Source organism: Rufibacter ruber, from assembly GCF_014138425.1.
Taxonomy (GTDB): Bacteria; Bacteroidota; Bacteroidia; order Cytophagales; family Hymenobacteraceae; genus Nibribacter; species Nibribacter ruber_C.
Window position 1 is genome coordinate 1 of the sequence record NZ_JACJIQ010000007.1, and the last position, 115343, is coordinate 115343.

A 115343-nucleotide genomic window follows, 5' to 3' on the forward strand; every position below is an offset into this window, starting at 1 on the left:
CCAGGGCGCAGCACTGGCTTGCCCTGCATCTGCTAGCCTTTACAGCCTTGTTTATCCGAAAATTCAACCAAAATCAAAAACTCTAAACAGCTTCACTATATAGTGATTGTCTAAGTAAAAGCGCAACTGTGGAAGACATGGAGCGCTTTTTGCTTTTTGGGGTTAAGCATGGCTAAGAGCTTTTCTTCACTTTCTTTCACCAATAGCTTATGAAAAAAATAATTACGATCTGCTTATTTATCTCTTTGTCTGGCTGCGCGGCACTTTCCTACAATTCAAGGATTGGAATGGGGGAGGAAGAGTTTAAAAAGACACATTTCGGGGCTAGTTTATATTCTTTCAGCGAAGGAAAATCTGTGTATAAAATTAATTTGACAGACGAGGGCAAGCAATTTTATTATTTTCAGGATGGAAAACTCATAGGTATGGAAACCATTGAAAGAGTGCCAGACGTAGTGATTCAGCATAAAAAGGAAGACTCTCAGTAAGGTACTAAAAGTAATTTATGAAATGGTCACTTGAGTTTTTCTTTATACAACAAAAAAAGGCTTCCGTTTTGGGGCTCATTTCTGGAAATGAGCCCCAAAACGGAAGCCTTTTTTTAGAACAATCAGCAATCAACAATCCATCACGTTTTCTGCTTTTTCTTCTTGGCCGCCGGGAACAGAATATTGTTCAAAATCAACCGGTAGCCGGGTGAGTTAGGGTGCAGGGAAAGATCAGTGGGTTCTTCCTCCACAAAGTGCTGGTAATCCTCTGGGTCATGGCCACCATAGAACGTCCAGGTGCCTTTCCCGAAGGTGCCATGGATGTAACGCGCCTCGTCAATGGATTTGGTTTCGCCCATAATCACTACGTCAGATTTGATCAGTCTTTTCTTGAAACCGGTGGTCAGCCCCATGAACCCTTTAATGGTTTTCTCATGGTTTTGGGTCAACATGGTGGGAATGGGATCCCACTTTGCTGAATAGGTGAAGAGCTGAAAGTAATCACTGCCTTCGCGCAGCCCCCGCTCCAACTGTGAATTGTCAATGTTGGAAAACTCAGGGTGGAAGGGATCTCTGATCAGGGTAAAGTCTTTGAAGGCAAAGGTGTTCTCAAACTTCAGCTTCTGTTGCGCCTGCGGGTCAGCCGGATCACCATCAAACATCACTTCGGTGATGTCAACGCCGTGTGCCGCCAGGGCAATGTCATACGTGTCGGTGGCGGAGCACATGGCAAACATGAAGCCCCCGCCGGCGCAAAAGTCCCTGATGCGCTGTACCACCGCACCTTTCAGCTCAGGCACCTTGCTGAACCCAAACCGCTTGGCAATGGCCTCAGATTCCCGCTTCTGCTCTATGTACCAAGGGGCGTTTCTGAAGGCAGCGTAAAACTTTCCCTGCTGCCCGGTAAAATCTTCATGGTGCAGGTGCAGCCAGTCATATTTGGGCAGTTTGTCTTCCAGAATATCTGGGTCATACACCACGTCATAAGGGATCTCGGCGTAGGTGAGTACCAGGGTCACGGCGTCATCCCAGGGTTGTTTTGATTTAGGGGAGTAAACTGCAATTTTAGGCGCCTTCTCCAGTTTCATCACATCCATGTTAGACTCAGGGGCCCCAATCTCCTGCAGAATCTGGTTGTACTGCGCATCTGAGATGGTTTGGTAACCAATACCCCGCACCACCAGCTCATTCTCCAGTGGCTGAGCATGTTTGAAGGCGAACGAGCCGCCCCGGTAGTTCAGGAGCCAGTCAACCTCCACCTGCCGCTGCAGGGCCCAGTACGCCACACCATAGGCCTTGAGGTGGTTCTTCTGGTCTTTGTCCATGGGCAGCAGCAGGTAAGAGGCCCAGCTGTGCGTTCCCGCCAGCAGAAAAACCGCCACAACCCCCAGCAAACGGCGCATCATCTTCTTCATTTACAAACAGTTTTAAACAAATTTAAGAAAATCAGGCAGTAAACCGGAAAACCATTACTTTTATGGTAGTAAGATTTCTTTGCTTTCTACGACAGATACCCTATTTCTGTACTGCTCTTTTTCACCCACTATGAATTATACTGAAAACATCAAGGAAGGCTTTCGGTCCATTAAAAGCAACCTCCTGAGAACGGTGCTCACGGCTATGATCATTGCCATAGGCATCACCGCCCTGGTTGGTATGTTAACGGCAATTGAGGGTATCAAGTATTCGGTCTCCAGTACCTTTTCTACCTTGGGGGCCAATTCTTTTGACATAGAGAAGAAGTGGGAGGGGCGCGGCAGCCGCGGCGGAAAGCAGAACAAGGTGTACCCTAACATTACCGAATTCCAGGCCAAGCGCTACAAGGAGCTTATGGAAGGCAAGGCGCGGGTAAGCGTGGCCACCCAAATCTCTGGCGCCACCACGGTGAAAGCCGGGAGCATCAAGACTAACCCAAACATCAGTGTGCAGGGGGGAGATGAGAATTTCCTGGCCAATGAAACGTATGACCTGGAGGCAGGCCGCCCTTTCTCCAGCCTGGAGCACCAAAGCGGGGCGCCGGTAGCCATCATTGGGCCAGAGGTGGCCAAAAAACTCTTCCCTAAACAAAGTGCCGTGGGGCAGAACATTGTCATGCTGGGCCGCAGGTTCAAGGTAGTGGGCACCATCAAAGATGAAGGCGGCGGACTGGGCGGCGGCGGAAGCAACCGGATGATCATTATCCCTTTAGAGACGGCCACCCAAATTCCTACCAGTCAGCCACTGACGTTTTCCATTAAATCTGTCATTACCAACAATACCAGCCTGGCCTTTGTCATGGACGAAGCCACCGGTATCATGCGCAAGCTTCGGCAGGACCCGCTGGGGCAGGAAGACTCGTTTGAAATCACCCGCAGTGACTCTGTGGCGAAGACTCTGGATGATATTACCGGCTACGTGAAATCTTTTGGGGTTTTAGTAGGGTTTATCACCCTGCTGGGGGCCTCCATTGGTTTAATGAACATCATGATGGTCAGCGTCACTGAGCGTACCCGCGAGATTGGCATTAGAAAAGCCCTGGGTGCCACCATCAAGCAAATCAGGCAGCAGTTCCTGATTGAAGCCATTGTGATCTGTGTCCTGGGCGGCATTGCCGGAATCATATTTGGGGTATTAATGGGCAACGGCATCTCTATTCTCATAGGTCAGGGCGAATTCATTGTGCCGTGGCTCTGGATGTTTGTAGGGATGGCCACCTGTATTACCGTTGGTCTGATTTCGGGGTACTACCCTGCTTACAAAGCATCTAAGCTGGATCCTATTGAATCGCTTCGGTATGAGTAGGCATCGTCTGTTTTGGGGCTGCTTTTCTAAAAACAGCCCCAAAACAGAAATATTTCAAAAGATCCTTCGGCATGCAAAAGGAAGAATTTGCTTTTCCTGTTACTTTTAGGCAGTCTGTCTTAGCAACCTGTTGGCTTGCCTTCGCCTGAAAGGCTACTGCAGGTTTTTTTTAATCTAGGCACATGCCGTTTCTACAACATCTACTTGCCCAACTATCCCCTAAAAAAGCGTTTCACCGGCAGGGGCACGGGGTGCTGCTGAGCTACCTTTTGCGCTGGGTTTTCATTTCGCTTCTGGTGGGGGGCGTCTCCGGGTCTGCCTCTGCTCTTTTTCTGGTGTTGCTGGAGTTCGTTACCCAGTACCGCGAGACGCACGCGTGGGTACTTTACCTTCTTCCGGTAGCGGGTTTCCTTATTGGGGCTGCGTACCAGTATGGGGGCAAAGGCTCAGAAGGAGGGAACAACTTGCTTCTCCAGACAATCCAGAAGCCTAGCCTTGCCAGAATCCCCTTCGTGATGGCCCCGCTGGTCATGCTGGCCACTGTGCTTACCCACCTGGTGGGCGGCTCCGCCGGAAGGGAGGGGACTGCCGTTCAGATGGGCGGAAGCCTGGCAGATCAACTGACCCCGTGGCTGAAGCTCCGCCCGCGGGACCGGCAGGTGCTCCTGATCTGTGGCGTGAGCGGCGGGTTCGCCTCAGTGTTTGGTACGCCGCTGGCCGGTGCTGTTTTTGGGCTAGAGGTCTTTCTGATAGGCCAGCTCCGGTACCACGCGCTGTTGCCCAGCTTTTTAACGGCCTGTTTTGCGCACTGGGTCACGCTGAGTTGGGGGGTGGGCCATACGGTTTATCCGGAGGTGGTGCCGCCTGCTTTCACTGTGCTGTCACTGGGGGCCACCCTTTTGGCGGGGATCTGCTTTGGGGTGGTGGCGAGAGGGTTTGCCGGTGCTTCTCATGCGGTGGCCGCTATTTTTAAAACCACCATTGCGTACCGCCCTTTGCGGCCTGCCATTGGCGGTGTCTTGCTGCTGCTGGTTCTATGGGCCCTGGGCACCACCAACTATGTGGGATTGGGCATTCCCACCATTGTCGCCTCGTTTGAAACCCCTTTGCCTGGGTATGATTTCGCCCTGAAACTGTTCTTAACGGCGTTGACCCTGGGTTGTGGCTTTAAGGGCGGTGAGGTGACGCCGCTGTTTTTTATTGGTGCCACCCTGGGCAATGCCTTGTTCCCGTGGCTTCCGCTGCCGTTGGAGATGTTGGCCGCCCTTGGCTTTGTGGCAGTTTTTGCCGGTGCCGCCAACACTCCGCTGGCGTGTACCTTTATGGCGGTTGAACTCTTTGGGAGTGGCTGCGGTATGTATGCCGGTTTGGCCTGCGTGGTTGCGTATCTGTTCTCTGGCCATAAAGGGATCTACGGCGGGCAGGTGGTAGGGAGCAGCAAACATTTACTCTGGGGGAGGGACACCGGGAAGGCGTTAGAGGAACTGTAATACAAGTAGGGCACCATGTTTCTGCGCTGGGAAGGCAAAACAAGAACGGTCTCCAACCAAGGAAAGAAGCCCCCTTTCTGTTTTGGGGCTGTTTTCAAGAAAACAGCCCCAAAACAGAAATCTGGATGAAATCACCACCCCACCCCCACAAAAAAAAGCCGACGGTGGCGTCGGCTTTTTTAGATTTAGGAAGAAGTAAGATAAGCTTATTTCTTTTTAGTTTTAGCGTATTCTTCGTTCAGGCCTTTGATTACTTCAGTGGTGATGTCTAACGATTTGTCACCGTATAGAATAGCGCTGTTGCCCCGGGTATAGGTTAAAACCATTTTATAGCCGCGGTCAGCACTTAACTTTTTAAGATAACTCTCTACTTTCTCATAGATCTTCTTCATCTCCTCGTTCTCGTCATTGGCCAACTGGTTGCCGGCACTTTGCTGCTGGGCTGCCAATTGCTGCTGTTTCTGGCCCAGACGCTGCTCGGTAGAGGCGCGTTGTTCCTGGGTCATGCCGGCTGCCTGCTGCTGAAACTGGCCTACCTCGCGCTGAAACGCCTCGCCTTTGCTTCTGAAATCGCTGTCCAGGCGTTTGGCTTTGGCCTCAAGGCGTGATTTCACATCTTTGAAAAACTGGTATTTGGTCAGGAGCGAATCAGAATTGATGTACACTATCTCTGGGTTTGCCTGGGCGGGGGAAAGAGTCTGGCCGGCAGGGTCAGCCGTGGCGGTTGAATCATCTGCGGCCGTTGTTTCTTGGGCAGCTGCTGACGCAGGTTTCTCTGCGGGCGTTTCATTTTTGCAGGCAGCAAAGGTGCTGGCGGCTACTAGAGCCAACATCAAATTTCTTGAAATACTCACTGTCAAGGTCTATAAGGGTTACAAATTAAGCCTGGGCAGCTACGTTGAGTACTGCCCAGGCCGCAGGTTTAGTGGGTCAATTTAAGAAAATATATTGTAAGCCTAAGCAATGTCAGGGGCGAAGGTTAATTTCCGCCGGCCCGGTTTAACTCCTCCAGGCTGGCGTTGCGGCGCTTCACCTCAAATTTCTCGCCTTTAAGAAAGCGGTAGCGCAGGTTCAGGCGCACGCTTTGGCTTGAGTGGTACATGTCAATCTTGTTAGTGTTCCCGTTCACCACAGAGATCCCCTTCATTCTCTGGGTCCGGAAGATATCTGTCACGGCCAGGTTCACATCCAGCTTATCTTTAAAGAAAGAGCGTTTTACAGCCACGTCTACCCAACCCGCCGGATCTGTTTTATACACGTTGAACGCCCCTTTGCCCCGGTACGAACCGTTGACTTCGGCTTTGAAACCTTTAGGCAACAAGATGTTGTGGTTGGTTTGGGCCATGAACATGGTTTGCGCATTCTCAATGACCTTCTCCTTCACCAACGTCTGAAAATTCTGGTATGCCACCGTTACATTGTTGCTCATGTTCCATTTAGAGGTGACCGTAACCGGCACTGTCAGGGTGGCGTTGGTGGTGGCGCTCTCCACGTTGCTTTGCCGGAAGACCATCACGTTTTGCTCTGGGTAGAAATAAGGCACCTCTGAGATATCATCTTTGGTGTGGGCGTAGCCCAGGGTCAGGTTATAGTTCTTCCTGTAGGTCTGGGTTACCTGGAACGAGTTGGTGTACTCCGGTTTCAGGTACGGGTTGCCCTCTGCGTAGGTGTTGGCGTCAATGTAAAACCGGAACGGGTTCAGGTTGCTGTAGCGGGGCCGGAAGATGCGGCGGCTGTAGTTGTAGCTGACCATATAGTTTCCAGAGACTTTCTGCTGCACAAACACACTGGGGAACCAGTCCAGGTAGGAGCGGGGAGTCACTTTATTATTAGGGATGGAATTTCCCTCAGAATTGTTGTATTCGGCCCGCAGGCCGGCCTGTAAAGTGAATTTAGGGCTCAGGCTGGCGCTGAAGTTGGTGTACGCAGCCAGAATGTTTTCGTCATAAATGAAGTGGTCGCCTTTCCGGACACTGTGCGGCACCTGCTCGCCCTTGTCAAGGCTGTAAAAATCTATCTGGTTGTCAGACTCCACGTAGCTGGCCTTGGCGCCCAGTTCCAGTTTTCCTTTCATGGACGGCAGCGGACGGACAAAATCTACCTTGGCCGAATAAATCTGGTAAGCAGTTGGGTTAAGCGTTTCAAAATATTCTTGCTCCGAGCCTGGTTTATAGCTGAAGGTTTGGAGGTTCAGGAAATCACTGGGGGTGCTGTCTTTGATGCGCACCACGTCAAGATCTGCTGAAAGGGTAGTGCCCAAAGTGTCCAGTTTGCCGGTATAGTGAGCATTGAAAGAGGCGCTGTGGTACCGCTGCCTGTTGTGGGTGGTGGTCTGGTTGTACAGCCGTCCTGCTTGGGTTGGGTCGTCTAAAACTGAATTAGTGGCCACCCCAGAGGTGGAACGAATGCTGGAAAGGCTTACTGTGCCGCCCATGCTATGGTTTTTGTTCAGGTCATAGTCAGTCCCTACGCGCATGGAAGGGGAGAAGGAACTGCCTTCTTCTTTCCCTGCCTGGGTAAGCAAAGCAGTAGTGCCTTCATTAGCAAAAACACGGTCCATGGTAAAGGTTCTCTTGCGCGGGCGCTGGGCCAGGTCTACGGTGGCAAATGAACTCCATTTACCCTGCTTCAGGTTGAGGTTGAGGCCGCCGTTGCCGCCACTTTTGGTATTGTTCTGGTAACCGCCGTACACGCTGCCGTTCAGCCCGTCCAGGTTGTTTTTCTTCAGGTTGAGGTTGATGATGCCCCCGGTTCCCTCCGCATCATATTTAGCCGATGGGTTGGCGATGATCTCCAAATTTTTCAGATTGTCTGCGGGCATGCCCTGCAGCATGGTTTGGAGTTGCTTGCCGTCCAGGTAGGTGAGTTTGCCATCAATCATCACTTTTACGCCCTGCTTTCCGTTCAACTGGATGTTCCCGTCCTGGTCTACAAATACGCCCGGCGACTTGGCCAGCACGTCATAAGCGGTATTGCCGGCAGCCATGGCTGTTCCCTCTACGCTCACCACCATCTTATCGGGCTGTACATCTACGCTGGGCCGAAGGTTCTGCACGGTCACCTCCTTGAGCATTTTGGAATCCTGTTTCAGTACTACTTTCCCAAAATCACGGGTAAAACCTGCCGCGGGAGCATCAAAGGGAGCCAGGTCATGATGGGTAAACCCCATGGCGCTGATGCGCAGCAGGTAAGTTCCTTTGCCGGGAGTTTTCAGAGAGAATGTCCCGTCCAGTTGAATGGACGTGCCGGTGAGAACAGTCTTGTCATCGGCTTTGAGTAAGGCCACGGTGCCGTAGCTGAGGGGTTCGCCTTTTTCATCTACTACCCGGCCGGTGAGGGAACCCGTAGATTGGGCCATGGCAGCCTGGCCAGTGAAGGCCAGGGCGACCAGTAAGAAGAGGAATTGAGAAAGCTTTTTCATGTCAGAGATATTAGTGTTTCTATTTATCTATAGTACTATGTAATGCAAGGCACATTATCAAAAAAAAAGCCTTAGCTAAACCGGAGCGGCTGATTTGATCCTGTACGCACTTTTTTACCCACGTGTGAAGACAGCAGCACATACCCCACCATACCTAAGGTGAAGGTGGCCAAAAAGAGGAATATTTGGGCGAAGAGGTGAAGGATCTGGTAATTTTCCATAGTAGTAGGGGTTAGAGGAATTATTTCTGTTGATGGAGCAAATATATAATAAGGTACTATGTAACGCAAGGTACTGTACTGTTTTAATAAAAATATTTTCTCTGGAGGAAAGGGAGGGCCTGGTAGAGTAAGGGAGAATTTGCGTTTTGGGGCTGTTTTTATCAAATCAGCCCCAAAACGCAGTAAGATTAGTAGCTGCCCCCTCCATGAAGGAAGGCTTTCTTAATTTCTGTTTTCGGCCTACTTTTTAAAAAACAGGCCAAAAACAGAAAATACCATTTGTCAGGCAGTATTAGGTATTCTAATGGCAAGGCCATTGCCAGCAGGAAATGACCTCTAGTTGCCTCCGGCGCGGTTGAGTTCCTCCAGGTTGGTGGAACGGCGCTGCATCTCAAACTTCTGGCCTTTGCTGAAGCGGTAGCGCAGGTTCACCCGAAAGCTCTGCGCCGCGAAGTACTGGTCAAAGGCGTTGATGTTGCCGTCAAAGTTGGCAGAGCCCACCACCTTGCGGGTTCTGAAGATATCGGTCACGGTGAGGCTCACGTCCAGGTTGTCTTTCAGGAAAGAACGCTTTACACCGGAGTCCAGCCACCAGGTACGCTCAATGGTGTAGAGCCCATAGGCCTGCGGCCCCTGTAGGCCCAGGTTCAGCTCCATCTTTATCTTGTGCGGCAACTGAAGGGTATGGTTGGAGTTGAGCATGTAGTAGAACTGCTCGTTCAAAATAGGCTGGTTCTCCTGCACATACGTGGTAAAAGACTGAAACCCGAAGCCCAGGTTGTTGCTCGCCTCCCATTTCTTCATGATGCGTACCGGCACCACCAATGTACCGTTCAGGTTCTTGAAGGCATCTACGTTGCGCTGGGAAAAGATAGTGGTGTTGGTTTCATTGTTCTGCACCGGAATCTTCCGCGATGAAATCTTTGGTGTGCGCGTAACCTAGCGTGAGAATGTAGTCTTTCTTGAACGTCTGTGACACCTGGAACGAATGCGTGTACTGCGGCCGCAGGGCCGGGTTGCCTTGTGCCCAGGTGAGAGGGTCCAGGTAGAAAATGAACGGGTTCAGGTCATCGTACTGCGGCCGGTTGATGCGGCGGCTGTAGTTGTAGGTCAACTGGTAGTTGTCTGTCACTTTCTGCTGAACAAACAGGCTGGGGAAGAAATCAAGGTAACGGCGGGGCGTGGTATGCTTCAAGGTCACTGACCGGCCTTTAGACACCGTTTGCTCCGCCCGTAGCCCTGCCTGCACGCTCCAACGCTCGCCCAGGTTGGCACTGTAATTGGCGTAGCCCGCGTAAATGTTCTCTCTATATATAAAATGGTTGCTGCGCTTGGAATCTGGCCGCCGGGAATTCCCCTCTACAAAATAGAACTGCAGCTCGTTGTCAGATTCCACGTAACTGGTTTTGAGACCCGCCTCCAACTTGCTCTTGTTCTGGAATTTGCGGGTGAAATCGGCCTTGGCCGAGTAGATATGGAAAGTGGTAGGATTGTAGCTGCCCAACTGCTCCAGCCGGAGCTGCGGTGCCTGGTTCACGTACTGGCCGCTGTTGAAGAACCCGGCGTCATTGTTGTCGGTGATTTTCACGTAATCCACGTCGGCGGACAGGGAACTGCCCAGGGTATCCAGTTTATAGGCGTAGTGCCCGTTTAGGGTGATGTTGAAGTAATCGGCGTCAATCAGGTTCCGGGCGCTGATGAGGGAGTCTTCCAAAGGATTGCTGTTGCGCAGATACGTCTCCGTCACGAAGGAATTGTCATAGTCTACGGTCATCACATACGCCATCGCCCCAAAGCTGTGTTGGTCGTTCAGCTGGTAATCGGTGCCCAGCCTCACCGACGGCACATTTCTAAAGGTTTCCTCGCGCCCCCGCTGGTCAAAACTGGTGGGCTGGCCTTCCTGCCAGAAAAGCCTGGTCATGGTATTGGTGCGCAAATTCGTCCGACGACCGAAATCGGCGTTCAGGAAAGAATTCCACTGGCCGCTCTTATAGTTGATGTTGGTGCCCGCCGAGTAACCGTGCAGTTTGTTGTACTGGTAGCCGGTGTACACGCTGCCGTTGAGACCCGTCAGTTGGTTTTTCTTCAGGTTGATGTTGATGATGCCGGAGTTTCCCTCGGCATCGAATTTAGACGAAGGGTTGGTGATGATCTCCAGGTCCTTGATATTGTCGGCGGGCATGGACTGGAGCATGGTCTGCAGCTGTTTGCCGCTCATGTAGGTCAGCTTGCCGTCAATCATGACCCGTACGCCGGCCTTTCCGTTGAGCTGGATGTTGCCGTCCTGGTCTACCCACACGCCCGGCGATTTTGACAAAACTTCCATGGCGGTGCTGCCGGCGGCCATTACGGTGCCTTCCACGCTCACCACCATTTTGTCTGGGTGGTTGATGATGGTGGGGCGCATAGATTCTACGGTCACTTCCTGCAGCATCTTTGCATCCTGGGCCAGCGCCAGTTTCCCGAACTCTTTCTGAAAGCCCGCCTGGTTCACCACAAACGCCGGAGTCTCCAGCGTGCCATAGCCCATGGCGGTCACTTTCAGGAAATAGGTGCCGGGGGCGGGGCTCTTCAGCTTAAAATGGCCATTCACCTCCACGCCGGCACCGTCTACCACGGCCGCATCGGCTTTCCGGATCAGGGCCACCGTTCCGTAGCTTAGCGGCTCGCCTTTGGAGTCTACCAACGTTCCGGTAATGCCCGTTGAACTTTGGGCCAGGGCCTGAAAGAAACAACAGAGACTGAGACAAGCAAGGAGGAAGAGTTGATTGCTTTTTTTCATAAAGGGGAATGCTAAGGAGTTAGATCAGTTGTAGGAGTAAGGGGTCAAGCGCTTTGAAAGGAAAGATGTAGTTAGTTGGTGTTTGGTTGCTTCACTGAATCATTTTCTTTCTATAGGCTGCTTCCCCTGCTTCTATCGCACAACAGCTGTATCCCGTTTGGCAAGATTCTGACCAAATGCTTTTAAACATGGCAATTATTTGATATACAATTGTTTGGGAAATTTATCAAAGGCTGCAAGTGTCCGGAATCGGACAGTAAGTGTGTGATAACCGGACAGGGTAAAAGCGGGAAAGAAAGTTTCTTTGCGACAGCATAGACTGCTCTAAAAGGTTCGTGCCCTTTGCGTTTTTGACCTGTTTTTGGAAAAACAGGACAAAAACAGCGTCTGCTTTTCCGGCCCTTCCTGATAAGGAATTCTCTCTTGTAAAAGAGTAACCTTTGCCCCTACGGGAGGGTATGGGTAGGCGAGGTCAGATTTATTTGACCTTCGTACCTTTGCCTCGCAAAACCATTCTTCGCCGTTCCCAACCAGCCGCACATGAAAGAAGCCACCTCCGCCAGCGCCACAAAGAAAAAAATTAGCCTGCCGGGGCTTTTGCAGCGCGTGGGGCTAGACACCTTTCTGCTGTTTCTGCTGGCCATGATTGTGCTTGCCTATCTGTGGCCGGAGTTGGGGGAAGAAAACGGACCTTTGCCGCTGGAAGAAATTACCACCTACGGCGTAGCGCTCATCTTTTTCTTTTACGGGCTTCGGTTAAGCCCCGCCAAACTGAAAGCCGGCCTCAGCGACTGGCGACTGCATTTGGTGGTACAGTTGAGCACGTTTCTGCTGTTTCCCCTTTTGGTGTGGGGGAGCCACGCGGTAGCGCTCAACAGTGCCACGCCCGCACTTTGGCTGGGCGCGTTTTACGTGGCGGCCTTGCCGTCAACGGTGTCGTCGTCGGTGGTGATGGTGTCTATTGCGGGCGGCAACATTCCGGCGGCCATCTTCAACGCCAGCATTTCCAGCCTCATTGGCGTGTTCATGACGCCCGTCTGGATGAGTTTTTTCACCAGCACCAGCTCCGCCGCCGACATGGACCTGACCAGCGTGATCCTGAAACTCATGCTCCAGGTGGTGCTGCCCGTGACCTTGGGTATTCTGCTGAACCGGAAGTTCGGGGCCTTTGCCGAGGCGCAGAAAAGCCGCCTGAGACTCTTCGATCAGACCATTATCCTGCTCATCGTGTACTCGTCCTTCTGCGATTCCTTCGCCCGAAACATGTTTGCGGGGTTCAGCGCGCTGGACATCTTTCTGCTGGGCGGGGCCATGGTGGCGCTGTTCCTGTTGGTGACGGGGCTTACGTCTTTGATCAGTAACCTGCTGGGGTTCAGCCGGGAGAACCGCATCACGGCTATGTTCTGCGGCTCCAAGAAATCACTGGTGCACGGCACGGTCATGTCAAAGGTGCTGTTCCCAGATGCCAACACGGTGGGCATTATCCTGCTGCCGCTCATGCTGTACCACGCCCTGCAACTCATCATTGCCAGTATGCTGGCGCAGCGCATGGCCCGGAAAGAAGCTTCGGCGCAGCCTCCCACTACTATTGGTTAGAACTGGTTTTGGCCTGATTTCAGAAAAAGAGGCTATAAACGCAATGGCCCGACCTTCAGAAGAAAGCCGGGCCATTGCGTTAGGTAATTTTAGTAGGCGGAAATTAATGCGCCAGAAGTTCATGATACGTTTCTTCGGCTTCCATGAGGCCGGCCGGGGTGATGTTGGTGAGGCGCACGTGCTTTTCCTCGTTCACCAGCACCGGGTCATATTTGGCCACTACGCGCACGTAATTCTCGGTGAAGCCTTCCATGTAACCGTCGGTAATATCAGCCTCGAAGAGGACTTTGCCTTCGTAACCGATCTGGCTCTCATAGTAAGCGCGCTTCTTCTTCTCTGACAGAATGCGGAGCATGTCGGCGCGGCGGTTGCGCTCTTTCTGGGGCACGGCACCGGGTAAATCAATGGCCAGCGTGTTGGCGCGCTCAGAGTACGGGAACACGTGCAGGTAGCTGATATTAAGTTCGTTCAGGAAGTTGTAGGTTTTCAGGAAATCTTCCTCGGTCTCGCCGGGGAAGCCCACAATCACGTCCACCCCAATGCAGGCGTGCGGCATGGCGGTTTTGATCCAGTCCACACGCTGGGCGTACAGTTCCCGCAGGTAACGGCGGCGCATGAGCTTCAGAATCTTGTTGCTCCCTGACTGCAAGGGCACGTGGAAGTGCGGCATAAATCGCTGAGAACCTGCCACGAACTGAATGATCTCTTCACTTAACAGATTAGGTTCAATGGACGAAATCCGGAAGCGTTTCACGGTCTCTACCTGATCCAGCGCCTGCACCAATTGGAAGAAATTCTCCACGCGCACGCCTTCCTGCAACCCGAAATCGCCGGTGTTCACGCCGGTGAGCACAATCTCCTTCACGCCGGAAAGGCCAATTTCCTGCGCCTCTTTCACCACGTTGGCAATGGTGTTGCTCCGGGACTTGCCGCGGGCCTGCGGAATGGTGCAGAACGTGCAGGAATAGTCGCAGCCGTCCTGCACTTTCAGGAAGGTGCGGGTACGGTCGCCAAAAGAATAGGCGTTCACGAAGGTATTGGCCTCAGAAACGGCGCTGGCGTGCACCTGCGGCGCGTCTTTCTTCTCAAAGGTCTCCAGAATGTCTACCAGCTGGAATTTCTCGGCAGCGCCCAGCACAGCGTCTACGCCAGGGATTTCGGAAATTTCCTTCGGCTTTAGCTGAGCGTAGCAGCCCACAATGGTAATGAACGCGTTGGGTGAATGCTTCAAGGCTTCCTTCACCACTTTCCGGCACTTCTTGTCGGCGTTGTCAGTGACGGAGCACGTGTTGATGACGTATATATCGGGCGTGTCAGTGAACTCCACCTTCTCAAACCCGCGCTCCTGGAAGATGCGCGACAGGGTAGAGGTCTCAGAGAAATTCAGCTTACAGCCTAGTGTATAGAAAGCTACCTTTTTCATAATCAGGGGGCAAAGGTACGGAGAATGTACATGAAATGCTTGCCTCAGCCATTGAGTTCCTGTTTTTGGCCTGTTTTCAGAAAAACAGGCCAAAAACGCAGCCCAGCGCTAGAGCTTGTCAATGCCAAAGTAATAGGAGGCGGGGATTGGGAGAGGCAGAAACGCTCACACTTCACAACCCATGTTTCACTCAGCCTTTCAGGGAAAACGCCATCTATTTTTTAGCGGCGGCTCCGGCTAGTCCGGAGACCCGCAGCATCCGTTGTCACCGGACAAAGGTCTAGCGCCAGCGCTACTTCCCTTTCAATGTAAGCTAACCTGCTCCTTTAGAAGCCAGTGGGCCCCTCATAAAGCCCACAGAGGCGAGTTTTAACTTGTGACAACAGGTGGTCAGTGTCTCCAGACGGTAAGATTTATATTATACCATGCCTCTGAAGAGCAGGTATCAAAATTATTTGCGTTTTGGAGCTGTTTTTCTGAAAACAGCTCCAAAACGCAAACGGCTTACTTCTTCAGGAAATCAGCAAAGCTGGTTTGCATGTAGGCTTTTCCCTGTTCCACCTGCAGATCAGACACGGCGGAGTCTCTTTGAATGGGTTGTTTGGCCACATTGTCAAAGGTGACAGTGCCCTGCGGTGTGACCATGCCAAACCCATCATTGAAAACGTAGAAGGCAAACGGGGTAGCTTTGGCGTCCAGCAGGTTCTTGCTCCAGGCGAAGTGGTCATGGGGTAACCCCAACTGTTGCAACAGGGTGGGCACCAGATCTGTCTGGGAGCCAATGTGCGTGACTACCGTATCTTTCACCGCCAAAGCCCCGCCGGCCAGAACCAACGGAACCCTGAATTTGCTGGGGGCGTCATTTTGATCCCGCCCAGGGAAGGGGTGTCCGTGGTCAGCGATCAAGACCACCAGTGTATTCTGCCACCACGGCTGCTTCTTTGCCTCAGCTATAAACTTGCCTAGCGCCCAATCTGTATAATAAAAGGAGTTTTTAAACTGGGTTTCCTCATCCCTTCCCCTGAACTTGGCCGGGATGGGAATGTCATAGGGCTCATGGCTGCTGAGCGTGAAAACGGTGGTGAAAAAAGGCTGCCTGGGCTGCTGATGGTCCTGGAGCACCTTCTCAAACAGGATATGGTCATGCACGCCCCATTTTGAATTGTAACTTTCACGGGGGAAATCTGACTTCTCCATCAGGAAATCATACTGCCCGTTGATCAGGTAAGACTTGATGTTGGCAAACGCCAGCTCGCCGCCGTAGTAATAGCTGGTATGGTAGCCAGCTTTCTTCAGTTCAGAGGCCAGCTGGGGCAGGCGCTCTGTCTTCTTGGGGGTCTTTATGATAGAAGTGGTAGTCTGCACGGGGTAGCCACTCAGAAGAGCCACCATGCCTTTTTCGCTGCGGTCCCCCGCTGCATAGATATTGGAGAAAAGCACCCCCTCTCTGGCCAGGGCATCTAAATTAGGGGTTACACCAGCTGGCCCACCCAATGCGCCCACTAATTTGGCGGTGTAGCTTTCCAGGATAATGAACAGGATGTTAGGCTTTTTCACCCGAAGCAGGGAAGGGACAGAATCTGCTTTTGGGGTGTACAGATCCTGTACCAGCGCCGAAGCCTGGTTTTTCCCCAGGTAAAGGTACGGGTTCCTGGTGCTGTGGTTCTTCTTAATAAGGGAATGCATCACATTCCAGGGAACATTGACCCCGGCGTGGTTGGCAAAAATCTTCTGGGAGAAATACACGTCGCTTTGGTTCAACGGAATCTGTTGCCAACCGCCCCTAATGGGTAACACCAGCAACGCCAGCATCAGCAGGCTCAGCACGAGCTCCACCACCAGGTGTTGCCTTTTTTTAGGGGTAGAGAAAATCCAGCGGTTCCTGACAAACATAAAGGCAAAAGCGCCGGCGGCCCATAGCAAAACAAACAGGAGCAGTAAAATAAATACAGGGGCAGACGCCACAGAAGCGGCCATCTCTGCCGGGGTGTTCAGGTACTGCAACGGGGTAGAATCCAGCCTAAACCCCCAGGCCGAATACAGCTCCAGGTCAGAGATGACCAGGAGCACCATCACGGGCAGTAGTATAAGGGTGTAGGCAGAGACAACCTTTAAAAACACCGGCTTTTTAAAAGCGGCTTCGTTCAGGAAGAGCAGAAAGGGAATCACACTCAGGTAAGCCGCAAACGAGGCATCCATCCGGAGGCCATAGAGAAAGGTCTTGCTTAGTTCAGCGGCTGTTAATTCAGCGGCCCTGGCGTGTTGGTAGCTCAGGAACAACGCCCGGCAAATCAGAAAAAAGCCTGTCCAGAAGAGGAAGTAGGCCAAGGATCTGGCTATAATATTTTTCACAAAGCAAATATACTCTTTCTCCGTGTCCATTGGAGTGCCTCCCTGTAAAAGCTAACACCTGTTATTTTTACCCTCTGTGCAGGAAAAAACTATGAAAAATTGATAAAACACTGTCTGAAATAATGGGTGTCAGTGATCAAACTGTTAATTTGGATAAAAAACACCCTAGAAACAGAGGTCAATCTATTGCATGTTGTATTTCTTGTGCTACATTTGGTCATCTAAATAAAAAACTACAAACAAATCAATGGCCATTCTTCGTTTTAAGGCGCTTGAGTTGGTAAACCAACGGCCGCCAGTAGAGGTGAAGCAACCTTCTGAGAAAATCTCTGACTATTACGGGTGCAACGTTTTTGGACTGGAGGCCATGAGAGCCACCCTGTCTGGAGACTATTTCAAGCGCCTCCAGTTTGCCATTAGAACCGGCAGCAAAGTAGACCGCCATTTGGCTGATGCCGTGGCAGCTGCCATGAAAACCTGGGCGTTAAGCAAAGGGGCCACCCACTACACCCACTGGTTTCAGCCGTTAACCGGGGAGACCGCTGAAAAACACGATTCGTTCTTTGACCTCAGCTCAGACGGACGCGCTATTGAAAACTTCAAGGGCAGCGCCCTGGTGCAGCAGGAGCCAGATGCTTCCTCATTCCCCAACGGGGGCATTAGAAACACCTTTGAAGCCCGCGGCTATACCGCCTGGGACCCCACTTCGCCCGCTTTTATTATTGAGAGCACCGGTGCCAAGACCCTTTGTATCCCTACTATCTTTGTTTCTTACACCGGTGAGGCACTTGACTACAAGGCGCCCTTGCTGAAAAGCTTAACGCTGGTAGAGAAAGCCGCCGTAGATGTTTGCCAATATTTTGACAAAGACGTTTCTAGGGTAACCGCTACGCTGGGTATAGAGCAGGAGTATTTCCTGGTAGACCGTGCGCTGTATAACGCCCGTCCAGACCTGGTAATGGCCGGCAGAACCGTATTTGGCCATGCCCCGGCCAAAGGCCAGCAGCTGGAAGACCATTACTTTGGTGCTATCCCGTCACGGGTGCATGCCTTCATGGTTGAGTTTGAGGTTGAAGCCCATAAGTTGGGAATTCCGTTGAGAACGCGCCACAATGAAGTGGCTCCCAACCAGTTTGAGTGCGCCCCTACCTTTGAAGAGGCGAACCTGGCCGTAGACCACAACCAGATCCTGATGGATGTGATGGACCGCGTAGCCGAGAAGCACGACCTGAAAGTGTTGCTGCATGAAAAACCGTTTGCCGGCGTAAACGGCAGCGGGAAGCACAACAACTGGGCCCTGAGCACTGACACCGGGGTGAACTTGTTCGCGCCTGGCCGCAGACCAAAGGAGAACCTGCAATTCCTGACCTTCTTCATTACCACCATCAAAGCGGTTCACCGCTATGCAGATTTACTGCGCGCCAGCATTGCCTCTGCCAGCAACGACCACCGCTTAGGAGCCAATGAGGCCCCGCCCGCCATCATGTCTGTTTTCATAGGTAAAAAGTTGACCGAGGTGCTAGATGAACTGGAGCGTACCGCCAAAGTTCCTTTAGACAAAGGCGACAACATGTACCTGAAGCTGGGCATTGACAAGATCCCTGAAATTCTGCTGGACAACACAGACCGTAACCGTACCTCCCCGTTTGCCTTCACCGGTAACAAGTTTGAGTTCAGAGCGGTTGGTTCCTCTGCGAACTGTTCTAACGCCATGACCATCCTGAACGCCATTGTAGCCGATCAGCTGATTGAGTTCCGGAACACGGTAGAGGCAGCCATTGCCAAAGGCAAGAAAAAAGAAGTGGCCATCATTGACGTGCTGCGCGAGTACGTCATCTCATCTAAAGACATCCGGTTTGAAGGAAACGGGTATTCTAAGGAGTGGGAGGAGGAAGCAGAGCGCCGCGGGCTGAGCAACATCCGGACTACCCCGTACGCCCTTGACAAACTGGTAGACGAGATGGCCGAGGAGCTGTTCACCAAGCACAACATCTTCAACAAGCGCGAGTTACACGCCCGTCACGAGATTTTACTGGAAGACTACATCAAGCGCGTACAGATTGAGGCCCGTGTGATGGGTGACCTGGCTGCCAACCACGTAATTCCAACTGCTGTGGCGTACCAGACCAAACTGGTGCAGAACATCAAAGGCCTGCGTGAGATTGGACTGGAAGATGATGAATACACCAAATCAACCCTTGACACCATCAAGAACATCTCCCGCCACCTCACCACCATCAAAACCAATGTAGAGGCTATGGTAGAGGCCCGTAAGGTAGCCAACAAGGTAGAAGATACCCGTGAGCGCGCCATTCAGTACAATGAGAACATCAAGAGCTACTTTGACACCATCCGGTACAGCGTAGACAAACTGGAGCTGATTGTAGATGATGAGCAGTGGCCACTGGTGAAATACCGCGAGATGCTTTTCAGCCACTAAGCGCTTGATCAAATTTGGTTTTTGCCGGCGAAATTGGGGGAAGGCTAGGTTCTGGTGAACCGGTTTATTGAGCAGCATAGCAGCGCTATGGTGCGAATAAATGGGGGTGTCAGTCTTTTGTAGTACCTTTTTTCTCAGCGCAAAAAACAAATAAAACATGCTTTAAGCCCTGGTCACATTTCTGACAAACAAACAAAAAGGCCTCTACTACGGTAGAGGCCTTTGTTATGTATGGTGAAAGAGACAGCTGTTTTGGGGCTGTTTTCGAAAAAACAGCCCCAAAACAGAACATTAGATAAACAGGGGCTGCTCCTCAGAAGTCCGGTTAGGGGAGAGACGCTGGCTAACCGTTTTGATTTTCTCTTTGATTGATTCCTGGGTGGGCACGTGCCGCTGCCAGCCCTGTTCCTGCCACCAGTTCTGCAGGGCAGGGTTCTGCCGGGTCAGCTCCAGTACCCGCTTCAATACAAACGGAAGCACCAGACCGGCAATAGACCCGGCCAGGGCATTTCTGATTCCCAGGTGAATGATCAGTTTTACCAGGAGTAATTCCTTCAGCTGGTCAAACAAAACTTGCGCGCCTTTCTCCTGCAGCTGTCCTTTCAGGACTTGCATTGCCTGTTGCACATTCCCTTTTTCCAACTCACGGGAGAGCCAGGTCTCTACAGTGGTGCGCGCCACCTCAATGGCCTGTGGTATCTGAGTGACAGTCAATCCCGCTTTGTGCAACAAACGGGCAGCGTACGCATGACTTTTCTGAAGGAAGGGGAATGACATAAGGTGGGGGTTTAGTTAAAGGGTCGCCTTTTTTTTTGGGGCTACGCGCAAAGCAAGGACAGGGTTACGGGTTTCGGCAAAAACTAAGAAAAAAAATTTCCGTACGCTCATTTTTTACAGTCACCCCCTTATAACCTACTACCATTATGGATTTTGACATCAGTGACTTTAGACGGAAGCTGGACCAGCACCGGGCAAAAGGCGGCAGCGCCGCCGAATTTATACAACAAGAGATCAGGAAGGCCGAACAAGTAAAGGAAGGCATCTCAGAAGAAACAGACCATGCCGCCGACTTTGTGTCTGAAGCCATTAACCGGGTAGACACCTATGTTTTTCAGCTCCAGGAGATAGAGCAGCAATGCAATCCCGCTGAACTGGGTTTAGACCAGCAGACCAACCTACAGGACCAGGAGATGCGGGACCGGATAGGGGAACGCCTTGACCGCCTGCAAGAGAGGGGAGACGCCAACCTCAGCCTGGAAGATCCTAAGCTACGGGAGGGGAAACCGGAGAGCGGAATTTCGCCGGCCAGTTTTTAGCGCATCCGTTTATTCTAAACAGAAAAGCCACCCCGGTAAAGGTGGCTTTGGTTTTGCGTTTTGGGGCTACTTTTCCAAAAACAGGCCTAAAACGCAAATTCAGGCAAAAGCCCGGTTGTCTGAGGAACTGTTGCCGGAGAAGGTCTGCCCAACCTCCCTTATTTTGGTTTTAATGACTTCTTTGGTGGGCAGGTGTTTGCGCAGGTCTACATTTTCCCACCACTGTTTGAACTTGGGGTTCTTCTGCATCAGCTCCACCATCCTTTTTAAGATGAAGGGAAGAATCACCGTGGCCGTCTTAGCGGCAGTTTCATAATCCATCTCCTGCCGAATAATGAATTTGGCCACCACCAGGTCTTTCAGTTCATCAAAGAGCAACTGCGAGTCTTTCTCCAGTACATCTCCTTTGACCATCTGAAAAACCAGCGGCAGATTTCCTTGCTCCATCTCCTGGTACAACCAGTTCTCAGCCGTTTCACGGGTGATCTGAATAGTATTCGTTATCTGTACGTTATCCATGCCTGCCTTACGCAGTAAAGCGGCCGCCTGACGTTTGCTTTGGGAAAGAAACAGTAATGACATAATGGGATGATGTTAAGGTATAGATAGTACGTAAATGGGAGGCAGGTGTTGCCGCTTTACCTATATCTATGGGCCTAAGGGGGCCTTTTAACCGTCTTTTCTGCCAACTAGCCTAAGTTGAATCGTTAGATATCCTTCTAATAGAAGCAGTTATAATGTAAACCAGAGACAGTTGCTGGAGCATAAATTTTAACCTGCCTTAGAAAATCTTCAGGTAGCAACGGCTTGTGCCACCTCAAAAAAACCTCGTACTTTTACAAGCCGGGCGCTGAACAATCTGGTTTGGCCATTGGTTAACGTACTATGGAAACATCATTTCCCTTGAACAAAGATTCTTTTTCGCTGGAAGGCCTTTACTGCCCCAGCCTCACCAACTATACCCGCCGCCTCTCCCGTGAAGTGAAGATAGGCGACCTCGCCATGGGCGGAAACAACCCCATCCGGGTACAGTCCATGACCACCGTAGACACCATGGATACGCTGGGATCAGTGGAGCAGGTGATACGCATGGTGGAGGCCGGTTGCGAGTACGTGCGCATCACGGCGCCCAGCGTGAAAGAGGCTGAAAACCTGGGTCTCATCAAGAAAGAACTCCGCGCCCGCGGCTATTCCGTTCCTTTGATTGCCGATATTCACTTCACGCCCAACGCCGCCGAGCTGGCCGCCCGCCTGGTGGAGAAGGTGCGCGTGAACCCCGGCAACTACGCCGATAAAAAGAAGTTTCAGGTTATTGACTATACAGACGCCACCTACCAGGCCGAGCTGGACCGGATACGGGAACGCTTCACGCCGCTGGTGAACATCTGCAAAGAGTACGGCACCGCCATGCGCATCGGCACGAACCACGGCTCCCTGTCTGACCGGATTTTGAGCCGCTACGGTGATACCCCGCTAGGCATGGTGGAAAGCGCCCTGGAGTTTCTGCGCATCTGCGAAGACCTGAACTACTATGACGTGGTGCTGTCCATGAAAGCCAGCAATACCCAGGTGATGGTGCAGGCCTACCGCTTGCTGGTGCAGAAACTGGAGGAAGAAGGATTACAACCCTACCCGCTGCACCTGGGCGTAACCGAAGCCGGCGAAGGCGAAGACGGGCGCGTGAAATCGGCGGTGGGCATTGGTACCTTACTGGAGGATGGGCTTGGCGACACCGTGCGGGTTTCTCTCACCGAGGCGCCGGAACTGGAAGCGCCCGTGGCGAAGATGCTGATTGACCGTTACGCTACTCGCGCCGGTCATACGCCCATCAAACCCATCTGCCATCTGCCGTACAACCCGTTCCAGTACCACCGCCGCGAAACCCGCGAGGTGCTGAACCTGGGCAGCCATAACGTGCCGCGCGTAGTGGCAGACTTGAGCCGTTTGGAAGACATCACGTATGAAGACCTTCGGCCGGTAGGCCATATCTATTCACCGGTGCTGGACAAGTTCCACATGTCTGACCAAGGCGCGGATTACGTCTACACTGGCAGCGCACCTATTTCTTTTATGCTACCCAACGGCCTGAAAGAGATCGTGGACTACACCGCCTGGCTGGAAGCCGAAAAGCGAGAAGAACGGTATCCGCTCTACACCGCCGTGCAGTTTGAAATGGCAGATTCCTGGCACCCACAGCTCAACTTCGTGCAGGTGTCATTGGGGCAGCTTACCAATGACTTCATTGAAACGCTGCACAACCGCCCAGACGTGGTACTGATTCTGGAAACGGAGAACGAACACGCCATGCCCGAGCAGCGCAAAGCCTTCATCCGGCTCATGAACCAGGGACAGCCCGTGCCGGTCATCATCAAACGTTCCTACGAAGATCTCACCGATGAACAGGTGCAGCTCTACGCCGCCACCGACGTAGGAGGATTGCTCATTGACGGCTTCGGGGATGGTGTCATGCTCAGCACCCAGGACCTGAGCTACCGCAGCAAAGAGGAGTGGGGCTATACGCTGGAAGGGCTGAACAAACTGACCTTCGGGATTTTGCAAGCCGCCCGCACGCGCATGAGCAAAACTGAGTACATCAGCTGCCCCAGCTGCGGCCGCACCTTGTTTGATTTGCAGGAAACCACCGCCATGATCCGGAAACGCACCGACCACCTTAAAGGTGTGAAGATTGGCATCATGGGCTGCATTGTGAACGGTCCCGGCGAGATGGCCGATGCCGATTACGGGTACGTGGGCGTGGGCAAAGGCAAGATTGCGCTGTACCGCGGACAACAGGTGATCAAGAAATCGGTGCCTGAGGAAAGGGCCGTAGATGAACTGATTGAACTGATACGGGAAGACGGCAACTGGATAGAGCCGGTGGGCGTGGAGGCGTATAATTAAATTATTTTAAATTAGCATGTCAGAATTTACATCATTAGAGATTTGTGCTGGGGCTGGTGGGCAAGCATTGGGTTTAGAACAAGCTGGATTTGATCATCTTGCTTTAGTTGAAATTGAGAGACTTGCCTGTGAAACTTTACGCCACAACAGGCCTAATTGGAATGTAATCAATTTAGATGTAAAAGAGTTTGATGCGTCCCTTTACAATGGGAAAGTAGATCTTCTTGCCGGGGGGGTTCCATGTCCACCGTTTTCAATTGCTGGAAAACAATTAGGGCACCTTGATGAGAGGGATTTGTTCCCAGAAGCCTTGCGCTTGATGGAGGAATGTAAGCCAAAGGCCATCATGTTAGAAAATGTTAAAGGAATTCTTAGTCCTAAGTTCAAAACTTATAGAAAAGAAATTTTGAGTACATTACGGGCTCATGGTTATAGTTTTGATTGGAAACTTGTAAATTCTTCAGATTATGGAGTATCACAGTTAAGGCCAAGGGCAATTTTGGTGGCTATGAAAGAAAAATATTTTCCATATTTTACATGGCCAAATAAAACTGAAAACAAACCTTTGACAGTTGGTGAATTGCTTTATGAAGAAATGTCACTATTAGGCTGGAGCAATGCTGATCAATGGAAAGAAAAAGCTAATGTAATTGCTCCAACCTTAGTTGGTGGTTCTAAAAAACATGGTGGGGCTGACTTAGGACCAACTAGAGCCAAAAAAGCTTGGGCAGAAATGGGGATTGATGGGCGCGGCCTAGCTGAATCTCCCCCCATCAATGGATTTGACGGTTTGCCAAGGCTTACGTTAAAAATGACCGCTTTAGTACAAGGTTTTCCTAAGGATTGGGAATTTATCGGAAAAAAAACTCCAGCCTATAGACAAGTAGGAAACGCATTTCCGCCACCAGTTGCCAGAGCTATCGGAAATTCAATAAAAGAAGCATTAGAAAAAGGTGAAAAAGAAATCTGAAAGTAAAGGCGCAAGAGCTCTTCTGCGAGAATTCTTCTTTAACCGTGTTGGTGAAGTAATAGATTCTGATACGTTAAGACAGGTAGCAGGCATAAGTGAGTGGGCAAGAAGAGTAAGGGAACTGCGGAATGAGGAAGGCCTAAATATAGTTACCCATAATGACAGGAGTGATTTAAAACCTGGTCAGTATGTTTTGATAAGCTTAAAGCCTTTACCTGCTTTTGAAAGAGGAATATCAAAAGAGACTCGGGCTTTTGTCTTAGATAGGAATGGTTTTACTTGTCAAATTTGCGGGGCTGCTGCTGGGGAACCACATCCAAATGACAATGGACGGAAAACCAGGTTACATATTGGTCATATCATTGATAAATCAATGGGAGGAACTGATGAACCTAACAATTTAAGAGCTATCTGCTCACTTTGTAATGAAGGTGCTTCAAACTTAACTCTAAACAGGCCGCAAGCAATAAAATTAATTGCGCAGATTAGAAGAGCTCCAGGAAAAGACCAGCTTGATGTATTACATTGGCTTATAAGTAAGTATCCTACACAAGCAAAGGTACTTATTGAAGAAGCGAACAGATAAAACTGATATGAAAGGACTATTTGATTTCACGGAAGTGGCCACTTACTTCTTCCGCAAAAAAGACCCCAACCGCAAGACTAATTTCAACTTGCGCACCATGCACACCATCAACAAAATCTCTATGCTGATGTTCCTGTGCGGCTTTATTTACCTAGTCTTAAGATGGCTTAGCTAGGCTAGGTGGTTTTGCCAGCGTTTCTGGCCTGTTTTTCTGAAATAAGGCCAAAAGTGCTGCCCAATATTTTCTGCGTACAAAATAAAAGAGGCCGGATTTTTCCGGCTTTTTTATTTCAACAGCTCCTGATTTTTTATTACTTTTCTTATCTTAGTAGACACTATTCCTTTATTTAATCTTTAATTAATTTATTACATGAGAAAAATTTACATTCTTGTCTTTCTTCTGTGTTATCTACCGTTCAGCTCATCTGCAGCCGAAACAGATTCGCTCAAAGTGTGGCGTGACAGCGTAAACGCCTCTTACCACTATCAAACAGGCACCATTGTCCTGAAAGAGGGGCTGGCTAAAATTACCGTACCCAAAGGGTACAAATTCTTAGATGGCAGACAAAGCTCCCAAGTCCTGACAGAGCTTTGGGGAAACCCGCCTAGCGAAAGCATGGGCATGCTGTTTCCGGTGGCCGCCGGCCCCGCAGATGCAGACACGTGGGCTATTGACGTGACGTATTCAGAAGATGGGTACATCAAAGACGATGACGCCAAAGACATTGATTATGATGAACTGCTGGAGGAAATGCAGGCAGATACGGAATATGAAAATGAGGCACGTGAAGCAGAGGGGTACCAGCCTGTGAAGTTGATTGGTTGGGCGGTGCCGCCTTTTTATGATGCCGCCGCCCATAAATTGCATTGGGCAAAAGAGCTTCAGTTTGGTGAAGAGCAAACGGGGGTGAACACTCTGAATTACAACATCAGAATATTGGGCCGCAAAGGGTATCTGCAGTTGAATGCCATTGGAGACATGAGTATGGTCAAAGGGATTCAGGCTGATGTTCCAGGCATTTTGGCCAGCGTGGAATTCAATGAAGGCAACCGGTATGCAGACTTTGACCCCGGGGTTGACAAAGTGGCCGCCTACGGCATAGGTGGGTTGATTGCTGGAAAAGTTCTGGCGAAAGTGGGTTTCTTTGCTGTTATCGCTAAATTTTTCAAAGTAATCTTGATAGGGGCTCTGAAATTCTGGAAGCTAATTGCACTGGCTTTAGTGGGTTTGTTTTCTGGAATTAAGCGTTTCTTTGGGAAGAAGCGGCAAGAGGCTGCCTCAGAAGAACAAGACTTGGAGGCAGTGTCTATGGTTCAGGACAGCAGTTATGAAGATGAAGTGTCAGTGCTGGAAGAAACATACTCACCACCTGTAGCCGAAGTGGAAAGTGTAGAAAAATCAACCTCAGAGGTAAAATAACATTTTTGATAACATTTTTCAATTAAAAGCGGCACCGGTCTTTCTTGGCGGGTGCCGCTTTTTTGATTAGTTTGGCCTTCATGAACATAGAGGAATTCAGAGACTACTGCCTGGCCAAGCCTCACGTAGAGGAAACCCTGCCTTTCGGCGAAGACACCCTGGTTTATAAAGTGGCCGGGAAGATGTTTGCCATGTGCAGCCTGAACAGCTACGCCGAGGGCGTGAACCTGAAATGTGACCCGGAAAGGGCGGTGGAGCTTCGGGAGCAGTACCCGGCCATCCAACCGGGCTACCACATGAACAAGAAATACTGGAACACTATTCTGCCTGAAGCTTTTCTGCCCATGGGATTGCTGCCAGAGCTCATTAACCATTCCTATGAACTGGTGGTGAAGTGCCTCCCGAAGAAAGTGCGGGTGGAGTTGTGGGTTTAGTTTCTGTCTGAAGCTAGCTCTATACAAGAATCAGTGTTTCCTTCCTCAAACTAACTCCTCCCTATAAGCCTAACACTGGGATATAGGGTGGAGGCTGCCTGTCTCTTTCCTCTAATTTTAGCGACATGCCTTCAGCATCAAGACCTTAGACAACTCACATTCCAAAGAGATCATTGATATCATATTACCTATCCAGCAGCTTGAGTTTGGCGTACCCATCACGCTGGCAGACCAACCAGATTTGCTTGATATAGAAGGCTTCTACATCCAAAAGGGAGGGAATTTCTGGGGTGCAAGCGTAGAGGGAGAGCTTTGCGGGACCATTGCCCTTTTGCGTTTCAATGAAAAGGCCGGTGCCATCCGGAAAATGTTTGTCAAAAAAGAGTTTAGGGGAAAATATTATGGTGTTGCGGCTCTCTTGTTAAAAGAATTGATCTGTTACTGCAAAGAAAATGGCATTGAGGACCTGTATCTTGGCACTGTTGATGTCCTGCAGGCGGCCATCAGGTTCTATGAAAAGAAAGGATTTGTGCAGCTCCCTAAAGCGGAGTTACCTATTGATTTCCCGGTTATGGCCTCAGATAATGTCTTTTGTCACTTTGATTTATACTAGGGGGTGAATTCATTAACAACTTCCTGAAAATCAAAACACCAACATCATCAGGTTCCACAGAAAATGCAGGAGAGCTATCCAGAGAAAAGGTTTGGCCTTTCTTTCCTGAAGCACTAAGAATCCTAGTGCATAGATAATGCCTATAGGGAATTCGTAAAGAATATAAAGAGGGTTTTGAAAGTGAGCGAGGGCGAAAATGGCGGCAGAAAGCCAAATGGCCTGGGTTCTGTTGAGACCGATCCTTGGAGAATATTTCAGGACGAGGAACTGGCTGAAGAAAGTTTCAAAAAGAGCCGGAATCACCGCATGTCTCCAGACACTATAAGGACTTACCTCAAACGTGTTGAAATTGATTCTGCCCCCGAAGGCATAAAGGAGCAACCCCAGTAGAACAAAGACTGAGAATTTAATTAAGAAAAGGAAACCAATGATGAAAGGAGTAGGCCAAGTGCTAAGCCTACAGATTGCTTTGTCAAACATAGGGGCCAATAAGCAATATTTAGAAATACATTCTCTTAGGTTCTTCCTCCTAATTACCCTTTACCTCAATAAAGAAAACTGATTCTGATGTAAACTAAAAGAACAGCCTCTAAGGCTGTTCTTTTAGTACATTCGTTTTTGACCTGTTTTCGTGAAAACAGGTCAAAAACGCTAAACTACTACGTTCACAATCTTGCCCGGCACCACAATCACCTTCTTCACCGGTTTGCCTTCCAAGAGTTTCTGCACCTGCTCAGACGCCAGTACGGCGGTCTCTACTTCCTCTTTAGGGGCTTTCAGGTCAAAGGTCATTTTACTTTTCACTTTCCCGTTGATGGAGATAGGATAGTCAAACGTACTTTCAGAGAGGAATTCCTCTTTCCATTCTGGGTAGGCGGCGTAGGTGATGCTCTCGGTATGACCCAAGCGGCTCCAGAGTTCCTCGGTGATGTGCGGGGCGTAGGAGGCCAGCACCACGGTCAACGGCTCCAGAATGGCGCGCTTTTTCGTTTTCAAGGAAGACAACTCGTTCACGCAGATCATGAACTGGCTCACGCTGGTCCCGAAGGAGAAGCGCTCAATGTCTTCCTCCACTTTCTTGATAGTTTTGTGCAGCGACTTCAGCTCGGCGGGAGTGGGTTGCTCGTCGGTTACCGCCCAGTTGCCTTGCTCATCGAAGAACAGTTTCCAGAAGCGGCGCAGGAACTTGTACACGCCGTCCATGCCGTTGGTGTTCCAGGGCTTGAATTGCTCCAACGGCCCCAGGAACATCTCGTACATGCGCAGGGTGTCGGCACCGTATTCCTCTACCAGTTTGTCCGGGTTCACCACGTTGTGCTTGGACTTGGACATTTTCTCAATCTCCACGCCCACGTGGTATTTGCCGTCTTCCAGTACAAATTCTGCGTTGGCGAAATCTGGTCTCCAGGCTTTGAACTGTTCTACATCCAGCACATCGTTCTCCACAATGTTCACGTCCACATGCAGAGCGGTTGTTTCGTACTGGTCTTTCAGCCCGAAGGACACAAACGTGTTTGTATCTTTGACGCGGTACACAAAGTTAGACCGGCCCTGAATCATGCCCTGATTGATGAGCTTCTTAAACGGCTCGTCCTGGTTCACCAGCCCGAGGTCAAACAGGAACTTGTTCCAGAAGCGGGAGTAGAGGAGGTGACCCGTAGCGTGCTCTGAACCACCAATGTATAAGTCCACATTCTGCCAGTAATCAATGGCTTCTTTGCTGGCGAAGGCGTTGTCGTTCTGAGGATCCATGTAGCGGTACCAGTACCAGCTGGAGCCCGCCCAACCGGGCATGGTGCTCAGTTCATACTCATATTCTCCGCGGTATTTCCAGTCCTGTGCCCGGCCCAGGGGCGGCTCACCGGTCTCTGTCGGCAGATAGGCATCTACCTCCGGCAACACCAGCGGCAGCTCGCTCTCGTCCAGCAAGGCCGGAATTCCGTCTTTGTAGTACACCGGCACCGGCTCCCCCCAATATCTTTGCCGACCAAACACGGCATCGCGCATACGGTAGTTGATACGGGCTTTGCCCACGCCCAGTTCCTCGGCACGTTGAATACCGGCTTTGATGGCGTCTTTCACCTCCAGCCCGTTCAGGAAACCGGAGTTGATGATTTTTCCTTCTTTGGCGGCGTGCGCTTCCTTGCTCAAATCCCCCCCTGCTACCACTTCCGGAATGGGCAGGTTGAACTTCTTGGCGAAGGCGTAGTCGCGGGTGTCGTGGCCCGGTACGGCCATCACGGCCCCGGTTCCGTAACCTGCCAGTACGTAATCGGCAATCCAAACCGGTACTTTTTCGCCAGAGATAGGGTTGATGGCGTATGCGCCGGTGAAGGTGCCGGTCACGGTTTTCACATCAGACATGCGGTCGCGCTCCGAGCGGTTCTTGGCCCAGGTCACGTATTCCTCCACCTCGGCGCGTTGCTCCGGGGTGGTGATCTCGGTTACATATTCATGCTCCGGCGCCAGCACCACAAAGCTTACCCCGAAAATGGTGTCAATGCGGGTGGTGAAGACGGTGATGTGCTTGTGGGCGTGGCCGTCCAGCTGGAAGCGAAGTTCAGCCCCTACTGATTTGCATATCCAGTTGCGTTGCATCTCCTTCACCGGCTCAGACCAGTCAATGGTGTCCAGGCCCTGCAACAGTCTTTCGGCGTAAGCCGTGATGCGCATCATCCACTGCTTCATAAGTTTGCGCTCCACGGGGTAGCCACCGCGCTCTGAGACGCCATCTTTTACCTCATCATTCGCCAGAACGGTTCCCAACTGCGGACACCAATTCACCACAGCTTCAGAGAGGAAGGTGAGGCGGTATTTCAGCAACAGGTCCTGCTGCTCTTTCTCAGAGAGGCGCGCCCAGGCATCGGCGGTCACGTGCGGCGTGTCCTCGTCACAGGCGGCGTTCACGTGCGTGTTGCCGCGCATGGCAAACTCGGTGACCAACGTCTCAATAGGCTCAGCTTTGTCTGTATTGTAGTTGTACCAGCTGTTGAAGAGCTGCATGAAGATCCACTGGGTCCATTTGTAGTAACTGGGGTCTGAGGTACGCACCTCGCGCTCCCAGTCAAAGGAGAAGCCCAGGTTGTTCAGCTGCTCAATGTAGCGCTCAATGTTCTGCTTGGTGGTCACGGCCGGGTGCTGACCGGTCTGAATAGCATACTGCTCGGCCGGCAAGCCGAAGGAATCAAAGCCCATGGGGTGCAGCACGTTGAAGCCTTTGAGGCGCTTGTACCGGCTCACAATGTCAGAGGCGATGTAGCCCAGCGGGTGCCCCACGTGCAGACCCGCCCCGCTCGGATACGGGAACATGTCCAGCGAATAGAACTTGGGTTTGCTAGGGTCAATCTCGGTCTTGAACGTCTTGTTATCACTCCAGAAGCGCTGCCACTTCTGCTCAATGGATCGGTAGTCGTACTCTGACATGGGTATGGTTTCGGTTGGAATGTGCTTTTCATTGGGCCGAACTAGGCCAACCGCAAAAGTAAGGGAAATTCTGCAAAAAGGAGGAGTCTCACCGCGTACAGGAGCGTGGTTTCTCTTTCTGTTTTTGGCCTGATTTCAGAAAAAGAAGCTCTAAACGCAATTGGCGCAGACGCTCGCAGGTGCTGCGCACGCTACGAGGTCTTTTGAGTGGGCGGTATTGCGGTGGTAAACGGGTAGAACCCACTCTCCTTCCCAGGAGGGGAATGTTCTGATATGGGTGCTTTTCTGTGTATACGTACGCCCTCGCGCGCGAAGAAATTCTGCTTTCCCGTTTTCGGGCTGTTTTGAAGAAAAGAGGCCAGAAACGCAATTCGTTTTTCCCTAAATACTGGCGCGAGTCTCCAGACTCGTGCCTTGCGGTGGGTGGAGTCTCCAGACTCCTGTGTCTTTACTGCTTATTAGTTTGTGGTTCCCGGCGAGTCTGGAGACTCGCATCATCCTTTGTCACGAGACTTTAGTCTCGCGCCAGCTTACCTCAACTTACTTTATAAACACAGGACTCAAGACTCAGGACTCAGGACTCCCAAAGACCTCGTAGCGTACGGAGGACCTGCGAGCGTCTGCGCCCATTACACCAGCCCCTGCAACGGATCCACACCATTCCAGGTGCCTTCGCTGTGCAGCGGCGTGAACCGGGCGAACAACTCCTCAGAGTACCAACCGCGGGTGCGGGTGTTTTTGATGACTTCGCGGTGGGCGGCCATGCGGTAGGCATATTCTTTCATGCTGGCTTCGTCTTTCCAGAGGCTGAAGGTGGCTTGGCGCAGAAATGGAGCTTCGCCTAAGCCAATGGATGCTAATAATCCGTTCGCATGGTCCAGGCTGGCGCTGGCTTGCGGCACGTGCTTCCAGAAATCCAAAGCTTTGGTGAGTTTGATGGAGGCGCGGGTGAGCACGGCAATGGGTTTGTTTTCGGGAGCCGGGAGGGTTTGGGTGGTGAACGGGTTTTGTCCGCTCCAGAGTCCGTGCGCCTGTAACGGTTGCAAGGTCAGGTGATACTGCTCAAAGGTATGCTGGCGGTACTCCTCCAGAAGCGGGTGGCCCAGGAAAAAATCTTCGGCGGCGGCGGGGGAGGACCAGGTGGCCAGGAGACCGTAGCGGTACCAGTTGGGGTTAAGGCTGAACCCTCGGCCCTGGCCGCTGCCCAACAGTTTGAAGAAGTTCAAGCCTTTCACCTTCTGCAACGGCCGCTGCGACGTTCCCATTTGCGCCAAGCCCCAGCGCCAGTGACCGGGTTTTACACCAAACAAAGTAAGCGTGGTATGCGCAGGGGAAAGGGGAGTTGCCAAGGTTGATATGAAGTTTCTGTTTTAGAGCTGTTTTCTGAAAAGTAGCCCAAAAACACAAAACGGCCAAATGGCGGCTGCCTGCAAATGGGCAAGAAAAAAGGGAGCGTGAACTCCCTTTCTCTTGTATAACTACAGATTGATTTTTTTGTTTTCGCCGGGGTGGGGCGGCTCACCGGTAATGGCGGCTTTCACCACACCGTATAAATGTACCACCGCGCTGCTCGGTGAATCCCAGTACTCGGCCTGGTCAATGGTCACTTTCAGGATGGCGATGTTGGGGTCTTCTTTCCCTTCAGGGAACCATGCTTTCATGAACGGGTTCCAGAGGTCGTCAATCTGCTGCTGGTCGCGGTACACGCTGGCCGTACCGGATACCGACACGTACAGTTGGTCGCCGGGTTTGGCGTAGCTCAGGTTCACATGGCTTTCGTTCTTGATTTCATCGGCTTTGCCGGAGTGATGCCCGGTAAAGAAATAGATGGCGCCGCTCTCATCTACTTTCAAGTGCCGCATGGGACGTGAACGGATGGTGCCGTCCGGTTCCACGGTACTGAGCATGGCGGTATTGATGTCGTTGATTTTCTCTATCAGGGCCTTCACATCACCCCGGTTTTGATTTTGTGCGTTTTCCATAGTTTGTGTTTGGATCTTTTTCTTACTGGAACAATACGAACATCTTGGGCCAGGGTTCCTGGTGGGAATTAAGAATGGGGAATGGAGAATTAGGAATTGGTAAACGTACGTTTCAGGAGGAAACTGTAAATGGTAATCTATTAATTTTTTAGGACACAAGCTTTTTCGGGTGTTTGCGTTTTAAAGCTACTTTCCTGAAAACAGGCCAAAAACAGGAACTGCGTATGCCGCCAATAGCGCAACCATCAGCCTAGAACGAAGTACAATCCTAATTCCTAATTCCTAATTCCTAATTCCTAATTGAACTACCTGGCCCATTTATTTCTGTCTGGCGACGATGAAGACCTGCGTCTGGGCAACTTCATCGCTGATGGCGTGCGCGGCGCCAAACTGTTGCTGTATCCGGAGCGGGTGCAAGAGGGCGTTCGGCTGCACCGGCTCATTGACTCGTTCACAGATACGCACCCCATTGTGGCTGAAACCAAAGAACGGCTCCGCCCGAAGTACAGCAAGTACGCCGGGGTGGTGGCAGACATCTTCTATGACCATTTTCTGGCGGCTAATTTCCAGGCGTACAGTTCCATTTCCTTAGCGGCTTTCGCTGAACAGGCGTATGCTTTGATATTGAGTAGGCCCGAGCTGCTGCCGGAGCGGGTACAGGGATTTCTGCCCTACATGGTACAACAGAATTGGCTTGTGGGGTATGCGCAAGTGGCCGGTGCAGCCCGGGCATTACACGGTCTAAGCAGACGCACCACCTTCGTTTCAGGCATGGAAACGGCTGGAGAGGAGCTGCAGCTGCATTATACCTTTTACCAGCAGGAATTTGAACGGTTCTTCCCAGAGTTGCAGGCGTTTGTGGAGGAGCAAATTACTTTAATTGAGAATTAGGAATTGATCTACGCATTGCGTCCCCCTTTGAAGGGGGTAGGGGGATGACAAAGGCCGTTGGAGAACTGTTTGCATTAGCTATAGAAACGGAAAAAATGATTCCCAGGAATGCGGATTCTGTATGCGTAACTCTGCACAATTAATCATCCCCCTACCCCCTTCAAAGGGGGACGGAATACGTAAAATTTCTCGGTGGTGTGAATTCCGTTTTTAGCCTATTTTCCGGTAAACAGCCCAATAACGGGTAAACCAACACCTTTCGCTGGCGTGAGTCTCCAGACTCGTGCCATAGGATGCGGGGAGTCTCCAGACTCCCCTCGCTGCGCCGCAGCGACCGACGCATTCCAGAACTGGCTGATTTTTTGCAAATATTTCCCTTGCGAGTCTGGAGACTCGAAGCACTGCATGTCACGAGTCAGATACTCGCGCCAGAATTGGTTAGAGTTAAAAACAAATAGCAGGATTTTTGAAATGCGTGTATCTACAGGCGTAAACATCTTCCTTTGTTCCCTTTCAATGGGGGAGTATCTGCTGGAATTATAAGTCACGGAAGTAACTTCAGCGCCATAGAAAGGATAAGAAAAGAACTAATATAAAGGAAGCTGTTTCCTGAGCTTTCTGTTTATGGCCTACTTTTCAGAAAACAGGCCAAAAACAGAAAAAGGTGAGCGACACGGACCCGCCTCTTTACCAAAAAAGAGAGCCAACCCCGCAGGATTGGCTCTTTCCATTCTGAATTCCTAATTCTGAATTCCCAATTAATTAATGATGGTGACCGCCGGCGCCGTGTACGTGGCCGTGCGCAATTTCCTCAGCAGAGGCGTCCCGCACGTCAATGATCTTGCCTTCAAAGTGCATGTCCATGCCGGCCAGCGGGTGGTTGAAGTCCATGAGCACATGATCAGACTCTACGCTTACAATGCGGCCCTGCATGTGGTTGCCTTCGTTGTCAGACATGGGAATGTAGTTGCCCACCTGCACCATTTCCTCATCAATCTTGCCGTCTACCTCAAACACGTTTTTAGGCACGGGTACAATGGCGCTTTCATCTAGGTCGCCGTAACCGTCTTCAGAAGAGACGGTGAATTTAAAGGTGTCACCGGCCGCCTTGCCAGCCAACTCCTCCTCAAATTTCTCAGGCAGACCGCTCACACCATATAAAAAGACCATGGGGTTTTCTTCTTCGGCGGTCTCTACCAACGTTGCTTCGCCTTCTTCATCTGTTACGCGCAGCTCGTAGGTGAGCGACACCACTTTGTTTTCTTCGATTTTCATCAGGTGTGGTTTTAATTGGTTTAGATGTACAAGTGGTTATGAAAGCTGAACTTCCAATCAAGCGCCTCTTCCCGTCTTAAACACTCTCATTTTTTATGAAAGTAGACAAATTTTTCATGTTTCTAAACCGGCACTTCAATTTTAAGGCTCCTGAAGCCCCCGCGCCGGGTAGAACTGGGAAAGGAAAAAGGCACGGCAGGAAGTAAACTTTACTGCCCTACCATGCCTCTAACGCAGTTTTAAAACGAAAGGATTTATTGAGGGGCTTCAGAAATCAGCTCCCAGGCGCTTCGGTAGGCCCCAATCTGTTCAGCGTAAGCTAAGAACTTCTGGTAAAACGCATGCTGCCCCAGGGTGGCGCTGTCACCTACTATCACCATCTTTTTCTTGGCCCTGGTCATGGCCACGTTCATCCGGCGCATGTCTGCCAGAAAGCCTATTTCACCCTCTGGGTTGCTGCGTACCATGCTGATGTAAATGATATCCCGCTCCTGCCCCTGAAAGGAATCTACGGTACCTACGCTCAGCTGCCGCCGCGCCATGAGCTGTGACAACTTGGGCTGGTGCTCTACCTGGTCTGTGAGGTAGTTGATCTGGGCCCGGTAGGGGGAGATGACGCCAATTCTGAGCGGCTTCCCGTTCAAAGGCTGGTCTTTGGGGGCAGGCTCATACGGCGTGAGTAGCGTTACCAGGTGCTTGATCAGAATATCGGCTTCCTCAGGGTTGGCGGTACTGCTGCCCTCGCCAATGGTCTGGTCATTGAACCCGCACCCGGCGGTGTCAATAAACTCCACCACCGGCCCCGGCTCAAACGCAGGAAAGGCGTCTGTGAGTGTAGCAGTTTTCACGCTCTCATGGGCCTGTAGTTCCCCCCCATAAAACTGTCCGTTGGAGAAGCCCATGATGTGCTCATGCATGCGGTACTGGGTCTTCAGCATCACAGCCGTCTCTGGTTGCCGCTCAATACATTTTTCAAACAGGGTACGGGAAAAGCCTCCGCGCTCGGCTACTATTGACTTCACCGTTGGTGGTAACTGGTAGTGGTCACCGGCCAGCACCACGCGGTTGGCCCGGGTGATGGGAATCCAGCAGGCGGGTTCCAGCGCCTGGGCGGCCTCATCAATAAACACCGTGTCATACTGCAGGTGCCTAATGGTGCGGTTGGCCGAACCCACCAACGTACAGGTAATCACTTGCACGTTCTCCAGCAGGTCATCTGTGATATAATCTTCAATGTCATCTGCCTGGTTCAGCGCCCGCTTGCTTTCCTCTTTGAGCTGCTGCCGTTGTGCCCGTTCCTGCGGCCCAAAGTTCCGCTTGAACTGGTGCGCCATAGACTTGTATTCCTCAGCGGTTTTGCGCAATTTCTTGAGCATCTTGTAGTCGCGGTGGTGCATTATCTGGGCGTCAAGGGTGTGCTCCAGCAAAACCTCAGACACCCTTGACGGATTCCCGATTCTGATGACATTCACACCCTGCTCGGCCAGTTTCTCAGTGAGCAGATCCACGGCCGTGTTGCTGGGGGCGGTAACCAGTAACCGTTTCTCACCGGCTGCCAACGTCTGTAGAATAGCCTGCACCAGCGTAGTGGTTTTCCCGGTTCCCGGAGGACCGTGAATGATGGCCACGTCTTTGGCCTGCATGATGTTGCGCACCGCCTCGTTTTGCGAGTTGTTCAGCACCGGAACCGGGGCATACGGCTTCTCCTTTCTGAAAATGGCGGGTTCAGCGCCCAGCAGAATGTCCCGCAACTGGGCAAGGCGGGTTTTATCGGCCTCCATCACTTTCATGAGGGCAAACTCCATTTCGCGGTAGCTCACCTCATCAAAGGTAAGCTCCACGCCCAGGCGGGAACCGCCTTCCAGCCAATCAGGCAGGTCTTCTTTGGTGGTGGCCAGGCGCAGCTTGTTGCGTTTCACCTCCAGCACCACGCCGTTGAGCGTGCCGCCGTCGCCGTTGGTGAAGAGCGCCGCCGAGGAGCCGGCCTGGAACATGTGCAGCTGGTCACGGCCAGAGGTTCGCTCCAGCTCCACCACCATCTTATTCCCGAAGCCCACTTCCTGCTTAGTCACATTCACCGGATACCAGCAGATGCCCAGGCGTTTGCGCTCGGTGATGCTGGTCTGTGCGTTGCGGAGTTGGTATTGTTTGCGTTCTTCTTCCTGCTCCAGCTTGAGCAGCGCCCGAACGTCTAGTAATTCATCTAAGATTTTGTTCATTCTAAATATAGTATCGCGTAACGCGTATCTCGTAGCAAGATTTTTAATTATAAAAGTAAGTCTTGATACGTGATACGTGCTACGTGATACAATCTTGCTATGCGAAAAATGAATGGTTACAACCGGCACAGCCGTACACGGTGGTGCCAGCATACAGAACCTTTTTCCACCAGGATAAATTCCGGGAAGGAAGGACCTGTACAAACCCGCACCGCGGGCACGTCTGGGCCCGGTGGCTGTTTCCGGCTTGTTTTTCAGAAAACAGGTCTAAAACGGGCTGGGCCGTCGGCAGGTTCTCAGCGGCAATCAGCAACTGGAAATATAAACCCTCGCCAAACGGAAGGCTGGGGGGACCGCAGGACTTGACCAACGCCACCACACCTGCCTCCTTCAGTGCCTGGTAAAGCCCTATGGCTTCTGAATAGGAGAGGTATTGGGCAACCGCGGTCAGACGCTGGTTCATGCGTTGGCATGCTGCTTCTGCTTCTTCAGCTCACTGACCTGTGACCGCAGCCTAACAATGAGCCCAATCAGCACCAGGGAAAACATACCCAGAAATGCCGCAATGCCGTCATGCTCAAACTTGGCATCATTGGCAGCCTCCAGGCGCTCCTCCAGGTCTTTGATCTGCCGGTCGCGCCGGCGGTTCAGGTTTTGGGCATTGGCCAGTGAGGCTTTCAGTTCGTAGATATTGTCAGTGACCACCCGTTTGTCGCCCTGCACCTGGCTGTTGAGCTTGCGCGCTTCGGCCTCCAGTTCAGCAGCCCGTTTGGCCACACTGCGGCGGGTTTCCAGGTTGGCCTGCTCCACGGCGTGAATAATCTGCTCGTCTTTCTGCAGCACTTCTTTGAGCGCCTCAATCACCGCCCGCATGTCTTCTTTAGAGGCTTTGCCCCAGAAGTTATTCCCCTGGGTTTTGAGGTAGTCATACTTGAGCACCAGCTGTTCCCGCTCTGTGATCAGGTTGTCAATCTTCACTGCCGAGGCCGACGGGGCCGGTAACTTAGGCGCCTCAGCGGCAGGAGCCTGAGAAGCCGCCGGTTGGGCCGTAGCCTGAACCGGCGGGGCCGCTGCGGCGGAAGCAGGGGAGGCTACAGGTTTGGGACTGGCCGCCGAGGCGGTGGGTTGCCCTTTGATGAGCGCGTTCACTTTGGCCGCCAAGGCCGGTTCGGCCTGCTTCTTTGGGGCTGCCGTTGCCGCTTTGGCCGCGCCTGGTGGCGGGGAGGCCAAGGTTTGGGCAGAAACAGCCAAAGGGAAAGACAAACTCAACACCATTATTCCTGAAACGAACCTCTTCATATGCTCTGTACGCTACTCGTTACTACTGAACTTGACCCAAGCCGCACCTCCTGTTTCCGGCTTGTTTTGGTAAAAATAAGCGAAAAACAGCAAACCTCTTCCTTGCATCCTGATCTTCTTTTTCTTTCTTAGGTCTCTCCATGTAGGCGGAAGGCATTCCCCACCCATGTTCAGCAGGGAAAGGAAACAGAGCACATCGCATAGAAATTAACTGGCTCTTTTCACGCAGGGGCTGCGTTTCTGGGCTGTTTTTCCAAAAACAGCCCAGAAACAGACGAATGGCCAGCGAAAAGACAGGTAAGCTTTTGTCTGGCGGAGCGACGGAAAAACGAGGCGTTTAACGGATAGGCAAAGACCTGGTGGCGTTAGTAGGCACGGAAGTAACTTCCGCGCCATAGTGGGGCAGAAGAAGGAGCCATAGAGGGCAGAGGTAGTGTGAGGCTGCCGCCCCATGTAAGCTTAAAGCTTCCGCCACCATAGGTCCAGGTTGGAAACTTGAACCAGAGAAAGCGACACACCAGCAGCAATAAATAAGTAAGCAAACAAACAACAATGAACACTTCTGCTAGTGGCACCTCTGTTAGATTAGCACTTCTGCCCCTGGCTGATGTGCGCAGCACGGGCTCGTCTCAGGCTAGCGGGACTACAGCACTAACCTGCAAACAATCTACATCAAGAAAAGCAATAGCAGCAAAGGAACCTAAACCAGTCCTGGGGGTGAGCGCCTCTGTTAATACGGTGCCGCACCAGCGGCAAGGCCGGAGGGCCTAGTTTTAACAGCAGTGCTCACCGCCAGGACGGAGCCCCGCGGCCGTGAGCGCTTACCGGAAAACATGAAACAATGCAGCTAGTAAACCAACGCATCAAGCGCCAAAGCCAGGGGAAACAGCAGACTACGCATTGCCCTGCAGTATTAAACAGCACCGCCAAGGGAACAGCAAACCAGGCCTTTCTATCTCCCAACATTAAAAAAGGAGCGCCTGCCGCATAAACGGCAGGCGCTACACCCAAAATTATTTCTTCTGCTGCTTCGCCCAGCCCTCCATTTTCTTCTCCAGTAGCTGCAACGGCATATTCCCGTCCTTCAGCACTTCATCATGAAAAGCCGCCAGGTTAAACTGCTGGCCCAGATCCTTCTGGTACTTCTCCCGAAGTTCCTTGATCTTCAGCTGGCCCACCTTATAAGACAGCGCTTGCCCGGGAATAGCCATGTAGCGTTCAATCTCAGCAACGGCGCCGTCCTCTGTGATGGCCTCGTTGGCCATCATGTAGGCAATGGCCTCTTCGCGGGTCATGCCTTTGGTGTGCATGCCCACGTCTACCACCAACCGGATGGCGCGGTGCATCTCATCGCCCAGGGCGCCCATGTACTGGTACGGATCAGTGTAGAGCCCCAGCTGCTTGCCAAGGGACTCAGTGTAGAGCGCCCAGCCTTCGCCGTAGGCGCCGTACCAGCTGAACCTTCTGAACTTGGGCAACTGCTCGTTTTCCTGCTGCAGGGAGATCTGGTAGTGGTGCCCGGGAATGGCCTCATGCAGGAACAGCGACTCCATGCCCGAGGTGATGTTGAACTGGGTGGCGTCTAAGATGGGCACGTAGAAAATGCCGGGGCGGGAGCCGTCGGGGGAGCCCTGGTTGTATTCGGCAGAGGCCGAGGCGGCCCGGAAGGCTTCGGTTTGCCGAATTTCAAACGGGGTCTTGGGTGTTTTCCCAAACATCCTGTCCAAGTTGGGCTCTATCTTCGCCTGAATGGCCCGGAAAGCGTTGAGTACCTCCTCCGGCGTTTTGTAAGGCGTGAACCTGGGGTTGGAGCGCAGGTGTGTGAAGAACTGGTCCATGGTGCCTTTGAACCCTACCTGCTCCTTTACCTTCTGCATTTCGCCCTGAATGCGTTTCACCTCGCGCTGACCGGTTTCATAGATGTCGCCCGGGCTTTTGTCAGTGGTGGTCCAGTATTTCACGTAGTAGTTGTACAGGTCTTTGCCGCCGGGAATTTCACTGATGCCGGTGCTGGTGCGGGCTTTGGGCAGGTATTCGTTCTGGAGAAACACCGCCAGCTTCTGGTACGTGGGCACCAGCACGGTACTGATGGCCTGCTGGTATTCCTGCGTCAGGCGGGTACGGTCAGCGGCGGGAACCTCAGCGGGGAAATTCAGGATGGGGCCGTAGAACAGGCTTTTGGTAGGGTCAGTGACGACCATGCTCTTCAACTGTGGCACCATTTTCAGCACCAGTGTTTTAGGGAGTACCACGCCTTCGGCCATGCCTTGGCGGAAGTTGGCAATGGCGCTGTCTGCCCACACGCTGAAGCCTTTCACGCGGCCCAGCCAGTTCTCGTAGTCCTTGGTAGTCTTGAACGGCTGGTTGCCGGTGCCCGCGCCCAACTGGCCCATGCTCAGCGGCAGCCCCCAGAACTGCTGGAACGGGATAAGCCAGGTCTTGTGCTTGAGACCGTCCAGCCGGGTTTGCATCTCATACTGGAAGATGTCATAGCTGATCTGGTCATTGGGGTTGAGGTCTTGCCGCTCAAACTGCTGCAACTTGTTTAGGTACGTCTGGTAGTACTGCTGCAGGCTGTCTCTGAATGATTTGGTGTTGTCATTGGGCAGCAGGTGGTTGTAGCGGTTGTCGCCCTGGGCGGTGGCCTCCAGCGGGAAATAGCGCGCGTTTTCGTCCCAGTATTTCTCAAAAAGCGTGGCCAGCTGTTGGTTATCTGGCGCCTGGGCGTTGGCCTGGCCCGTCTCTGATTTCTTCTGGCAGGACCACAGGAGGGTGCCCGCTACCAGCGCCATTAGCAATAGTTTCTTCATAGTTTTTCTTTGCAAGGTTTGGTGACTCAAGATACCTAAAAATAGAGCACCCACAGCTTCTCTCCAACGCGAGGCGCAAAACAGAGGTTGACCGGGTAAGTACTGAATTTTACCCTTTTACCCAGAGATGTCAGACGAAGTGGGGGTATCAAAAAGGCCTTGAGAGAATCTCTGTAACCTGTTTTCGGTCTGTTTTCAGAAAAACAGCCCGAAAACACATTTCTGATGTACTGACGGCGCCTTCTGGGAAAATGGTTCTTTCAGCAAGGACCTGCGTGTTCAACTTAAAAACAGGAGAAATACGGACCAACTTCTTCGGGAGCCGGGCGTACACCATTGTCCTGTTCAGGCTATCAGGAGCCAGGTGTGGAGCCGTTGGCAGAGGGGAAAGGCTCCTGCCTGTATGGGATTCTCAGAAACGAAGAATGGAGGGTAGCGCAATGAATTACAAATTGAACCCGGATTACAATACCATTGACTGGAAGAAGATGGATGACATTTTTGCCAAGGTGGGGTGGTCTGTGCGTCAGCCTGAAGACATCAGGGCTTCGTTTGAAAAGAGCTCCTACTCGGTATTTATCTATGACGAGGCAGGTGAAGTGGTGGCTTTCGGGCGGACGGTAGACGACGGAAAATACTACGCCCAACTGGCCGATATTGTGGTGGACCCGGATTACCAGGGCGAAGGCGTGGGCAGTTTTATTGTGGAGACGCTGGTAGACCAGCTCCAGGGCTACCATTTCATCACCCTCACCGCCGCCCCCGGCAAATCAGATTTCTACGAAGCCATCGGCTGGAAGAAACAGACCTCGGCCTACATCTGGCCCCTCACTGACAAGCAGAAACGCCAGCACACGGAAGAGAATTAAGAATTGGGAATTATAAAGCGACTTTGCTAGATGAAGTTGATTTAGGGTATACATAACACGAGATTCTCCCCTTGAGGGGAGCGAAGAGGGGTGTTTACACCTGTTGGTCTGCGCATTGCTGGTCTTCAATTATATTCAGCATTATAATTACCATAATTTATTATCTACAATGCGTGCTCTCCTGTGTAAACACCCCTCTTAATCTCCCCTCAAGGGGAGAATCCTTGCTGGGCAAGCGGTAATCTAAACAATGCACTTATCCAGTTAGGCATGGAAGTAACTCCCGCGACATAGAAATCTGCAATGCTTGCTTTCATGTGTGAACACCCTCTTAATGAGCTTCGCTCGCTGCCTCAAACTCCCGTTTGGGAAATCGTTAAGGGGAGAATCCTTAATTGGCAAACGGTATTCCCAACAAAGCAATCCCTAAAAATCATTTCCTGTTTTGGGGCTGTTTTTGAGAAAACAGGCCTAAAACAGGAAATGATTTTCTCCAGACAACAGCGGCGTGCGGGGCTTGTAGGGGGGCTGTTGATAATTTCCGCCAAAAGAAGAACCAACCTGCAACGGGTTTTCCCTATCTTCATGCTTCCAATGGGCCCGCGCTCATTCCTAATTCTAAATTTCCAATTCCTAATTATTACAATGCAGGCTTACCTAGACTTGATGCGCCATATTCTGGACAACGGCGTGAAGAAAGAAGACCGTACCGGCACCGGTACCATCAGTGTGTTTGGCTACCAGATGCGGTTTAATTTGCAGGAAGGCTTCCCGCTGGTGACCACCAAGAAGGTACACCTCAAGTCTATCATCTATGAACTGCTGTGGTTCTTGCGCGGCGAAACCAATGTGAGGTGGCTGCAGGAGCGGGGCGTGACCATTTGGGACGAATGGGCCGATGCCGACGGAAACCTGGGGCCGGTGTACGGCTCGCAGTGGCGCTCCTGGCCCACGCCCGACGGCGGACACATTGACCAGATTCAGCAGGTGATTGACCAAATCAAGAATAACCCAGATTCGCGCCGGTTGATTGTGAGCGCCTGGAACGTGGCCGAGGTGAACAACATGAAGCTTCCGCCGTGCCACGCGTTCTTCCAGTTCTACGTAGCCAACGGCAAACTGAGTTGCCAGCTCTACCAACGCTCCGCCGATGTCTTCTTAGGCGTGCCTTTCAACATTGCCTCGTACGCGCTGCTCACCATGATGGTAGCCCAAGTCTGCGGGTTAGAATATGGCGAGTTCATCTGGACCGGCGGTGATACCCACCTCTATACGAACCACCTGGAGCAAACCCAGCTGCAACTGAGCCGTGAACCGCGCCCGCTGCCTAAGATGAAACTGAACCCGGAGGTGAAGGATATTTTTGGGTTTGAGTTTGGGGATTTCACGCTGGAGGAGTACACCCCGTGGCCGGGGATTAAGGCGCCGGTGGCGGTGTAAACTGATTAATTTCTTATGATATTTTACTGTTAAGCATTTACTAATATTAATAATCAATCATGTAAACTTGAGAACGGTAGTGGTGGCACCCATGACCACTAAAAGCCGCAGTTATCCCACCCGTGTGAAGGTAAAACACAGCCAACAGACAGGGTGGGTGGTCATAGACCAGATTAGAACCATTGATAAAGTCAGAATCATCAAAGTTCTGGGAAGATTGAACCCAACAGAAATAGCCGCGTGCAAAGCGGTGATTAAAGAAACTTTTGTTGATTAATTCTACTGATAGCGTCAAAAAGCCATTCATCACTCCTCAAATGCACTTCTCCCGTCTGTCATCCTGAAAGGATCTTGTGGGCAAGCTAGATCTGCTTCACTTGAAAGCTAATACCGTTCGCCACCAAGATCGTTTCAGGATGACAAAATGTAATAACATCTGTTACTCATTCCTAAATTGTTTAAACCAACCTTCTTGAAGAGCAGCAGAAGCCAACACATCCTCCCCACCATCGTCCTCGCCCAATTTGCCTGCACCTCTTTGTGGTTTGCGGGCAATGCGGTGCTGCCTAACCTCATCCCGCAGTTTCACTTAGAAGCCAGCTCCGTGAGCCACCTCACCTCAGCGGTGCAGTTGGGCTTTATCTTGGGTACGCTAGTCTTTGCGGTGTTCACCATTTCAGACCGGTTCTCGCCGTCTAAGGTGTTTCTGGTGTGCGCGGTGGCGGGGGCAGTCTGTAACGCTAGCCTGCTGGTCGCTGAGGGGCTTTCTACGCTGGTGCTGTCCCGGTTTCTGACGGGCTTTTGTTTAGCGGGTATTTACCCGGTGGGCATGAAGATAGCGGCAGATTACCACCGGCAGGGGCTGGGGAAGGCGCTGGGGTTTCTGGTGGGGGCGCTGGTGCTGGGCACGGCGTTTCCGCATTTGCTCAAAAGCCTTACTGAGGGGCTGCCGTGGCGGTACGTGATCTGGGCTACTTCGGGGTTGGCGGTGGCGGGAGGCGTGGCGTTGTTCTTGTTGGTGCCAGACGGACCATACCGCGCCAAAAGCAATCAGCCAGATTTTACCGCCTTTTTCCAGATTTTCCGGCAGAAAGACTTTAGAGCCGCCGCTTTCGGGTACTTCGGGCACATGTGGGAACTGTACACGTTCTGGGCGTTTGTGCCGGTCATGCTGGCTATGTACGCCGAGGCCAATCCGGAGCTTCCGCTGAACAATCCGCTGTGGTCTTTTAGCATCATTGCTGTGGGGGCGGTGGCCTGCGTGGCAGGAGGGTACCTGTCCCGGAGCATGGGGAGCGCCCGTACTGCTTTTTCGGCCCTGGCCGTTTCATTTGTCTGTTGCCTGCTGTCGCCGTGGCTGTTCTCTTTGCCGTTAGGGCTGTTTCTGGGGCTGCTGTTGGTGTGGGGGTTTGCCGCGCCCATGGATTCGCCGCAGTTCTCTACGCTGGTGGCGCAGAATGCCCCGGCGCAGGCCAAAGGAACTGCGCTCACCATTGTCAACTCCCTCGGCTTTGCGCTTACCATTGTCAGCATTCAGTTTCTGCGGTTCATCCAAAGCTCTGTTGATTTTCACTATTGGTTTCTGTTCCTGGCCCTCGGTCCGCTGCTGGGGTTGCTGGCCATGCGCCGGCTGGTGCAGAAGAAAGCGTAGGGCAGGGTAAGCAAGGAAAAAGAATGAAATCTCTCTTTCTCTTTGGCATCCTGAATGAATCTTAGGGAACAGGCGGCAAACGGCAGCAGCTTCTGCCATTCCTTTTATTTTGCCGAATGTTCCCTCAAGTAGTAGAGCATTTAACTTTCTATGCTTTTCTGCTCTGTTTTCGGCCTGTTTTCAAAAAAACAGCTCCAAAACAGAACCCCACGTAAGAGGAAAATATCGGTTTTAAGGGTTGCGCCGTAGACATGGGTGACTTGAGAATCTTTACCAGAACCTAACGCATTCTTTGTGGAATCACTTAAACTCTTCGCGCTTCTCATTGCCCTGTCGGCGGTGCTGGCGTTTATCAATATCCGTTTCGTGAAACTGCCAGGCACAATTGGCGTCATGGTGTTGGCCCTGCTGCTGTCATTGGGCATTCTGCTGGCGGGGAGCTTTGCCGCCCCGTTGGTGGAATTTCTCCGCAACGCCCTGGTGGCCATAGATTTCTCTGATTTCCTGCTGGATTTTATGCTGGGGTTCCTGCTGTTTGCCGGGGCGCTGCACACAGATGTGAAGAAACTGCGCACGTCTACGCGGCCCATTCTGGCCTTCGCCACGTTTGGCACGCTGCTGTCAACGTTTCTGGTGGGCTACCTGCTGTACTGGCTGCTGCCGTTTCTGTACCAGCCGGTAGAATTGATTCATTGCCTCCTGTTTGGCGCTCTCATTTCGCCCACCGACCCTATTGCTGTTTTGTCTATCCTGAAGAAAACCGGTGTCTCAGAATCGGTGGAGACCAATATCACCGGTGAGTCCCTTTTCAATGACGGCGTGGGTGTAGTGATCTTCCTGACACTGTTTAACATTGCCCGGGAGGGCACCGGTGACATTGAGGCCGGGGAGATTGGGCTGTTGCTGCTGGAGGAAGTGGCGGGCGGCATTTTCCTGGGCGTGGCGCTGGGCTACGTGGCGTTTCTCATGATGCGCTCCATTGACCATTACCAAACCGAAGTGCTTATTACGCTGGCCCTGGTGGTGGGCGGTATGGTGCTGGCGCCCATGTTCCACTTTTCGGCCCCGCTGGCCATGGTGGCGGCCGGTTTGTTCATTGGCAACCGCGGCCCCGAGTACGCCATGTCAAAAGTCACCACAGATTACGTGCACAAGTTCTGGGAAATGGTAGATGAGATCATGAACGCTATTTTGTTCGTGCTCATCGGGCTGGAGCTGATTATCATTCCCATTCACCACGCGTTCATTTACGTGGGGCTGGTGGCTATCTTCCTCATTCTGCTGGCGCGCATGGTGTCACTGTTTGTGCCCGCGCTGCTGTTCCGGTTTAAGAGCCGGTTCCCAGACCGTACGCTGGCCATCATGACCTGGGGCGGCCTGCGGGGCGGCATTTCCATTGCCCTGGCACTTTCCCTCACTGAGGCAATGGAACGCAACCTGCTGGTGGCGGTGACCTACATTGTGGTGCTGTTCTCCATCATAGTGCAGGGGCTCACGCTGGGCGGGCTGGTGAAACGCCTGAACCGGAAACAGCCGCTGGAAACCATGGATGTGTAAAGCAGCCGGTGATTTACAGGATTCCTGTTTTTGAGCTACTTTTCTGAAAACAGACCCAAAATAGAACGCATGAATGAACTCCTGCACACCCAGTACCAACTGGTGCAGAGCTCCCGCCAGGTGCTGTTCCAGTACTGCCAGCAGCTTTCGCCCGCAGAATTGGTGGGCTCGGTGGCCGGTTTCGGGCGGGGCAGCATATGCAACCTGCTGGTACACAACGCCAGAACCTACGCCTATTGGCTGGGAAAAATTGGCTTAGGGAAAGCCGAAGATATACCCGCGGAGGAGGCGTTCAGCACGTTGCCAGAAATAGAGCATTACTACCGCCACATAGATGAACTGGTGCTTGCATTCTTGGCATGCTACCGGAAGAAGTGGCAGGAGCAGAAGCCGTTCCCGCTGTACGGAAATGAAGTGATGGTAACGCCGCTCCAATTGTTCACCCACGTCATCACCCATGAATTTCACCACAAAGGGCAAGTCCTGAGCATGGGCCAGCAGTGGGGGTATGTGCCCGTTGACACAGATGTGATCCGGGTATAACTTTTATCATTTTCACAGCCCTGCTCATGAATTGTTAAAAATATTTAGGCTTTTCACCCCTAATCCTTTAAAATTAGGCTTTCTTTTCCTGAATCTTAAAGAATGCCGCTTCCTTACCACCGAATCATTGTCAAGATTGGCTCCAACGTGCTCACCCAGGAGAACGGCATGCCTGACCTTGCCCGCATGCAGCACCTGGTGCACCAGATTGCCTCCCTGAAACAACAGGGCAAAGAAGTCATTGTGGTGTCCTCGGGGGCGGTGGCCTCCGGCCGAAGCCTGATCTCCGTCTCAGAAAAAGCAGATGCCGTAAGCAGCCGCCAGCTGTTGGCTTCTATTGGGCAGGTCAAGCTGATTAACACGTACTCTGAGCTGTTCCAGCAGCACCAGTTGCTCTGCGCGCAGGTGCTGGTGACCAAAGAAGACTTCCGGGACCGTGGCCACTACCTCAACATGCAGAACTGCTTTAGGGTGCTGCTCCAGAACAACGTAATTCCCATTGTGAACGAGAACGACGTGATCTCGGTCACTGAACTCATGTTCACTGACAATGACGAGCTGGCCGGGCTCATTGCCTCCATGTTAAACGCTGATGCGCTCCTGATTCTCAGCAACGTGAACGGCATTTACAACGGCGACCCCAAAGACCCGGCTTCTGAGGTGATCAGAGAGATTGACGCCAGCACCACCGGCTTCTCCAGCTTTGTCACCACGCAGCGGTCGCAGTTTGGGCGTGGCGGCATGATCACCAAGTGCCACATGGCGCAGAAGGTGGCGCAGCTGGGCATTGCGGTGCACATAGCCAACGGCAAAACCGAAAACGTGCTGCTGGACCTGCTGGAAGAGAATGTGTTGAACACGCGCTTCCGGCCCGACAAAACCGCCTCTGGCAAGAAAAAATGGATTGCCCATTCCGGCACCTATGCCAAAGGTGTGGTGCAGGTGAACGCCGGCGCAAAAGCCGCCTTGAGTTCAACGGGGAAAGCCGTGAGTCTCCTACCGGTGGGCATTCTCCAAATCTCCGGTGATTTCAAAAAAGGCGACATACTGAAGCTGGTAGACGAGCAGGAGAAACCCCTGGGCGTTGGCATTGCCGAATACGGCTCAGATAAAGCGCAGGAGCGGCTGGGCCAGAAAAACCAGAAGCCCCTGGTGCACTATGATTACCTGTTCCTGAACCCTGAGCTGAATTAAATTTTCCGTTTTTGGCCTGTTTTGGCGAAAATAGATCAAAAACGGACTTCCAGAGGAAACTTAAAATTTAAATAGCACAGTGCTCACCTTCTTTTGTCCTCCTGAAAGGATCTTGTGGGCGAACGGTAGTAGCATTTGCCTTTCTAGTTTGCCACCAAGATTCTTTTAGAATGACAATACTATATTAAAGAGTTCAAGAATGTAACCCCATGCCGTACCAAGATATCTTTACCCAAACCCAAGCCGCCAGCCGAACATTCACCTCGCTCAGCGCAGAACAAATCAACTCCGTCCTGCGGGACGTGGCCGCAGCCGCCCTGGAGAACACGCCGTTCCTGCTGCAGGAAAATCAGAAAGACCTGGACCGCATGTCTCCGGCAGACCCCAAGTATGACCGTCTCAAACTAACCGAGGCGCGCCTGCAGGACATTGCCAAAGACATAGAGAATGTGACCACTCTTCCTTCGCCCTTGGGCGAAGTGATTTTTCAGAAAGAACTACCTAACGGTTTAAATATTAGCAAAATACGGGTGCCGCTAGGCGTGGTGGGCGTGATTTACGAAGCCCGACCCAACGTGACGTTTGACGTATTTTCGCTCTGTTTCAAAACCGGCAACGCCTGCATATTGAAAGGCGGCAGTGATGCCGAATTTTCCAACAATGCCATCATCAAAGTCATTCATGCGGTGCTGGAAAAACACGGCATTACTCCACACGTAGCCACGCTGTTGCCCGTGGAGCGCGAAGCCACGCAAAGCCTGCTGGAAGCGGTGGGGTATGTAGACGTCTTGATTCCGCGCGGCAGCCAAGGCCTGATAGATTTTGTACGGCAAAATGCTAAAGTTCCCGTTATTGAAACTGGGGCGGGCATTGTGCACACCTTCTTTGATGAAACCGCTGATCTGGAGAAAGGCACCGCCATCTTATTCAATGCCAAGACCCGCCGCGTGAGCGTCTGCAACGCCCTGGACTGCCTGTTGCTGCACCAGAAAAGATTGACAGACCTTCCGGCACTGGTGGCCCCAATGGCTCAGGCCGGCGTAGAGCTTTTTGCCGATGCCGCCGCCTACCAAGCCCTACGCGCACATTATCCTGCCCACCTGCTGCATCCGGCGCAGGAAGAGCACTTCGGCACAGAGTTCCTCTCTTTGAAACTGGCGGTGAAAACGGTGGGGGATTTGCCAGAGGCCTTGGATCATATTGCCCGCTACAGCTCCAAACACAGCGAGGCAATCCTAAGTGAAGACGCTGCCAACATAGAGGTATTCTTAAACGCCGTAGACGCCGCCGCCGTGTATGCCAACACCTCCACCGGGTTCACAGACGGGGCCCAGTTCGGCCTGGGGGCCGAAATAGGAATCAGTACCCAAAAGTTGCACGCCCGCGGCCCCATGGGGCTGGAGGAGCTCACCAGCTACAAATGGATAGTGCGCGGCAACGGGCAGGTAAGAGGGTGATTTTCTGTTTCCGGGCTGTTTTTGGTAAAATAGCCCGGAAACAGAAGCAATATAATCATCCCCTTTCTTCCTGGAACATAAGAGCTTGCTTACATTTGTCCTGGGTGCTGTAAAAGGGCGTCAACAGAAGTGACCTTTGCAGCGGCACTCCCTGGAATGCTGCTTGGCCCATCACATAACAATAGAAGAACCTTTTGTTTCGAAATTAAAAAAGGCAAACCATAGCCTGAAAAAGCTCAAAATTCAATTCCATCCCCGCCTCATGAAGTCTCTTTCCTCCTCTCTAATTGTTGTTCTCATTACCCTGCTGCTGGTGAGCGCCTGCCGCACCTCCCAGACAGTTTCTATTCCCAAGGGAGTACCGGTGGTGACCCGGAGTCAGTGGGGGGCTGCCACGCCCGTGCTGGAGATGAAGCAGCACGTACCCAACCGGATTACCATTCACCACACCGCCACCAACCAGAATGCCAGCCGTACGCTTGAGCAAAAACTGAAGGCGCTGCAGAAATTCTCCATGGAACGCAGCCCTCTCTCTGATGGGCGCATCAAGGAGCCATGGGCAGATATTCCGTACCACTTCTATATTTCAGTAGACGGGCGCATTGGCGAAGGGCGGGCGCTTCAGTACGTAGGCGACTCCAACACCCCGTATGACCCCACCGGCCACGCTCTTATTGTGCTGGAGGGCAATTTTAACAAAGAACAGGTCACAGAAGCCCAATACCAGAGCCTGCTGCTGCTCACCAAAGCCATAGCCAAACGTTGGAAAATACCGGCCGCCACCATTTCCGGGCATAAAGACAATGCCACTACCGCCTGCCCGGGAGAAGCTCTCTACAACCTGTTGCCCAAACTCAGAGAAGACGTGGCCAGTATAGAAAAATAAGAAGGGAAAGCCTGACTTAAACCGTTGCCGAACGCACAAACACTTCATATGAAAGCACTTATCTTAGTTGATATACAGAATGACTTTATTCCGGGCGGAGCGCTGGCCGTACCCGGCGGAGAGGAAATTATTGCGCTGGCCAACCAGCTGCAACCGAAGTTTGATCTGGTGGTAGCCACCCAGGACTGGCACCCCGCCCACCATAAAAGCTTTGCCTCCCAGCATGAAGGCAAGCAGGTCTTTGAAACCACCCAGCTGCAGGGGCTGGAGCAGGTGCTGTGGCCAGACCACTGTATTCAGGGAACCCCGGGGGCAGAGTTTTCCCCGGCTTTAGACATGACCAAAGTAGAAGCTATTTTCAGAAAAGGGACAAACCCTGAGATTGATTCGTACAGTGGTTTCTATGACAACGGGCACCTGAAATCTACAGCGCTTGCCCAGTACTTAACGGGAAAAGGCGTAACTTCTGTGTTTCTGGCTGGTCTGGCCGCCGACTATTGTGTGTATTTCACGGCGTTAGATGCGCTGCAGGAGGGCTTTACCACTTCCATTATTGAAGATGCCACCCGGGCCATTTCAGCAGACGGTTTTGCCCAGGCCCGGGAAGAGATTCTACAAAGGGGCGGGCATGTGATTTCCGGTAGCAGTATCTTATAACCTGAAGCTGGTTAGTGTCCTTGGTTTGCTGCATTGATGAAGTTTTGGCGGGTGCAGGCGTCTAAGGGGAGCCACGTTTTGGGCCTACTTTCCTAAAAACAGCCCAGAAACAGAAGCCTACTACCGTAAAATCCTAACAAAGCCGCTTGCGCCAGATATAAATGCCCTCCACAATTTTGCCTGACCGGGTTCTGATTTATCAGGAATAGCGGCAAGAGAGAAGTAGCGCTGAGGCGTTGCTGTTAGCTTACAGGCAGCACCAGGTGGGCAAGGAAGGGGCGATGGCGGCAATGCCAGTGCAGGCAAATTCAGGTATTCTTAAAACCTTCACTAATATAAAGCCCTTGCCGCCGCTTAATGAGGGGGAGCGTCAGGCTTGACAGCGGGCATGGTTCTTTTGATGAGTTATAGAACTCCTCTTACCCTTGGAAAGCAACTCCCTGTAAATGTGTTACAAAAGTTTTATTCAACGTGTGCAACCGCAGATACGCACCTGGCTCAGGTTCTATTTTCTCAATTTTTATTGTACCTTTAGACTAAGCAGCCCTCTGCCCGACAGACAACAACATTTTCCCATGAGATTTTTCCCCATTCTCGTCCTACTCTTCTTTTTAGCAGGGCAGGCTGTGGCCCAGCAGTCAGTGGTTGACAGTTTGCAGACCTTGGTGCAGAAAACCCCCTCAGATTCCTTAAAAGTAGTGTTACTGAACAAAATCAGTGAACAGTACACCAAGTTTGACCCTGAAAAAGCAGTTGCAACGGGCCAGCAGGCTGAAAAGCTGGCGACCAGGCTCCACTTCCTTTCTGGCCAAGCCGCTGCCCTTAATTACCAGGGGGTGGGGTACATGAACCTGTCTGAGTACGGGAAAGCCATGCGGTGCCACCAGCGGGCGTTACAAATTCGCCGCGAGCTGAAAGATTCACTGGGCATGGTGAGTTCTCTGGTGAACCTGGGGAATGTGAATTTCAGGAACAATGATTTTGACAAATCAATGGTTCGCTACCAGGAGGGACTGGTGATTGCTGAAAAGATTGGGGACAAACTGGGCATGAGCCGCCTTTATAACAACATGGGCAGCATCTATGAAGACCGGGGAGACAATGAAGGGGCGCTGGCCCACTTCCTGAAAGCCGCCAAAATGAAAGAGGAACTGGGAGACCGCCGGGGGCTTTCAGTGAGCCTTTACCATTTGGGAGTGGTCAATGCCAATTTAGGAAACATGGACAAGGCCTTCTCGTACCTGCACCAAGCCCTGAAAATTGATGATGAGCTACAGAACACGGCCGCCAAAGTGAGCAACCTGCGCAAGCTCGCGGAGCTTCACCAGCAGCAGAAGGATTACCCCGCCGCCATCAAAGTGGCGAAGCAGAGCCTTGAGCTGGCCAGTAACATGCACTCCACGCTAGATGTAGCCTTGTCGGCTGATTTGTTGCAGGATCTCTACGCGGCGCAGAGACAGTACAAAGACGCCTATGATCATCTGCTGATCAGAACCTTGGCCACTGATACGCTCCACTCAGAAAGAAGGCGCGAAATGGCGGCAGAGGCAGAGGCTGCCTTTGAGAACGAGAAAAAAGAACTGGAAAACCAAAAGCTCAAGCTGGAGCAGACCCGGCAGCAGCAGGAGCTGGCGCACCAGAAACAGGTGAAGTGGCTGGTTCTGCTGGCCCTGGGTGCCTCTCTGGGCTTAGCGGGGGTTTTGTTCTTTAGCAGACGCCGCTCCAAGATTCAGAACAGGGCGCTGAGGGAAATCAATGCCCGGGTTCAGGCGCAGAACTATGAGATTACGCTCCAGAAAGAAGCCATGGCTGAACAGGCCGCTGTCATGAAAAAGCAGCGGGATGAACTGGAGAAGCTGAATACCTTTAAGAACAAGATCTTCTCTATCATCTCCCATGACCTGCGCAGCCCGTTTGCCTCAGTGCAGGCACTTTTCTACCTGGCAGATGCCAATGCCATGAACGACCAGGAATTCAAACGCCTCTTCAAGATGCTGGGCAAAGATTATGAGAACGCCTCTAATTTGCTGGACAACCTGCTGATCTGGGCTAAAAATCAAATGACTGGCGCCTCTGTCCAGTATGAAAAGTTAAACCTGCATTATCTGGCCGGGGAGAATGTTTCGCTGCTGGCGCATAACGCTGAAATGAAGCAGATAGAACTGGTCAATGAAATTCCGGAAGGGCTACAGCTTTCCTCTGACCGGGAACGTCTCAACTTTGTCATCAGAAACCTGGTGATGAATGCCATTAAGTTTACCCAACCGGGAGGAACTGTCTGTCTACAGGCGAAAGAAGCAGACCAGGAGATTGTGCTTCAGGTAAAAGACACCGGTACCGGCATTTCACCCAAGGTAGTAGACAAACTGTTCTCTGAGCAGCGCTTCTCCTCTAAAGGCACCTACAATGAGAAGGGGACCGGGCTGGGCCTCATGCTCTGCAAGGAGCTCCTGGAAGGCATTGGCGGCACCATTTCGGTAGAGAGCCAGGAGGGAAGCGGCAGTACTTTCAGCGTGGCTCTGCCTAAAAAAAGCATGGCACCAGAAGAGCCGCTTTTGGTGGCAGCCACTAATTCCTGATTTCTGTTTTCGGCCTGTTTTCTCAAAAACAGGCCGAAAACAGGAAACCCGGCACCAGGTTACCCTCTATTAACGGGCATCAGTCCTTGTGAGAGGCACCTTCTTCCCTAAATTTCACAATAAGCGCCATCTTCTTCTCATGGAGTTGAGCCTCCAGCCCCACCTTGTAGATATGCGGGTTCAGAAACCTCCTGTACGTTTCATGCAGCAACGCCACCTGCCGGGCAGCCCGCTCCTGAATTTCCAGCAATGACGGAGAGGTGTAGGTTAATTTCCCTTTCTGGAAGACAGGGACCAGCAGGTCTTCAAAAGTGCAGTCATCCTGAAAGGTTTTGCGTTGGGTGGGGTCATTGGGGTGCACCATGGTAGCAGGCGCCTGCACCTGTTGGGGTTCTGAGAAAATCATATCGCCAATGGGGCTGTTGTTCCGGTAGAACCTTCGCACCTGCAGAATTCCGGGCGTAGAGATTTTTACCAGCTGCTCAGAGAGCTTGAGTTTGTATTCCCAGTCTTGATCATCCTTTTTTAAAGCCGCCAGTTTATACACCCCGCCCAGCGCCGGTTGATCATATGCCGTCACCAGCTTGGTGCCAATCCCCCAGGTGTCAATCTTAGCCCCCTGTTGCTTCAGGCTTTGAATCAGGTGCTCATCCAGGTCATTGCTGCCCAGAATGGCCACCTTCTCAAAACCGGCGGCATCCAGCAGCTTCCGGGCCTCAATGCTCAGGTAAGCCAGGTCCCCGGAGTCCAGCCTGATGCCTCTCAACTCTCCGCCCTGCGCGCGCATCTTGCTGGCTACGGCAATGGCTTTCTTCACACCTTCCAGGGTGTTGTAGGTGTCTACCAGAAAAACAGAATCATGGGGGAACACGTCACCGTAGGCAGAGAACGCCTCTGACTCCCGTTCAAAGGACATGACCCAGCTATGGGCGTGGGTTCCTTTTACCGGAATAGCAAACAGTTTGCCCGCCAGCATATTGGAAGTGGCCTTTACGCCGCCTATAAAGGCCGCCCTGGCAGCACTTATTGCCCCGTCTGGCCCCTGAGCCCGCCGCATGCCAAATTCAATCACGGTGTCTCCCTGCGCCGCGTCTACCACCCGGGCGGCTTTGGTGGCCACCAGTGTCTGGAAGTTCAAGATGGTGAGCAGCGGGGTTTCCAGCAGTTGGCATTGCAGAATGGGTCCTTTTATGCGCAGGAGCGGTTCATTGGGGAAAACGGCCGTGCCCTCAGGAATGGCTTCCACGTCACAGGTAAACTGCAGCTCCCGCAGGTGCTGCAGAAACCCCTCTTCAAACAGAACCTGCCCCTGGCTTCCCTTCAACGAGCCCAGGTAGGCCACATCTTCTTCAGTGAACCCGAAATTCTGGAGCAAATCAATGGCATCTTCCAGGCCAGCACAAAGGGTATAGCCGCCTTTGAACGGGTTCTTCCTGAAATAAAGATGGAAAACCGCCTCCTGGTCTGCCATGCCTTTCTTCCAGTAGCCCTGGGCCATGGTCAGCTGGTACATATCGGTTAACAGCGCGAGGGAGGTTCTGAAGCGTTGGGTAAGGCTCATACAGGTTGTCTTTTCTGTTTTCCCTCCCTTACGAGAAACGCTGGGGAAGGGCCACAAAGGTAGAAAACCTGTGCTCCCCAGAAAAGATGGGCAAAACTACTGGGCCCTGTGAAATCAAAACACCAAAACCCTTTTATTTTCAATTTTAACAATGAATGCAAATAAAAAGGGTTAGCTATTTTGTATTTAAAAAATAAAATAATAACTTTTTATTATAATTACAGTATAAAGAGAAGGCGCAGTTTTTTGGCTGCGGCATTCTTGAAGATGAAGGTGGAACAATTTAATTATAGATGATTATGAAAAAGAACTATTATCCAACGCTGATTTCATTAACCTTCTTCGCCGGAACATTTTTGATTGTGTTTACCTCCAGCGACAGCGATGTAGCTGCCTTCAGGTTTATCACCTATTTGTTCGTGTCTTGCTTCTTAGCGGTTTCTTATATCTACAAAGACGTTTTATTTAAAGCCAAGGAAAAACCTGCTGTCACCAAAATGGAGCATGTTCTGAATGACGCTGAAAAATTCTCCCAGGAATTTGGCGAGGTATATGTTTTAGCAGATAAACTGAAACAACAGCGTAAACAGAAAAAAGGCGCCATTGCTGCCAACAGGCCTGCCTGATCCAGCACATAAGGCTTGAGCAGTTATTGCAACTTCTGATTTCAATATTGCATTCCGGTAAATGCCTCCTCTCACAGGGAGGCATTTTTGTTTCAGAGTGACATCTTCTGCTGCCGTCTTTTCATAGGCCTGGCCTTGACAATAGTTGTTGCCGTACATTAGTTCTTGTTGAAAGTGTCCTCCCCATTTAAAAAATTCTAATTATTTTTCATCAGTTGTATCTTCATTAAAGGCAATTTGCTTTTCGCCAGTCTTTGGGCTACCCCTACTTCTGACAATAAATTCCTTCCTGTTTATGGCGCACCCATAGGTTCTAAAAAAGTTGCGTCTTCTGAAATAAATATTTTCCTCTGAAAAGTTATAATTCTAATAATAGAACTATGATCTAGCACAGAAAGCATTAAACATTTCAGGGAACTGTTTTCCAGCGGAAAGAATTATATAGGTATCCTGAGAGTTTAGGACTCCACTGCTTCAGGTACTGGAGACATTGTTTAAACTTAATGATCAGACGTCATGAAAAAGAGTTTTAGATCTTCTTTAGTAGCTATCGGTTTCTTTGTGGGCATTTTTGCCTTGACCTTGATTAGCCAAGACAGTGATATGGCTGTTTTAACTGTACTGACCTACATTGGCATTGCCAGTTTTTCGGCCATTGCCATTTATTCCCCTTTGGTGAATAATGAGGAGCCGGCCAGAGGTGTTTCCAAACTAGACCATCTGTTGCAGAATGCAGAGAAATTCTCTCAGGAATACGGAGAGGTGTATGTCATGGCAGATAAATTGAAACAACAACGTAAAGCCAAACAAGGCACCGCTGCTGCCCATTAGTATTTGTTCACCATGAAGTAATCAGTTAGATGAAGTCTTTCCCGTTATGCTTACCCTAGAAGCCTCTCCTAATCTGAGAGGCTTCTTTTATTATAGACAGATCTGTATTTAAAAAGGGGAAAGGTTTCTGTTTTTTGGCTGTTTTTCAGAAATCAGGCCCAAAACGCATTTCCTTTCCCCTTTTATTAATTCCTTTATTACTTTTAGCAGTACCTTCTCGGGTACCAAATGCAGAAGAAAGTAGCGTAACCGTACCTAAAAAGAAAGAAGATGGACAAGGTCAACCTGGCAGAGAAATTGAGCCTGTTCTCAGACCACTGGAACCCCAGAATAGTGGGGGAACTGAATGGGCAACACATAAAGCTGGCTAAATTTAAAGGGCCTTTTGTCTGGCACCACCATGAACACGAAGATGAGTTGTTTCTGGTGGTGCAGGGAACGTTGAAAATAGAGTTCAGAGACAAAACCCTTGAGCTGCAAGAGGGCGAATTTCTGATAGTGCCCAAAGGGGTGGAACATAGGCCGGTGGCCGAGGAAGAGGTAAGTGTGCTGCTCTTTGAACCTGCCTCTACGCTGAACACAGGCAATGAGCAAAACAGGCTCACCAGGCCTTCCCTGGAAAGCATTTGACACAGACGGGCTAGGGTGTTTCTGGCCTTCTTTTTGAAAAACAGGCAGAAAACAAAACCGCAGGTACGTTCCCGCGCAAATTTTACTTGGCAGTGGGTTTTGGCAATTGGCAGGTTTTAACTAAAATGAGGACCCAAACGCTTTATGAACTGCTAATTCCCTCATGATGTACCCTATGCTCCACCGTAACTTCACCAAGCCGTTTCTGGTAGGTTTGTCAGGTTTGCTCTTTTCCTGCTCTACCCCTTACCAAACCCTTCACCAGAAGGCGGTGCTGGTAGATACCCACAATGACGTCCTGTCGCAAGTAGTCTTTGAGGGGCACTCGGTTGAAACCGACCTCACCGGAAAGGCACACACTGACCTGGCGCGCATGAAGAAGGGCGGGGTAGATGTGCAGGTCTTTGCCGTGTTCTGTGATGAAACCTACGGCCCCGGCCGCGCCTTTCAATATGCCAATGACCAGATAGACACGCTGGAGGCCATAGTGCGGCGCAACCCAGATAAGTTGCAGCTGGTTTCTTCCCCTGCCCAGGCGCGCGCCGCGGTGAAAGCCGGTAAAATCGCCTCGCTTACCGGGGTAGAGGGCGGCCACATGATAGAAGACAACCTGGACAACCTGGACCACCTGTACCGCCGCGGCGTTCGCTACCTCACCCTCACCTGGAACAACAGCACGGCCTGGGCCTCTTCTGCCGCCGATGAAACCAAAGGAACCGGGTACAACGGCAAAAAAGGCCTGAATGACTTTGGCAAGCAGGTAGTGCGCCGCATGAACGACCTGGGCATGCTCGTAGATTTGTCACACGTGGGGGAACAGACGTTCTGGGACGCCCTGAACACTTCCACCAAACCCGTGCTGGTGTCACACAGCTGCGCTGCAAAATTCAGTCCGCACCCCCGCAATTTGAATGATGCCCAGATACAGGCGGTGGGCAAGAACGGCGGCGTGATCCATATCAATTTCTTCTCTGAGTTTTTAGACAGCGCCTACACCAGAAGAATAAAGGCCTTCATGAGCAAACATGAGGCAGAAATCAAGTCACTTCGGGCGCAGGGAACCACTGGCATGGCGTTGAAAGACCTCCTTTTCAACAAGTACCCAGATGAGTCAAAGCACATCAACCCGCCCATTTCGCTGCTCATTGACCACATTGACCACGTGGTGAAGCTGGCCGGGATAGACCACGTGGGCCTGGGATCTGACTATGACGGCATTGGGGCCGCCCCCGTGGGCTTAGACGACGTAAGCACCTATCCGCTCATCACCAAAGCGCTGCTGGAGCGCGGCTACAAAAAGAAAGACATTGAGAAAATTCTGGGCGGTAACTTCCTGCGGGTCTGGGAAGCCAACCAGCCGCAGGCGGTGGCGAAGAAGTAAAATCTCTGTTTTCGGCCTGTTTTCTAAAAAACAGGCCGAAAACAGAAGTTCAACCAACTGCATTTCCTGCACTATACATGGCGCAAGCGTACCGTTGTGACCCGAGGAGCCTGTAAGAATTGATTAGGCAGGGCAGATGAAGCCGGCTAAAGAAGCCCCGCTAATTTTCTGCTTTGATTATGAACAAGCCGTCTGCTTCTGTTTTCGGGCTCCTTTTAAAAAAACAGCCCGAAAACAGGACGTGCCTACCCTAGAAACACTTTTTCCAGTTTCGCCAAATGTTCCTCCGCTTGGGGTAAAGCCTGATGCTCTAGTGAAGCTATTGCACGCAGTCCGGTTACATTTCCTGCAAACACTAGCTCAGCCTTCAGAAGGTCTTCCATGGGAAACAAGCCTTCCTGAGTCTGCCACTGGTTTTTCAGGGCCCAGGCCAGGAGCGACCGGCGCAGGACCCCGTTGAGGCAGCCGGTTGCAAGGGCGGGCGTAAACAGGGTGTTTTCTTTCACCCAGAAAAGGTTGGAAAAGGTCAGCTCGGACAGATTTCCGTGCGGGTCCAGTAACAACAGATCATCATACCCCTTGTGAGTTTTCTCCCGGCTCGCCAATATATATACGGGCGCGTTGATTCCTTTGAAAGATGAAAACGGGGAGGGAACCGTGCGCACGGTTTGGCATAGGCCCACCTGTAACGCTGAGGCAGCGGACAGGGGAGCCGGTTGGGCAGAGAGTAGCCAGTCAGCGGCATCTGTTGGGGGGGTATAGAGCCCTTCTCCGGAACGCCAGATTTTGAGCTTCACCCGGGCCAGATCCCCGCATTGGTTCTCTTTGGCAAGAAAGAGAATCTGCCGGGCCAGGTTTTCCGCAGTGAGGTCTAAAGGCAAATCAATCTGCAGAACCTGGGCCGCTTCCTGTATCCTTTCCCAATGCGCCGCCCAAAACCGAACCTTTCCGTGAGCCACCATAATGGTTTCAAAGAACCCGTCATTGTACTGAAACGCGCGGTTGCTGAGCGGCAGGCGCAGTTCATTTTCTGGAAGTAATTGGCCGTTGTAGAGCAGGAACACCTTCTTTAATTAGAAATTGAGAAATAGGGATTAAAGGAGCGCGTACAATTTACCGGGCATGGCTTTGATGAAGCCGCTCATCTCCAGCGTGAATAGCACAGATGAAAGCTGCCCCAGGGTCAGGGACGTATTGCGGTTCAGGACGTCAATGTGGGTGGGGCCGGCCTGGTGTAAAATGCGCAGCACCTGCTGTTCATCTTCCGGAAAGCCCGTAAGGTCCAGGTTTCTGGCCGCTTTAGGCGCCGCAAAGGGAGCCAGGGCCTTGTCCCAGTTCAGCAGTTCCTCTAAGTCTTTGGGTTTGGTATAAGGAACCGCTTTCAGGCTTTTGATGAGTTGGTTGCAGCCCTGCGAAGTCTCTGACGTAATAGGCCCCGGCACCGCCATCACTTCGCGGTCATAGCTGTGGGCAATGTCAGCTGAAATCAATGAACCGCCTTTGCTGGTAGATTCCACCACAATGGTGCAGTCGGCCATACCGGCTATAATACGGTTGCGGGAGGGGAACCTGGGCGCATCTGGTTTCGTGCCGAAGGGAAACTCAGAGAGAATGCCCCCGTTCTGTACCATTCTTTCGGCATCGCGCTGGTGGGCGGTGGGGTAGACGGTCTCCAGGCTGTTGGCCATGACCCCCACGGTGGGCAGGCCCGCGTATAGGGCGGCGCGGTGCGCGAGAATGTCAATGCCGTACGCGAGCCCACTGACCACCAGGGCCTCATGCTGCACCAGGCTTTGCACAATCTGTTCAGTCACCACCCGCCCATACTCTGTGCATTGACGGGTGCCCACAATGCTAATGACTTTCAGAGCATTCAAATCTGCGGTGCCCTTGTAGTAGAGCAGGAGCGGGGCGTCTGGCACGTTCCGGAGGCGTTCAGGGTACGCCGGATTGGTGAAATACAGAAGTTGCACCTGTTCGGCCTCTGCCCGCAGAATGGTGGCCTCGGCTTCGCGCAAAGCTGCTGTTTTGTTTTCCAGGATATTTTTCAGCAGAATTTTCCCAATGCCAGGCACCGCGCTCAACTGCTCAGGCAGGGCAGTGAACACTTCTTCGGCAGAGCCGAAATACTTTACCAAAGTACGCGCCGTCCCGCCACCCACCTGCGGAATGATGGGGAGGGCCACCTGGAAGAGTAAATCCGAAGGATTTGAGTCCTGAATTCTGTGTCTAGAGTCCTGGGTCATGCCATTGGAAAGTTCTGAGTTCTAAGTCTTAAGTCCTGAGTCAGGGAATACGTAAGATTATGAAGAACCAGATGGGGTTGATTAACCGTTTCGGGCCTGTTTTTAGGTAAACAGGCCCGAAACGGTTAATGGTCTATAATTAAATTCCAAGAGTTCAGCTTACAGTTGTGCCCTTTTCCCACTCAGGACTCAGAACCCAGGACTGGGCCGCTAGGGCAACTGTGCCTTGATGCTGATCAAGAACTCCTTCACCTTCTCCAGGCTCTGAATCATCTCAAATTTCTCCCGCACCTGCACGCCGCGGGTTTTGAGCATTTCACGGGCACCCTGAATGGTGTAGCCGCGCTCCTTTACCAGGTGGTACACAAACCGCAGGTTTTCAATGTCTTTGGGTGAGAAGAGGCGGTTGCCTTTCTTGTTCTTCTTGGGCTTGAGAATATCAAACTCGGTTTCCCAGAATCTAATCAGGGATGGGGCAACATCAAACATGGCGGCTACTTCGCCAATGCTGTAGTACTGTTTCTCTATGTCGCGTTCTTTGTAGGGCACTTTGTATGAGTTCTGAGTCTTGAGTTCTGAGTTCTGAGACTGGGAATTTCTTGGACTGACTCAGGACTCAAGACTCAGAACTCAGAACTCATCTGTTTTTGCCTTGTTTTCTGAAAAACAGGCCGAAAACGCTTTGGCCAGCACGGCATATTGGCAAAAAAGCTTACTTTTGCAGGTGGCGGTACAAGCGTTTGAAGGGCAAAAATTCGCTTTTTCTTTCGCATTTACAAGCCCTTGCCACCCAGTTTTGAAAGCTATTATTTAAATACATGACCTCCGCTGAGATACGTCAGAAGTTCCTGGATTTCTTCGCCTCCAAAGGCCACCAAGTTGTTCCGTCGGCACCCATTGTGGTAAAAGACGACCCTACGCTCATGTTCATCAACTCGGGCATGGCACCGTTTAAAGACTATTTCCTGGGCAACAAACCCGCACCCTACGCCCGCGTAGTCGATACGCAGAAATGTCTGCGCGTGTCTGGCAAGCACAATGACCTGGAGGAAGTAGGCTATGACACCTACCACCACACCATGTTTGAGATGCTGGGCAATTGGTCTTTTGGGGACTACTTCAAGCAAGATGCGCTGAGATGGTCGTGGGAGTTACTGACCGAGGTGTACAAGCTGCCCAAAGACCGGCTCTACGTTTCCGTTTTCCAGGGCGATGCTTCTGAGAACCTGCCCATGGACCAGGAAGCGTATGATATCTGGAAGACCATGATCGCCGAAGACCGCATCTTGATGGGCAACAAGAAGGACAACTTCTGGGAGATGGGCGATACCGGTCCGTGCGGTCCGTGCTCTGAGATTCACGTAGACTTGCGTTCAGACGAGGAGCGCGCACAGGTAGACGGAAAATCTTTGGTGAACAATGACCATCCGCAGGTGGTGGAAATCTGGAACAACGTGTTCATGGAGTTCAACCGGTTAGCAGATAGTTCTTTGGTGAAACTCCCTGCGCAGCACGTAGATACGGGCATGGGCTTCGAGCGTTTGTGCATGGCTATCCAGGGCAAACAGTCTAACTACGACACCGATGTTTTCCAGCCGCTCATCCAGTTTATTGCCCAGGAGGCAGGCGTGGTGTACGGCCAAAACGAGAAGACAGACATTGCCATTAGGGTCATTGCCGATCATATCCGGGCCATTTCCTTCACCATCGCCGATGGGCAACTACCCAGCAATAACAAGGCGGGGTATGTGATTAGAAGAATTCTGCGCCGCGCGGTGCGGTATTCCTTCACCTACCTGAACTTCAAGAAGCCGTTCCTGAACACTATTGTGCCTGTGTTGGCCCACCAACTGGCGAACGTGTTCCCGGAACTGAAAGCCCAGCAAGCCTTTGTGCAGCGCGTGATTGAGGAAGAGGAAAATGCGTTCCTGCGCACGCTGGAGAACGGCCTGAAACGTCTGGATGAATATTTTAAAAATACTGAGCTACTTCGAAATACAGCTATTGATAATGGGCAACCCTTTATGCATGATTTAAGGGGACCGGAAAACCTGACAGTTAGCGGAAGTACAATGTTTGAGTTATATGATACTTTTGGATTCCCTCCAGATTTGACAGCCCTTATTGCCAAAGAAAACGGCTTCACCATTGATGAGGCCGGCTTCACCACTGAAATGGAGCAGCAGAAAAGCCGTTCCCGTAACGCCGCTGCCACCGAACAAGGCGACTGGGTGGTGCTGCAACCAGACGTGGAGACCGAGTGGGTGGCCTATGACGCCGAAGAAGTGGAAGCCCGTGTGGTGCGTTACCGTCAGGTGACCGCTAAAAACAAAAAGGAATTCCACGTAGTGCTGGACCGCACCCCGTTCTACGCTGAGAGCGGCGGACAGGTAGGCGATACGGGTATGCTGGAATCTGCGGCCGGCAACGTGAAAGTGCTGGACACCAAAAAAGAGAACGACCTTATTCTGCACATCACCGCTGAGCTGCCCAAAGACTTAGAGGCTCCGCTGAAAGCGAAAGTAGACAGCAGACGCCGCGCATTGATTAAGAAAAACCACTCGGCCACCCACTTGCTGCACGCCGCATTAAAGCAGGTGCTGGGTGACCACGTGAACCAGAAAGGCTCTTTAGTGAGTGATAAACTCTTGCGTTTTGACTTTTCGCACTTCACTAAGGTAACCGAAGAGCAGCTGCGCGAGGTGGAGCATATCGTGAACGAGCGCATCCGGGAATCCATTGAAAAAGATGAGCGCCGCAACGTACCTATTGAAGAAGCGAAGCAATTAGGTGCTACCGCCTTGTTTGGCGAAAAGTACGGCGATTTTGTGCGGGTCATTACCTTTAACAAAGACTACTCCATAGAACTCTGCGGCGGTATTCACGTGCAGAACACCGGTAACATAGGCTTCTTCAAGATTGTAAGCGAAAGCTCGGTAGCCGCAGGCGTGAGAAGAATTGAAGCCATCACCGCCGATGTAGCCGAGGAATATGTGGATGAACAAATTTCACAGTTTGAGGAAGTGAAGCAGCTGTTGGGCGTGCAGAAAGACTTCGGTAAAGCCATTGAGAAACTCCAGGACGAAAATTCCGCCTTGCGCAAACAACTGGAAGCGTTTGAATTGAAGCAGGTGACTGCCCAGAAAGAAAAGCTGGCTTCACAAGTACGCGAAGTGAACGGGGTGAACTTCCTGTCGGCTAAGGTAGAAGTGAGCAACGCAGATTACCTCAAGAAACTCGCGTTTGACTTACGCTCTGTGGTTGACAATCTGGTGCTGGTTTTAGCCGCCGATGTAGACGGAAAACCCCAGCTGGCCGTTATGCTGTCAGATGAAGTGGTTTCAGGCAAAGGACTGAACGCCGTGCAAATGGTGAAAGAACTGGCAAAGGAAATCAAAGGCGGCGGCGGCGGACAACCGTTCTACGCTACGGCCGGCGGCAAGGAAGTGGCAGGTTTAGATGCCGCCCTTGCTAAAGCGCAAGGTTTGGTGCAGTAGAAGACCTCACCCTAAATCCCTCTCCCGCGGAGAGGGACTTTCTGCTAATGCGTTTTCGGGCTGTTTTTCAGAAAACAGCCCGAAAACAGAAAAATATATCTGGCGCGAGTCTCTGACTCGTGACTAAAGGTGAAGCGAGTCTCCAGACTCGCCGGGAACCAAAAGCAAATACAATACACCGGAGTCTGGAGACTCCAACCACCTGTCGGCACGAGTCAGAGACTCGCGCCAGCAAAAGAAAAACAATACTCCCCTCTCCGTGGGAGAGGGGCCGGGGGTGAGGTTAAACAATAGCCCATTAGGGGCTGTTTTTCAGAAAATAGACCAAAAACAGAAATCGTGTTACGTGCTACGTGATACGTGCTACTAAAAGAACATGAACGAAGACATCCGTTCCCAATACCAGGCCATCATCGGGCTGGAGGTGCACGCGCAGCTGCTCACTGAGAGCAAAGCCTATTCTGCAGACTCTACTGAGTACGGCATGCTGCCGAACACCAATTTGAGCGTAATTACCTTGGCGCACCCGGGCACCTTGCCCCGCGTGAACAAGAAGGTAGTGGAGATGGCCATGAAAATGGGAGTAGCTACCAACTGCGAAATTGAACGCCACAACTACTACGCCCGCAAGAACTACTTCTACCCAGACCTTCCCAAAGGCTACCAGATCACGCAAGACAAAACGCCTATCTGCACCAAAGGCTACCTGGATATTAAAACCAAGGACGGCGGTGAGAAGCGCATTGGCATCACCCGCATCCACATGGAAGAAGACGCCGGAAAATCCATGCACTTGGCCGGGGAGACCGAGACGCTGGTGGATTTGAACCGCGCCGGAACGCCTTTGATTGAGATTGTGTCAGAGCCCGATATCCGTGATTCAGAGGAAGCCTATGCCTACCTGACCCAGATCAAGAAGCTGGTGCAGTACCTGGAAATCTGTGACGGCAACATGGAAGAAGGCTCGCTGCGCTGCGACGCCAACATCTCAGTGATGAAGAAAGGCGCCAGTAAGTGGGGCACCAAGGTGGAGGTGAAGAACATGAACTCCTTCCGGAACGTGCAGCGCGCCATTGAGCACGAGATTGACCGCCAGATTGCTATTCTGGAAGCCGGAGGAACGGTTGACTCTGAGACCCGCAACTTTGACGCCAACACCGGCACCACCACCGGCATGCGCTCCAAAGAGACCATGAATGATTACCGGTACTTCCCGGAGCCAGATTTGCCAGCTGTCATCATCTCTGATGAATGGCTGCAGGCGGTAACGGAAAGCATGCCCGCGCTTCCGCAGGCACTTTACAACCGCTTCACCCAGGAGTATGGTCTCTCTGACTATGACGCCGGGGTATTGACCGATGACAAAGACATTGCCCTGTACTTTGATGCGCTTTGCCAGCAGACCAAGAACTACAAGGCGGCAGCCAACTGGATGAGCGGACCGGTAAAAAGCTACCTGAATGAACTCACCTTATCCATGTCCTCGTTCCCGCTGAAACCTGAGCAGGTAGCCGGGTTGATAGAGTTGGTAGACAGCAACAAAGTGAGCCATACCGTAGCCGCCAAGCAAATCTTCCCGTATCTGTTAGATAACCCACAGAAAACCGCCCAACAGGTGGCCACCGAGCAGAACCTGGTGCAGGAATCTGATGAAGGTGCCTTGCAAGCCATTATTGACAGTGTGCTGGCCGCCAACCCCGCCAAAGTAGCTGAATACAAAGCCGGGAAAGCGTCTCTGCTGGGCATGTTTATGGGTGACCTCATGAAACAGACCAAAGGAAAGGCTGACCCAAAACTGGCAAATAAACTATTGAAAGAGAGCTTAGATAAATAAGCTGACTTAGACGTAAACATGAAGAAACAAATCATACTGGCAGCCGCCGCCCTTAGCATTTTGGGGGCCTGTCAAAAGAAAGGGGTAGCTACCGCTGATACGGACAAGAGCTACCGCATCACCGGTAAAATCAACAACATGACCACCGGCAAGGTGTACCTGGATGAGCTGGGCGAGCAAGCCTTCATACCCAAAGACACCGCCGACATTAACAAAGACGGAACGTTTGTCATGGAGGGAACCGTAAGCGAACCCGCCATCTACAAGCTGGGCTTTGACAACAAAGAAGGCGTCATGTTGGTGGTAGACAACAAGCACATTGAGATTACCGCAGACTCCGGGCAGGTGGCCACCACCTACACCGTGAAAGGGTCAAAAGACTCTGAGCTGGTGAAAGAGCTGAACACCATCATGCAGGGCATGCAGCAGAAAGTGGCCGACCTGAACCAACGGGCACAGGCTGCCAGCTCCAACGGCCAGAATGAAGAGGTGGCTAAGTTGCAACAGGAATTTATGCTGGCGCAACAGGGCATGCAGCAGCAGTTGAAGAGCTTTGTGAGAACCAATCCTTCTTCAGTGGTATCTGCGTATGTGGCGGGCAACATGATCAGCCTTGAGGAGGAATTTCCTTTTGTAGACAGCGTTTTAACGGCTTTCAAAACAAACCTGCCTAATTCCCGCTACACCAAATCCCTGGAAGAAAAAGTTGGTTCCAAGCGTTCAACCGCTATTGGTTCGCTGGCTCCAGATATCAAACTGCCATCACCTTCTGGGCAGGAAGTGGCCCTTTCCTCGCTCCGCGGAAAGTATGTCTTAATAGACTTCTGGGCCAGCTGGTGCGGTCCCTGCCGCAAAGAGAACCCCAACGTGGTGCGCATGTACAACAAATACAAAGACAAAGGCTTTGAAATCTACGGCGTGAGCCTGGACCAGGACCGTGACAAATGGTTGAAAGCCATTGAGAACGACAAACTCACCTGGCCGCATGTGTCTGACCTGAAAGGGTGGGAAAGTGCTGCCGGCCAGCTCTACGGCGTCACTGCCATTCCGCAGACCGTGTTGCTGGACCGGGAAGGAAAAATCATTGCCAAAAACCTGAGAGGGCAGGAGCTGGAGGAGAAAATCGCTTCACTGCTGAAGTAGCAGGGTACTTTTAAAAACAGGAAAGCCGGACTTCTGTAAAAGTTCGGCTTTCCTGTTTTAGGTCATTTCCGTTTTCGGCCTGTTTTCTGAAAAACAGGCCGAAAACGGACTATTGTTATTGCAGGAAAATCTTCTGAAGCACATCCCACAGTTTCTTCTTCAGCTCAGTGCTTTTTTCAATGTTAGCCAGTGAGTCAACGCGCACAAAACGGGTCTCCTCCAGGCGGTACATGCGGTAAGGCTCCAGCTTCAACAGGTTTTCTACAGTGAGGTCATCGCCAAAGAGCAGAATGTGCCGCGCCTGCACCTGGAGGGCAATCTGCTTCACGTTATGGGCCACGCTGGTAGACAGGTTCCCGAACTGCACCTGCATGGTGGTTAGCCCCACAGCCGCCATCACTTTCTGCAGGAAAGGGTGCTGTGGCAGTTGCCCAAACTCCTGATCCGGTACCTGAAACAGCAGGTAGGTGCCTTTTACGGCTTCGCCCAACCATTCAATTCTTTCTTCCCTCTTCTCTGCCGCCACCGGGGCGGGTGCCGCTGGGGCAGGAGTAACTGCCACAGGCGCTTCAGCTGCTACCGCAGGCGGAGGCACAGGGACTGTGGCAGCCTCAACCGGAGCGGCACCGGGTACCAGCTGCACGGCGTTTTCCTCCGGCACCACGTACAGCGTGTCTTGTTCGTAGAAAGAGGGCAGAAAGGAGAAATCAGGGGGCGGGGTAGACATACTGTTTTCGGCCTGTTTTTGTGAAATTAACGAAAAACCGGATTATAGATTGAATATAGACTTCAACTCGTTGGCGTCATGCGGTTTCATGCGGCCCGCCAGAATCAGACGCAGCTGGCGCCGGCGTAGCGCACCATCATACTTGTCTTTCTCCTCGGCGGTCTCAGGAATGGCCTCTGGCACGGGCACCGGCTGACCGTTTTCGCCCAGGGCCACAAACGTGAAAAACGCTTCATTAGACTTTACTTTGGTGCCGGAGGGAATGTCTTCTGCCCACACGTTGATGTGCACCTCCATAGAGGTACTGAACGCACGGGTAACCCGGGCCTCCAGGGTGATCACATTGCCCAGTTTGATGGTTTCCTTGAAAGAGACGTTGTCAACAGACGCGGTCACAACAGGGCAGTTAGAATGCCGCTGCGCGGAGATAGCCGAGACAATGTCCATCCAGTGCATCATCTTGCCCCCCATCAAATTATGGAAGGTATTGGTATCATTGGGCAGCACCAGTTCAGTCATCTGCACATATGATTCTTTGACAAATTTTTGCTTACGCATAAAAACAAGGGATTAGCAAGCCGCAAAGATACAACCAGAACCAACTACCTGTTCGCTTTTCTGCCAAACCCGCTTTCTGCCCGTTAAAGCAGCCGTTTCAGCGCTTATTATTTAAGAGGACAGTTTTTCCGGTAGCTATTTCCAGCCTTGATTCCCCAGCAGCGGCACAAATTTGAAGTTGTCAAACTCTTCTTTGGTAAATTCCTCTTCGGCTACACGCGTGATCCGGAGCATTTTCTGCAGACCCGTGTCCCCCACCGGAATGACCAGTTTACCGCCTATGGTGAGTTGCCTTAAGAGCGTTTTAGGGATAATAGGGGCACCCGCCGTCACTAGTATCTTATGGTAGGGCGCGTGCGCCGGAAGCCCTTCTGAGCCGTCGCCCAGAAAGGTGAACGGGGAGAGCCCCATCATCTGGAACTGCTTGCGGGCCTTGTGAAAAAGCACCTCGTTGAACTCAATGGTGTACACCTGCGGGGTGAGTTGCAGCAGAATACTACACTGGTAACCAGAGCCGGTACCAATCTCCAGCACCTTGTCAGAGGGCTGCACCTGGAGCAACTCTGTCTGGTAGGCCACGGTGTAAGGCTGGGAGATGGTTTGGCCTTCCCCAATGGGGAAAGCTTTGTCCTGATAGGCCTGCTCCAGAAATGCTTTCTCAAAGAAGAAATGCCGGGGCACCTGCTCCAGGGCCGCCAGCACCTTCTGGTCTTTGATCCCTTTTTCGTGAACTACCCGTACCAGGCTCTTGCGCATTCCCTTGTGACGGTAACTATCTATGAGCATAAGGCTATTTAAGGTTATACATCTTTCCTCTACGGAGCACCAGATTCTTTTGGCGAATTTAAGGCAATAAGCGTTGACCGCCCCGCCATTAGATAAAATTATTAAATATGTTTTTCGTTTTAGAATGTAGCTTTGTGTTTGGGTTGCTTTTACATAGTATTGCAACATTAAAGGGACTGCATGCGCCTCAAAAGGGATCTTCACCTATATAAACTTATCTCAGCTGATTTTATAGCAGCCTCACTGGCCTGGGTGGCGTTTTACCTTTCCAGAAATTATGTGATTGCTGACGCTGTGCCCGAGGTTCCTACCGCCCTGGTGGGCAAATCTCTGGTGGTGGCTACTTTCTGGGTGGTTCTTTACGCACTCTTGGGCCGGTACCGCAACATCTACCGGCTGTCAAGGTTCAAGGAGATTTTACATCTGGGAAGTATGTCACTGGGCGGCGCGGTGGCCATTTTTTTTACGCTCCTGCTGGAGGAGCCGGTCATGAATACCTATGACCTCTACTACAAGCCCATTGCCACCTATTTCCTGTTGCATTTTTTCATTGCCGTGGTTTTCAAACTGGCAGCCCTGAACCATTTAAAGAAATTGGTGCTGCAGGGGCAGGTGTATTTTAATACTATTGTAGTGGGATCAAGCGGAAACGCCCGGGAGGTGTATGATGAGCTGCAAAACCATAACCGCCACTTAGGCTTACGCATTCTGGGCTTTGTACAGAATGAACCCTCACAGCCCCACTCTTTTCAGGAGCAGATCCCCAGCTTAGGCTCTTTCAGCACGCTGGAAAAAGTGATCAGACAGAATGAGGTGGAGGAGGTGGTCATTGCCATTGAACCCTCTGAGCATAAATTGATAGAAAAGATTCTCAGCTCCCTTGAAGGCGAAGCGGTACGCATCAGTATCATTCCAGACGTGTACCAGATCCTGCTGGGCTCTGTGAAAGTGCAGCACCTTTTCGGGACGCCGCTGATAGAGGTTAAACGGGACCTGATGCCCATTTGGCAACAAATCCTGAAGCGGTTAATTGACATCTTTGTCTCCATTGCGGTCCTGATCTGCTTTTTCCCGTTCTACCTTCTGGTGGGGATTTTAGTAAAAATGTCATCGCCGGGCCCCATCTTCTTTGCCCAGGAGCGCATTGGCTGGCAAGGAAAACCCTTTAAGATCTTCAAGTTCAGAAGCATGTACATTGATGCCGAAAAAATGGGCCCCGCCTTGTCTTCTGATGAAGACCCGCGCGTCACCACGTTTGGCCGGTTCATGCGCAAAGTAAGAATAGACGAGATGCCCCAGTTCTTTAACGTACTGATTGGAGACATGAGTTTGGTGGGTCCCAGACCCGAACGGCAACATTTTATTGACCTGATCACCCAACAGGCGCCGCATTACCGCCACCTGCACCGCGTGCGGCCGGGCATTACCTCTTTAGGGCAGGTTAAATTTGGCTATGCCCAGAACGTGCAGGAGATGGTAAGACGCCTCAAGTATGATATCCTGTATATTGAAAATATGTCCCTGGCCATGGATTTCAGGGTGATGCTGTACACCATCAAAATTATTGTGCAAGGGAGAGGAAAATAGACCAGGAACCGGAGCAATGACGTTGTATTCATTTCCACCGTTCCTAATCCCAAAATTTACAAATCAAGAAACCATGTTCACTGGAATTATAGAAGCACTCGCTGAGGTTGTCTCCATCAAAGAAGAAAAGTCTAACGTTCATTTCACTTTGCTCTGTCCGTTTACTTCTGAGCTGAAGATAGACCAGAGCCTGGCGCATAACGGGGTCTGCTTAACGGTGGTAGGCGTGAATGGAGAGACCTACACCGTCACCGCCATTGCCGAAACCCTCTCCAGAACCAACCTGGGGCAGCTGCAGGTGGGGGATAAAGTAAACCTGGAGCGCTGCCTTCTGGCCAACAGCAGGTATGACGGGCACATTGTACAGGGGCATGTAGACCAGGTAGGGGTTTGCCAGGAGGTGCGGGAACAGGAGGGAAGCTGGCTCTACCGGATTGGCTATGAGCCTAAGGCGGCCGGGCATATAACGGTTGAGAAAGGGTCAATCTGCGTGAACGGTATCAGTTTAACCGTGGTAGAATCTGGCCCAGATTACTTCTCTGTGGCCATCATTCCCTACACCTATGACTTTACCAACCTGAGTTCTGTAAAAGCCGGGGATCTGGTAAATCTTGAGTTTGACATCATTGGCAAATATGTGGCCCGCCTGCTACAGAAATAAACCTGTTTTTGACCTGTTTTTGAAAAAACAGGTCAAAAACAGAAAAGGCTCCTGAGGCAGGAGCCTTTTCTGTTTTATACCCGCCAGAAACGGTAGCGTTCTGAGATGATGTGATACAGGTAAATTCCCAACCAGGCAGTAACCACACCAATGGCAGCGCCCACCGTAATGTCACCGGGGTAGTGCACGCCTAAATAAATGCGGCTGTACGAGATCAACGAAGCCCATAAGATCAGCGCCACCTTCAATGGCCACTGCCGCGCAGGCAACAGGAAACAGAAAAACGCCGCAATGGCAAAGGAGTTGGCCGCATGGGAAGACACAAACCCATATTTGCCGCCGCACCCATTGATCGCCTGCACGGTGGCTCCCACCACTGCGTCATGGCACGGCCTTAGCCGCGCAAAAAACGGTTTAAAAATACCAGATGCTATAAAATCTGCCAATCCCACACTGGCTCCTAAGGTTAAAACCATCAAAGCCCCTCTGCGGCGGTAAAAGTAAATCATCAAAATGATGAGCAGCAGATAAAATGGTACCCAGACGTATTTATTGGTGACCAGCACCATCACCTGGTCCCAGAACGGGGTGTGCCGACTGTTCAACTCCAAAAACAAGGCCTGGTCCAGTGACTTTAACGTTTCCATGGGTTATTCCTCCTGCAACCAGTCAATACCCTTCTGGAAACAAAGCAAGGCATCTGCTTCCGGGGTACCCTCAGCGGGAGCATGGTTGTAGTGCCAGCTGGCCAGCGGGGGCAGGCTCATTAGGATAGATTCCGTTCGCCCGTGCGTCTCCAGCCCAAATTTGGTGCCCCGGTCATTCACCAGGTTAAACTCTACGTACCGCCCCCTTCTGATCAGCTGCCACTCTTTCTCCTGCTCAGAGAATTCCTTGTCCCGGTTTTGGTCTACAATTGACGTATAGGTGGGGGCAAAGGTATCTGCCACGGCCTGCACAAAGGCAAAACGTTCCTCCAGGGAGATTACAGGGGTAGGGGTCAACCGGTCAAAGAAGATTCCACCCACCCCTCTGGTTTCCCCGCGGTGCGGAATGAAAAAATAATCATCGGCCCACTTCTTGAAGTCAGCGTAATAATTCTCCTGAAAGCGGTCACAGGTATTTTTTAGCGCCCTATGAAAAAACTGCACCTGATCTTTCTGCACATAGATGGGCGTAAGGTCAATGCCGCCGCCAAACCACGCCTCCCCGTTTCCCGCCTCAAAATAGCGCACGTTCATGTGCGTAATGGGCACATGCGGGTTGCGCGGGTGCAGTACCACAGACACGCCCGTGGCGAAGAAGTTATTATCAGGGAGCAGCAGGGCCTGGGCGGCCTTTTCAGGCAAAACCCCTTCCACGGCTGAGAAATTCACTCCGCCTTTCTCAAACACGTTTCCGTTCTGAATCACACGGGCCGCACCGCCGCCGCCGCCGGGCCGTTCCCACAGGTCTTCCTGAAACGTGGCGCCCCCGTCACACTCTTCTAACGCGAGGCAGAGTCTTTCCTGAAAATTCTTAAACCACCTTTCTATTTTATCTTTCATGCGTATAATGTCTACTTCTGTTTTAATGCCGTTTTCGCAAAAATAGCCGATAAACGGTAGTTCCCGCTGTCTTGCCCACAATTTTGCTTTTTAAAGGGAATACTGGTAATTTGGTTGACAAACAAATGTTAGCTTATGAATACAACTTCTGTAGATTCCACCGCGCAGGTAGACCTTGATATTCTCCTGAAAGCATACCGCCTCATGATGACCGCCAAAACCATGGCCGACACCTATGAGGAAAATAAAAACATCTGCAGCAAGTACGTTCACAGCACCTCCCGCGGGCATGAAGCCATTCAATTGGCCACCGCCTTCCATCTAACTGAAACTGATTATCTTTCTGTCTACTACCGCGATGAGTCTATTCTGCTGGGCCTGGGGCTTTCCCCCTATGAACTGATGCTGCAGCTGATGGCCAAGAAAGATGACCCTTTTAGCGGCGGACGCACCTATTATGGCCATCCGTCACTGCGGCGGGCAGGTTTCCCAGTGATTCCGCACCAAAGTTCTGCCACCGGCATGCAGGCCATTCCGGCTACGGGCATGGCGCACGCGCTGGCTTATCTGGAGTCACAGGGGCTGCAGGAGGCAGCTGACGGCCGCATGGTAGTCTGCTCCCTGGGCGATGGTTCTGTTACGGAAGGAGAGGTGGCCGAGGCTTTTCAAATGGCGGTGCTCAAGAGTTTGCCCATTCTGTACCTGGTGCAGGACAATGACTGGGGCATCTCTGCCACGGGCGCCGAAATGCGGGCCATGGACGCCTATGAATACGCCGCCGGGTTTAAAGGACTGGAAAGAATCAGAGTAGACGGCGCTGATTTTATTGACTCCTATACGGGCCTGCAAGAGGCATTTAAACTAGTAAGGGAACAGCGGAGGCCCATTTTGGTGCATGCCAAATGCCCGTTATTGGGGCACCACACCAGCGGAGTTCGCCGGGAGTGGTACCGGGGGGAAAACCTTTCAGCGCACGCATTGCAAGACCCGCTGCCAAGACTGGGGGCCCAGCTCCTGGAGCAAGGTGTTACTGCCGATGAACTGATCTCGATTGCCCAGGAGGTAAAACTGGAGGTCCAGGCCCAGTATGAAAAAGCGCTGGCGGCGGCCAGTCCAGACCCGGCCACCTTTGCTCGGCATGAATTTGCGCCCACGCCCGTGGTAGAGGAAACAGGTACACGCACTCCCGCGCAGGCAGAAAAAGTCACCATGGTAGACGCCGCCCTGCACGCGGTAGATGAGCTTTTGAAAGAATACCCGGAGGCACTTTTCTACGGCCAGGACGTGGGCGGTGAGTTGGGCGGCGTGTTCAGGGAGGCGGCCCTGCTGGCCAAAAAGTACGGCGACAACCGGGTTTTCAATACTCCCATTCAGGAGGCATACATTGTGGGCTCAACGGCGGGCATGTCTGCCGTTGGTGCTAAACCAATTGTGGAGATACAATTTGCAGATTATATCTGGCCGGGCATTAACCAACTGGTAGAGGAGCTGTCTAAAAGCTGCTACCTGAGCATGGGCAAGTTTCCGGTTCAGGCGTTAATCAGGGTGCCCATTGGCGCCTATGGCGGCGGCGGGCCCTACCATTCCGGCAGTATTGAGTCTACATTGTTGAACATCAGAGGCATCAAAGTGGTGTACCCCAGCAACGCCGCTGACATGAAAGGCCTGATGAAAGCGGCCTTTCTGGACCCGAACCCCGTGGTGATGCTGGAGCATAAAGGCTTGTACTGGTCAAAAGTGCCGGGCACCGAAGACGCCAAAACGGTAGAACCGGCGGCAGACTATCTTTTACCGTTAGGCAAAGCCCATGTGGTGCAGCGGGCAGATGCGCAGCAGGTAGAGCAGGGCAACAGCGTCACCGTGATCACGTACGGCATGGGTGTTTACTGGGCCAAGTCGGCGAGTAAACAGCTGAACGGTTCCGTAGAAATCCTGGACCTGCGCACGCTCAACCCGTTAGACTTTGAGGCGGTGGTAGCCTCTGTTCAACAACACGGGAAAGTTCTGGTACTTACCGAAGAACCTTTGATGAACTCTTTCGCTGAGTCATTGGCGGGGAGAATCAGCCGGACCTGCTTCCAGCATCTGGATGCTCCCGTGTTCACCCTGGGGGCTGAAAACCTACCGGCGGTGCCACTGAACGTTGAGCTGGAGAAAATGATGCTGCCAAACGCAGACAAAGTGCTGGCAAGTCTCCGGGAGCTATTGGCATATTAAGGTCTGTTTTGGGGCTGTTTTTCTGAAAACAGCCCCAAAACAGACCTGAGTACCTTCTCTACCAGGAGAAGCCCATCTGAACCTAGAAAGGATACCCTATGCCCAGGTTAAAAGTGGTCTGGTTGTTGGTGCCCAGAATTTTGCTCGAAGAGAACCTGCCTAAGACAAATCTGCTCCCTTCTGGCAATGCCGGGTCATACACTTTGGTGGCAATGTCAAACCGCAGTACGGCAAACGTGAAATCTAACCGCACCCCGAAACCCGTGCCCATGGCCAATTCCTTATAGAACCGGTTCAGCTCAAATTTAGCCCCCGTCTGGTAATTGATCTCAGACCCTTCTGTACTGGTGGCAGACGCCTGCTCTCTGAACAACCACACGTTGCCGGCATCATAGAAGAAGGCGCCGTTCACATTGGTAGTACCAAACCGGAACATCCGGAAACGGAACTCAGAGTTCAGCTCCAACAGTATCTCCCCCGGCTGCTCAAAGCGGTAGATCACCTCATTGGTGGTAGCGTCAATTCTGGCACTGGAGCCGGGGCCCAAGCGTCTGGGCAGCCACGCCCGCACACTGGATGGCCCTCCCGCAAAGAAATATTTGTCATAGGGGAGAGCCATGTATTCGCCCAGGGGTTTGGCCACCCCGCCATTGGCCCGGTACACAAACATGAAGTTATTCCCCAGCGGGTGGTAGCGGCGGTAGTCAATGCTTGCCTTCACAAACTTATAGCTCCGCAGGGTGGGCAACGCTTCAGCCACAAACTGGCCAATCAAGCCCCCAGATTCGGCAAAGATGCGCACCAGTTTGGCATCATTTGACTGGTTGTAGTTGGCGGTGTTGTACAGGCTGGTGAAGTTGATGGTAGAAACAAAAGCGTTGTTAAAACTCTCCCGCAAGGGGTTGCCCTGCGCAGCAAACTCATCTAGGCGGGCACTGAACTCAGGCGAGATGCGGGGCGTGCTGATGATGCTCACGTCTACCGGTGAGAAGCTGAACTGGTGTATGTTTAGCCGCTGCCAGATATAGTCAAACGAGAAGTCTAAGTTGGTGCGGGTGTACTCGTTCCGGTCTACGTACGTGTAACCGGTGCTGAAGCGGGTGCGGGGGTTGAACCTGACAAGTAAATTGTTATTCCGGAAGGGGACCAGGATCTGGGGGAACGTCAACCCCATGTCGGCCCCAATCTCGGTCCTGGTGCCGGTTTTATTCTCATCCCGCTGCAGTTGGCCCTCAATACCGGCGCGCACCCCCACGTCAAAAATTTCGGCGCCGCCAAACACATTCCTGACCCGCAGCCTGATACTGGTATAAGGCCCCGGCACCCGTTCTGTGAAAGTTGCGCCCAGCTCAGTGGTCTCCTGGTACTTGGGCAGCATGGCCGTGTTAATGTTGGCGTTCAGTTCCCCAAACCGGGTTTTGGTAGAAAGGCTGTCTGTGAGCTTGGTATACCCTATGGTGGCGTACTTAAACACGTCCAGGTTGCTCAGGATACGCTGGTTGTTAAGGGTTCTGGTGGCAGAATAGGTCTGCCCGGGCCTGATGATAACTTTCCGGTTAAGGATCTTGGGTTTCACCTTCTGCTCGTACGCCAGGTACTGCACATCTGCCAGCATTACCGTATCACGGCTTACCCCAAACCGGTTCAAACCTGCATCAGAGATAAAATACACGTTTTTAACCGTGTAAATTTTATGGAGGGTAGAATCAGTAGGGTTGGCAACCAAGGTCTTTAACCGCACCGTGTAGGGCACATAACTGGTATCTGCCGTGAAAGTCACCAGCTGCTGGCTAAAGTCAAAGAAACCGTTGTCTTTCAGCAAAGCTTCTATTCTCACGCGCTCCTGGGCCAGCACCGCCTCATCATAGGAAGCCCCTACCTTGGGCAGGCTGGTGTAAGACGGATTTTGTAAGAGCGCCAACACCGCGGTGTCTGGTACTTCATAAGCATGCTGCACAATCTGGTAAGGCCTGTCTTCTTTGATCTGTAAAGTGACAACTACTTTTTTGTTTTTTGTCTCAGTGGCAGAGGAAACCGCCCCTCTAAAGAATCCTTTAGAATTCAGGTAAATTTTAATCTGCTCCTCTGTCTGCACCAGCTTTAGGGAGTCAAAGAAGGTGGGCGGCTCGCCCACGGTTTTCATGAGCCAGTTCCCGTTCTCCTTTTTGTCCTGCAGCTTGGCCAGTTTCTTCTCCTTCCGCTCCACCAGCTTGTCTACCTTGACAGAGTCACTGCCGGCCCGCTTGATCTTGCGGGCGTAATCTGCGGTTTCCTCCTCTATTTCTGCCTGAAATTTCTCTGGGCTGTAAAACCGTTTGCCCAGGTAGTAGAGGTTTAGGTACAGCGGGTACCCCAGCACCCGCCGGTTGGGCTTCTGCTGGTACAGGGGGGTGAGGGCAGACTTGTCTATTTGATCTACGCCCTGCAGCTCTATCTTCCAGAGTAGCCGCTCCATAGGCCCCAGGTGGCGGGTAGGGGAACAGCCTGCCAACAGGCACAACATTGTGAATGCCGCGCCTAATACGTAACATCGTAGCGTCAAACGTAGAAAGGTTATGATTTCAAAAGGACTTTTGAAGTACATTAGATCATTGCAAATAAAGAAATATAGAGGGCTTCACCAAGCATTCACGGTAGAAGGTGAGAAGAGCGTGGCAGAACTGCTGCAGTCAGGTTTCGCCCTGGAAACGGTTTTGGTCACGCAGAAATTTTATGACAAGCATACCGCTTTGCTCCAGAAAGGTTTTGAGGTGCAGTTGGTGGGAGAGGAGGAACTAGGCAAAGCCGGAAGCCTGGAAACCAACAACGCCGCCCTGGCCATTGCCCGGATACCCGAGAAGAGGCCTTTTCTGTGGAACCCCGCCCAATTGGTTCTGGCGCTGGACGAGGTGCGGGACCCGGGCAACCTGGGCACCATCATCCGGGTAGCCGACTGGTACGGTTTAACCTCAATTGTGCTCTCTGAGAACTGTGCTGACTTTTACAACCAGAAGGTCATCTCTGCCACCATGGGTTCTTTTACCAGAATCACCCCGCATTATGTTGCGCTGGAGGACTTTTTACAGAACCTACCTGCAGGTGTTCCTGTCTTTGGGGCCGCGCTGGAAGGGGAAAACGTGCACCGGCTGCCCCTGGAGCCCAGCGGGGTCCTGATCATGGGGAACGAATCTCACGGCATAAGACCGGCAATCATGGAGCATGTGACCCAGCCGGTGCACATTCCCGGCCGCGGCGGTGCCGAATCATTGAATGTAGGTACGGCTACCGCCATTCTGCTGGATAACTTTTACCGGCATCTGTAATTCCTGTTTTTGGGCTGTTTTTCAGAAAACAGCCCAAAAACAGGAAATCTACCGGCAACAAAAAAAGGGAGCTGCCACAGCTCCCTTTTTTTGTTTGTTCCCTTACCAATTACAGTTTCAGGATTCTTACGCCAAACGCGATGGCATTGGCCTGGGGCCCTTTGTTGTCTTCAAACATCTCGTTCAGGTTGTATTTCACAAAGAACTCCAGACTTCTCACGCCCACATATCCAGAGAGGCCGTACTGGAACTCATTCATGTGGAAGTCTTCTTTCACTTTGTAGGTGGCAGAATTTTGAACCACTTTGGTTTTCCCTTCCAACAGGTAGCCTACAAATCCGCCCCCGCCAATTTTGAAGTTGGTTTTGCCGCGGCTGTTTTTAAAGTTCAGGCCCAGCTCCAGCGGTACGGTGACGGAAGTGGTGGCAAGCTTGCTTTTCTCCAGGGCTACGTCATCTGTGAAGACAATCTCACTGCCGTTGTTGGCCATCTGCAGGTTGTCATCAAACATGAAGTTGTGGAATTCAAACCCGAACCCGGTGTTCAGGCGCAGTGGGCTTCTCTCGCCGCCCAATCTGTAGTTCCATTTGGCGTTCAGGCTGATGTAACGGGAGCCCAGGGGTTTCAGACTGATTTTGTCAACCCCCGTGGAGGCCAGGGTTTTCTTGTTCATCCAGCTGTCCAGGCCCAGGTCCACCTGAAAATCAAATTCCTTCTTCCGGTTGCGGGGCTTGTCATCGTCGTCGTCATGATCGTCATCATCTGCCGAATTGATTTTGATGGAGGTTTTGTTGTTCTCCTCGTCTTTCTCCACATCAATCTTCACATTCCTGATGGTCTTGGTGATGACCTGCTTGCCGTTCTTCCCGTTCTGGGCTATGGTAATGTTGACCTGCTCTGTATTAGAACCGTCTTTCTCTGTAGAAACGGTAATGGTTACGGCAGAGTCACTGGCGGCCTGTCCGGCCCTTTCTATCTCAGTGGTGTGTTTTTCCAGCAGCCCCACCAGGGAGTCAAGGCTCTGGCCTTTTATACTTTTCAAATCTTTCAGATCATTCACCACCACCAGCACGCGGGCGTTGTTCTTGAGTTTAAGAATCAGCGTATCTGGCATTGCAGCGCCTGAAAGATGATTGGAAGTGGCCATAGAAGGCAAGGCGATTGCGGCAGCCATCATGATGGCTGAAAGCAGCGTTAGTAAACGTTTCATCACAGTTGGATTTTAAAGTTCTATTGTCTTTGAGATTTTCTTGTGACCAATATTGGTCTCAAGAGCAAATGTGTGCTTGGAGATACCTAGTTCAGCCAGGTTGACTTTCTCCCCATCACGCAGGTTTTTCACCTGTTTGAAGATGCCTTTGAGCACTTTGCCGGTACCTGCTCGCGCTGACTCTGAGGGAGAGGCGGCGGCCTCTTCTGCTGGAGCCATGGCCACTGCGCTGTGCTGGTTGTTGTCCAGTTTCACAATGATTTCCAAGGTCTCCGCCTTAGGTTCAGTAGCACTTTCAGTCACTGAGGCTTTGGGCTGCGCACTGGCCATTGCGTCGGCTGGGGCATCAGGGGTGAAAGTAGTGCGGGGCATTTTCGTTGTGGTTTTAGTCCCTTTTGAAATGATAGATGCAGGACTCTTTTCTGCGGTTGCCTGAGGGCTGTATTTTTTTTCTTTTTCTGTGACGGTGGCCAGATGCTGGCTGTTCTGTGCTTTTCCCACAGAGGCAGACCCGGAAAAATCTGCAGGCACCTCTGCCGCAGCGGCCGTCTGCTGCTGCTGCTGCTGCAGCCCGGCAGCCGGATACGCCTCCTCAGAAGGGGTAGGAGTGGCGGCGGCAGGCTTCTGTACGGTGGCAACGGTAGCGTTGGGCTGCAGCGGGCTCACTTCATCCCTGGCAACCCAGAACCCAGCCCCCAGCAGCAGGGTGACCGCTGCGGCCGCTGAGTAATACCACATGGTTAGCGGCTTGCGCTCCATTTGCGGGGCGGCTGGCTGCATACGCATACCAGCCTGCAGGCGCTCCCAGGCTTCATTGCTGGGGGCAACGGGCCGGTTGTGCAGTTTGTCTCTGAAAAGTTTATCTAAATCTTCGGCGCTCATGTCTTTGTCTGTTCTGGTATGGTTAGATAACAATCATTACTCCCTGTTGGGCCAGCATGCGTTGTAGCATGGCCCGGGCTTTGCTTAACTGAGACTTGGAGGTTCCCTCTGAGATTTGAAGCATCTCTGCAATCTCCTTGTGCGAATAGCCTTCAATGGCGTACAGGTTGAAAACCGCCCGGTACCCCGCTGGCAGGCCATGCAACATCTCCATCATCTCCTCTGCTGACATGTCACTGTCTGGGGTGGCGTCTTCTGAGGCCAGGTGGTACTGCTCTTTCTCAATGGCCAGGTGCATGGGCTCCTGTTTGCGGAGGTGCTGCAGGGCTTCATTGACCATGATGCGGCGAACCCAGCCTTCAAAGCTTCCTTTCTGCTCAAACCTGTCAACATGCTGGTACACTTTCATGAACCCGTTTATCAAGACCTCCTCGGCATCCATCTCGTTCTTAAGGTAACGCACGCAAACCCCCATCATGGGACCGGCGAAGCGTTCATATAAGAATCGCTGGGCTTTGGCATCGCCTTTCTGCAGTGCTTTTACCAGTTCTATCTCGTCCACGGGTTGTAAAAGTTTAAACGATAATGTAGGGTTTGTTTAAAGGGTAGATGCGCCACCTTGCTTCTGGGTTGCCTGAGGTTTAAAAATATTTTCAGGTAAAGATAAAAGGATGCGGAAGCATTCTATAGCAGAGGAACAACAAATGACAATTATTAGGAGCGTATAAACCCATACATCACCTTTAATGGGGCTGCTCTTGTTGCCAAGGGGGAGAAAGATGGCGGGGAGTTTTATTACTTTTGCGCTGATTTGTGAAATATAGCTCAGAAACGCAGGGGCTCTCTGCTTATATATGTGCTCAACCTGAACTATCTGGCAGGTAGAAGCCTTATAATTACAAGCATCTGTTATTCTATAGCTGTATTTATACCTTAAATAAATTTAACATTATGAAACTTCTCCTTGTCCTTTGCCTGCAGTTCTCCTTGCTCTCCTCCAGCGTGCAAGACAAACCCGTTGCCCTTACCCCCGCTGAGTTCAAAGAAATGACCAGCAAAGAGAAAGGGAGAGTGATTGATGTCAGAACTCCTGAAGAATTTCAGGCGGGGCACCTGAAGAAGGCACAAAACGTTGATTGGCGCGGCGGAAAATTCCAGGAGGAGTTCCAGAATTGGGACAAGAACCAGACCTACTACCTCTACTGCGCCACCGGCAACCGAAGCAGCCAGGCCTTGAAGATGATGCAGGAGGCAGGGTTTAAAAACGTGTACAACGTGGGCGGCTATAAAGATTTAAAAGCGGCCGGCCTTAAAACCAGCAAGAAGAATTTACTCCCCTTTTTATAGTAACAACCGCCTCCTGTTTTTGGCCTGTTTTTCAGAAAACAGGCCAAAAACAGGAGGCGGTTGTTTAAAGATCGGTTATCAATTGGAATAGTTTGCCCGGTAGAGCAGCGGGGCCCAGCAGGTAAAAGCGGGGGTTCCGGTATTGGTTATGGCTCTCTGCTACCCAAAAGACAACTTCATACATGCCTTGTGGGGCAACGCTCAGTAGTTGCCTACGGAAAGCATGATCAACGTACAGGCGTGCAGCGTCTCAATATTCTGCTCACGGGCTTTTTTTTCCAGCTCATAATTTTCAGTGCCCGGGTTAAAGATGATGCGCTTAGGCTGCAGGGAGAGGATATAGTCATACCAGCTGGGCTGGTTTTGCGGCCCCACATACAGGGTCACCGTATCTACACCCGTCACCTCAGGCTTCTCTGTTTCAATGGCCAGGCCGGCTACTTCTCCTTTCTTAATGCCCACCGGCACCACTTCATGGCCGCTCCGCTTTAACTGGTGCACGGCTTTATAGCTATAACGGCTGGGGTTGTCTGAGGCACCCAAAACTACGGTCTTCTTCATAGGTTTGCTTTTAAAGTCATCCGAAAGGGAATATATCTCCCTATCTGGTTACCGGTATACGTAATTTTATGGAGAAAAGGACTACCGCTGCACCAGCAGCGCTACCTGTTCTGCGCAGCGCTCCCCGTCCATGGCGGCTGAGACAATACCGCCGGCGTAACCGGCCCCCTCGGCGCACGGAAAAAGGTTCTGAATCTGCGGGTGCCTCAACGTCTCCTTGTCTCTGGGAATCCGGACCGGGGAGGAGGTGCGGCTTTCCACCCCCACAATCTGAGCCTCATTGGTGAGGTAGCCCCGCATCTTATTCCCAAACTCCTGAAAACCGCCTCTCAGGCGCTGGCCAATCATGGGCGGCAGCACCTCCAGCATGTCTACACTGGCCAGCCCGGGCTGGTAAGACGTCTCCAGCAGCGAAGCCGACACCTTGCCTTTCACAAAATCATGGAGGCGTTGCGCCGGGGCCATCTGGGTGCCTCCGGCTGCGGCGCAGGCTTTCTGTTCCAGCGCCTGCTGCAGCCGTAAACCGGCCAGTGCGCCATGCTGCTTCAGGTCCATGTCTTCCAGGTTAATGGCCACCACTATCCCTGAGTTCGCAAACTTTGAATCGCGCCGACTGGGGGACATGCCGTTCACCACCACCTCGCCGGGGGCTGTGGCCGAAGGCACTATAAAGCCGCCGGGGCACATGCAGAATGAAAACACCCCGCGTTCCTGGCCCCGCCACGCCACCTGTTGCACCAACGCGTAAGAGGCTGCTGGCAGGTAGTTCCCGCGGTCACCGTCACAGTGGTATTGAATGCCGTCAATCAGGCTCTGCTGATGCTCTACCCGCACGCCCATGGCAAAGGGCTTGGCTTCTATGAGAATACCCTTCTTGTGCAGCAGCTCATAAATATCCCGCGCCGAATGCCCGGTAGCCAGAATCACCGCCTCACCGTCAAAGACAGCCCCGCTGGCGGTCACTGCGGCTTTAATCTGCTGGTTCTCCACCAGGAAATCAGTAACCCGCGTGTTAAAATGAATCTCACCGCCCGCCTGTAAGATGGTTTCCCGTATCTGCGCAATCAAGACCGGCAGCTTATTGGTGCCAATATGGGGATGGGCATCAAAAAGAATATCGGGCGTGGCCCCGTGCTGCACCAGGATTTGGAGCACCCGCTGCACATCGCCCCGTTTCTTGGAGCGGGTATAGAGCTTTCCGTCTGAATAGGTGCCCGCGCCGCCTTCACCAAAGCAGTAATTAGAATCTGGATTGACTAGGTGCTCTTTGTTGATGGCCGCCAGGTCCCGCCTTCTGGTGCGCACATCTTTGCCACGTTCCAGTATTACAGGTTTGAGGCCCAGTTCCAGGCACCGCAACGCGGCAAACAGGCCTGCTGACCCGGCCCCCACAATGACCACCCGTTTGGCGTTGGGTTTTACCTCAGGGTACACGTACGTGGGGAGGATAGAGGAAAGATCTGGGGTCTGGTCATACACATCAGCCCGTACCTTTACCTGTACCTTGCGGCCGCGGGCGTCAATGGAGCGTTTAATTTTATGGATGTAGGCAGAGGCATGGGTGGCCGGCAGGCCAGCTTGCTGCAGGAGCTCCTGCTCCAGTAGAGCAGGGTCAAAGGCCACCTGGGGCGCTAAGACCAGATCAAGTTCTTTTTTCATGGTACGGGGTAAGGTAGTTAACCTTAAAGGGTGCTGTCTTTTAGGGTTGACGGCAATTGCTGCTGCAAAGATACGCACTCCCCCGTAACCAAAAGCAGGGAAAGAAAATTCGTTTTCGGCCTGTTTTTCAGATTTCAGGCCAAAAACAGAAAACCGCAAGAGATGGGAAAGGAAAAGTCTTAGGCCTGGTACTTAATCTACTTCGCCCACAATATCATTCACCCAGCCTTTGCCCCAGTTGTCTATTTCCTGCTGGGTCCAGATCTCCGGGTAGAAGATGCGTTTCTGAAAGCGGGGCGGAAGGTATTTCTGCCAGTTGGTTCCGCCGGTGGCGGCAATATCATCTGGGTTCCGGTGCAGGTACCGCACCGCCGACTTGTAGTGCATGAGCGGCCAGTTCACGTTGACATTACTGTCCAGCTCCTTTAAGTGGGCAATCAGTTTCTCATTCTGCTGATCTTCCTGGGGCAGTTGCTTCACTATAAACCACAGGTTCTTGTGCTGGTACTCCCGGGCATGCTGGATCAGCTGGTCAGAATATTTTTCCTCAAACTGTAACAGCGTGAGGGTTTTGGCGCCGGTGGCCGCCTCTGTGGCGCCTTCTTTCCAGTAAATGCAGCCAAAAAGCTCCTCCTGGGTGCTCTGCTGGCCCAGTGCCTGGCGCTTGGCCTTGTCTGTGAGGTTGCGCAGATCAGTAGAGCAGATTTCAATCATGCGGTACTGCACAGACTGGAAGCCGCTGGCCGGCATGAGCGCCATCCTGAATTTGAGGAACTCCCGCTGGTCCATGCCGTCTACCATCACATCAAAGGAGGCAATCAGGTTTTCAAAATAGCGGTTAATGCGTCCCACCCGCTGAATTACCTTGTTCACCGTGGGGGCCGGGTCATTGCCTAACTGCTGGTACTCATGCAGGCAAAGCTTGAAATAAAGCTCGGTGATCTGGTGGTACATGATGAAAATCTCTTCATCAGGGATCTTGGTGCGGGGCGTTTGCAGGCTCAAAAGGGTATCCAGGTGAATATAGTCCCAATAATTCAGGAAGTCAGAATAGAGCAGGCCCTCCAGATAACCGGCCAAATCTTGCCCCAGGGGGTTGTACTTCTGCTGCAGACGATCTAACAAATCCAAAACCTGGGGGGAAAACTTGTGCTCTGGCATATATTATTTTCTGAATACTTTGTAAGAAACCTTTTGAACCTGCGACAAAGAAAGTAAAAGTTCTTGTATTTGGTGACATTGCCGCTTTGTTCCTGCTCAGAGGCAACCTTTTATTGGGGAACCGCATCTTGCAGCAGAAAAGGCACCACCCAGGAACACCAGAGGCTTTTATAGCTCCACAATATCTTTAACTTTGACGCCGGAAGTATATGAGAGACCATGGCTGAGAAGAGCAGTATATTTGATATGATAGGCCCTGTGATGATAGGCCCCTCCAGTTCGCACACGGCAGGGGTGGTGAGGATAGCCCGCGCCGCCATCAGAATTTTGGGAGCGTTGCCAGTAGAGGCCACGGTGACCTTTTACAACTCTTTTGCCCGCACCTATGAAGGGCACGGGAGTGACCGGGCCATCATAGCGGGCCTGCTGGATTTTAAAACCGACGACACCCGCATTAAGGAGGCGTTTGAACATGCAAAGGAGCGAGGCCTAAAGTATAGCTTTAAGTCAGTAGGGAATGCCTCTACCATGCACCCTAATACCATTAAGCTGAATTTAACAGCGGCAGATGGGCGCATGGCTGAGGTAGTGGGGCAAAGCAGGGGCGGCGGTGTCATTAGTATAGTGGAAGTAGACGGCTTCCCCTCCAATTTTTCGGCCAACCTGCACACGCTCATCATTGACGCAGATGATGTGACAGGCAGCATTGCCTTCATTGCCAATGTGATAGCGCATGATGACTGCAATATTGCCACCATGAACGTGTCCAGGAAAGGCCGCCATGACTTAGCCCGCCAGTTCATTGAAATGGACTCAGGGTTGCGCCCCATCTCACTGGAATACATCAGGCAGTTGAGCTGGGTCAAAAACGTGATCTATATCCCTAATATTGACTTATAAATGCGACGTTTCTCTTCTTCTGTACTAGCCACTTTGGGATTGGTACTGGGTGCAAGCACTTTCATGAGCGCCCAAACCACTACTGGCTCAGAAACAGTTTGGTCTCTGCAACAGTGTGTAGACCATGCGGTTAAAAATAACCTGCAAATCATTCAGTCTGGGCTTTCAGTGGAGCAAGCGGCTATTGACGTAAACCAGTCAAGAGCTAATCAACTTCCCACCGTCAATGGCAGCGCCTCTCATGGGTTTAATAATGGTTTCTTCCTGGATCCTGTTAGAAATCAGATACAAAACACTCAGATATGGTCTGGCAATGTTGGTGTGAATGGTTCTGTCAATCTATTTAGTGGTTTACAGACGCATAACACTATTAAAAGGAACAGATTAGAATACCAGGCGAGTCAGTTAGACCAGCAGAAAGTGAAGAATGATGTTACCCTCAATGTGGTAACCGCTTACATGAATGTCTTGCTCAATCAGGAAATCCTTAAAACCAACCAAGAGCGTTTAACCCTTACCCAAAGCCAGTTAGAACGAACTGAAAAGCTGTTCAGGGCTGGAAGCGTTCCTGAAAGCAATGTGTTAGACCTTAACGCGCAAATTGCTAGTGATGAATTAAATATCATTAATGCGCAAAACAACATTGAACTGGCAGAACTGCGTCTTATCCAATTATTAAATCTAACGAACGCCAACCCTGCCAATTTTTCTATTGTGGTGCCAGAGATCCCTAATCCAGATCAATCAGTTATAGGGTTCAACGCTGAGGATGTGTATGCTACCGCCTCAGACAGGATGCCAGAAATACTAAGGACCAGGCTCAGGATTCAAAGTGCGACTAGAAATATTGAGATTGCCAGAGGAGCCTATTACCCCAGTTTGAGTTTGGTTGGAAGTGTAAGCACCCGTTACTCTAGTGGAAATTCTCTGATTTCCTTCGGGAATACCACAGTTGGGCGGCCTATTGGTTTTATTGACCCGGCCATGAGCCAGGAATTGATTCTGTACAGCCCACAGCAGAATGAAGTTAAGTACCCATACTTTGACCAGTTACAAGACAACGTAGGCCAGTTTATTGGGATCAATCTGAATGTTCCAATTTTCAACGGGTTTAGGGTGAGAAACAACGTGCAGCTGTCTAAGATTGGGTTAAGAAATGCCGAAATCTCCTCAGACATTGCCAAGAACGAATTGAAACAAACCATTGCCCAAGCCTACACTGATGCTGTAGGGGCGCAAAAGCGTTTTGTAGCTGCAAGAAAACAACTGGAAGCTTTTGAACAAGCTTATAAAAATGCAGAGATTCGCCTTAATAATGGGCTCATCAACAATGTAGATTTTAACGTTGCCAGAAACAACCTTGTCAAAGCTCAGTCAGACATAATCCAGGCAAAATACGACTACACGTTTAAATTAAAGATTTTAGATTTTTACCAAGGCAAAACCATCACACTTTAACCCTATTATGGCGAAGCGTAAATCAAATAAACTAATCTACATTCTGGGTGGCCTGGTAGTGCTGCTGTTGGTATTCTTATTAGTGGCGAAAAAGAACGGCTGGATTGGGAAAGAAGAAGGCATTGAAGTGGCTGTAGCCAAAGCTAAACCCACCACCATTGTAGAGAAAGTAAGCGCCTCCGGTAAAATTCAGCCGGAGATTGAGGTAAAAATCAGCCCAGACGTGTCTGGTGAAATCACTGAACTCTATGTAAAGGAAGGCGATTCAGTGAAAGCAGGGCAGCTGCTGCTCCGCATCAGGCCTGACAACTACCAGGCAATGGTAGAAATGCAGTCTGCCTCTGTAAACACCCAGCGGGCCAACCTGGCCCAGGCACGGGCCCGGTTAGACCAGGCCTTGGCCAACAGCAGAAACATCAGGCAGTCTTTTGAGCGTAACCAGAAGCTGTTTGAGCAGAAGGTGATTTCCCGTTCTGAGTTTGATGCCGCCAAAGCACAGTATGAGGCGAACAAAGCAGAGGTAGATGCGGCCAGACAAGCCATCAGGGCTGCCGAATCAACCGTGCGCAGCGCCAGCGCCTCACTGGAGGAATCCAGAAGAAACCTGGAGAAAACCACCATCTACGCCCCGGTAAGCGGCACCGTCTCAAAACTGAATGTAGAGAAAGGGGAGCGTGTGGTGGGTACCTCCCAGATGGCGGGTACCGAGATCATGCGCATTGCCAACCTAAGCAACATGGAGGTGCGGGTGAACGTGAATGAGAATGACATTGTACGGGTGCACCTAAATGACTCTGCCATTGTAGAGGTAGACTCCTACACCAACTCCAACCGCAAATTCAAAGGCGTAGTAACCTCTATTGCCAACACCGCCAAAGACGCCGCCACCCTGGAGGCTGTAACCGAGTTTGAAGTCAGAATCAGGCTGATCAATGAATCTTATCAGGATTTGCTCCAGAAAAATGGCCGCTCCCCGTTCCGCCCGGGCATGACCGCCTCTGTTGACATCATCACTGATCAGAAAACAAACGTACTTTCAGTACCTTTGGCGGCGGTTACTACCAGAGCCAAAGAAAAAGCCGGCGAAAAAGCGGGTGGACCAGAGAAAGAGAACAATGCCGGCGCCGAAGACAAACCGGTAAGGGCCGAAGACAGGCCAGATGAAGTAGTCTTTGTGCATGAGAAAGGCAAAGTCACCATGGTGAAAGTAAAAACTGGCATCAGTGACTTTGACAACATTGAAATCCTTTCAGGGGTAAAAGCCGGTCAGGAAGTAGTTTCCGGACCTTTCAGAGCCGTGTCAAAACAACTGAAAGACGGGGCTAAGGTCACCGTGAAAGATGAAAAGTCACTTGGGGCTGATACAAAAGAAGATTCGTCTGAAGAAGAATAAGGTTTGCAAGAAAAAACGAAAATAGCAGTACTGGGCGGTGGCAGTTGGGCCACCGCTTTGGTGAAGATCCTGTCTGAAAACAAAGCAGAGGTGCGTTGGTGGCTTCGGAACACAGAAGATGTGCAGCACCTGCAGCAGTTTGGCCATAACCCGCGGTACATCAGCGGTGTCAAGTTTGACCTGAACTACGTCTTGCCTTCTAACAACATCCAGGCCACCATACAGGAGGCCGACTGGGTGATTGTTGCGGTTCCGGCCGCTTTTATCCAACAGGCGCTTTCGCTGCTGTCGGCAGAGGCCTTTCAAGGCAAAACCTTGGTATCAGCGGTAAAAGGCATGATTCCCGGCCAAAACGTGCTCATCACAGATTTTCTGAAAAACCATTTCGGCGTACCCGCCGAACACCAGTGTGTCATTGCCGGCCCGTGCCACGCAGAGGAAGTGGCGCTGGAGAAGCAGTCTTACCTTACCATTGGCTCACATGACATTGACCGGGCAGAGGCGTTCTGCCAGCTGCTAAGAAACCGCTACGTGAAGGCCAACCCGTTAGATGACATTGACGGGGTGGAGTACTGTGCCGTCCTGAAGAATATTATTGCGCTGGCCTGCGGCATTGCCCACGGCCTGAACTACGGGGATAACTTTCAGGCAGTGATGGTCTCCAATGCCATGGAAGAGATTGAACGCTTCCTGCACGCCATTATGCCGCTGCCCCGTAAACTCACCGGCAGTGCGTATCTGGGAGATCTGCTGGTGACCGCTTATTCACAGTTTAGCCGGAACCGCACCTTCGGGAACATGATTGGCCGGGGCTACACCGTTAAATCTGCCCAATTTGAAATGAACATGGTGGCAGAAGGCTATTACGCGGTGCAAAGTATTCATGAGCTCAACAAACGCCTAAATGTGGAGATGCCCATTGTCTCTGCCGTGTACCGCATTTTGTATGAAGGAGTTGGCCCGGGGGTTGAAATAGACATTCTAAAGGACCAGTTCAAGTAGGCTACTCCCGCCTGCCTGCCACAGAAAAAGCCGCCCTTTCATGAAGGCGGCTTTTCCTGTTTTGGGGCTGTTTTTGCCAAAACAGCCCCAAAACAGGAAACTCAAAACAAGAAAATAATCTGTCTTGCAGGCGGCATAGAGACGTATCAGGCGCTGCCTTCCTGGTTACTTCACCCACCAACGTTGCTGCTCCGCCCAGGCACCTGCCAGAACCTCATTGAGGCCGGTTGCGCTGGCAAACCTTAAAGAGTTTCTGGCAGGAGCAAAACAACTTGTGGGCTGTAGTTTTAGTTTTTCATCCCTTTTACTTACCAAAACCGGTTCTCTGAAATTTCTGTTTTCGGCCTGTTTTTAGAAAAGTAGCCCTAAAACAGCGGCCTGGCCAGATTACCCCAAAGACAGCTTTTCTCCACAGTTTGGGAAAAGGCTCTGCAAGCAAACTGCGGCTTAAAAGGTTTGCAGCTCCTCATACAACCGGTGCACAGGCAGCCCCATTACGTTAAAGTAGGAGCCTTCTATGCGTTCAATGCCTACCATGCCCAACCAGTCCTGGGCGCCGTAGCTCCCTGCTTTGTCAAAAGGGGTATATTGGTTGATGTAAAAATCAATCTCGTCACGGGTGAGGTCTCTGAAATGGACGGTGGTCACGTCAGAGAAAACCACGCTCTTCTCCAGGCTCATCAGGCAGACGCCGGTGTACACCTCATGGCTGCGGCCGGAGAGGTGCGTGAGCATGCGGGTGGCTTCAGCGTGGCTCAGGGGCTTGTTCAGCACTTTCTCATCCAGACACACAATGGTGTCGGCGGTGATGAGGACCTCCTCAGGCTGCAGGTCTTGACGGTAGGCGCTGGCTTTATGGGCGGCTAGATACTCGGCCACCTCGGCCCGCACCAGATCCGGCGGAAAATTCTCATCCACTTCCTTTACCCGCGTCTGGAACGGCAGCCCCAAATTGGTGAGCAGCTCTTTGCGGCGGGGTGAATTGGAGGCGAGGATGTAGGTTTTAGTAAAATTCATCTTCTTGTATGGAGCTAAACAGGTAACCACAGATCACCTTAGGGTAAAAGAACGTTGACTTTTGAGGCATGACTGCACCAGAAAGGCAGACGCGCTGCACTTCCTCCATCTTCACCTCATTGGTAATCAAAGCCACAGTGGCTTGGCCAGCATCTACTTTAGACAGACATTCGGCGAAGCTGCGCACGTAAGACAGGCCGGGGTACTGGCGTTGCTCTTCGGCAGAGATGCCCAGTACACGCTCCAAAAGGAAGTAGTGCATCACCGTCAGGTCCAGCGTCTTCACTTCGGGTGGGAGCGGCCAGGCCAGCTGGTCATGCACTTCCGGCTTTAGCCTGACTTTATACGCCTCGCCGCGCAGGTAAATGCCAATGGCCCATTTTTTGCCGGTGATCACCTCATTCAGGTCATAGGCTTCATCAATGGGGGTAACGGTGAAGAACTCCTGCAGCTTTGCAATAAAAACGTCTGGTGCCAGCGGGAGTTTCTCCAGCAATCTGTGCGTGGGCAGAATACGCAAATCATCTGCGGCCGCATTGGTCAGGTACATGAGGTGGTAATTGAAGGGCTCGTCACCGGTGGCAGCGGGGTGCTGCGCCAGCATTTTCTGCCGGTAAGCGAGGGAACCCTCATAGCGGTGGTGCCCATCTGCGAGAATGATTTTCTGGTCTTTCACATGGTCTACAAACCGCTGAATCACCTGCGCGTCATGAATCACCGAGAGCACATCCCGCACGCCCTGATAATCTTCTGACTCATAAATGGGCGAAGTGATGCTTTCATCCATGAACCGCTCCAGAATATGATTGTCATCTGTGTAGAGGCCGTGGGTGGCGCTGGTGTGCATCTGTGTCTGCTCCAGCAGCTCAATACGGTCATTGACCGCCGCCGGAATGGTGTTCTCATGCCGAAGGATAACCTGCTCTTCCCACGCATAGGCTTTGATGTGGCATAGAAAGCCTTTACGGCAGTACTCGCGGTCTGAGCCGGGCAGTCTAAAGTACTGGTAGTACACGTAGATGCCCGGCAGCGGGTCCTGCAGCAGAATTCCAGCGCGTTTCCAATGTTCAGCGGTGCGGCGGGCGCTTTGTGCGGGGTCTGGGCCGGGGGGCACAGACAAATGGATGCTGTTGTAGGAGTTCCGGTACAATGCCTGCCGCTGTTTCAGAGACACCACGTCAAAGAGGGGAGACGTAAGGGCATCAATGCTGAACGGTAACCGGGGGTTGTACCTGAACCCTTTCACAGGTAATATTTCTGCCATGGGCTGTTTTTAAGCTGTTTTTAGAAAAAGAGGCCAAAAACGCACCTCAAGGGGCCAGGCGCTGCAGACTCCAGCCACCCTTCGCATTGGGCTCATACACCAGCCGGTCATGCAGACGGTTGGGCCGGCCCTGCCAAAACTCCACCCGCTCCGGCACCACTACGTAACCGCCCCAATGCGGTGGGCGCGGCAGCGGGTCCTGGTCAGCAAACTTGCGGGTATTTTCTTTCTCCAGTTCCTCCAGAACGTTCCTGTCCGCAATGGGCTGGCTCTGCGGCGATGACCAGGCCCCAATCTGGCTGCCGCGCGGGCGGCTCTGGAAGTAGGTGTCTGAGGTCTCACCGTCTACCCGCTGCACCGTTCCCTCAATGCGCACCTGGCGCTCCAGCACCGGCCAGAAAAAAGTAAGGGCGGCATAAGGGTTTTGGGCCAGCTGGTTTCCCTTTCGGCTTTCATAATTCGTGTAGAACACAAAACCCTGCGCAGTGACTTCTTTCAGCAACACCACCCGGGCAGAGGGTTTTCCCTGGGCATCTGCCGTGCTCAGTGTCATGGCGGTGGCTTCATCGGCCTTGGCCGAAAGCGCCTCCTGCATCCAGGTGTTGAACTGTTCCAGCGGGCTGTGGGCCACCGCCTCCGGGGTAAGCACTTTCAGCGAATAATTGATTCTTATATCAGCAAGCGACAGTGGTGATGACATAGAAGTAGAACAATGGTTTGTATCTCCAAAAGTAGGGAATATATTTAAACACAAAGTTGTGACAGAGGCGTGCAGGAAGAATTCAGGATACTGCAATTGGGTATTTATACGTTAATTAAGTGCAGAGAAAGGGATTGCTCAAACCATATGTGCCCCTTTTTAGTACGTATAGAAGACATTGACCACAGAAAACTAGACCCTTGCAATATGGCTAAAGCGATAAAGAACGGCAGTATCCTGATTTCAGAGCCTTTCCTGGGGGACCCCAACTTTGAGAGGAGTGTGATCGTGATCTGCCAGCATGATAAAGAAGGCACCGTGGGGCTGGTGTTGAACCGTGTCTCCAACCTGCAGCTGTCTGACGTGGTAGAGGTGAACGGAGACGTGTTTGACATGGCGCTGGCCGTGGGAGGCCCCATGCAGCCCAACACCCTGCACTACATTCACCGCCTGCCCCATTTAACAGATGCCCAACCCATTGCCAGTGACCTGTACTGGGGCGGTGACTTTGAGGAACTGACCCGCTGGCTCAACCAGGGGCTGGTCAAAGAAGACGAGATCAGGTTCTTTGTTGGGTACTCCGGGTGGAGCCCCGGCCAGTTGGAAGAAGAGGTACAGAAAAATGTTTGGTTTGTAAATAACAATGCTGCAAATAAATTGCTTACTTTGAATATAGATAGCTTGTGGCGCGACATCTTGAAAGAGATGGGCGGGAAATACAAAATGTATTCCAACTACCCGGCAGACCCAAGTTTAAACTAACCCAACGGCGCAAGCCACCCGTGTATGATGAACCAGAACCCGGAAAATCAGCAGAACGACAAAACGGAAGATCAAACCGCCCAAGACCGCGCTCAGGAGCAGCGCCGCATTCTGGAGGAGCGTTTGGCCGAAATAAATTCCCGCAACCAGTCCCCGTCTGCTCCGGCAGAGCCGGCGGCCAGCCCGGTTGCAGCCGTAGAAGAACCGGCTCCTGAAGCTTCGGCGCCAGCCGCCCAGCCTGAAGAAACGGCGGCTCCAGTGGTGCAGCCTGATCAAACCCAGTCAGCGGTGCTAACCTCTGAGGAGCCAGTCACAGAACCGGCAGCGGCAGAGCCAACCGGGGCACCGGTAAGCGAACCAGCCGCCGCAGAAGAGGAGGCCACTCCGGTTGAGAACATTCCCCTGCCTGCTGCCTCAGAAGCGCCCATAGAAGAAAATCAGACAGAAGCTGAACCGGTCACGCCGGTAGCCCACGCCAATGCCCCTAACACCCCGGTGGCAGGCATTCCCGTGGCGCCCGCCGCCAACGCTCCGGCAGGTTCCGCCCCCGGGGCGGAGCATGAAGAGGAGGAGGAGGAGGACCTGCATGCGCAGGAGGAAGACATCACCAGCCTTTCCGGGGAGGAAATCAGGAAACGGATCCTGACCTTGACCAGGGAAGGCCAGCCGCGCAAAGCGGGCAAAGCAGTAGCAGAGCTATACAAGGTTTATGACCAGCACTTCCAGCTGGAGCGGGCAGAGGCCTTGAAACGCTTTGTAGCCGACGGTGGCGAAGAAGACGATTTTGAGTACCACGCCCCGCAGGAGCACAAAGAAGTGGAGCAGGCCATGCAACGCTTCCGGGAAGCCCGTTTCAGAGAGCAGCGCCAGGAAGAGGAGCAGAAAATCAGCAACCTGCAGAAGAAGCAGGACCTGCTGGAGCGTCTGAGAGCATTTGTAGAGGGTTCAGAGACCCAGACCAGCGGCAATGCCATCAAAGAACTTCAGGCCGAGTGGAAAGCCATAGGCCCGGTTCCCAACGCGGAGGCACAGCAGCTCTGGAACTCATACCATGCGCTGCTGGACATGTACTACAACAACCGCAGCATCTTTTTTGAACTGAAAGAGCTGGACCGCAAGAAAAACCTTGATGCCAAAACCCAATTGGTAGAACGGGCAGAGGCGCTGGCAAACGAGCAGAACATCAACAAAGCCTTGCAGGAACTCCGTCACCTGCATGACGAATGGAAGCATATTGGCCCTGTGCCCAATGACGTGCGTGACCAGATCTGGAACCGCTTTATACAGGCGTCTGAGCAGGTGCACAACCGCAAGAAGACTTTTTTTGAGGCTCGCCGCACTGAAGAAACCGCCAACCTGGAGAAGAAACGTGCGCTGTTGCAGGAGATTGAGCAGTTCCAGCACTTCAAAAACGAGCGCATCAATGACTGGCGCGACAAAACAGACCAGATCCAGCAGCTGAAAGAGCGTTGGGATGCGGCCGGCCTGGTGCCTAAAGAAAATGCCGAAGAGGTCAACAAAGCCTTCTGGAGCAGCTACAAAGCGTTCTTCCACAATAAAAACAGCTTCTTCAAGGCGCTGGATGAGGAGAAGATGGGCAACTACCGTCAAAAAGTAGCCCTTTGTGAGGAAGCGGAAGCCCTGCAGGAGTCTGAGGAGTGGGACAGCACCAAAGAGAAGCTGATCCAGCTGCAGAAGAAATGGAAAACCATTGGCCGCGTGCCAGACAAGTACTCAGACAAAATCTGGAACCGTTTCAGAAACGCGTGTAATACGTTCTTTGACCGTCTGCACGCAGAGGCCAAAAACCAGGAGAGCAAGCAGAACCAGCTTTCTTCGCAGAAGCAGGAGTTTCTGGAGCAGCTGGCTACCCAGGTGGCTGACCCTACCTTTGTGGGCCATTTAGACGGGTTTAACCAGGTCAGGCAGGACTGGGACAGCCTGGGAAGTGACGGCAAGCGCAATGGCAAGCAGGAAGACCGTTTCCAGCAACTGCTGGCCAAGTACCTGGACAAAGTTCCGGAGCTGACGCCTGAGCAGAAGGAGCAGACCCTGTTCAAACTGCAACTGCAGCAGCTGAAATCCAGCCCAGACGCTGACCACAAGCTGTACCAGAAAGAGCAACACCTGCGCCGCGACATTATTATGCTGGAGAATGATATCTCTACGCTCAAGACCAACATTGAATTCTTTGCCCGCTCCAAGAACGCAGAAAAACTGCGCGAGGAGTACCAGTCAAAGATTGATGATGCCAATGAGCGCATCCAGCAACTGAAGCGCCAACTGAAGGCGTTGCGGGCGCAGTAAAATTTTTCAAGTTGACTTTCAGTCTGTTGCCCAAAACCTTCAAAAAAAAGTTTGGGAGGTATTTGCAAATAGAAAACAGACTACTACTTTTGTATCGCTTTCAGCAACGATCACAGTTCTGAAAGCGAAACGCCTCCTTAGCTCAGCTGGTAGAGCAACTGACTTGTAATCAGTAGGTCGCTGGTTCGATCCCGGCAGGGGGCTCATAAAAAGGCTTCAACATCTGTTGAAGCCTTTTTTGTTATCTGCTGTTTTTGGCCTGTTTTCTGAAAAACAGGCCAAAAACGCACCTCAAGACTTTCTATGAAGAAGTGTCAACGGCTCCTGCTTCTTTCTTTGCCCCCTTTTGTTCTGGTGACATAAGGTTTCCGGTACTCCAGGAAGTGCCGCGTGGGTTCTGCTGCTTTTTCTAGCGAGTGCATAGGCATTAACTATTAGCTCCCTACTGTGTGCCTTAAACGTGCGGGGGAGGCTTACACCCTGGCGCAGAAAGAAAATAGGAATACTTCTCTGCCTGCCACTGCTTCATCTGCTGCGCGCGGTAACACCATTCCAGTGTTTCTGGCTTTCCCTTATTCTTATCCCCGCTACCTTGCTAGCGGAAGGCTTCTTTTGGAGAATCTGGAGAGAGGAGGTACACCTTTATTATATAACACAGAGTAGCTCTAGAAGGCTTCGTACAGGCTAAAGTACACAGCGGGCATTGACTTAGAGAGGGCAGCGTCTACGCGCAGGTTGATCCCCTCATCATTCAACCGGTAGCGTACTCCCAGTCCACCCGCCGGGTGAAGGCTGGTGGGGACCAGTTGAGAGAAGTCTGGGGCTACTTTGCCGGCGGCGGCAAAGGCCACTACCCCAATCCGCCAGAAGAGGGGCAACCGGTATTCTGCCTGAAACACCTCCGCGTGGCGGTCCCGGTAGCGGGCATTTAAATACCCCCGCAACAATGTGCTTCCGCCAATGGCGGCAAGGTATTGAAACGGCACCTTTCCAGAGGTGGCGGTAAACTGCGCCTGTACGGCCACCACCGCCCTGCCCGGGGCCGGAAAATACTTCCTGAAATCCAGGGTGTACCTGTTAAAGGAAGTGCTTCCCCCCAGAGCTTTCCCAAAGGCCTGCACGCTGGCTTGATGATACGCTCCCTTGCGGGGGGTGTACAGATGGTTACGGGTATCATAGCTGAGGGTGGGGCCAAGGCCGGAGGCACGGGTGCCGGTGCTGCCTTCTATAACGCCCGCGGCCAGCATGCCACTGGCTTCTGTTTCAGTTAATTCTTCATGCCTGAAGTCATAGCGTCCCCCCACATAGATTTTTGGTGAAACACGGCGCTCATACTGTACAAAGCCATCCCAGGACAGACTGGTGTAGTTTTCCTCTGCGCTTTCTGGGGCTTTGTTCCCAATCCCGAAGAACACATAAGGGTAGTCATTAAAATTTGCCGTTCCCTGCCAGTGGTCACGGTTGTGGTTCTGCCAGATGTCGGCGCGCAGGCTGGAGATAATCTGCTGCTTTAGTGTATAGAAGAAGGTAAGCGAGTAGGAGGTGGGGCGGTCCCGGACATAACTTCCGGCAGGCCGGATGACATAAATCCCCTTTGCCCCAAATGAAAAACTAGTCTCTGGGGAATAAGAGGCCACGGGGAAAATGGTCAGCTTGCGTTTGGTTTCTGCAGTCACTGAGTCTGGGGCCGCGCCTGCCGCGGGTTGAGCCCCCGCCAGAAAGGAACTACTTATTCCCATTGCACAGCCCAATATTATTTTGGCAGCCAGACCCCACTGCCATTTTAGGAGTGACTGCAACTTTTTTGCAAAGCAGGAAGGGCAGGAGAAGGCAAGAATTTCCACGGCGGTCATTCTGGTAAGGTCTACAGTTAGAATTGTCACCAAAGGTAGCAACTCCATTTTCTGTTTTCGGGCTGTTTTCCCAAAAACGGCCCGAAAACAGAACGCGGGTTATGTGACTGGCTTTTTAAAACCAGCACATATTCAGCTGGCATAATTGCTGTACCCGAGTAAATTAGTCCTTAAAAAGCCTCTGAGAAAGCAAAGTACAGATACATTCCTTCCTGAGAGAACGCCACGTCACCGCGCACCACCATGCCTTCATTGTTCAGTTTATACCGCAGGCCGCCGCCGCCAGCCGTATGAAAATCACTGAACCTGGACTTGTCCAGCCGCTGGTTTACCTGACCAGCGCCGCCAAAGACGGCGCCGCCAATTTTCCAGAAGAGCGGGAACCGGTAGTCAACCTGCGCCACCAGCGCATCTTCATCTCTAAAGCGCCCTTCTAAAAGTCCGCGCATCACGTTCACGCCGCCAATTGGCGACAGAAACTGAAAAGGGGTGTCTCCGTGGGTGAACGTAGCCATTCCCTGCACGGCCAGCACGCCCGGTCCAATTCCTGAAAAATATTTCCGGAGGTCAAACTTGTAGCGGGAGAAATTGGTCTCGCTGCCCAGGAATTTGGGAAAGTAAACAACAGACAGCTGGTGGTAATGCCCTCTGGAAGGGGTGAAAATATTGTTCCGGCTGTCAATCAAGAGCATGGGCCCAACCCCTGAGGCGGTGAACCCCTCGCTCCCTAAGATCTCCTGCCGGGCCAGCTGCCCCTCTGGCGCCACTTTGGGCAGGGTCTCATACTTGAACTCATAGCGGGCGCCCAGGTAGACCATGTCAAAAATACGCCGCTCCAGCTGCGCAGACACATTCACGGTGCGGCTGGTATAGGCTTCCTTAGCCTCTTCCGGGGTATCATTGCCCACCCCGAAGAAGAAGTACGGGTAGTCATTGTACTCCACCACGCCCTGAAAGTGCAGCCTGTTGTGTTTGCGCCAGATGTCAGTGGTGAAGGCGGTTAATATCTGTTTTCTGGTGGTGTACACCAGCGTAGGCGAAAACGTGGAAGGGCGGTCTGTATCATAGCTTCCCTTGGGTTTCCGGACGTGGATGATTTTGGTCCCGAACGCAAATTGGGTTTCTGGGGTGTAATAGGCCACGGGGTAAATGTTAAACCGCGTCTGCCGCTTAGCCAGTGAATCTGCGGGCGGTTGGTCTGGAATCTGGGCAAAAGCGGCAGAAAAAGAACCCGCCAGAAAAAGTGAAAGTACTAAAGTTCTCATTCCGCTGGGGCTAAGTAGTAGTGTGCAAACATTCCTTGTATGGGGTCGGCCGCGCCGAACATATTGAAATTTTAATATAGCACTTTTTATTCTATCTTAACTGGTAAACATTAGGTTTGGTTGTGAAATTAGAAACCTCCAGATAAGAAAAATTTGTAAACGAGCCACCTACATTATCTACTTTACTGCTGTGCCGTTCTGTTTTGGGGCTGATTCCTGAAAAACAGCCCCAAAACAGAACGGGGGCAACCCAAACTTTTTGGCTAATTTGCAGTCATGAATGCAGAGGTACTGGTAGAAAAAACAGCCCGTTACGTGGAGCGTCTTTTCACGGGCGAAGGTTCGGGACATGATTGGTGGCACATTAGGCGGGTTTGGCAGAACGCACGGGCAATAGGGCAGAAGGAAGGGGCTGATCTGACCGTGGTGCAACTGGGCGCCCTTCTGCATGACATTGCCGACTGGAAATTTCACGGGGGCGATGAAGAGGCCGGCCCTACGGCGGCGGCGGCGTGGCTCAGAAGTTTGGGTGCGGCAGAAGATTTGGTTCAACCCATCTGCCAGATCATACGGGAGGTCACGTTCAAAGGCGCGGGAGTCTCTACTATGCCTTCAACCTTAGAGGCCCAAGTTGTACAAGACGCAGACCGCCTGGATGCCATTGGGGCCATTGGTATTGGCCGCGCCTTCGCCTACGGCGGCTATAAAGGGAGGGAAATGTACAACCCTGCCATTGCGCCTGAGCTCCACGCCACCTTTGAAGCATATAAAACCAATCAAGCACCCACCCTTAACCATTTTTACGAAAAACTTTTTCTCCTGAAAGACCGTTTAAACACCCCGTCAGGAAAGCAGATGGCGCAGGAGCGCCATGATTTCATGGAGGCATTTGTGGGGCGGTTTCTGGCAGAATGGCACGGGTCTGACCCCGCGCCTGAATCATTTCAGATTCCCATCTCCATAAACCACAGTTTGTAGCTTAAAATCCTTTTTCTACCGTTTCCAGTACATGTTATCCAGGATTTTAGCTTTTCTATTTTTTGCCTCACTTTCTGTTACCAGCTGGGCCCAACGGGATTATCAGAGCTATGACCAGCTTACGTTCAGGTTAAAGCGGCTCAGTAGCCAATACCATAACCTCTGCACCCTCACCTCTATAGGTAAAACAGCCACAGGCAAAGAAGTTTGGCTGTTAACGCTGGGCCGGGAACGGGCCGCTGAAAAACCGGCTGTTGTGATTGCCGCCGGGGTGCAGGCCACGCAATTGGCCACCACAGAGCTATCTGTGCAGATGGCTGAGCAAATGCTGCTGGCAGCGTCTATCCAAGACTCGGTTTACCAGCTTCTCCGGAACAAGACCTTCTACATTTTCCCTAACCTCAACCCAGATGCTTCTGAACAATACCATGAGAAGCTACGGTGGGAGCGCACCGGGAATGCCCAGCCAAGGGATGATGACCGTGACGGCCGCATATTTGAAGATCCTTTTGAAGACCTGAACCGTGATGGTATTATCACCATGGTACGGGTTCAGGACACGCTGGGGCAGTACCGCCCTTCAACGGTAGACCCGCGCATCATGGTGCAGGTAAACCCGGCAAAAGGAGAAAAAGGCAGCTACCGCCTTCTTTCTGAAGGCATAGACAATGACCGTGACGGACTCTGGAACGAAGATGCCGAAGGAGGGGTGAATTTTAACATGAACTTCTCTTACAACTTCCCCCATTTTGAGCGGGAAGCAGGGGAGCACCCTATGTCTGAGCGGGAAACCAAAGCCTTCGCAGATTTCCTTTTCAGTACCCGGAATGTTTACTCCGTTTTTGTCTTAGGTCCTGCATCTACTTTGGCCGGGGGTGTTTCCTTTGCCCCGCCAAAGGTCTCCCTTCCGGCTGTAACAGCAGCAATGGCCCTGGATGAAAAGGTGAACCAGTTGGTCAGCCAAACTTATGCCGGTCATATATCCGCTAAAAATTTTCCGGTAGTGAACCCAACACCGGGCGACGTGGTTCAGTGGGCCTATTTCCATTACGGCAGGTTCAGCTACTCCACACCGGGTTGGTGGGTTCCCTTGATGCCTTCTGCTGAGCATTATCCTGTGCCTGAGGAAGAAATGACACCCTCAGAGAGAGAGGACCTTCACTTTCTAAAATGGGCTGAGGAGAATAGCGTCACCGGGGTATTTCTAAACTGGAAACCTATTCAGCACCCTGATTTTCCTGGGCAAAAAGTAGAAATAGGCGGCTTTGCCCCTTATGCAAAACATACTCCACCCATTCATCTGCTAAAGCCAGTTGCGCGGGAGCACCTTCGGTTTTTCTACGCCTACGCCCACTTGATGCCAGAGCTGAAGGTTACCAGCCTGCGGGCGGCACCCACCGCAGACGGAAATACCCTGGTCACGGCAGAAATTCATAACCAGGGAAGTTTACCCACCCATGCCAAGGTGGGAGACCTGCTGCCCTGGGTTTCTAAAGTGACCGTTACCTTACGGTTAGAGGCTGGCCAGAAATTGGTAGAGGGGAACGTAAAAGCCACATTTGAATCGTTGCCTGCCGGCGCCAAAGTACAAGCCTCCTGGAAAGTAAAAGGGCAGGGGTATGTGGTGGTAGAAGCCAGCAGCCCCACCGGCGGCAAACAATCTAAAGAAATAGCCCTGAGATGAACAGCCCCTGTTTAAAAAGAACCTTCTGCGCTTTTTTGCTGGCTCTCAGTTTTTGTTGGAGTCGTCATGCCAATGGGCAGCACAATAGCCATATCTTTTCAGCTTCCCCTATTGACGACCCCACAGTTGCTGTTAACTGGGAGCGCTATTATGACCACGAAGGGATCACTGAAATTTGCCGGAAACTGGTTAAGGCGTTCCCGCATCTGATCAGGATGGAATCTATTGGGGAGTCATTTCAAGGCAAAAGACTTTGGGCACTAACAGTAACAGATTTTGGTGCGGGTGACCCAGATGCAAAGCCTGCCCTGTACCTGGATGGCAATATCTCCCACAACGGCTTGCAGGGTTCTGAATACACCCTGTACACCGCCTGGTATCTACTGGAAAGCTATGGCAAAGATGCTTTCATCTCCCAACTCCTGAAAGAGAAAACCCTCTATATAATCCCGCTCCTGTACCCAGACATGCGGGACAAATTAATGGGCACTCCTGAACAAAGAGGTCCGAAGGGAGACAATAATCCTTCTGATGAGGATGGTGACGGCCTGGTAGATGAAGACGGACCTAATGATCTGAATGGGGATGGCTTTATCACCTTGATGCGCCGGAAAAACAAAGCAGGGAAGTACGTGGTAGACAAAGATCTTAAACATCACCTGCTCCTGGCTCCCAGAGGTGAAAATGGCCAATTTGATTTGATTGGGTATGAAGGGCATGATAATGATGGCGACGGGTTAGTAAATGAAGACCCGGTTGGGTACCTGAATCCAATGACAGACTGGGCGTGGGGGTGGCAACCTCAATACCTGCAGCAAGGGGCTTCTCTCTATCCTTTTTCCCTGCCAGAGAATAGAGCAGCCAAAGAGTTTGTATTGCGTCACCCAAACATTGCAGCCGCGCAAAATTTTAAGTTTCCCATTGATTTCTTTTACCCAGAGACTTCTGGTGAGGGAGATACGGCACCCACAGACACTTCCTTAGTCCAGCTCTACGCAAATTTAGAAACAGGTTACCACCAACTCCTGCCTCATCATTTTTATGCCTTGTCAAATACCCTAACGCCAGATATATATGGGGGCCAGCTGCACTGGTTCTGGCAAGCCCGCGGTATTCTTCCTTTACAGGTTGAGTTGTACCGCTTTGCCCCAGAAACAGACGATGCGAAAGAGGAGGGTGACAAACCACGTAAAAAAAGGAAAAGCAAGGAAGAAAGCTGGCTGGGGAAGGAGGCGTTTACACCCTGGACTCCGTATGAGCACCCTACTTATGGATCAATAGAGATTGGTGGCTTCAAGAAAGATTTCTTCCAAAATGCCTCAGACCTCAGCCTAAGCAAGGAGGCGCACCAGGTAATGATTCAGACGTTGTATCACCTGTACCAAACCCCTAAACTTTTAATAAGGAAACCGTCTTACAGCAGGTTACCCAACGGCAATACCGAGGTGTTTGTCACAGTTGTCAACCTCAGTAAAATACCCACACACACCCCTCATGATGTATCCCGTAAAATTGAACGCCCTGACTTTGTCAAGCTTAAAGACAGTACTGTGGTAGCGGGCATGCTAGTAACTGACAAGGGTAAAGTGATAGGCAAGGAGCAGCGTTTGAACCCCAGTAGAATTGAAGTCCCCTCTATTGGTGCTGAAGATAGTGTAAGGGTGCGCTGGGTAACAAAATCAGCCAGTCCTGTTCTGCATTTTGAGGTAGACAGCAGGAAAGGCGGCGTGGTTGAAAAGAAGTTTTGATTCAATAAAGCCCAGGCTAAAAAGAAAGAAGCGGGAAAATACTTCCCGCTTCTTTCTTTTTAGCCTCGTTACAAGCTGTCATAAAATGTTAAAACTTTCACGACATCCTCTTCCTTGTCAATGTTCACTTTTTGGGCAGTCATCCATGATTTTACTTTTTCAGCTTTATCTGGAATAGCCTCCAGAAGCGACTTTCTATTTAGCTTCACCCTCTCAAGCTTTCCATTGGCTAAAACATAGTACTGAACTTCGTCTACCAGCTCATCATATGTTTGTCCGGCACTGTAAGGCCCTTTGAAATTTGCCTCTATCTTCTTCTTGTTAACTCTTTTAAGTAGCTGTGACTTTCCATCATACAGAACAGCAAAGAAAACATCGGCTAATTTTGTATCTATTGCTTTAGCTTCCGGCACGCGTTTAAACAGTATTGGCTGGCTGTTAGTAGGGGCCTCTAAATGAAAACTGACCACTGGGCTAGTACTGAACAGAACAGTATCCTTACTGCCAGGAATCACCGCCGCTAAGTGGTTCCCATAGACATCAAACTTTAAAAGCACATTGCTATATTTTTCCGTTTTACCTGTATTATCTGTTTTTAATACAAGACTACCAGGCAACCAAGAGTTGACAAAATAGGGGTTTCCCTTCATACCCTGGTACCTGTTGTCAAATAATCTCACATTTGAATCTGAACCTCTGTTGAGGGCTTGTAGGTTGAGTTGCGCATTCATACCTACTGGACTTGAGGTTTGGCCTTGCGCTAATAGCGTGAACCCCATAGCCAAAGACATAGTCATTACAGGTTTTAAGAAATAAGAAGTCATTCTAATTTTTTATATTGTACTTCTAAATTTAAGGATTTCTTTAAATAAGTAAAAACATTGAAATAATTCCCAGCAGACTCTCATGCTCTCCATTCTAAAACAGAACTCCGCTTCTGGTTTCGCCCTGTTTTCAGAAAAACACCGCAAAAACACAAACTGTCCCGTAAAATGGTCTTATTTTTGGTGCAGTGCCTTATCAATTGCTCATTAACTTTCAGTACTTATGACCATTCCACTCCGTTTCTTTCCCCCAAAAGCCCTAATGGCGGCGGTAGCAATATGCCTCTTCTCCAGCTGCATGCCTAAGTGCCCCATCAACTCCTGCCAAACCAGAATGGTTCACAGACATGGGGAGCAACAGTTTAGGGGCATGCCCTGGTACAAAAAGCAGAACCCCAGGATAGGCGAAAAATTACCTAAAAAGTCTAAAGAAGTGAAGGAGGAAATGTACCGGAATGATAGTGGTAAAAAAGGCAAAAATTAGCATTTCACTATCTTTATAAGTAACTTGCAAGCTTATAGAAAGTACAAAATTTTAGCTCTAGTTAAGTAAAATGGCAGAAAACGAGCGGATTATTCCTATTAACATTGAAGACGAGATGCGTGGCGCCTACATTGATTATTCAATGAGCGTGATCATCTCCAGAGCACTACCAGATGTACGGGATGGCTTGAAACCTGTGCACCGGCGTGTGTTGTACGGGATGTCTGAACTGGGAGTATCCTATAACAAAGCCTATAAAAAGTCAGCCAGGATTGTAGGGGAGGTGCTAGGGAAGTACCACCCGCATGGTGACTCGTCTGTCTATGACACCATGGTACGGATGGCCCAGCCCTGGTCATTGCGCTACCCACTGGTAGACGGACAAGGGAACTTTGGATCTATTGACGGGGATTCCCCCGCCGCCATGCGTTATACAGAGGCCCGTTTGAAGCGGATTGCCGATGAACTACTGGCTGATCTGGATAAGAATACCGTCAACTTCGTTCCTAACTTTGATGACTCCCTCAAGGAGCCAAGCGTGTTACCCGCCAAACTGCCAAACCTCCTGGTGAATGGTACGTCTGGTATTGCAGTGGGCATGGCCACCAATATGGCTCCCCATAACCTTACAGAGGTGGTCAACGGGATCATTGCCTACATTGATGACACTGAAATTACCATCGCTGACCTGATGAGGTACATCACGGCCCCAGATTTCCCTACGGGAGGAATCATTTACGGGTATGACGGGGTGAAATCTGCTTTTGAGACGGGGCGCGGCCGCGTGATTGTGCGGGCTAAAGCCTCTTTTGAGACCTCAAAGTCAGGCAAAGACCAGATTGTGATCACAGAGATCCCGTACATGGTGAACAAGGCAGCTATGATTGAAAAAACAGCTGCCCTCATCAATGAGAAGAAAATTGAAGGAATCTCTGACCTGAGAGACGAGTCTGACCGGGAGGGGTTGCGCATTGTCTATGACCTGAAGCGTGATGCGGTGCCGAATGTGGTTCTGAACAACCTGTTCAAATACACACAGCTGCAATCATCTTTTGGGGTGAACAATGTGGCATTGGTGGCCGGCAGGCCTATGACCCTGAACCTGAAAGACCAGATCAAACATTTTGTGGATCACCGGCATGAGGTGGTCATCAGAAGAACAGAATACGAACTGGAGGAAGCCCGTAAGCGCGCCCACATCTTAGAGGGCTTGCTTATTGCCCTTGATAACCTGGATGAAGTCATCAATTTGATTCGTTCTTCCAGAGACCCGGAGATTGCCCGCGCAGGTTTAATAGAACGGTTTGCCCTATCTGACATCCAGGCTCGTGCCATTCTGGATATGCGTCTGCAGCGCCTTACCGGCCTGGAGCGTGATAAGATTGTAAAGGAGTACCAGGAAATCAAAGAACTCATAGACTACCTGACCTCTGTCTTAGCTGATGAAAGCCTTCGCATGCAAATCATCAAAGACGAGCTTACAGAGATCCGGGAACGTTACGGTGACGAGCGTAGAACCTCTATTGAAATGGTGTCCAGTGATATCTCTCTGGAGGACATGATCCCAGATGAGAGTATGGTGATCACCATCTCCCATGAGGGCTACATGAAGCGCACGCCACTGACGGAGTATAGAAGTCAGAGCCGGGGAGGGGTAGGTTCCAGAGGAGCTGCCGCCGCCAAGCAAGATGACTTTACCGAGCACCTTTTCATTGCCAGCACCCATAACTACCTCCTGATCTTCACTGAACTAGGCAAGGTGTTCTGGTTGAAAGTGTACGAGGTGCCGGAAGGTGGCAAAACCACAAAGGGGCGCGCCATACAGAACCTCATCAACATAGAGAAGGAAGACAATGTACGTGCCGTCATTAACGTGCATGGCCTCAAGAATCCAGATTATGTTTTAAATAACTATTTGGTTTTCTGTACAGAGCAGGGTACCATTAAAAAGACTCCTTTAGAAGCGTACTCCAGACCTAGAGCCAACGGTATACAGGCAATTACCATCAATGAAGGCGACAGGCTGTTAGATGTTCAGCTCACCAATGGGGCCAATGACATTATCATTGCGCTCCGCTCAGGCAGGGCTGTCCGGTTTCCTGAAGACAAGGTGCGGGTAATGGGCAGAACAGCCGCCGGGGTACGGGGTATAACGTTAGCCAATGAAGAAGACAAAGTAGTTGGTATGGTTTGTGTACAGAACCATGACACCAACATTCTAGTAGTTTCTGAGAAAGGTTTCGGGAAGCGTTCTGACCTGGAGGAATACCGGATTACCAACCGCGGAGGAAAAGGGGTTAAGACTTTGAACATCACAGAGAAAACTGGTCACCTGGTTTCCATCAAAGGTGTTCTGGAAACTGATGACCTGATGATCATCAACAGATCAGGTATTACCATCCGCCTGCGGGTGACTGACATCAGGTTAATAGGCCGGGTTTCACAGGGTGTGAGACTGCTCAGACTAAATGAGGGAGATGAAATTTCTTCTGTGGCCAAGATTGAGGTGGAAGATAAGGCAGAGGCTATTTTAGAGGCATCTGAGCTTCCAATTGACGAGGCGCTGAACCCGGAAGACATGACAGACCCAGAAATGACTGATCCTGATCTGACAGATCCAGACACAATTAGTGAGAATTAACCTGGAAGTGAATCAATTTCCTTTTAATTATTGTTTAGCATACAACCAACTTCACAAAACCTAAAGAAAGCAATGAAAAAGTTTCTTTTGACAGTGACAGCAGCAGTGGCAATGCAATCAGCCTTCGCCCAGACTTCAGCTATCACCAATGCCATCATGTTTCAGCAGAAGGGAACATTAGATAAGGCCAAGTCAGAAATTGATAAAGCTGTCACCAATGAAAAAACCAAGGACAATGCCAAGGCTTGGTTCTACAAAGGGGTTATCTATCAGGACCTTGCCGGTCACCCTATTTACGGGAAAACGGTAAACGCCGCAGAAGTATCAAGACAGGCGTATGAGGCCTTTGAAAAAGTACCGGCCTTAGAAAGCACTGCCAAGAAGAAAGAGTTTACCCAGCAGGCTAAAGAGCGCCAGGAGGCTTTGCAAAGCAACCTGTATGCTTTTGCTCTCAATGAAGGCGTGGAGCACTACAACAACAAAAAGTTTGCTGAAGCGCAGAAGGCCTATTTGGAGGCAGTTAAATTAAAGCCGCAGGATACAACTGCTTACATTTATGCAGCCTATGCGGCGGCGGGCAATGAAGACTATGCCAGTGCCAAGAAAATGTATAACCAGCTGGTAGAAAAGAACATGGCCTCACCAACTGTTTACAGCCAGCTCTTGTACATTGCCAGCAATGTAGAGAAGAATGACCAGGAGACATTGGCGGTGTTAGAGAAAGCCCGTAAAGCCTATCCTGAGAACAAAAACTTCATGTTGCAGGAATTAGATTTGTTTATCAAGGCTGGGAAAGGTGAAGAAAGCATGGCAAAATTAGACGCTGCTATTAAAGCAGATCCAACCAATGCCAACCTTTACACTGTAAAAGGAAACTTGCTGGAGCGCGTGAACAAAGCAGATGAAGCCCTGGCTTCTTATAAAAAAGCGGCCGAGTTAGACCCTTCCAACTTTGATGCCCAGTTCAACATGGGGGTTTACTACTTTAACAAAGGAGCCAACATGAACAACAAGGCAAATAAAATGAGTTACGCTGAGTTTCAGAAGAGCGGTAAAGCGTTACAGGCCGAGGCAAAAAAACAATTTAGCCAAGCTGTTCCTTATTTTGAGAATGCCTTGAAATTGCAGCCTAAGGACCGCAACACAGTTCAGTCGCTGTTAAAAGCTTATACTGCTTTAGACAGACAGGCCGATGCCAAGCGCATGGATACTCTCCTGCAGACGCTGTAGTTTATCAAATAAAAGAAGTAAAAAGGGGCCTGGTGCCCCTTTTTTTATGCATTGCACAGGAGTAGGGGATACCGTAACAAAAATTTTCAACAGGTACCGTTTACTGGTCAATAATATTTATCTTAACTCTGTTTTAGTACAGGAATCTACAACTATGAAAGGAATTGCCTTGATTGCCCATGACGGGAAAAAAGCTGAAATGGTAGCGTTTATTAAAGACCATTTAGAAATTTTTAACAATGTAAAGCTGGTGGCTACCGGCACCACGGGCCAATACGTGCAACAAACGGGGCTAAAAGTGAAGAAGCTTCTGTCTGGTCCCAAAGGAGGGGATGCCCAAATAGCCAGTTTGGTAGCCGAAGGGAAACTTCAGGCGGTAATATTCTTCAGGGACCCACTGGGGAAACACCCGCATGAGCCTGATGTACAGATGCTCATGCGGCTTTGTGATTTACATAATGTTGCCTTAGCCACCAATCCATCTACCGCCCGGCTGTTAGTAAAAGGACTGGAGTCAGAATTTGGGGTGGTAAAATAAAAACGAGGGAAAACAGCAATATCAGAAGCTGCTTTCCCTCAACTTTTTTACCGCGGCCGTGTATACCATTCAGAGCCTGTTTGCAATTTGTTTTTTTAATTGGCTAACAAGTGGGGTAAAAGTTGCTGGCAAAGCCATCATTGAGCAACATAGCACGCTATGGTGCAAAAGAAGGTGAACTTAGGCTTTTTTGATCTCTTTCAGAGCGAAAAAACTAATGAGAACACGCTTACAGGTGTAACGTTAATAGAATGGGAATGGCAAGATACTGGTGGAAAGTGATGTGGCTGTGCGTGGTACTATTGATCAGCTGCAATGCGGTAAGGGTTTCAAACAAGGAAGCAGCAGATGATTTTCGGCTGGCCTCCTACAAAACTTTTGATTTTCAGTCTGACGCCACCGCAGAGACCGCTGCCTTTGAGCAGGAATTTGGCCTCTTGAGAAATGAAGTGGCCAAACAACTGCAAAAAAGAGGGTTACGGCAAAGCAGTGGCCAACCAGATTTATTGGTGAACATTGGGGCTATGATTTCAGAAAAAACGCAGACCCGTGAAACCAGGTTTGGGCAAGATGGTCCGTATTACACTGGACAGCGGCGCTATACCTGGAAAAGCCAGGAAGTACCGGTGGGTACTTACCAGGAAGGCACTGTTTCTGTCCATTTAGTTGACCGGGTGAAAAACGAGTTGGTATGGCGGGCAGACGCTGCGGCTGTCATACCCAATAAAAAAGAGAAACTGGAAGAGCGGATCAGAGAAGGGGTTGAAGAAATGTTTAAAGAGATTCAGTAGGGAGAGATCCCTGCTTTTCTCACTATTACTTAACATAATATAAATTATAAGACTTTTATCCGGTTCTTTATTCAGCGGCTTTCTTTGCTGGTCTGTAGTGATACAGTATGCCTGTATCAAAGGGTGTCCACCAGCTGGCTTTCTGCCCGCAGGCCTTTAACCCGTTGTTAGTCCAGGTGTTGCAGGTGTAAAAGAGATTATAACTTCCTTTTGCCTCATAAAAAGCATCATTGGTGCCATAATTGGCATCTGTTTTAACAGGCATGGTGCTACCTGCCGCATCCAGCTGGAACCGTTGCTGAATGTGTCTGATCAAGCGGCTGTACTGACTCTTGGTGAGCAAAATCTTCTTACACAGTTCATTTTCCTGCAGCTGCTGGTAAAAAGTGGCATGAATGGCCGAACTGCTCAACCCGAACATCGCTTTAAAGGCAGTACTGACCTTTAAGTCAGCCCACGTTGGTGTTTCCAGGTAAAAGCCTTTATCTCCCCAGCCAAAGGCCACATACCGGGCTTCTGTGACCGGCACCTTTGTGTCAGCCACAGATATGAAGCTGTTCCAGTCAAAAACCTCAGTTTTCAAAGGCACCACCAGGTCAGTATGCACGCCATTTGAGAGAATATAAATTTCCACCTCGCCCTGAGCAGAAGGTTCTTTGGGCACTAAAATCCTGGACAGGAAAAAGGCCGCCACCAGGTACAGCACCACCAGTGCCACAAGGGTAAGAATAAAAAGGGTCAGAAATTTAATGGCCACCCTCAGAGAAGTCAGATTTTTGAGGAACACATTCAGAGGTAAAGCGCATGCGGGGCAAGCGGGTAAACAATATCAGTACGTCCACACCAAATTGAAGGGCTGTTTTAGGGCTGTTTTCTGAAAAATACGTCTAAAACAGCGGTTTGCCAAATTTGATTTCGAACTAAAATCACAATCAGTTTCATTAGTTTTGCCACCCGTTTATTTGGCTTTTGAACATGAAATTTGATACCGCATCGCTGACCAGTCTTTCAATTCACCATGTTGGCAACAAGGGGTTGGAACAGAAACTGACACTTTCAGAGAATACGTTTGAACCCGGCAAAGAGCTCACTGAGAAGTTAGAGAAATTCTTCCTCACCAAGTTTAGCCAGGCACATGAGCGGTTTCACTTCACCCACCCCTCCTCTCTGCAGTTCAATGAGGTCTACAGCTACGCAGACAATATCTTTGCCGACAAAGCCGCTTTTCATGAAAACAGCCGGCAGATGGCCCGGCACCTGTTTGAAAGCTCCAGCCACCCCAAAATTAAACCCGGCGAACTTTATGTGTGCCATTTTATTAACTGCGAGGTGGAAGAACGTGTGGTAGAGGCCATAGGTATCTTTAAAACCGAAGTCAAGACAGGTTACTTTGACGTGCAGCGCAAGAACCGTGACTATACCATCTCCTACCTGGAGGGCATTGACAGCAATAAGTTTGACAAAGGCTGTATCATTTTCAACACCAAACCAGAAGAGGGTTTTATTGTAGCCATCATAGACAACCAGAACCGCGGCGAAGAAGCCCAATACTGGCGGGAGAATTTTCTGGGGCTCACCCAGATCAACAATGAGTTCCACCAGACCAACCACATCCTGAACCTGACCAAAGAATTCATCTCAGAACGCATGTCTGAGGAGTTTGAGGTAGAAAAGACAGACCAGATTGTGCTGCTCAACCGATCAGTGGAGTATTTCAACAAGCACGAGACATTTGACAAAGAAGAATTTGAAGCCGAAGTCTTTGGGCAGCCAGAACTGATTGAGTCCTTTAGGAACTATGACGGGGAATACCGGCAGAATTATGACATTGAACTGGAAGACAGTTTCAGTATTTCGCCGCAGGCGGTAAAAAAACAAGCCCGGGTGTTTAAAAGCGTCTTAAAGCTGGACAAGAACTTTCACATCTATATTCACGGCAACAAGGACATGATAGAGAAAGGCGTAGATGAGGATGGCCGTAAATACTACAAGCTCTTTTATGAAGATGAGGAGTAGTTTCCTGTTTTGGGGCTGTTTTCCAGAAAACAGCCCCAAAACAGGAAACTACAGCTACCCTCACCAGCTATTATCTCCAAAGCCAGTCTACAGCAACTCATCTGGCTGGTAGATCTAAAGCGGCTCTTACCTGAGCCCCACCCCTGGTTTGAAAGCTTCTTCGGCATTGGTATTTCCAGAAAGATGAAAATTTTTAAGAAGCCTTTCTAAAAGGAGTAGGTTTCAAGGGCGCTGTTTTTCTGTTTCCGGGCTGCTTTTCTTAAAACAAAGCAAAAACGCAAGCCCCCATTACAGAAGCTTGCGTTTCCAGATGAAATCTACTTAATTCCCTCTAAACCGTTAGTTCCTGCAGAACAGGCTGTCTAACGGTACTGATTTCGGCTCTGCCTTCATCTGAGCTGTCAAGGAAATAGCTCACAGCGGCCAGGGCAATGGCTATCACCAGGGCAGGCCAGAAGCCTTTTATCTCAAAATTGCGCACCAGTTTGTCAGCCAGCTTAATGACCACGGCCGCCACAATAATGCGCACAATACTGGTGAGCAGGAAGAACGTTACCAGGTTTAAAACGCCTCTTAGGAGCCACCCTATCAAGAAATTGAGAATTGCCACCAAGATAGCCACCCAAAGGGCCGTCCAGAAGCTTTTGATCTTTACCTGCGGCAGAATGTACGCCAGCAGCAGAATGACACCTGCGCTAACCAAGAGTTCAATAATCCAGTTCATTTTTCATAGTTTTAGTAGAACAATCAAGAACGTGTGGCCTCAACGGCCGAATTAGAATTCATATACTCCCATTGAGCCAAATTGGTTAGAGGGCCCGGCTAAACGACTTCACAAGCGCCTGCTGCAGCTCAGGCCATGCCGGCAGTCCCTGCTCCGGAAACCGCTGGTTTACCTCCAACTCTAGCCCCGCGTACTGCCGGGGGCTGAAACGTCTCCTCAGGTGGGTCACCAAACCATCTGCGGTTCCTTTGTACGGGTAGTTGTACCTGACCCTCAGGCCGGGAATTTCCTGCTCCAGAAGCTGTCTCCAGCGCGCAGAAAAAAGCTGCTCCCGCTCCCTAGCCGGATCATACAGCAAACCTATGTCTGCCTTCCTCTCTTTCCCCATTAGCTCAGGGGTGAAACTATGCACTGAGAGATGCAGCACTGGTCCGCCTCCCGCTACCCATTCCTGCACTTTCTGCTCCACCAACTGCCGGTACGGGTGGTAGTGCGTTGCCAGTATATCTGTTTTCTCTGCTGGCGAGGCTTTCTGGGTAAACTCTGAGAACAGCTGCGGATGGTGCTCAGAGCGGTTCAGCTCAACCAAAAGGCGGCTGGTGGTACTGAAAGTGGAAAAATGAGCGGTAGTAATAAACTGGTGGAACAGTTCCAGCGCACCTATGTCATACCCTCTATGGGATTGCAGCACCTGCTGGGCATTTATAAAATATTGGCTGTAATCCCGGGGTATCTCATTTCCACCGTGCTCACAGGTTACCAGCACCTTCACTTCTGCGGCATTGTTCATGCTTCAAAAAGTTTATTGTGGGCCAGGCAGTCTGCCAACTGACGGTACACCTTCTCTAGGGCTTCCTGGCCGGGGTTCTCCCCCAGAGCCTTCAGCAATCGCTGTGACAGACACCCCTGATTTAACATAATCTCCACACCACAAGACAATTCATCTGTAAATTCACCAGACGCCTTCACCTCCTGCCACAGATGTTGCCACACCTGTTTCAGGGTAGCCGTGTCCTCCTCCATACCAAGCATCCGGAGATAGCTGGGTTGGGTGATTTCTGTTTCCGGGCCGTTTTTCACAGATTGAAGGAAAACTGAAGCCAACCAGGAGGTTTCTACCTGCTGCTGCTCAGCATAACTAGCCCACTCCTCTCCCACCATTCTTTTGAGCACCTCCGTCACCAGTGACACAATTGCTATATCTGCCAGCGGGCATTCCTGATTGTCTATGATTCTGATCTCAATCGCCCCCCTTGAAAAGCGGGTAATAGCGCCCCGGGAATTAAGAAACTCCTCCTGCAAAATCCCCTCCGGGTCATACGGGGCAATGGCTTTGAACATAGGCAGGAAGATTTGCTCCTGGTACGCCTGTTCAGAGAAAACCGCCTCTGGCACCACCTCCCCGGCTATCAGGGGGATCTTCTGCTGATTTTTCCGGTACACTTCCAGCCGGCTGTCCAGGAAACCGGTCACCTGCCCGTCTAATACCGGCGAAGCCGCACTGAGGGCCGGGATCAACGGCAGGACCAACCGGATGGCTGCATGCAGACGCCCAAACTCCTCATCATTGGCAAACGGAAGGTTCAGGTGCGTGCTCTGCAGGTTTGACCAGCCGTGGCCCTGGCAATCAAACACTTTGTTATAGGCCTGGTAGATTTCACTCGATTCATGGGGCCAGAGCTTTGTTTCGTGATAAGGGTTCATGAACGGATGCGCCCCCGTGGGAAGCAGCATGGCATTGTGCCGCGCCAACAACTGGTTCACCCGCTGAACTTCGTTATAGAACTTTTCTGAAAGCGCAGAAAGGCATGGGGCGGGGCCATTGGTTTTTAACTCCAGCACGT

General features: G+C 51.3%; 96 protein-coding genes, 1 tRNA gene and 1 pseudogene (1 of these 98 running past the window's edge). 53 read left to right on the forward strand and 45 right to left on the reverse strand.

From position 1 onward, the window contains the following. Positions 1-209 precede the first annotated feature (209 nt). The gene (locus tag FHS90_RS09510; protein ID WP_182512882.1) at positions 210-488 is read left to right on the forward strand and encodes a hypothetical protein; all 279 of its coding nucleotides are present in this window, start codon (positions 210-212) and stop codon (positions 486-488) included. Positions 489-628: 140 nt separating this feature from the next. Here FHS90_RS09510 and FHS90_RS09515 read toward each other — a convergent pair whose 3' ends face one another. Next, the gene (locus FHS90_RS09515) at positions 629-1894 is read right to left on the reverse strand and encodes an asparagine synthetase B (protein WP_182513041.1); all 1266 of its coding nucleotides are present in this window, start codon (positions 1892-1894) and stop codon (positions 629-631) included. Positions 1895-2033: 139 nt separating this feature from the next. On the opposite strand from FHS90_RS09515, the gene FHS90_RS09520 reads away from it, so the two are divergent. Beyond that, a complete protein-coding gene (locus FHS90_RS09520; protein WP_182512883.1) occupies positions 2034-3269 on the forward strand; it encodes an ABC transporter permease in 1236 nt (411 codons plus the stop codon). Positions 3270-3451: 182 nt separating this feature from the next. Then, positions 3452-4759 carry a chloride channel protein gene (locus tag FHS90_RS09525; protein ID WP_182512884.1) on the forward strand — a complete coding sequence of 436 codons (1308 nt, stop codon included), beginning with the start codon at positions 3452-3454 and terminating at the stop codon, positions 4757-4759. A 206-nt stretch (positions 4760-4965) separates the two neighbouring features. Here FHS90_RS09525 and FHS90_RS09530 read toward each other — a convergent pair whose 3' ends face one another. From FHS90_RS09530 to FHS90_RS09545, 5 genes are all read right to left on the reverse strand, one after another. After that, complete coding sequence (locus FHS90_RS09530; protein ID WP_074987933.1) at positions 4966-5592, reverse strand: OmpH/Skp family outer membrane protein; 627 nt, start codon at positions 5590-5592, stop codon at positions 4966-4968. A 146-nt stretch (positions 5593-5738) separates the two neighbouring features. Next, positions 5739-8180 (reverse strand): outer membrane beta-barrel family protein, encoded by a 2442-nt coding sequence (locus FHS90_RS09535; RefSeq protein ID WP_182512885.1) that lies wholly within the window; start codon positions 8178-8180, stop codon positions 5739-5741. 71 nt (positions 8181-8251) lie between these two features. Then, positions 8252-8401, reverse strand: coding sequence for a hypothetical protein (locus tag FHS90_RS09540; protein WP_182512886.1), 150 nt, complete (start codon positions 8399-8401; stop codon positions 8252-8254). Positions 8402-8737: 336 nt separating this feature from the next. After that, positions 8738-9301 (reverse strand): outer membrane beta-barrel protein, encoded by a 564-nt coding sequence (locus tag FHS90_RS22615; protein WP_343049648.1) that lies wholly within the window; start codon positions 9299-9301, stop codon positions 8738-8740. Continuing rightward, positions 9288-11183 carry a TonB-dependent receptor domain-containing protein gene (locus tag FHS90_RS09545; RefSeq protein ID WP_281367889.1) on the reverse strand — a complete coding sequence of 632 codons (1896 nt, stop codon included), beginning with the start codon at positions 11181-11183 and terminating at the stop codon, positions 9288-9290. Before FHS90_RS09545 ends, FHS90_RS22615 begins: the two co-directional genes overlap by 14 nt. A 540-nt stretch (positions 11184-11723) precedes the next feature. Here FHS90_RS09545 and FHS90_RS09550 point away from each other — a divergent pair. After that, entirely contained in the window at positions 11724-12779 is a 1056-nt protein-coding gene (locus tag FHS90_RS09550; RefSeq protein WP_182512887.1) for a bile acid:sodium symporter family protein, read from the forward strand. 103 nt (positions 12780-12882) lie between these two features. Here FHS90_RS09550 and mtaB read toward each other — a convergent pair whose 3' ends face one another. Continuing rightward, on the reverse strand, positions 12883-14202 hold the full coding sequence (gene mtaB / locus FHS90_RS09555; protein WP_182512888.1) for a tRNA (N(6)-L-threonylcarbamoyladenosine(37)-C(2))-methylthiotransferase MtaB: 1320 nt from the start codon (positions 14200-14202) through the stop codon (positions 12883-12885). 504 nt (positions 14203-14706) lie between these two features. Next, a complete protein-coding gene (locus FHS90_RS22755) occupies positions 14707-16554 on the reverse strand; it encodes a sulfatase-like hydrolase/transferase (protein WP_182512889.1) in 1848 nt (615 codons plus the stop codon). A 247-nt stretch (positions 16555-16801) separates the two neighbouring features. Here FHS90_RS22755 and FHS90_RS09565 point away from each other — a divergent pair, with 247 nt between their 5' ends. Further along, on the forward strand, positions 16802-18994 hold the full coding sequence (locus FHS90_RS09565) for a glutamine synthetase III family protein (protein ID WP_066831147.1): 2193 nt from the start codon (positions 16802-16804) through the stop codon (positions 18992-18994). A 291-nt stretch (positions 18995-19285) separates the two neighbouring features. Here FHS90_RS09565 and FHS90_RS09570 read toward each other — a convergent pair whose 3' ends face one another. Further along, entirely contained in the window at positions 19286-19771 is a 486-nt protein-coding gene (locus FHS90_RS09570) for a hypothetical protein (protein ID WP_182512890.1), read from the reverse strand. 146 nt (positions 19772-19917) lie between these two features. Here FHS90_RS09570 and FHS90_RS09575 point away from each other — a divergent pair, with 146 nt between their 5' ends. Next, positions 19918-20310, forward strand: coding sequence for a hypothetical protein (locus tag FHS90_RS09575; RefSeq protein WP_066831141.1), 393 nt, complete (start codon positions 19918-19920; stop codon positions 20308-20310). 99 nt (positions 20311-20409) lie between these two features. Here FHS90_RS09575 and FHS90_RS09580 read toward each other — a convergent pair whose 3' ends face one another. Continuing rightward, complete coding sequence (locus tag FHS90_RS09580) at positions 20410-20892, reverse strand: hypothetical protein (protein WP_182512891.1); 483 nt, start codon at positions 20890-20892, stop codon at positions 20410-20412. Positions 20893-21195: 303 nt separating this feature from the next. Here FHS90_RS09580 and ispG point away from each other — a divergent pair, with 303 nt between their 5' ends. The 7 genes from ispG (at position 21196) to FHS90_RS09615 (ending at position 27234) form a co-directional block, all read left to right on the forward strand. Then, a complete protein-coding gene (gene ispG / locus FHS90_RS09585) occupies positions 21196-23211 on the forward strand; it encodes a (E)-4-hydroxy-3-methylbut-2-enyl-diphosphate synthase (RefSeq protein ID WP_182512892.1) in 2016 nt (671 codons plus the stop codon). Positions 23212-23227: 16 nt separating this feature from the next. Beyond that, on the forward strand, positions 23228-24181 hold the full coding sequence (locus FHS90_RS09590) for a DNA cytosine methyltransferase (protein WP_066831123.1): 954 nt from the start codon (positions 23228-23230) through the stop codon (positions 24179-24181). After that, positions 24165-24767 carry an HNH endonuclease gene (locus FHS90_RS09595; RefSeq protein WP_220483034.1) on the forward strand — a complete coding sequence of 201 codons (603 nt, stop codon included), beginning with the start codon at positions 24165-24167 and terminating at the stop codon, positions 24765-24767. Before FHS90_RS09590 ends, FHS90_RS09595 begins: the two co-directional genes overlap by 17 nt. Positions 24768-24774: 7 nt before the next feature. Continuing rightward, positions 24775-24942 (forward strand): DUF6728 family protein, encoded by a 168-nt coding sequence (locus FHS90_RS09600; protein ID WP_169818133.1) that lies wholly within the window; start codon positions 24775-24777, stop codon positions 24940-24942. 195 nt (positions 24943-25137) lie between these two features. Next, positions 25138-26187 (forward strand): DUF2167 domain-containing protein, encoded by a 1050-nt coding sequence (locus FHS90_RS09605; protein ID WP_182512893.1) that lies wholly within the window; start codon positions 25138-25140, stop codon positions 26185-26187. An 80-nt stretch (positions 26188-26267) separates the two neighbouring features. After that, positions 26268-26621 carry an MmcQ/YjbR family DNA-binding protein gene (locus FHS90_RS09610; protein WP_182512894.1) on the forward strand — a complete coding sequence of 118 codons (354 nt, stop codon included), beginning with the start codon at positions 26268-26270 and terminating at the stop codon, positions 26619-26621. Between the two features lie 241 nt (positions 26622-26862). Then, positions 26863-27234, forward strand: coding sequence for a GNAT family N-acetyltransferase (locus FHS90_RS09615; RefSeq protein ID WP_220483035.1), 372 nt, complete (start codon positions 26863-26865; stop codon positions 27232-27234). A gap of 30 nt (positions 27235-27264) precedes the next feature. Here the strand turns inward: FHS90_RS09615 and FHS90_RS09620 are convergent, their stop codons facing one another. The 4 genes from FHS90_RS09620 to FHS90_RS09635 all read right to left on the reverse strand — a co-directional run bounded on the left by FHS90_RS09620 (position 27265) and on the right by FHS90_RS09635 (position 32639). Then, positions 27265-27714: a CPBP family glutamic-type intramembrane protease gene (locus tag FHS90_RS09620; RefSeq protein ID WP_182512895.1), complete on the reverse strand. Its 450-nt coding sequence runs from the start codon at positions 27712-27714 to the stop codon at positions 27265-27267. 171 nt (positions 27715-27885) lie between these two features. Further along, entirely contained in the window at positions 27886-30657 is a 2772-nt protein-coding gene (leuS, locus tag FHS90_RS09625; protein ID WP_182512896.1) for a leucine--tRNA ligase, read from the reverse strand. Between the two features lie 629 nt (positions 30658-31286). Next, positions 31287-32006, reverse strand: coding sequence for a spheroidene monooxygenase (locus FHS90_RS09630; RefSeq protein ID WP_182512897.1), 720 nt, complete (start codon positions 32004-32006; stop codon positions 31287-31289). 129 nt (positions 32007-32135) lie between these two features. Beyond that, complete coding sequence (locus tag FHS90_RS09635; protein ID WP_182512898.1) at positions 32136-32639, reverse strand: pyridoxamine 5'-phosphate oxidase family protein; 504 nt, start codon at positions 32637-32639, stop codon at positions 32136-32138. A 300-nt stretch (positions 32640-32939) separates the two neighbouring features. Here FHS90_RS09635 and FHS90_RS09640 point away from each other — a divergent pair, with 300 nt between their 5' ends. Next, a complete protein-coding gene (locus FHS90_RS09640; RefSeq protein WP_182512899.1) occupies positions 32940-33530 on the forward strand; it encodes an acyl carrier protein phosphodiesterase in 591 nt (196 codons plus the stop codon). Between the two features lie 762 nt (positions 33531-34292). Here the strand turns inward: FHS90_RS09640 and FHS90_RS09645 are convergent. From FHS90_RS09645 to FHS90_RS09665, 5 genes are all read right to left on the reverse strand, one after another. Further along, positions 34293-34805, reverse strand: coding sequence for an FKBP-type peptidyl-prolyl cis-trans isomerase (locus FHS90_RS09645; protein WP_066831104.1), 513 nt, complete (start codon positions 34803-34805; stop codon positions 34293-34295). Between the two features lie 254 nt (positions 34806-35059). After that, positions 35060-37024, reverse strand: coding sequence for an AAA domain-containing protein (locus FHS90_RS09650; protein WP_182512900.1), 1965 nt, complete (start codon positions 37022-37024; stop codon positions 35060-35062). A 97-nt stretch (positions 37025-37121) separates the two neighbouring features. Next, positions 37122-37487 (reverse strand): hypothetical protein, encoded by a 366-nt coding sequence (locus FHS90_RS09655; RefSeq protein ID WP_182512901.1) that lies wholly within the window; start codon positions 37485-37487, stop codon positions 37122-37124. Further along, positions 37484-38323, reverse strand: a complete 840-nt coding sequence (locus FHS90_RS09660; RefSeq protein WP_153042573.1) for a hypothetical protein — start codon at positions 38321-38323, stop codon at positions 37484-37486. The genes FHS90_RS09655 and FHS90_RS09660 overlap by 4 nt, the downstream gene beginning before the upstream one ends. Before the next feature lie 1013 nt (positions 38324-39336). Next, positions 39337-41133, reverse strand: coding sequence for a DUF885 domain-containing protein (locus tag FHS90_RS09665; RefSeq protein WP_182512902.1), 1797 nt, complete (start codon positions 41131-41133; stop codon positions 39337-39339). A 440-nt stretch (positions 41134-41573) separates the two neighbouring features. Here FHS90_RS09665 and FHS90_RS09670 point away from each other — a divergent pair, with 440 nt between their 5' ends. From FHS90_RS09670 to FHS90_RS09720, 11 genes and pseudogenes are all read left to right on the forward strand, one after another. Then, the gene (locus FHS90_RS09670) at positions 41574-42002 is read left to right on the forward strand and encodes a GNAT family N-acetyltransferase (protein ID WP_066831090.1); all 429 of its coding nucleotides are present in this window, start codon (positions 41574-41576) and stop codon (positions 42000-42002) included. A gap of 645 nt (positions 42003-42647) precedes the next feature. After that, complete coding sequence (locus FHS90_RS09675) at positions 42648-43442, forward strand: thymidylate synthase (RefSeq protein WP_182512903.1); 795 nt, start codon at positions 42648-42650, stop codon at positions 43440-43442. A gap of 52 nt (positions 43443-43494) precedes the next feature. Next, positions 43495-43719 carry a type II toxin-antitoxin system PemK/MazF family toxin gene (locus tag FHS90_RS09680; protein WP_343049666.1) on the forward strand — a complete coding sequence of 75 codons (225 nt, stop codon included), beginning with the start codon at positions 43495-43497 and terminating at the stop codon, positions 43717-43719. Positions 43720-43914: 195 nt separating this feature from the next. Then, complete coding sequence (locus tag FHS90_RS09685; RefSeq protein WP_182512905.1) at positions 43915-45093, forward strand: MFS transporter; 1179 nt, start codon at positions 43915-43917, stop codon at positions 45091-45093. Positions 45094-45387: 294 nt separating this feature from the next. Beyond that, positions 45388-46650: a cation:proton antiporter gene (locus FHS90_RS09690; protein WP_066831079.1), complete on the forward strand. Its 1263-nt coding sequence runs from the start codon at positions 45388-45390 to the stop codon at positions 46648-46650. Between the two features lie 69 nt (positions 46651-46719). After that, on the forward strand, positions 46720-47193 hold the full coding sequence (locus FHS90_RS09695; protein ID WP_182512906.1) for a DinB family protein: 474 nt from the start codon (positions 46720-46722) through the stop codon (positions 47191-47193). A gap of 102 nt (positions 47194-47295) precedes the next feature. Further along, positions 47296-48387: a glutamate 5-kinase gene (gene proB / locus FHS90_RS09700; protein WP_066831078.1), complete on the forward strand. Its 1092-nt coding sequence runs from the start codon at positions 47296-47298 to the stop codon at positions 48385-48387. A 203-nt stretch (positions 48388-48590) separates the two neighbouring features. Next, positions 48591-49844, forward strand: a pseudogene (locus FHS90_RS09705) (glutamate-5-semialdehyde dehydrogenase); the annotation flags it as partial. Positions 49845-50106: 262 nt separating this feature from the next. Then, entirely contained in the window at positions 50107-50730 is a 624-nt protein-coding gene (locus FHS90_RS09710; protein WP_220483036.1) for a peptidoglycan recognition protein family protein, read from the forward strand. Positions 50731-50778: 48 nt separating this feature from the next. Beyond that, on the forward strand, positions 50779-51387 hold the full coding sequence (pncA, locus tag FHS90_RS09715) for a bifunctional nicotinamidase/pyrazinamidase (RefSeq protein WP_066831073.1): 609 nt from the start codon (positions 50779-50781) through the stop codon (positions 51385-51387). Positions 51388-51962: 575 nt separating this feature from the next. Beyond that, a complete protein-coding gene (locus FHS90_RS09720) occupies positions 51963-53966 on the forward strand; it encodes an ATP-binding protein (RefSeq protein ID WP_182512907.1) in 2004 nt (667 codons plus the stop codon). A gap of 79 nt (positions 53967-54045) precedes the next feature. On the opposite strand, the gene FHS90_RS09725 is transcribed toward FHS90_RS09720, so the two are convergent. Further along, a complete protein-coding gene (locus tag FHS90_RS09725; RefSeq protein WP_182512908.1) occupies positions 54046-55527 on the reverse strand; it encodes a nicotinate phosphoribosyltransferase in 1482 nt (493 codons plus the stop codon). Between the two features lie 299 nt (positions 55528-55826). Here FHS90_RS09725 and FHS90_RS09730 point away from each other — a divergent pair, with 299 nt between their 5' ends. The 4 genes from FHS90_RS09730 (at position 55827) to FHS90_RS09745 (ending at position 58995) form a co-directional block, all read left to right on the forward strand. After that, positions 55827-56153, forward strand: coding sequence for a hypothetical protein (locus FHS90_RS09730; RefSeq protein ID WP_153042571.1), 327 nt, complete (start codon positions 55827-55829; stop codon positions 56151-56153). A gap of 516 nt (positions 56154-56669) precedes the next feature. Beyond that, a complete protein-coding gene (locus FHS90_RS09735; protein ID WP_182512909.1) occupies positions 56670-56984 on the forward strand; it encodes a hypothetical protein in 315 nt (104 codons plus the stop codon). Positions 56985-57254: 270 nt separating this feature from the next. Further along, positions 57255-57614, forward strand: a complete 360-nt coding sequence (locus FHS90_RS09740; protein ID WP_066831062.1) for a cupin domain-containing protein — start codon at positions 57255-57257, stop codon at positions 57612-57614. A gap of 175 nt (positions 57615-57789) precedes the next feature. Continuing rightward, on the forward strand, positions 57790-58995 hold the full coding sequence (locus tag FHS90_RS09745) for a dipeptidase (RefSeq protein ID WP_182512910.1): 1206 nt from the start codon (positions 57790-57792) through the stop codon (positions 58993-58995). A 245-nt stretch (positions 58996-59240) separates the two neighbouring features. On the opposite strand, the gene FHS90_RS09750 is transcribed toward FHS90_RS09745, so the two are convergent. The 3 genes from FHS90_RS09750 to FHS90_RS09760 all read right to left on the reverse strand — a co-directional run bounded on the left by FHS90_RS09750 (position 59241) and on the right by FHS90_RS09760 (position 61790). After that, entirely contained in the window at positions 59241-60059 is an 819-nt protein-coding gene (locus tag FHS90_RS09750; RefSeq protein WP_182512911.1) for an aminotransferase class IV, read from the reverse strand. Positions 60060-60089: 30 nt separating this feature from the next. Beyond that, complete coding sequence (gene dprA / locus FHS90_RS09755) at positions 60090-61241, reverse strand: DNA-processing protein DprA (RefSeq protein ID WP_182512912.1); 1152 nt, start codon at positions 61239-61241, stop codon at positions 60090-60092. A 210-nt stretch (positions 61242-61451) separates the two neighbouring features. After that, positions 61452-61790, reverse strand: coding sequence for a MerR family transcriptional regulator (locus FHS90_RS09760; RefSeq protein WP_066839680.1), 339 nt, complete (start codon positions 61788-61790; stop codon positions 61452-61454). Positions 61791-61893: 103 nt separating this feature from the next. On the opposite strand from FHS90_RS09760, the gene FHS90_RS09765 reads away from it, so the two are divergent. The 4 genes from FHS90_RS09765 to FHS90_RS09780 all read left to right on the forward strand — a co-directional run bounded on the left by FHS90_RS09765 (position 61894) and on the right by FHS90_RS09780 (position 67715). Then, positions 61894-62055, forward strand: coding sequence for a hypothetical protein (locus FHS90_RS09765; RefSeq protein WP_161947814.1), 162 nt, complete (start codon positions 61894-61896; stop codon positions 62053-62055). A 4-nt stretch (positions 62056-62059) separates the two neighbouring features. Beyond that, the gene (gene alaS, locus FHS90_RS09770) at positions 62060-64738 is read left to right on the forward strand and encodes an alanine--tRNA ligase (protein WP_182512913.1); all 2679 of its coding nucleotides are present in this window, start codon (positions 62060-62062) and stop codon (positions 64736-64738) included. Positions 64739-65114: 376 nt separating this feature from the next. Further along, entirely contained in the window at positions 65115-66572 is a 1458-nt protein-coding gene (gene gatB / locus FHS90_RS09775) for an Asp-tRNA(Asn)/Glu-tRNA(Gln) amidotransferase subunit GatB (protein ID WP_182512914.1), read from the forward strand. 18 nt (positions 66573-66590) lie between these two features. After that, positions 66591-67715, forward strand: coding sequence for a TlpA disulfide reductase family protein (locus FHS90_RS09780; protein WP_182512915.1), 1125 nt, complete (start codon positions 66591-66593; stop codon positions 67713-67715). A gap of 115 nt (positions 67716-67830) precedes the next feature. Here the strand turns inward: FHS90_RS09780 and FHS90_RS09785 are convergent, their stop codons facing one another. From FHS90_RS09785 to FHS90_RS09795, 3 genes are all read right to left on the reverse strand, one after another. Further along, the gene (locus FHS90_RS09785) at positions 67831-68442 is read right to left on the reverse strand and encodes a hypothetical protein (protein WP_182512916.1); all 612 of its coding nucleotides are present in this window, start codon (positions 68440-68442) and stop codon (positions 67831-67833) included. Between the two features lie 42 nt (positions 68443-68484). Next, on the reverse strand, positions 68485-69000 hold the full coding sequence (locus FHS90_RS09790) for an acyl-CoA thioesterase (protein WP_066839244.1): 516 nt from the start codon (positions 68998-69000) through the stop codon (positions 68485-68487). Positions 69001-69135: 135 nt separating this feature from the next. Continuing rightward, positions 69136-69786 (reverse strand): protein-L-isoaspartate(D-aspartate) O-methyltransferase, encoded by a 651-nt coding sequence (locus tag FHS90_RS09795; protein ID WP_182512917.1) that lies wholly within the window; start codon positions 69784-69786, stop codon positions 69136-69138. A 180-nt stretch (positions 69787-69966) separates the two neighbouring features. Between FHS90_RS09795 and FHS90_RS09800 the strand changes: the two genes are divergently transcribed. Together FHS90_RS09800 and FHS90_RS09805 are read left to right on the forward strand one after the other, a co-directional pair. After that, a complete protein-coding gene (locus FHS90_RS09800) occupies positions 69967-71373 on the forward strand; it encodes a sugar transferase (RefSeq protein ID WP_066839240.1) in 1407 nt (468 codons plus the stop codon). Positions 71374-71446: 73 nt separating this feature from the next. After that, positions 71447-72034, forward strand: a complete 588-nt coding sequence (locus FHS90_RS09805) for a riboflavin synthase (protein ID WP_066839239.1) — start codon at positions 71447-71449, stop codon at positions 72032-72034. 74 nt (positions 72035-72108) lie between these two features. Here FHS90_RS09805 and FHS90_RS09810 read toward each other — a convergent pair whose 3' ends face one another. Both FHS90_RS09810 and hemF read right to left on the reverse strand, forming a co-directional pair. Further along, positions 72109-72681, reverse strand: coding sequence for a phosphatase PAP2 family protein (locus FHS90_RS09810; RefSeq protein ID WP_182512918.1), 573 nt, complete (start codon positions 72679-72681; stop codon positions 72109-72111). A 3-nt stretch (positions 72682-72684) separates the two neighbouring features. After that, on the reverse strand, positions 72685-73581 hold the full coding sequence (gene hemF, locus FHS90_RS09815; protein ID WP_182512919.1) for an oxygen-dependent coproporphyrinogen oxidase: 897 nt from the start codon (positions 73579-73581) through the stop codon (positions 72685-72687). A 135-nt stretch (positions 73582-73716) separates the two neighbouring features. On the opposite strand from hemF, the gene FHS90_RS09820 reads away from it, so the two are divergent. Further along, the gene (locus FHS90_RS09820; protein WP_182512920.1) at positions 73717-75798 is read left to right on the forward strand and encodes an alpha-ketoacid dehydrogenase subunit alpha/beta; all 2082 of its coding nucleotides are present in this window, start codon (positions 73717-73719) and stop codon (positions 75796-75798) included. An 82-nt stretch (positions 75799-75880) separates the two neighbouring features. Here FHS90_RS09820 and tamL read toward each other — a convergent pair whose 3' ends face one another. After that, a complete protein-coding gene (gene tamL, locus FHS90_RS09825) occupies positions 75881-78382 on the reverse strand; it encodes a translocation and assembly module lipoprotein TamL (RefSeq protein WP_446692749.1) in 2502 nt (833 codons plus the stop codon). Here tamL and FHS90_RS09830 point away from each other — a divergent pair. Next, entirely contained in the window at positions 78354-79100 is a 747-nt protein-coding gene (locus tag FHS90_RS09830) for a TrmH family RNA methyltransferase (protein ID WP_182512922.1), read from the forward strand. The genes tamL and FHS90_RS09830 overlap by 29 nt on opposite strands. Positions 79101-79209: 109 nt before the next feature. Here FHS90_RS09830 and FHS90_RS09835 read toward each other — a convergent pair whose 3' ends face one another. Genes FHS90_RS09835 through FHS90_RS09845 form a run of 3 tightly spaced genes read right to left on the reverse strand, consistent with a single transcriptional unit; the run spans position 79210 to position 81754 of the window. Next, the gene (locus FHS90_RS09835; RefSeq protein WP_182512923.1) at positions 79210-80310 is read right to left on the reverse strand and encodes a porin family protein; all 1101 of its coding nucleotides are present in this window, start codon (positions 80308-80310) and stop codon (positions 79210-79212) included. 12 nt (positions 80311-80322) lie between these two features. Next, entirely contained in the window at positions 80323-81192 is an 870-nt protein-coding gene (locus FHS90_RS09840) for a hypothetical protein (protein WP_182512924.1), read from the reverse strand. 22 nt (positions 81193-81214) lie between these two features. After that, positions 81215-81754 carry an RNA polymerase sigma factor gene (locus tag FHS90_RS09845; RefSeq protein ID WP_066839224.1) on the reverse strand — a complete coding sequence of 180 codons (540 nt, stop codon included), beginning with the start codon at positions 81752-81754 and terminating at the stop codon, positions 81215-81217. 389 nt (positions 81755-82143) lie between these two features. Here FHS90_RS09845 and FHS90_RS09850 point away from each other — a divergent pair, with 389 nt between their 5' ends. Further along, positions 82144-82539 carry a rhodanese-like domain-containing protein gene (locus tag FHS90_RS09850; RefSeq protein WP_182512925.1) on the forward strand — a complete coding sequence of 132 codons (396 nt, stop codon included), beginning with the start codon at positions 82144-82146 and terminating at the stop codon, positions 82537-82539. Positions 82540-82740: 201 nt separating this feature from the next. On the opposite strand, the gene FHS90_RS09855 is transcribed toward FHS90_RS09850, so the two are convergent. The 3 genes from FHS90_RS09855 to FHS90_RS09865 all read right to left on the reverse strand — a co-directional run bounded on the left by FHS90_RS09855 (position 82741) and on the right by FHS90_RS09865 (position 85890). Then, entirely contained in the window at positions 82741-83100 is a 360-nt protein-coding gene (locus FHS90_RS09855; protein WP_066835514.1) for a CoA-binding protein, read from the reverse strand. 81 nt (positions 83101-83181) lie between these two features. Next, on the reverse strand, positions 83182-84759 hold the full coding sequence (locus tag FHS90_RS09860) for an NAD(P)/FAD-dependent oxidoreductase (RefSeq protein WP_182512926.1): 1578 nt from the start codon (positions 84757-84759) through the stop codon (positions 83182-83184). Positions 84760-84951: 192 nt separating this feature from the next. Then, positions 84952-85890, reverse strand: a complete 939-nt coding sequence (locus tag FHS90_RS09865; protein ID WP_343049650.1) for a tryptophan 2,3-dioxygenase family protein — start codon at positions 85888-85890, stop codon at positions 84952-84954. Positions 85891-86139: 249 nt separating this feature from the next. Between FHS90_RS09865 and sdaAB the strand changes: the two genes are divergently transcribed. From sdaAB to FHS90_RS09885, 4 genes are all read left to right on the forward strand, one after another. Beyond that, positions 86140-86820, forward strand: coding sequence for an L-serine ammonia-lyase, iron-sulfur-dependent subunit beta (sdaAB, locus tag FHS90_RS09870; protein WP_182512928.1), 681 nt, complete (start codon positions 86140-86142; stop codon positions 86818-86820). Positions 86821-86883: 63 nt separating this feature from the next. Then, positions 86884-88278 carry a TolC family protein gene (locus FHS90_RS09875; RefSeq protein ID WP_182512929.1) on the forward strand — a complete coding sequence of 465 codons (1395 nt, stop codon included), beginning with the start codon at positions 86884-86886 and terminating at the stop codon, positions 88276-88278. 7 nt (positions 88279-88285) lie between these two features. Next, positions 88286-89671, forward strand: coding sequence for an efflux RND transporter periplasmic adaptor subunit (locus tag FHS90_RS09880; RefSeq protein ID WP_182512930.1), 1386 nt, complete (start codon positions 88286-88288; stop codon positions 89669-89671). A 3-nt stretch (positions 89672-89674) separates the two neighbouring features. After that, on the forward strand, positions 89675-90673 hold the full coding sequence (locus FHS90_RS09885; protein WP_182512931.1) for an NAD(P)H-dependent glycerol-3-phosphate dehydrogenase: 999 nt from the start codon (positions 89675-89677) through the stop codon (positions 90671-90673). 447 nt (positions 90674-91120) lie between these two features. Here FHS90_RS09885 and FHS90_RS09890 read toward each other — a convergent pair whose 3' ends face one another. Genes FHS90_RS09890 through pdxH form a run of 3 tightly spaced genes read right to left on the reverse strand, consistent with a single transcriptional unit; the run spans position 91121 to position 93654 of the window. Further along, positions 91121-91690 carry a Maf family nucleotide pyrophosphatase gene (locus FHS90_RS09890; RefSeq protein ID WP_182512932.1) on the reverse strand — a complete coding sequence of 190 codons (570 nt, stop codon included), beginning with the start codon at positions 91688-91690 and terminating at the stop codon, positions 91121-91123. Next, entirely contained in the window at positions 91677-92954 is a 1278-nt protein-coding gene (locus FHS90_RS09895; RefSeq protein WP_182512933.1) for a DUF1015 domain-containing protein, read from the reverse strand. The genes FHS90_RS09890 and FHS90_RS09895 overlap by 14 nt, the downstream gene beginning before the upstream one ends. 46 nt (positions 92955-93000) lie before the next feature. After that, complete coding sequence (gene pdxH, locus FHS90_RS09900; RefSeq protein ID WP_182512934.1) at positions 93001-93654, reverse strand: pyridoxamine 5'-phosphate oxidase; 654 nt, start codon at positions 93652-93654, stop codon at positions 93001-93003. Between the two features lie 207 nt (positions 93655-93861). Between pdxH and FHS90_RS09905 the strand changes: the two genes are divergently transcribed. The 3 genes from FHS90_RS09905 to FHS90_RS09915 all read left to right on the forward strand — a co-directional run bounded on the left by FHS90_RS09905 (position 93862) and on the right by FHS90_RS09915 (position 96927). Beyond that, entirely contained in the window at positions 93862-94416 is a 555-nt protein-coding gene (locus FHS90_RS09905) for a YqgE/AlgH family protein (RefSeq protein WP_066835525.1), read from the forward strand. 24 nt (positions 94417-94440) lie between these two features. Beyond that, entirely contained in the window at positions 94441-96723 is a 2283-nt protein-coding gene (locus FHS90_RS09910; RefSeq protein WP_182512935.1) for a DUF349 domain-containing protein, read from the forward strand. A gap of 131 nt (positions 96724-96854) precedes the next feature. Beyond that, positions 96855-96927, forward strand: a tRNA-Thr gene (locus tag FHS90_RS09915). A 461-nt stretch (positions 96928-97388) separates the two neighbouring features. On the opposite strand, the gene FHS90_RS09920 is transcribed toward FHS90_RS09915, so the two are convergent. Together FHS90_RS09920 and FHS90_RS09925 are read right to left on the reverse strand one after the other, a co-directional pair. After that, positions 97389-98462, reverse strand: a complete 1074-nt coding sequence (locus FHS90_RS09920) for a BamA/TamA family outer membrane protein (RefSeq protein WP_182512936.1) — start codon at positions 98460-98462, stop codon at positions 97389-97391. A 284-nt stretch (positions 98463-98746) separates the two neighbouring features. Beyond that, positions 98747-99841 (reverse strand): BamA/TamA family outer membrane protein, encoded by a 1095-nt coding sequence (locus FHS90_RS09925; RefSeq protein WP_182512937.1) that lies wholly within the window; start codon positions 99839-99841, stop codon positions 98747-98749. A gap of 276 nt (positions 99842-100117) precedes the next feature. On the opposite strand from FHS90_RS09925, the gene FHS90_RS09930 reads away from it, so the two are divergent. From FHS90_RS09930 to FHS90_RS09940, 3 genes are read left to right on the forward strand one after another with little or no spacing between them, the layout of a single operon-like run. Then, on the forward strand, positions 100118-100819 hold the full coding sequence (locus FHS90_RS09930) for an HD domain-containing protein (RefSeq protein ID WP_066835486.1): 702 nt from the start codon (positions 100118-100120) through the stop codon (positions 100817-100819). 31 nt (positions 100820-100850) lie between these two features. Continuing rightward, positions 100851-102503 carry a M14 family metallopeptidase gene (locus tag FHS90_RS09935; protein ID WP_182512938.1) on the forward strand — a complete coding sequence of 551 codons (1653 nt, stop codon included), beginning with the start codon at positions 100851-100853 and terminating at the stop codon, positions 102501-102503. Then, the gene (locus FHS90_RS09940; protein WP_281367890.1) at positions 102500-104251 is read left to right on the forward strand and encodes a M14 family metallopeptidase; all 1752 of its coding nucleotides are present in this window, start codon (positions 102500-102502) and stop codon (positions 104249-104251) included. The genes FHS90_RS09935 and FHS90_RS09940 overlap by 4 nt, the downstream gene beginning before the upstream one ends. A gap of 68 nt (positions 104252-104319) precedes the next feature. On the opposite strand, the gene FHS90_RS09945 is transcribed toward FHS90_RS09940, so the two are convergent. Next, complete coding sequence (locus FHS90_RS09945) at positions 104320-105075, reverse strand: hypothetical protein (protein WP_182512940.1); 756 nt, start codon at positions 105073-105075, stop codon at positions 104320-104322. Positions 105076-105629: 554 nt separating this feature from the next. On the opposite strand from FHS90_RS09945, the gene gyrA reads away from it, so the two are divergent. From gyrA to FHS90_RS09965, 4 genes are all read left to right on the forward strand, one after another. After that, positions 105630-108200 (forward strand): DNA gyrase subunit A, encoded by a 2571-nt coding sequence (gene gyrA / locus FHS90_RS09950; protein WP_066835466.1) that lies wholly within the window; start codon positions 105630-105632, stop codon positions 108198-108200. Between the two features lie 72 nt (positions 108201-108272). Further along, positions 108273-109430, forward strand: coding sequence for a tetratricopeptide repeat protein (locus FHS90_RS09955; RefSeq protein ID WP_182512941.1), 1158 nt, complete (start codon positions 108273-108275; stop codon positions 109428-109430). Positions 109431-109584: 154 nt separating this feature from the next. Then, complete coding sequence (locus FHS90_RS09960) at positions 109585-109968, forward strand: methylglyoxal synthase (RefSeq protein WP_066835463.1); 384 nt, start codon at positions 109585-109587, stop codon at positions 109966-109968. A 257-nt stretch (positions 109969-110225) separates the two neighbouring features. Then, positions 110226-110759 carry a DUF4136 domain-containing protein gene (locus FHS90_RS09965; protein ID WP_182512942.1) on the forward strand — a complete coding sequence of 178 codons (534 nt, stop codon included), beginning with the start codon at positions 110226-110228 and terminating at the stop codon, positions 110757-110759. Between the two features lie 67 nt (positions 110760-110826). Here FHS90_RS09965 and FHS90_RS09970 read toward each other — a convergent pair whose 3' ends face one another. Continuing rightward, on the reverse strand, positions 110827-111516 hold the full coding sequence (locus FHS90_RS09970) for a TIGR02117 family protein (RefSeq protein WP_343049652.1): 690 nt from the start codon (positions 111514-111516) through the stop codon (positions 110827-110829). 218 nt (positions 111517-111734) lie between these two features. Here FHS90_RS09970 and FHS90_RS09975 point away from each other — a divergent pair, with 218 nt between their 5' ends. After that, a complete protein-coding gene (locus tag FHS90_RS09975) occupies positions 111735-112775 on the forward strand; it encodes a nucleoid-associated protein (RefSeq protein WP_082893616.1) in 1041 nt (346 codons plus the stop codon). Between the two features lie 331 nt (positions 112776-113106). Here FHS90_RS09975 and FHS90_RS09980 read toward each other — a convergent pair whose 3' ends face one another. The 3 genes from FHS90_RS09980 to FHS90_RS09990 all read right to left on the reverse strand — a co-directional run. Next, a complete protein-coding gene (locus tag FHS90_RS09980; RefSeq protein WP_066835459.1) occupies positions 113107-113499 on the reverse strand; it encodes a phage holin family protein in 393 nt (130 codons plus the stop codon). Positions 113500-113584: 85 nt separating this feature from the next. Next, positions 113585-114289, reverse strand: coding sequence for an N-formylglutamate amidohydrolase (locus FHS90_RS09985; protein ID WP_182512943.1), 705 nt, complete (start codon positions 114287-114289; stop codon positions 113585-113587). Beyond that, a protein-coding gene (locus tag FHS90_RS09990) for a carboxylate-amine ligase (RefSeq protein ID WP_182512944.1) crosses the window boundary here: on the reverse strand, positions 114286-115343 show its 3' portion. It continues 178 nt past the right edge of the window; 1058 of the gene's 1236 nt are visible here — the last part of the coding sequence; the start codon falls outside the window, past its right edge; its stop codon occupies positions 114286-114288. Before FHS90_RS09990 ends, FHS90_RS09985 begins: the two co-directional genes overlap by 4 nt.

Excerpts from the sequence above, each read along its gene's own strand:
- FHS90_RS09945 (WP_182512940.1), bottom strand. The coding sequence starts at position 105,075 with ATGACTTCTTATTTCTTAAAACCTGTAATGACTATGTCTTTGGCTATG.
- FHS90_RS09940 (WP_281367890.1), top strand. The coding sequence starts at position 102,500 with ATGAACAGCCCCTGTTTAAAAAGAACCTTCTGCGCTTTTTTGCTGGCT.
- pncA (WP_066831073.1), top strand. The coding sequence starts at position 50,779 with ATGAAAGCACTTATCTTAGTTGATATACAGAATGACTTTATTCCGGGC.
- proB (WP_066831078.1), top strand. The coding sequence starts at position 47,296 with ATGCCGCTTCCTTACCACCGAATCATTGTCAAGATTGGCTCCAACGTG.
- FHS90_RS09580 (WP_182512891.1), bottom strand. The coding sequence starts at position 20,892 with ATGTCATTACTGTTTCTTTCCCAAAGCAAACGTCAGGCGGCCGCTTTA.
- FHS90_RS09910 (WP_182512935.1), top strand. The coding sequence starts at position 94,441 with ATGATGAACCAGAACCCGGAAAATCAGCAGAACGACAAAACGGAAGAT.
- FHS90_RS09655 (WP_182512901.1), bottom strand. The coding sequence starts at position 37,487 with ATGAACCAGCGTCTGACCGCGGTTGCCCAATACCTCTCCTATTCAGAA.
- gatB (WP_182512914.1), top strand. The coding sequence starts at position 65,115 with ATGAACGAAGACATCCGTTCCCAATACCAGGCCATCATCGGGCTGGAG.
- FHS90_RS09605 (WP_182512893.1), top strand. The coding sequence starts at position 25,138 with ATGAGAAAAATTTACATTCTTGTCTTTCTTCTGTGTTATCTACCGTTC.
- FHS90_RS09540 (WP_182512886.1), bottom strand. The coding sequence starts at position 8,401 with ATGGAAAATTACCAGATCCTTCACCTCTTCGCCCAAATATTCCTCTTT.
- FHS90_RS09965 (WP_182512942.1), top strand. The coding sequence starts at position 110,226 with ATGGCAAGATACTGGTGGAAAGTGATGTGGCTGTGCGTGGTACTATTG.
- FHS90_RS09955 (WP_182512941.1), top strand. The coding sequence starts at position 108,273 with ATGAAAAAGTTTCTTTTGACAGTGACAGCAGCAGTGGCAATGCAATCA.
- FHS90_RS09550 (WP_182512887.1), top strand. The coding sequence starts at position 11,724 with ATGAAAGAAGCCACCTCCGCCAGCGCCACAAAGAAAAAAATTAGCCTG.
- FHS90_RS09740 (WP_066831062.1), top strand. The coding sequence starts at position 57,255 with ATGGACAAGGTCAACCTGGCAGAGAAATTGAGCCTGTTCTCAGACCAC.
- leuS (WP_182512896.1), bottom strand. The coding sequence starts at position 30,657 with ATGTCAGAGTACGACTACCGATCCATTGAGCAGAAGTGGCAGCGCTTC.
- FHS90_RS09935 (WP_182512938.1), top strand. The coding sequence starts at position 100,851 with ATGTTATCCAGGATTTTAGCTTTTCTATTTTTTGCCTCACTTTCTGTT.
- FHS90_RS09920 (WP_182512936.1), bottom strand. The coding sequence starts at position 98,462 with ATGGGAATAAGTAGTTCCTTTCTGGCGGGGGCTCAACCCGCGGCAGGC.
- ispG (WP_182512892.1), top strand. The coding sequence starts at position 21,196 with ATGGAAACATCATTTCCCTTGAACAAAGATTCTTTTTCGCTGGAAGGC.
- FHS90_RS09975 (WP_082893616.1), top strand. The coding sequence starts at position 111,735 with ATGAAATTTGATACCGCATCGCTGACCAGTCTTTCAATTCACCATGTT.
- FHS90_RS09860 (WP_182512926.1), bottom strand. The coding sequence starts at position 84,759 with ATGAAAAAAGAACTTGATCTGGTCTTAGCGCCCCAGGTGGCCTTTGAC.
- FHS90_RS09890 (WP_182512932.1), bottom strand. The coding sequence starts at position 91,690 with ATGAATTTTACTAAAACCTACATCCTCGCCTCCAATTCACCCCGCCGC.
- FHS90_RS09735 (WP_182512909.1), top strand. The coding sequence starts at position 56,670 with ATGAAAAAGAGTTTTAGATCTTCTTTAGTAGCTATCGGTTTCTTTGTG.
- FHS90_RS09515 (WP_182513041.1), bottom strand. The coding sequence starts at position 1,894 with ATGATGCGCCGTTTGCTGGGGGTTGTGGCGGTTTTTCTGCTGGCGGGA.
- FHS90_RS09575 (WP_066831141.1), top strand. The coding sequence starts at position 19,918 with ATGGATTTTGACATCAGTGACTTTAGACGGAAGCTGGACCAGCACCGG.
- FHS90_RS09800 (WP_066839240.1), top strand. The coding sequence starts at position 69,967 with ATGCGCCTCAAAAGGGATCTTCACCTATATAAACTTATCTCAGCTGAT.
- FHS90_RS09830 (WP_182512922.1), top strand. The coding sequence starts at position 78,354 with ATGATTTCAAAAGGACTTTTGAAGTACATTAGATCATTGCAAATAAAG.
- FHS90_RS09565 (WP_066831147.1), top strand. The coding sequence starts at position 16,802 with ATGGCCATTCTTCGTTTTAAGGCGCTTGAGTTGGTAAACCAACGGCCG.
- FHS90_RS09780 (WP_182512915.1), top strand. The coding sequence starts at position 66,591 with ATGAAGAAACAAATCATACTGGCAGCCGCCGCCCTTAGCATTTTGGGG.
- FHS90_RS09710 (WP_220483036.1), top strand. The coding sequence starts at position 50,107 with ATGAAGTCTCTTTCCTCCTCTCTAATTGTTGTTCTCATTACCCTGCTG.
- FHS90_RS09835 (WP_182512923.1), bottom strand. The coding sequence starts at position 80,310 with ATGAAACGTTTACTAACGCTGCTTTCAGCCATCATGATGGCTGCCGCA.
- FHS90_RS09905 (WP_066835525.1), top strand. The coding sequence starts at position 93,862 with ATGGCTAAAGCGATAAAGAACGGCAGTATCCTGATTTCAGAGCCTTTC.
- FHS90_RS09610 (WP_182512894.1), top strand. The coding sequence starts at position 26,268 with ATGAACATAGAGGAATTCAGAGACTACTGCCTGGCCAAGCCTCACGTA.
- FHS90_RS09695 (WP_182512906.1), top strand. The coding sequence starts at position 46,720 with ATGAATGAACTCCTGCACACCCAGTACCAACTGGTGCAGAGCTCCCGC.
- sdaAB (WP_182512928.1), top strand. The coding sequence starts at position 86,140 with ATGGCTGAGAAGAGCAGTATATTTGATATGATAGGCCCTGTGATGATA.
- FHS90_RS09960 (WP_066835463.1), top strand. The coding sequence starts at position 109,585 with ATGAAAGGAATTGCCTTGATTGCCCATGACGGGAAAAAAGCTGAAATG.
- FHS90_RS09545 (WP_281367889.1), bottom strand. The coding sequence starts at position 11,183 with ATGAAAAAAAGCAATCAACTCTTCCTCCTTGCTTGTCTCAGTCTCTGT.
- FHS90_RS09840 (WP_182512924.1), bottom strand. The coding sequence starts at position 81,192 with ATGAGCGCCGAAGATTTAGATAAACTTTTCAGAGACAAACTGCACAAC.
- FHS90_RS09665 (WP_182512902.1), bottom strand. The coding sequence starts at position 41,133 with ATGAAGAAACTATTGCTAATGGCGCTGGTAGCGGGCACCCTCCTGTGG.
- tamL (WP_446692749.1), bottom strand. The coding sequence starts at position 78,382 with ATGTACTTCAAAAGTCCTTTTGAAATCATAACCTTTCTACGTTTGACG.
- FHS90_RS09675 (WP_182512903.1), top strand. The coding sequence starts at position 42,648 with ATGCAGGCTTACCTAGACTTGATGCGCCATATTCTGGACAACGGCGTG.
- FHS90_RS09810 (WP_182512918.1), bottom strand. The coding sequence starts at position 72,681 with ATGGAAACGTTAAAGTCACTGGACCAGGCCTTGTTTTTGGAGTTGAAC.
- FHS90_RS09980 (WP_066835459.1), bottom strand. The coding sequence starts at position 113,499 with ATGAACTGGATTATTGAACTCTTGGTTAGCGCAGGTGTCATTCTGCTG.
- FHS90_RS09530 (WP_074987933.1), bottom strand. The coding sequence starts at position 5,592 with ATGTTGGCTCTAGTAGCCGCCAGCACCTTTGCTGCCTGCAAAAATGAA.
- pdxH (WP_182512934.1), bottom strand. The coding sequence starts at position 93,654 with ATGTCATCACCACTGTCGCTTGCTGATATAAGAATCAATTATTCGCTG.
- FHS90_RS09620 (WP_182512895.1), bottom strand. The coding sequence starts at position 27,714 with ATGTTTGACAAAGCAATCTGTAGGCTTAGCACTTGGCCTACTCCTTTC.
- FHS90_RS09985 (WP_182512943.1), bottom strand. The coding sequence starts at position 114,289 with ATGAACAATGCCGCAGAAGTGAAGGTGCTGGTAACCTGTGAGCACGGT.
- FHS90_RS09635 (WP_182512898.1), bottom strand. The coding sequence starts at position 32,639 with ATGGAAAACGCACAAAATCAAAACCGGGGTGATGTGAAGGCCCTGATA.
- FHS90_RS09880 (WP_182512930.1), top strand. The coding sequence starts at position 88,286 with ATGGCGAAGCGTAAATCAAATAAACTAATCTACATTCTGGGTGGCCTG.
- FHS90_RS09745 (WP_182512910.1), top strand. The coding sequence starts at position 57,790 with ATGCTCCACCGTAACTTCACCAAGCCGTTTCTGGTAGGTTTGTCAGGT.
- FHS90_RS09645 (WP_066831104.1), bottom strand. The coding sequence starts at position 34,805 with ATGAAAATCGAAGAAAACAAAGTGGTGTCGCTCACCTACGAGCTGCGC.
- FHS90_RS09850 (WP_182512925.1), top strand. The coding sequence starts at position 82,144 with ATGAAACTTCTCCTTGTCCTTTGCCTGCAGTTCTCCTTGCTCTCCTCC.
- mtaB (WP_182512888.1), bottom strand. The coding sequence starts at position 14,202 with ATGAAAAAGGTAGCTTTCTATACACTAGGCTGTAAGCTGAATTTCTCT.
- FHS90_RS09790 (WP_066839244.1), bottom strand. The coding sequence starts at position 69,000 with ATGCGTAAGCAAAAATTTGTCAAAGAATCATATGTGCAGATGACTGAA.
- FHS90_RS09600 (WP_169818133.1), top strand. The coding sequence starts at position 24,775 with ATGAAAGGACTATTTGATTTCACGGAAGTGGCCACTTACTTCTTCCGC.
- FHS90_RS09660 (WP_153042573.1), bottom strand. The coding sequence starts at position 38,323 with ATGAAGAGGTTCGTTTCAGGAATAATGGTGTTGAGTTTGTCTTTCCCT.
- dprA (WP_182512912.1), bottom strand. The coding sequence starts at position 61,241 with ATGACCCAGGACTCTAGACACAGAATTCAGGACTCAAATCCTTCGGAT.
- FHS90_RS09730 (WP_153042571.1), top strand. The coding sequence starts at position 55,827 with ATGAAAAAGAACTATTATCCAACGCTGATTTCATTAACCTTCTTCGCC.
- FHS90_RS09855 (WP_066835514.1), bottom strand. The coding sequence starts at position 83,100 with ATGAAGAAGACCGTAGTTTTGGGTGCCTCAGACAACCCCAGCCGTTAT.
- FHS90_RS09795 (WP_182512917.1), bottom strand. The coding sequence starts at position 69,786 with ATGCTCATAGATAGTTACCGTCACAAGGGAATGCGCAAGAGCCTGGTA.
- gyrA (WP_066835466.1), top strand. The coding sequence starts at position 105,630 with ATGGCAGAAAACGAGCGGATTATTCCTATTAACATTGAAGACGAGATG.
- FHS90_RS09650 (WP_182512900.1), bottom strand. The coding sequence starts at position 37,024 with ATGAACAAAATCTTAGATGAATTACTAGACGTTCGGGCGCTGCTCAAG.
- FHS90_RS09535 (WP_182512885.1), bottom strand. The coding sequence starts at position 8,180 with ATGAAAAAGCTTTCTCAATTCCTCTTCTTACTGGTCGCCCTGGCCTTC.
- FHS90_RS09725 (WP_182512908.1), bottom strand. The coding sequence starts at position 55,527 with ATGAGCCTTACCCAACGCTTCAGAACCTCCCTCGCGCTGTTAACCGAT.
- FHS90_RS09670 (WP_066831090.1), top strand. The coding sequence starts at position 41,574 with ATGAATTACAAATTGAACCCGGATTACAATACCATTGACTGGAAGAAG.
- alaS (WP_182512913.1), top strand. The coding sequence starts at position 62,060 with ATGACCTCCGCTGAGATACGTCAGAAGTTCCTGGATTTCTTCGCCTCC.
- FHS90_RS09525 (WP_182512884.1), top strand. The coding sequence starts at position 3,452 with ATGCCGTTTCTACAACATCTACTTGCCCAACTATCCCCTAAAAAAGCG.
- FHS90_RS09510 (WP_182512882.1), top strand. The coding sequence starts at position 210 with ATGAAAAAAATAATTACGATCTGCTTATTTATCTCTTTGTCTGGCTGC.
- FHS90_RS09570 (WP_182512890.1), bottom strand. The coding sequence starts at position 19,771 with ATGTCATTCCCCTTCCTTCAGAAAAGTCATGCGTACGCTGCCCGTTTG.
- FHS90_RS09785 (WP_182512916.1), bottom strand. The coding sequence starts at position 68,442 with ATGTCTACCCCGCCCCCTGATTTCTCCTTTCTGCCCTCTTTCTACGAA.
- FHS90_RS09820 (WP_182512920.1), top strand. The coding sequence starts at position 73,717 with ATGAATACAACTTCTGTAGATTCCACCGCGCAGGTAGACCTTGATATT.
- FHS90_RS09805 (WP_066839239.1), top strand. The coding sequence starts at position 71,447 with ATGTTCACTGGAATTATAGAAGCACTCGCTGAGGTTGTCTCCATCAAA.
- FHS90_RS09520 (WP_182512883.1), top strand. The coding sequence starts at position 2,034 with ATGAATTATACTGAAAACATCAAGGAAGGCTTTCGGTCCATTAAAAGC.
- FHS90_RS09590 (WP_066831123.1), top strand. The coding sequence starts at position 23,228 with ATGTCAGAATTTACATCATTAGAGATTTGTGCTGGGGCTGGTGGGCAA.
- hemF (WP_182512919.1), bottom strand. The coding sequence starts at position 73,581 with ATGAAAGATAAAATAGAAAGGTGGTTTAAGAATTTTCAGGAAAGACTC.
- FHS90_RS09875 (WP_182512929.1), top strand. The coding sequence starts at position 86,884 with ATGAGCGCCCAAACCACTACTGGCTCAGAAACAGTTTGGTCTCTGCAA.
- FHS90_RS09925 (WP_182512937.1), bottom strand. The coding sequence starts at position 99,841 with ATGAGAACTTTAGTACTTTCACTTTTTCTGGCGGGTTCTTTTTCTGCC.
- FHS90_RS09720 (WP_182512907.1), top strand. The coding sequence starts at position 51,963 with ATGAGATTTTTCCCCATTCTCGTCCTACTCTTCTTTTTAGCAGGGCAG.
- FHS90_RS09895 (WP_182512933.1), bottom strand. The coding sequence starts at position 92,954 with ATGGCAGAAATATTACCTGTGAAAGGGTTCAGGTACAACCCCCGGTTA.
- FHS90_RS09930 (WP_066835486.1), top strand. The coding sequence starts at position 100,118 with ATGAATGCAGAGGTACTGGTAGAAAAAACAGCCCGTTACGTGGAGCGT.